Source organism: Photorhabdus heterorhabditis (assembly GCF_001280945.1).
GTDB lineage: Bacteria > Pseudomonadota > Gammaproteobacteria > Enterobacterales > Enterobacteriaceae > Photorhabdus > Photorhabdus heterorhabditis.
This window is the reverse complement of the sequence record NZ_LJCS01000005.1, coordinates 1-115,343: the sequence shown is the minus strand read 5'-3', so window position 1 is coordinate 115,343 and position 115,343 is coordinate 1. Positions and strand designations below refer to the sequence as shown.

104 protein-coding genes, 2 pseudogenes, 1 riboswitch and 1 other annotated feature (1 of these 108 running past the window's edge) are annotated in these 115,343 nt (G+C 40.9%); of the genes and pseudogenes, 60 read left to right on the top strand and 46 right to left on the bottom strand.

What is annotated here, in order from left to right:
- The 5 genes from AM629_RS03655 to AM629_RS03635 form a co-directional block, all read right to left on the bottom strand.
- Positions 1-3,106 carry the 5' portion of an AMP-binding protein gene (locus AM629_RS03655; protein WP_054476245.1) on the bottom strand. The gene continues 1,286 nt to the left of window position 1, outside the view, so 3,106 of the gene's 4,392 nt are visible here — the first part of the coding sequence; it begins with the start codon at positions 3,104-3,106; the stop codon falls past the left edge of the window.
- A 17-nt stretch (positions 3,107-3,123) separates the two neighbouring features.
- Positions 3,124-3,618, bottom strand: coding sequence for a hypothetical protein (locus tag AM629_RS03650; RefSeq protein ID WP_054476244.1), 495 nt, complete (start codon positions 3,616-3,618; stop codon positions 3,124-3,126).
- Positions 3,615-4,625 (bottom strand): hypothetical protein, encoded by a 1,011-nt coding sequence (locus AM629_RS03645; RefSeq protein ID WP_054476243.1) that lies wholly within the window; start codon positions 4,623-4,625, stop codon positions 3,615-3,617. The genes AM629_RS03650 and AM629_RS03645 overlap by 4 nt, the downstream gene beginning before the upstream one ends.
- Positions 4,626-5,493: 868 nt before the next feature.
- On the bottom strand, positions 5,494-5,760 hold the full coding sequence (locus tag AM629_RS23870) for a hypothetical protein (protein ID WP_054476242.1): 267 nt from the start codon (positions 5,758-5,760) through the stop codon (positions 5,494-5,496).
- A 10-nt stretch (positions 5,761-5,770) separates the two neighbouring features.
- Entirely contained in the window at positions 5,771-6,832 is a 1,062-nt protein-coding gene (locus AM629_RS03635) for a radical SAM protein (RefSeq protein ID WP_054476239.1), read from the bottom strand.
- 996 nt (positions 6,833-7,828) lie between these two features.
- On the opposite strand from AM629_RS03635, the gene AM629_RS03625 reads away from it, so the two are divergent.
- Entirely contained in the window at positions 7,829-8,281 is a 453-nt protein-coding gene (locus AM629_RS03625; RefSeq protein ID WP_054476296.1) for a DUF441 domain-containing protein, read from the top strand.
- A 5-nt stretch (positions 8,282-8,286) separates the two neighbouring features.
- The gene (locus AM629_RS03620) at positions 8,287-10,335 is read left to right on the top strand and encodes a tRNA(Met) cytidine acetyltransferase TmcA (protein WP_054476235.1); all 2,049 of its coding nucleotides are present in this window, start codon (positions 8,287-8,289) and stop codon (positions 10,333-10,335) included.
- Here AM629_RS03620 and AM629_RS03615 read toward each other — a convergent pair.
- From AM629_RS03615 to AM629_RS03595, 5 genes are all read right to left on the bottom strand, one after another.
- Positions 10,286-10,474 carry a YpfN family protein gene (locus AM629_RS03615; protein WP_054476233.1) on the bottom strand — a complete coding sequence of 63 codons (189 nt, stop codon included), beginning with the start codon at positions 10,472-10,474 and terminating at the stop codon, positions 10,286-10,288. The genes AM629_RS03620 and AM629_RS03615 overlap by 50 nt on opposite strands.
- Positions 10,462-11,148 (bottom strand): M15 family metallopeptidase, encoded by a 687-nt coding sequence (locus tag AM629_RS03610; protein WP_054476231.1) that lies wholly within the window; start codon positions 11,146-11,148, stop codon positions 10,462-10,464. The genes AM629_RS03615 and AM629_RS03610 overlap by 13 nt, the downstream gene beginning before the upstream one ends.
- Positions 11,145-12,272, bottom strand: coding sequence for a succinyl-diaminopimelate desuccinylase (gene dapE, locus AM629_RS03605; protein ID WP_054476228.1), 1,128 nt, complete (start codon positions 12,270-12,272; stop codon positions 11,145-11,147). Before dapE ends, AM629_RS03610 begins: the two co-directional genes overlap by 4 nt.
- Position 12,273: 1 nt before the next feature.
- A complete protein-coding gene (locus tag AM629_RS03600) occupies positions 12,274-12,657 on the bottom strand; it encodes an ArsC family reductase (RefSeq protein ID WP_054476225.1) in 384 nt (127 codons plus the stop codon).
- Positions 12,658-12,853: 196 nt separating this feature from the next.
- Entirely contained in the window at positions 12,854-13,489 is a 636-nt protein-coding gene (locus tag AM629_RS03595) for a response regulator (protein WP_015833959.1), read from the bottom strand.
- Positions 13,490-14,076: 587 nt separating this feature from the next.
- Here AM629_RS03595 and maeB point away from each other — a divergent pair.
- The 5 genes from maeB (at position 14,077) to AM629_RS03570 (ending at position 22,910) form a co-directional block, all read left to right on the top strand.
- Positions 14,077-16,356, top strand: a complete 2,280-nt coding sequence (maeB, locus tag AM629_RS03590) for an NADP-dependent oxaloacetate-decarboxylating malate dehydrogenase (protein WP_054476223.1) — start codon at positions 14,077-14,079, stop codon at positions 16,354-16,356.
- A gap of 121 nt (positions 16,357-16,477) precedes the next feature.
- Complete coding sequence (locus AM629_RS03585) at positions 16,478-17,353, top strand: ChaN family lipoprotein (RefSeq protein WP_054476218.1); 876 nt, start codon at positions 16,478-16,480, stop codon at positions 17,351-17,353.
- Positions 17,354-17,507: 154 nt separating this feature from the next.
- On the top strand, positions 17,508-18,308 hold the full coding sequence (locus tag AM629_RS03580) for an energy transducer TonB (protein ID WP_054476217.1): 801 nt from the start codon (positions 17,508-17,510) through the stop codon (positions 18,306-18,308).
- 133 nt (positions 18,309-18,441) lie between these two features.
- The gene (locus AM629_RS03575; RefSeq protein WP_054476295.1) at positions 18,442-20,499 is read left to right on the top strand and encodes a S9 family peptidase; all 2,058 of its coding nucleotides are present in this window, start codon (positions 18,442-18,444) and stop codon (positions 20,497-20,499) included.
- A 131-nt stretch (positions 20,500-20,630) separates the two neighbouring features.
- Positions 20,631-22,910, top strand: coding sequence for a TonB-dependent receptor domain-containing protein (locus AM629_RS03570; RefSeq protein WP_083451865.1), 2,280 nt, complete (start codon positions 20,631-20,633; stop codon positions 22,908-22,910).
- Between the two features lie 28 nt (positions 22,911-22,938).
- On the opposite strand, the gene xseA is transcribed toward AM629_RS03570, so the two are convergent.
- Positions 22,939-24,312, bottom strand: a complete 1,374-nt coding sequence (gene xseA, locus AM629_RS03565) for an exodeoxyribonuclease VII large subunit (RefSeq protein WP_054476292.1) — start codon at positions 24,310-24,312, stop codon at positions 22,939-22,941.
- Positions 24,313-24,484: 172 nt separating this feature from the next.
- Between xseA and guaB the strand changes: the two genes are divergently transcribed.
- Positions 24,485-25,951, top strand: coding sequence for an IMP dehydrogenase (guaB, locus tag AM629_RS03560; RefSeq protein WP_054476291.1), 1,467 nt, complete (start codon positions 24,485-24,487; stop codon positions 25,949-25,951).
- Positions 25,952-26,026: 75 nt separating this feature from the next.
- Positions 26,027-27,604 (top strand): glutamine-hydrolyzing GMP synthase, encoded by a 1,578-nt coding sequence (gene guaA, locus AM629_RS03555; RefSeq protein WP_054476216.1) that lies wholly within the window; start codon positions 26,027-26,029, stop codon positions 27,602-27,604.
- 264 nt (positions 27,605-27,868) lie between these two features.
- Here the strand turns inward: guaA and AM629_RS03550 are convergent, their stop codons facing one another.
- The 4 genes from AM629_RS03550 to AM629_RS03535 all read right to left on the bottom strand — a co-directional run bounded on the left by AM629_RS03550 (position 27,869) and on the right by AM629_RS03535 (position 29,440).
- On the bottom strand, positions 27,869-28,129 hold the full coding sequence (locus tag AM629_RS03550) for a helix-turn-helix domain-containing protein (RefSeq protein ID WP_054476215.1): 261 nt from the start codon (positions 28,127-28,129) through the stop codon (positions 27,869-27,871).
- Positions 28,130-28,201: 72 nt separating this feature from the next.
- A complete protein-coding gene (locus AM629_RS03545; RefSeq protein ID WP_054476214.1) occupies positions 28,202-28,405 on the bottom strand; it encodes a hypothetical protein in 204 nt (67 codons plus the stop codon).
- Positions 28,406-28,896: 491 nt separating this feature from the next.
- Positions 28,897-29,289: a DUF2335 domain-containing protein gene (locus AM629_RS03540; protein WP_161804206.1), complete on the bottom strand. Its 393-nt coding sequence runs from the start codon at positions 29,287-29,289 to the stop codon at positions 28,897-28,899.
- Positions 29,249-29,440, bottom strand: a complete 192-nt coding sequence (locus AM629_RS03535; RefSeq protein ID WP_054476289.1) for a hypothetical protein — start codon at positions 29,438-29,440, stop codon at positions 29,249-29,251. The genes AM629_RS03540 and AM629_RS03535 overlap by 41 nt, the downstream gene beginning before the upstream one ends.
- Positions 29,441-29,780: 340 nt before the next feature.
- On the opposite strand from AM629_RS03535, the gene rlmA reads away from it, so the two are divergent.
- Entirely contained in the window at positions 29,781-30,599 is an 819-nt protein-coding gene (gene rlmA / locus AM629_RS03530; protein ID WP_054476212.1) for a 23S rRNA (guanine(745)-N(1))-methyltransferase, read from the top strand.
- A 56-nt stretch (positions 30,600-30,655) separates the two neighbouring features.
- On the opposite strand, the gene mntP is transcribed toward rlmA, so the two are convergent.
- The 8 genes from mntP to pabB all read right to left on the bottom strand — a co-directional run bounded on the left by mntP (position 30,656) and on the right by pabB (position 38,830).
- Positions 30,656-31,237 (bottom strand): manganese efflux pump MntP, encoded by a 582-nt coding sequence (mntP, locus tag AM629_RS03525; RefSeq protein WP_054476209.1) that lies wholly within the window; start codon positions 31,235-31,237, stop codon positions 30,656-30,658.
- 6 nt (positions 31,238-31,243) lie between these two features.
- Positions 31,244-31,434: riboswitch (yybP-ykoY riboswitch) on the bottom strand.
- Between the two features lie 164 nt (positions 31,435-31,598).
- Positions 31,599-32,057 (bottom strand): DUF986 family protein, encoded by a 459-nt coding sequence (locus AM629_RS03520; RefSeq protein ID WP_054476205.1) that lies wholly within the window; start codon positions 32,055-32,057, stop codon positions 31,599-31,601.
- Between the two features lie 79 nt (positions 32,058-32,136).
- A complete protein-coding gene (locus tag AM629_RS03515; RefSeq protein ID WP_054476204.1) occupies positions 32,137-33,003 on the bottom strand; it encodes a PTS mannose transporter subunit IID in 867 nt (288 codons plus the stop codon).
- A 13-nt stretch (positions 33,004-33,016) separates the two neighbouring features.
- On the bottom strand, positions 33,017-33,817 hold the full coding sequence (locus AM629_RS03510) for a PTS mannose/fructose/sorbose transporter subunit IIC (RefSeq protein ID WP_054476203.1): 801 nt from the start codon (positions 33,815-33,817) through the stop codon (positions 33,017-33,019).
- Between the two features lie 73 nt (positions 33,818-33,890).
- Positions 33,891-34,865: a PTS mannose transporter subunit IIAB gene (gene manX, locus AM629_RS03505; RefSeq protein ID WP_054476201.1), complete on the bottom strand. Its 975-nt coding sequence runs from the start codon at positions 34,863-34,865 to the stop codon at positions 33,891-33,893.
- Positions 34,866-35,364: 499 nt separating this feature from the next.
- Entirely contained in the window at positions 35,365-36,729 is a 1,365-nt protein-coding gene (locus tag AM629_RS03500) for an L-serine ammonia-lyase (RefSeq protein WP_054476196.1), read from the bottom strand.
- A 170-nt stretch (positions 36,730-36,899) separates the two neighbouring features.
- Entirely contained in the window at positions 36,900-37,463 is a 564-nt protein-coding gene (locus AM629_RS03495; RefSeq protein ID WP_054476188.1) for a CoA pyrophosphatase, read from the bottom strand.
- A complete protein-coding gene (gene pabB, locus AM629_RS03490) occupies positions 37,460-38,830 on the bottom strand; it encodes an aminodeoxychorismate synthase component 1 (protein WP_054476287.1) in 1,371 nt (456 codons plus the stop codon). The genes AM629_RS03495 and pabB overlap by 4 nt, the downstream gene beginning before the upstream one ends.
- A gap of 141 nt (positions 38,831-38,971) precedes the next feature.
- On the opposite strand from pabB, the gene AM629_RS21810 reads away from it, so the two are divergent.
- From AM629_RS21810 to pip, 3 genes are all read left to right on the top strand, one after another.
- Positions 38,972-39,145 (top strand): YoaH family protein, encoded by a 174-nt coding sequence (locus AM629_RS21810; RefSeq protein ID WP_072161798.1) that lies wholly within the window; start codon positions 38,972-38,974, stop codon positions 39,143-39,145.
- Positions 39,146-39,258: 113 nt separating this feature from the next.
- Complete coding sequence (gene yebF, locus AM629_RS03485) at positions 39,259-39,633, top strand: protein YebF (RefSeq protein ID WP_054476186.1); 375 nt, start codon at positions 39,259-39,261, stop codon at positions 39,631-39,633.
- A 73-nt stretch (positions 39,634-39,706) separates the two neighbouring features.
- Positions 39,707-40,660: a prolyl aminopeptidase gene (gene pip / locus AM629_RS03480; protein ID WP_054476184.1), complete on the top strand. Its 954-nt coding sequence runs from the start codon at positions 39,707-39,709 to the stop codon at positions 40,658-40,660.
- A gap of 49 nt (positions 40,661-40,709) precedes the next feature.
- Here pip and AM629_RS03475 read toward each other — a convergent pair whose 3' ends face one another.
- Positions 40,710-40,940, bottom strand: coding sequence for a DNA polymerase III subunit theta (locus AM629_RS03475; RefSeq protein WP_054476178.1), 231 nt, complete (start codon positions 40,938-40,940; stop codon positions 40,710-40,712).
- 328 nt (positions 40,941-41,268) lie between these two features.
- On the opposite strand from AM629_RS03475, the gene ftnA reads away from it, so the two are divergent.
- The 4 genes from ftnA to AM629_RS03455 all read left to right on the top strand — a co-directional run bounded on the left by ftnA (position 41,269) and on the right by AM629_RS03455 (position 43,752).
- On the top strand, positions 41,269-41,772 hold the full coding sequence (gene ftnA, locus AM629_RS03470; RefSeq protein WP_054476284.1) for a non-heme ferritin: 504 nt from the start codon (positions 41,269-41,271) through the stop codon (positions 41,770-41,772).
- A gap of 195 nt (positions 41,773-41,967) precedes the next feature.
- The gene (gene yobA, locus AM629_RS03465; RefSeq protein ID WP_054476177.1) at positions 41,968-42,354 is read left to right on the top strand and encodes a CopC domain-containing protein YobA; all 387 of its coding nucleotides are present in this window, start codon (positions 41,968-41,970) and stop codon (positions 42,352-42,354) included.
- 2 nt (positions 42,355-42,356) lie between these two features.
- Positions 42,357-43,250 (top strand): copper homeostasis membrane protein CopD, encoded by an 894-nt coding sequence (gene copD / locus AM629_RS03460; protein WP_054476176.1) that lies wholly within the window; start codon positions 42,357-42,359, stop codon positions 43,248-43,250.
- 160 nt (positions 43,251-43,410) lie between these two features.
- Positions 43,411-43,752, top strand: a complete 342-nt coding sequence (locus AM629_RS03455; RefSeq protein WP_054476174.1) for a YebY family protein — start codon at positions 43,411-43,413, stop codon at positions 43,750-43,752.
- 237 nt (positions 43,753-43,989) lie between these two features.
- Here AM629_RS03455 and AM629_RS03450 read toward each other — a convergent pair whose 3' ends face one another.
- Entirely contained in the window at positions 43,990-44,238 is a 249-nt protein-coding gene (locus tag AM629_RS03450; RefSeq protein WP_054476172.1) for a DUF1480 family protein, read from the bottom strand.
- A gap of 627 nt (positions 44,239-44,865) precedes the next feature.
- Here AM629_RS03450 and AM629_RS03445 point away from each other — a divergent pair.
- The 4 genes from AM629_RS03445 (at position 44,866) to htpX (ending at position 49,462) form a co-directional block, all read left to right on the top strand.
- Positions 44,866-45,363, top strand: coding sequence for a free L-methionine (R)-S-oxide reductase MsrC (locus AM629_RS03445; RefSeq protein WP_054476170.1), 498 nt, complete (start codon positions 44,866-44,868; stop codon positions 45,361-45,363).
- A 95-nt stretch (positions 45,364-45,458) separates the two neighbouring features.
- Positions 45,459-46,163, top strand: a complete 705-nt coding sequence (proQ, locus tag AM629_RS03440; protein WP_054476168.1) for an RNA chaperone ProQ — start codon at positions 45,459-45,461, stop codon at positions 46,161-46,163.
- 19 nt (positions 46,164-46,182) lie between these two features.
- Positions 46,183-48,234: a carboxy terminal-processing peptidase gene (prc, locus tag AM629_RS03435; RefSeq protein ID WP_054476166.1), complete on the top strand. Its 2,052-nt coding sequence runs from the start codon at positions 46,183-46,185 to the stop codon at positions 48,232-48,234.
- Positions 48,235-48,574: 340 nt separating this feature from the next.
- Positions 48,575-49,462: a protease HtpX gene (htpX, locus tag AM629_RS03430; RefSeq protein WP_054476165.1), complete on the top strand. Its 888-nt coding sequence runs from the start codon at positions 48,575-48,577 to the stop codon at positions 49,460-49,462.
- A 50-nt stretch (positions 49,463-49,512) separates the two neighbouring features.
- Here the strand turns inward: htpX and AM629_RS03425 are convergent, their stop codons facing one another.
- The 3 genes and pseudogenes from AM629_RS03425 to hxpB all read right to left on the bottom strand — a co-directional run bounded on the left by AM629_RS03425 (position 49,513) and on the right by hxpB (position 52,527).
- Complete coding sequence (locus tag AM629_RS03425) at positions 49,513-50,904, bottom strand: L-cystine transporter (RefSeq protein ID WP_054476163.1); 1,392 nt, start codon at positions 50,902-50,904, stop codon at positions 49,513-49,515.
- A 186-nt stretch (positions 50,905-51,090) separates the two neighbouring features.
- A complete protein-coding gene (locus AM629_RS03420; RefSeq protein WP_054476162.1) occupies positions 51,091-51,639 on the bottom strand; it encodes a metal-dependent hydrolase in 549 nt (182 codons plus the stop codon).
- A 222-nt stretch (positions 51,640-51,861) separates the two neighbouring features.
- Positions 51,862-52,527, bottom strand: a pseudogene (gene hxpB / locus AM629_RS03415) (hexitol phosphatase HxpB).
- Positions 52,528-52,701: 174 nt separating this feature from the next.
- On the opposite strand from hxpB, the gene AM629_RS03410 reads away from it, so the two are divergent.
- A complete protein-coding gene (locus AM629_RS03410; protein ID WP_054476160.1) occupies positions 52,702-53,244 on the top strand; it encodes a YniB family protein in 543 nt (180 codons plus the stop codon).
- 55 nt (positions 53,245-53,299) lie between these two features.
- Here AM629_RS03410 and AM629_RS03405 read toward each other — a convergent pair whose 3' ends face one another.
- The 5 genes from AM629_RS03405 to AM629_RS03385 all read right to left on the bottom strand — a co-directional run bounded on the left by AM629_RS03405 (position 53,300) and on the right by AM629_RS03385 (position 57,858).
- Positions 53,300-54,169, bottom strand: coding sequence for a fructosamine kinase family protein (locus AM629_RS03405; RefSeq protein ID WP_054476157.1), 870 nt, complete (start codon positions 54,167-54,169; stop codon positions 53,300-53,302).
- A 125-nt stretch (positions 54,170-54,294) separates the two neighbouring features.
- On the bottom strand, positions 54,295-55,182 hold the full coding sequence (locus AM629_RS03400) for a metal ABC transporter permease (RefSeq protein ID WP_054476282.1): 888 nt from the start codon (positions 55,180-55,182) through the stop codon (positions 54,295-54,297).
- Complete coding sequence (locus AM629_RS03395; protein WP_054476154.1) at positions 55,170-56,054, bottom strand: metal ABC transporter permease; 885 nt, start codon at positions 56,052-56,054, stop codon at positions 55,170-55,172. Before AM629_RS03395 ends, AM629_RS03400 begins: the two co-directional genes overlap by 13 nt.
- A 2-nt stretch (positions 56,055-56,056) precedes the next feature.
- Positions 56,057-56,947, bottom strand: coding sequence for a manganese/iron ABC transporter ATP-binding protein (locus AM629_RS03390; protein ID WP_054476152.1), 891 nt, complete (start codon positions 56,945-56,947; stop codon positions 56,057-56,059).
- Positions 56,944-57,858 (bottom strand): metal ABC transporter substrate-binding protein, encoded by a 915-nt coding sequence (locus AM629_RS03385; RefSeq protein WP_054476150.1) that lies wholly within the window; start codon positions 57,856-57,858, stop codon positions 56,944-56,946. Before AM629_RS03385 ends, AM629_RS03390 begins: the two co-directional genes overlap by 4 nt.
- Before the next feature lie 230 nt (positions 57,859-58,088).
- Between AM629_RS03385 and AM629_RS03380 the strand changes: the two genes are divergently transcribed.
- The 18 genes and pseudogenes from AM629_RS03380 to AM629_RS03295 all read left to right on the top strand — a co-directional run bounded on the left by AM629_RS03380 (position 58,089) and on the right by AM629_RS03295 (position 76,403).
- A complete protein-coding gene (locus AM629_RS03380; RefSeq protein ID WP_054476148.1) occupies positions 58,089-58,751 on the top strand; it encodes a transglycosylase SLT domain-containing protein in 663 nt (220 codons plus the stop codon).
- 488 nt (positions 58,752-59,239) lie between these two features.
- Entirely contained in the window at positions 59,240-61,168 is a 1,929-nt protein-coding gene (gene thrS, locus AM629_RS03375) for a threonine--tRNA ligase (protein ID WP_054476146.1), read from the top strand.
- A gap of 3 nt (positions 61,169-61,171) precedes the next feature.
- On the top strand, positions 61,172-61,711 hold the full coding sequence (gene infC / locus AM629_RS03370) for a translation initiation factor IF-3 (RefSeq protein WP_072161797.1): 540 nt from the start codon (positions 61,172-61,174) through the stop codon (positions 61,709-61,711).
- A 98-nt stretch (positions 61,712-61,809) separates the two neighbouring features.
- Entirely contained in the window at positions 61,810-62,007 is a 198-nt protein-coding gene (gene rpmI / locus AM629_RS03365; RefSeq protein WP_006118955.1) for a 50S ribosomal protein L35, read from the top strand.
- A gap of 42 nt (positions 62,008-62,049) precedes the next feature.
- Positions 62,050-62,406, top strand: a complete 357-nt coding sequence (gene rplT / locus AM629_RS03360) for a 50S ribosomal protein L20 (protein ID WP_054476142.1) — start codon at positions 62,050-62,052, stop codon at positions 62,404-62,406.
- Positions 62,407-62,508: 102 nt separating this feature from the next.
- Positions 62,509-62,633, top strand: a sequence feature (Phe leader region).
- Positions 62,634-62,727: 94 nt separating this feature from the next.
- The gene (gene pheS / locus AM629_RS03355; protein ID WP_054476140.1) at positions 62,728-63,711 is read left to right on the top strand and encodes a phenylalanine--tRNA ligase subunit alpha; all 984 of its coding nucleotides are present in this window, start codon (positions 62,728-62,730) and stop codon (positions 63,709-63,711) included.
- 14 nt (positions 63,712-63,725) lie between these two features.
- Complete coding sequence (gene pheT / locus AM629_RS03350; protein ID WP_054476135.1) at positions 63,726-66,113, top strand: phenylalanine--tRNA ligase subunit beta; 2,388 nt, start codon at positions 63,726-63,728, stop codon at positions 66,111-66,113.
- A gap of 4 nt (positions 66,114-66,117) precedes the next feature.
- Positions 66,118-66,414, top strand: coding sequence for an integration host factor subunit alpha (gene ihfA, locus AM629_RS03345; protein ID WP_011146885.1), 297 nt, complete (start codon positions 66,118-66,120; stop codon positions 66,412-66,414).
- Positions 66,415-66,483: 69 nt separating this feature from the next.
- Complete coding sequence (gene btuC, locus AM629_RS03340) at positions 66,484-67,491, top strand: vitamin B12 ABC transporter permease BtuC (RefSeq protein WP_054476133.1); 1,008 nt, start codon at positions 66,484-66,486, stop codon at positions 67,489-67,491.
- 18 nt (positions 67,492-67,509) lie between these two features.
- Positions 67,510-68,286, top strand: a complete 777-nt coding sequence (gene btuD, locus AM629_RS03335; RefSeq protein WP_054476281.1) for a vitamin B12 ABC transporter ATP-binding protein BtuD — start codon at positions 67,510-67,512, stop codon at positions 68,284-68,286.
- A gap of 137 nt (positions 68,287-68,423) precedes the next feature.
- Positions 68,424-69,581, top strand: a pseudogene (arnB, locus tag AM629_RS03330) (UDP-4-amino-4-deoxy-L-arabinose aminotransferase).
- A complete protein-coding gene (gene arnC / locus AM629_RS03325) occupies positions 69,535-70,536 on the top strand; it encodes an undecaprenyl-phosphate 4-deoxy-4-formamido-L-arabinose transferase (RefSeq protein ID WP_054476131.1) in 1,002 nt (333 codons plus the stop codon). Before arnB ends, arnC begins: the two are co-directional and overlap by 47 nt.
- Positions 70,537-70,547: 11 nt before the next feature.
- Positions 70,548-72,530: a bifunctional UDP-4-amino-4-deoxy-L-arabinose formyltransferase/UDP-glucuronic acid oxidase ArnA gene (gene arnA / locus AM629_RS03320; RefSeq protein WP_054476129.1), complete on the top strand. Its 1,983-nt coding sequence runs from the start codon at positions 70,548-70,550 to the stop codon at positions 72,528-72,530.
- Positions 72,530-73,423 carry a 4-deoxy-4-formamido-L-arabinose-phosphoundecaprenol deformylase gene (gene arnD, locus AM629_RS03315; RefSeq protein WP_054476127.1) on the top strand — a complete coding sequence of 298 codons (894 nt, stop codon included), beginning with the start codon at positions 72,530-72,532 and terminating at the stop codon, positions 73,421-73,423. The genes arnA and arnD overlap by 1 nt, the downstream gene beginning before the upstream one ends.
- 7 nt (positions 73,424-73,430) lie before the next feature.
- Positions 73,431-75,092, top strand: coding sequence for a lipid IV(A) 4-amino-4-deoxy-L-arabinosyltransferase (arnT, locus tag AM629_RS03310; protein WP_054476125.1), 1,662 nt, complete (start codon positions 73,431-73,433; stop codon positions 75,090-75,092).
- A complete protein-coding gene (arnE, locus tag AM629_RS03305) occupies positions 75,092-75,427 on the top strand; it encodes a 4-amino-4-deoxy-L-arabinose-phosphoundecaprenol flippase subunit ArnE (RefSeq protein WP_054476280.1) in 336 nt (111 codons plus the stop codon). Before arnT ends, arnE begins: the two co-directional genes overlap by 1 nt.
- Positions 75,427-75,822 carry a 4-amino-4-deoxy-L-arabinose-phosphoundecaprenol flippase subunit ArnF gene (gene arnF / locus AM629_RS03300; protein WP_054476123.1) on the top strand — a complete coding sequence of 132 codons (396 nt, stop codon included), beginning with the start codon at positions 75,427-75,429 and terminating at the stop codon, positions 75,820-75,822. The genes arnE and arnF overlap by 1 nt, the downstream gene beginning before the upstream one ends.
- A gap of 95 nt (positions 75,823-75,917) precedes the next feature.
- Positions 75,918-76,403 carry a C40 family peptidase gene (locus AM629_RS03295; protein WP_054476122.1) on the top strand — a complete coding sequence of 162 codons (486 nt, stop codon included), beginning with the start codon at positions 75,918-75,920 and terminating at the stop codon, positions 76,401-76,403.
- A gap of 279 nt (positions 76,404-76,682) precedes the next feature.
- Here the strand turns inward: AM629_RS03295 and AM629_RS03290 are convergent, their stop codons facing one another.
- Positions 76,683-77,483, bottom strand: a complete 801-nt coding sequence (locus AM629_RS03290) for a YrpD family protein (RefSeq protein WP_054476120.1) — start codon at positions 77,481-77,483, stop codon at positions 76,683-76,685.
- A gap of 597 nt (positions 77,484-78,080) precedes the next feature.
- Between AM629_RS03290 and AM629_RS03285 the strand changes: the two genes are divergently transcribed.
- Positions 78,081-78,410, top strand: coding sequence for a hypothetical protein (locus AM629_RS03285; RefSeq protein WP_054476118.1), 330 nt, complete (start codon positions 78,081-78,083; stop codon positions 78,408-78,410).
- 54 nt (positions 78,411-78,464) lie between these two features.
- Here the strand turns inward: AM629_RS03285 and AM629_RS03280 are convergent, their stop codons facing one another.
- On the bottom strand, positions 78,465-78,881 hold the full coding sequence (locus AM629_RS03280) for a flagellar protein FlhE (protein WP_054476116.1): 417 nt from the start codon (positions 78,879-78,881) through the stop codon (positions 78,465-78,467).
- Positions 78,882-79,197: 316 nt separating this feature from the next.
- On the opposite strand from AM629_RS03280, the gene AM629_RS03275 reads away from it, so the two are divergent.
- The 6 genes from AM629_RS03275 to AM629_RS03250 all read left to right on the top strand — a co-directional run bounded on the left by AM629_RS03275 (position 79,198) and on the right by AM629_RS03250 (position 85,706).
- The gene (locus AM629_RS03275; RefSeq protein ID WP_235525389.1) at positions 79,198-79,935 is read left to right on the top strand and encodes an ABC transporter ATP-binding protein; all 738 of its coding nucleotides are present in this window, start codon (positions 79,198-79,200) and stop codon (positions 79,933-79,935) included.
- A 1-nt stretch (position 79,936) separates the two neighbouring features.
- The gene (locus AM629_RS03270) at positions 79,937-81,130 is read left to right on the top strand and encodes an ABC transporter permease (protein WP_083451864.1); all 1,194 of its coding nucleotides are present in this window, start codon (positions 79,937-79,939) and stop codon (positions 81,128-81,130) included.
- A complete protein-coding gene (locus tag AM629_RS03265) occupies positions 81,123-82,619 on the top strand; it encodes a TolC family protein (RefSeq protein WP_054476113.1) in 1,497 nt (498 codons plus the stop codon). The genes AM629_RS03270 and AM629_RS03265 overlap by 8 nt, the downstream gene beginning before the upstream one ends.
- A complete protein-coding gene (locus AM629_RS03260; protein ID WP_054476111.1) occupies positions 82,612-83,886 on the top strand; it encodes an efflux RND transporter periplasmic adaptor subunit in 1,275 nt (424 codons plus the stop codon). The genes AM629_RS03265 and AM629_RS03260 overlap by 8 nt, the downstream gene beginning before the upstream one ends.
- A 554-nt stretch (positions 83,887-84,440) precedes the next feature.
- Positions 84,441-84,896: a hypothetical protein gene (locus AM629_RS03255; protein ID WP_054476108.1), complete on the top strand. Its 456-nt coding sequence runs from the start codon at positions 84,441-84,443 to the stop codon at positions 84,894-84,896.
- A gap of 465 nt (positions 84,897-85,361) precedes the next feature.
- The gene (locus AM629_RS03250) at positions 85,362-85,706 is read left to right on the top strand and encodes a hypothetical protein (protein ID WP_235525388.1); all 345 of its coding nucleotides are present in this window, start codon (positions 85,362-85,364) and stop codon (positions 85,704-85,706) included.
- Between the two features lie 761 nt (positions 85,707-86,467).
- On the opposite strand, the gene AM629_RS03245 is transcribed toward AM629_RS03250, so the two are convergent.
- On the bottom strand, positions 86,468-86,833 hold the full coding sequence (locus tag AM629_RS03245) for a helix-turn-helix domain-containing protein (RefSeq protein ID WP_054476106.1): 366 nt from the start codon (positions 86,831-86,833) through the stop codon (positions 86,468-86,470).
- 262 nt (positions 86,834-87,095) lie between these two features.
- On the opposite strand from AM629_RS03245, the gene AM629_RS03240 reads away from it, so the two are divergent.
- Complete coding sequence (locus AM629_RS03240) at positions 87,096-87,710, top strand: hypothetical protein (protein WP_054476103.1); 615 nt, start codon at positions 87,096-87,098, stop codon at positions 87,708-87,710.
- A gap of 60 nt (positions 87,711-87,770) precedes the next feature.
- On the opposite strand, the gene AM629_RS03235 is transcribed toward AM629_RS03240, so the two are convergent.
- The 7 genes from AM629_RS03235 to ppsR form a co-directional block, all read right to left on the bottom strand.
- Positions 87,771-88,565, bottom strand: coding sequence for a heme ABC transporter ATP-binding protein (locus tag AM629_RS03235; RefSeq protein ID WP_054476101.1), 795 nt, complete (start codon positions 88,563-88,565; stop codon positions 87,771-87,773).
- A complete protein-coding gene (locus AM629_RS03230) occupies positions 88,565-89,566 on the bottom strand; it encodes a FecCD family ABC transporter permease (RefSeq protein ID WP_054476099.1) in 1,002 nt (333 codons plus the stop codon). The genes AM629_RS03235 and AM629_RS03230 overlap by 1 nt, the downstream gene beginning before the upstream one ends.
- Positions 89,563-90,381: a heme/hemin ABC transporter substrate-binding protein gene (locus AM629_RS03225; RefSeq protein ID WP_054476097.1), complete on the bottom strand. Its 819-nt coding sequence runs from the start codon at positions 90,379-90,381 to the stop codon at positions 89,563-89,565. The genes AM629_RS03230 and AM629_RS03225 overlap by 4 nt, the downstream gene beginning before the upstream one ends.
- A complete protein-coding gene (locus AM629_RS03220; RefSeq protein ID WP_054476096.1) occupies positions 90,378-91,451 on the bottom strand; it encodes a hemin-degrading factor in 1,074 nt (357 codons plus the stop codon). Before AM629_RS03220 ends, AM629_RS03225 begins: the two co-directional genes overlap by 4 nt.
- Before the next feature lie 32 nt (positions 91,452-91,483).
- On the bottom strand, positions 91,484-93,571 hold the full coding sequence (locus tag AM629_RS03215) for a TonB-dependent hemoglobin/transferrin/lactoferrin family receptor (RefSeq protein WP_054476094.1): 2,088 nt from the start codon (positions 93,569-93,571) through the stop codon (positions 91,484-91,486).
- Between the two features lie 320 nt (positions 93,572-93,891).
- Entirely contained in the window at positions 93,892-94,938 is a 1,047-nt protein-coding gene (locus AM629_RS03210) for a 3-deoxy-7-phosphoheptulonate synthase (protein WP_054476278.1), read from the bottom strand.
- 262 nt (positions 94,939-95,200) lie between these two features.
- Positions 95,201-96,064: a posphoenolpyruvate synthetase regulatory kinase/phosphorylase PpsR gene (gene ppsR, locus AM629_RS03205; protein ID WP_054476093.1), complete on the bottom strand. Its 864-nt coding sequence runs from the start codon at positions 96,062-96,064 to the stop codon at positions 95,201-95,203.
- 216 nt (positions 96,065-96,280) lie between these two features.
- Here ppsR and ppsA point away from each other — a divergent pair, with 216 nt between their 5' ends.
- Positions 96,281-98,659 carry a phosphoenolpyruvate synthase gene (gene ppsA / locus AM629_RS03200; protein WP_054476091.1) on the top strand — a complete coding sequence of 793 codons (2,379 nt, stop codon included), beginning with the start codon at positions 96,281-96,283 and terminating at the stop codon, positions 98,657-98,659.
- A 447-nt stretch (positions 98,660-99,106) separates the two neighbouring features.
- Here the strand turns inward: ppsA and ydiK are convergent, their stop codons facing one another.
- Entirely contained in the window at positions 99,107-100,216 is a 1,110-nt protein-coding gene (gene ydiK, locus AM629_RS03195; protein ID WP_054476089.1) for an AI-2E family transporter YdiK, read from the bottom strand.
- A 353-nt stretch (positions 100,217-100,569) separates the two neighbouring features.
- Between ydiK and ydiJ the strand changes: the two genes are divergently transcribed.
- Positions 100,570-103,629: a D-2-hydroxyglutarate dehydrogenase YdiJ gene (gene ydiJ / locus AM629_RS03190; RefSeq protein WP_054476087.1), complete on the top strand. Its 3,060-nt coding sequence runs from the start codon at positions 100,570-100,572 to the stop codon at positions 103,627-103,629.
- On the top strand, positions 103,626-104,042 hold the full coding sequence (locus AM629_RS03185) for a hotdog fold thioesterase (protein WP_054476085.1): 417 nt from the start codon (positions 103,626-103,628) through the stop codon (positions 104,040-104,042). The genes ydiJ and AM629_RS03185 overlap by 4 nt, the downstream gene beginning before the upstream one ends.
- A gap of 407 nt (positions 104,043-104,449) precedes the next feature.
- On the opposite strand, the gene AM629_RS21805 is transcribed toward AM629_RS03185, so the two are convergent.
- Positions 104,450-104,608, bottom strand: a complete 159-nt coding sequence (locus AM629_RS21805) for a Hok/Gef family protein (protein WP_065823249.1) — start codon at positions 104,606-104,608, stop codon at positions 104,450-104,452.
- Positions 104,609-105,442: 834 nt separating this feature from the next.
- Here AM629_RS21805 and sufA point away from each other — a divergent pair.
- The 7 genes from sufA to AM629_RS03150 all read left to right on the top strand — a co-directional run bounded on the left by sufA (position 105,443) and on the right by AM629_RS03150 (position 112,431).
- Entirely contained in the window at positions 105,443-105,811 is a 369-nt protein-coding gene (gene sufA / locus AM629_RS03180; RefSeq protein ID WP_054476275.1) for a Fe-S cluster assembly scaffold SufA, read from the top strand.
- 12 nt (positions 105,812-105,823) lie between these two features.
- Positions 105,824-107,323 (top strand): Fe-S cluster assembly protein SufB, encoded by a 1,500-nt coding sequence (gene sufB / locus AM629_RS03175; protein ID WP_054476083.1) that lies wholly within the window; start codon positions 105,824-105,826, stop codon positions 107,321-107,323.
- 57 nt (positions 107,324-107,380) lie between these two features.
- Positions 107,381-108,127 carry a Fe-S cluster assembly ATPase SufC gene (sufC, locus tag AM629_RS03170; RefSeq protein WP_054476081.1) on the top strand — a complete coding sequence of 249 codons (747 nt, stop codon included), beginning with the start codon at positions 107,381-107,383 and terminating at the stop codon, positions 108,125-108,127.
- Positions 108,102-109,415, top strand: a complete 1,314-nt coding sequence (sufD, locus tag AM629_RS03165; RefSeq protein WP_054476079.1) for a Fe-S cluster assembly protein SufD — start codon at positions 108,102-108,104, stop codon at positions 109,413-109,415. The genes sufC and sufD overlap by 26 nt, the downstream gene beginning before the upstream one ends.
- Positions 109,412-110,650 (top strand): cysteine desulfurase SufS, encoded by a 1,239-nt coding sequence (sufS, locus tag AM629_RS03160; RefSeq protein ID WP_054476077.1) that lies wholly within the window; start codon positions 109,412-109,414, stop codon positions 110,648-110,650. Before sufD ends, sufS begins: the two co-directional genes overlap by 4 nt.
- Before the next feature lie 37 nt (positions 110,651-110,687).
- Positions 110,688-111,104 (top strand): cysteine desulfuration protein SufE, encoded by a 417-nt coding sequence (sufE, locus tag AM629_RS03155; RefSeq protein ID WP_054476075.1) that lies wholly within the window; start codon positions 110,688-110,690, stop codon positions 111,102-111,104.
- A gap of 259 nt (positions 111,105-111,363) precedes the next feature.
- On the top strand, positions 111,364-112,431 hold the full coding sequence (locus AM629_RS03150; protein WP_054476073.1) for a L,D-transpeptidase family protein: 1,068 nt from the start codon (positions 111,364-111,366) through the stop codon (positions 112,429-112,431).
- 103 nt (positions 112,432-112,534) lie between these two features.
- On the opposite strand, the gene AM629_RS03145 is transcribed toward AM629_RS03150, so the two are convergent.
- Complete coding sequence (locus AM629_RS03145) at positions 112,535-112,771, bottom strand: major outer membrane lipoprotein (protein WP_036774799.1); 237 nt, start codon at positions 112,769-112,771, stop codon at positions 112,535-112,537.
- A gap of 439 nt (positions 112,772-113,210) precedes the next feature.
- Here AM629_RS03145 and AM629_RS03140 point away from each other — a divergent pair, with 439 nt between their 5' ends.
- Both AM629_RS03140 and AM629_RS03135 read left to right on the top strand, forming a co-directional pair.
- Entirely contained in the window at positions 113,211-114,062 is an 852-nt protein-coding gene (locus tag AM629_RS03140; RefSeq protein WP_054476071.1) for an enoyl-CoA hydratase-related protein, read from the top strand.
- Positions 114,063-115,129: 1,067 nt separating this feature from the next.
- Positions 115,130-115,343, top strand: a 214-nt coding sequence (locus tag AM629_RS03135) for a hypothetical protein (RefSeq protein ID WP_152911965.1), incomplete at its 3' end; no start/stop codon positions are given.

Here is a 115,343-nt window from a genome sequence, read left to right as displayed (position 1 = left end):
TGGTTAAAACCGGCATTTGTCCCTGTTGAATGACGGATTGCAATAAATAACCTAATCTGGGGGACTGATAGAAATCTTCCAGCCGGATAGTACAATCAAAATGTTGTTGGATCTTATTAATTAGCAACAATGCTTTAAGTGAGGTACCGCCTGCGTCAAAGAAATCGGTATCCTCATTAACTATTTTGTCGCTGTCGCCAAAGACTTCTCGCCATAATGTAAAAAATATTTCGCGTTTTTCTCCTTCAATTTGTGACATATTATTTCTTTTACTTAAATATGTCTCTGGAACAGATTGATCGGATGAGCTTAATTCGACAATAAAAGGTACCTGCAATTTTGGATAACATCCGCGCAGGAAGGAGACTATTTCGTGGCGATCTATCGGGTATACATCATGAGGTATAAATATATTAATATACTGGTACCCAGTTTCACTTTCTTTTAGCGTTAAATAAATTTCATCAATATCAAAAGCGGCTGCAAGTAATTTATGCATTTCTTCCAGATCGACACGTTTTCCATCAATTTTTCGCTCTTTATCCAATCGACCCACGAAATTTAAATTTCCCAGGACATCGTAAAACCCACGATCCCCGGTTAAATAATAGATTTTTCCATCGTTCAACTGTAAGAATTTACATGAAGTTGATTCGTCATCGTTAATATATCCAGTACATATAGAATCGCCACGGATGCATATTTCTCCACTGCTACCGTTGATGATTTTATCAGTTCCATATTCCCGAATGACGATAGAGGTATTTGCCAATGCTTTACCAATGATATTTCCGGGGTGAAATTCATCATCTATTTTATGGCAGCTAGCCACAACACAACATTCTGTTGGGCCATAAGAGTTAATTAGAGATATTCCACAGCCTACTTTTTCTAACCAATGGTGGATAGCTTTATCCATTGCTAAATCACCACCGATAATTGCCATTCTGATTGAAGGCGACAATTCTTTAATGGCTGCGTGTAGGAAAAAGACAATTTGATGCCAGTAATTCGTAGGGAAATTAATTATAGTGACCGATTGAGCATGACAAAATGAAAACAGTGTATCAAGCTCAGCGATCATTTGATCGCTAGCAATTGTCAGAGTAGCTCCCTGATAAAAACATCCGAACACTTCTTCAATATAAGCATCGAAAACCGGCGTGCTGAAATTAAGAATAACATCATCCTGTTTAATGCCATACTTATCTGTCATTGCGGCCAAATAAGCATAAAGTCCCTTGAAAGTTATCGGTACCGCTTTTGGTACGCCAGTGGTTCCTGATGTAAAAAAGATGTAGGCTTCGTCTTCTTTGGTCGCAGGGCGTTTTATGTTATGTCCCAGAGATATTCTAGCGGGGAGAATATCTATATCCTCAATAAAGAAAATATGAGCATGATTAATGCCATTCACTTTATCATGGTAATTCTGTGCAGTTATCAAGAAAGAGATATCTAGCCCACGTAATATACTACTGATTTCTTCTCGTCCGAATGTCATGTTGATTGGAACAAAGCATAACCCAGCAGCATGGATTGCTAATATGGATAATAAGGATTCCATTCCCCTTGGTAATAATACTGCTACCCTTTGGTTTTGCATCGGATAAGATAATAGCAGTTGGCTGAGATTTAATAGCTTACAGTAAAGCTCACGGTAATTAAGGTAATGTGCAGCGTTTATTATGGGCTGACTTCCACAAATTACTGCTTTCTTATCTGGAGATGTCTCGGCTATTTTCGCTATTTTGGAAATAATGTTCTCTTTGATAGGGTGATTAATGATAATATTTTCTATAGCCCATATGCCTGATGTAATATTGTCATCTGTTTCTATCGATTTATATTTTTTCCAATATGTTTCGATAGTTTCATTGATATTTATCGTCATAGTGTTATAGATATGTAAATATTCATCAATCAAAGCATGTGCGGTAGAAACACTATACAGGCGGCTCCCTGCATCCAATTCAACTAATGCCGGTTTTCCATCAGAGGAGAATCGGATATTAATGCCATAATTATTTACTGCTCCGGAAATCATACAGCCGCGAGTAGCGCGGTTATTTTTCATGAAACCATGTTCAAGCTCATGTAACAGGTTAACATAGGGCGCAGAAGTTAATTGATCCGCTCGACTTATCGCACCATCGTTTAAATCATTTATATCAATACGACTATGTTTGCTATGCAGGCTGATCTGAGATTGCATTTCTATAAGGATTTGTTTTATCGTTGCCCCTGGAGATAAAGAAACCATAAGAGGCAAAGTGTTCATAGCCGGGCGATAATAACGGTATTCTCCTTTGCCTCGTCTATTGGAGAAAGGTAAATTGATAATACTTGTTGATGAGTGGCCCTGTTTGGTCATTTGTAAGCATAAAGCCAATATCATCATCAACTTATCATTAAAAGTGAAACTACCGTTATTGGTGGTGAGTGGTCGGCTAACTTTAATCGCTTTGGAAGGAAATAAACGTTTACGTGCATAATCTTCTAATATGGGAAGTTGGTTAAGATAATTATCCCAATAGTTTTTGTCGTTGGTATAATATATGCTTGCCTTATATTTAACATCATTAAGGTAAGCGTGATAGGTAAAAACAGATTCTAATATTGGGGGGGATAGGGTTTCTTCATAGCAGGATAGAACATCATGAATTAATTGTCCAATTCCCCAATAATCTGTAGCAATATGATGAGCAACGATTCCCCAAAAATAGCATCCAATATCATTAAAATAAAGATAATGTCTGATTGTAACGCCATTTTCGATGTCCAGTGGTTCAGTTGATCTCTTTTTAAAATCAGTTTTAGCTGCTTGTTCTATCATTGAATCTGACCGTTCTATCCGTATGATTTCAATCGGTGCAGATCCTCGATCTTGAAAAATGTTTTGTTCAGAAAGACGATAACGTAAAGAAAAACCATCATTAAAACTGTGAATAGTCATAATGGCCTGTTCTAGTCTTTCCAGACTAATACAGTCATTGAAACTGATGAATTCGCCGACATTGAAGACAGATTTATCGTCAGCTACAGTATTAGCAATGGCTAAACGGAGCTGTGTATAGTTCAATGGCCAATAATTTTCACTATATTCCATTATCCTGCTACTCCACTCTATATTTTATTTTGCAACTCGCTCTTTATTTTTTCGAAAATAGATTCATCCATGCATAACCCAATATTGCCTTCTGCACTAAAACATATCAGGGGACGTTTGCTGGTACGCAGAATAAAATATTTGTTTCGTTTCTTTTGATAGTATCCAGATGAATAATGGATAATATGTATACCATTACTGCGATGAAAGTCGTCCAGGGAAGTTCCTTCTTCCCGGCGCAATGAGGAAATAGTCCATTCGTGTGAATATACTCCTGACTTCATCAATAATTTCCCTTCCTTGACTACTGCCTTATTTGATAACAGTTGATAGCCCACAAATAGGGTGATGATGACAAAGAGAGTGGTTGTAATGCCTGCCACCAATTTATTGGGATTACTGCTATTGAGCCAGTATGGTACTGGCAGAAAAACCAGAGCAATAAGGACGAACATGGCGACGTTCATTAATATGACTTTGAAGTCTGGATTTAATCCCACGATATTATTCATGCTACTGCCATTCCTAAAGATAATTCGGTAAAAAGATGAACCACTTCTTTACGCCCTTCGCGAGTTTCCGGCAGATTAATATAACCACACTTTTGTGCTGCAAACAGGCAAGCTGTGATTTCCCGCCGGATAGCTTCTTTCACCAGAGTGTCAACCATTTCTTGATTGTTATAGAGTCTGGCAAGATGAAGAGAAGCTGTGCCAGTTGAGAGGTCGCTATGGTCAATTTTAGGTAGATAATTTGCCATACAGACAGTAACGGCTGTTTGTACTGCCAGACTTAAATAGGCTGCTACGTTAACCGCTGCTGCTGCATTTACCGCCGCGACGACTCTGGTGCCGACAGCCACGTTAACCGCAGCAACCACATTTGCTCCGACGACCAGGCGGGCAATCTCAATGCGGGTATCGTCTTCGCTGTTTAAGGGTTCCAGAATTTCCTTTAACCGGATAAGAGGAGGACTGTCTGTATCTTGCAGCTGATAGGATTCGATATGCTCTTTAAAATGTGCAACAAGACTGGCGTCTTGATTGAGGTGATAATTGATTCGGCTTCTCAGGCTTGAGCCTTTTTCATTTAAACCATAGGTTTTTAGTCGGGAAAAGAGCGTTTCATAATCGTTGGTTTTTACTGAATTCATTAAATCTTTATCATAAGTGATAAACAACAGTAATTCCTCAGCGGAGCCGGGGCTAACAATATCTTTGTCTATACCGAATTCATCCAATACTTTTTCGGGTGATTCTCTATATTCTAATGCCAAAGTAGGTTGTTGTTTTATGGTTTCCCAAAATCGGTTATAGGTGATGATCTCTTCCCAAACTTCTACCGGGAGTTTTGCGTTTGACATTGACAATCTCAGCTTGTTTTCCTCGACTTCTCCTGGGGAAAGTAATGAACGTGGCACGCCAAAGAGACGAGTGCTGTCAGTACTGGCGTTAACGGTAGGTATGACACTGCCAATGGCTGCTCCGGCGGCTACGCCAATAAATGTACGTCTTTTCATCATTCGTTCCTTTATAAGTTAACGGAATTCTTTTTTTACTGAGTGTTATACCCTTCATCTTTCAAGTTGTTGCTTTGTTGGCTGCTTTCACTTACCCCAGCTACATCGTTATCTATGCTCCTAGAGATGTGTTCACTTGCCGCCGAGCTGCAATTTGAAATCTATTGGATATATAAGACGAAATTTAACCTTTTCTTATTAAGTTCTTCATCACTGATACAATTTCATGACGTAATTATCTAGCTAAAATTTTTTACCAACGATACTCATTGTCAGTATATATTGTGATTACCGTAACAATATCTGGATATTATTCTCATGCTAGGTGAGGAAACATAGAATAATTCACCCTCCGTTCGATTAAAGGTTAGATGCTACTAACTATTAGCTGGATAGCTCAATTTTGCAATAGGTTAGTTGATTAAATTTATATTTTGGGTGTTTAGGCTAAATATATCTTGGCATAAAGTGTGTTTATTTGGAGCCTGCTCACAAAATAGGGGGTGGAAATATTCATAAAGGATAATAAATTATTTCCTTTCCTTGATTACCACTTCATCTAATAAAAATTTTATAGTCGAAAAGTCCTTATTATGGCGATATTTGTTAGTAGTAATGCTAATACCCGTTATCTTTCAAGTTGCCTCTTTGTTGGCTGCACTCTCTCACCCCGGTCACAGAGTTCTCTATGACATAGTTATCTATGCTCCCGGGGATACGCTCCCTGGCCGTCGCGATCCACCTTGAAATCCATAGGGTAAAGGTTTGGATTCAATTCTGTAATATTGTTCATGCTGTTATCATTTTTAAAGACAATTCGGTAAAGAGGTCAATGACTTCTTTGCGTTCTGCCCGAGTCGCTGGAAGGTTAATATAACCACATTTTTGTGCGGCAAACAGGCAAGCGGTAATTTCCCTCTGGGTGGTTTCTTTGACCAGCGTATCGACCATTTTTGGGTTGTTGTAGATTCTGGCAAGATGAATGGAGACTGCGCTGGCGGAAATTCTCTCCCGGAGAAAGTAATGAACGTGGTACTCCAAATAGACGATTACTGTTAGCCTTTGCGTTAACGGTAGGTATAACACTACCAATGGCTGCTCTGGCGGCTGCGCCAATAAATGTACGTCGTTTCATTATTCACTCCTTATATTGAATCAACGGCGTTTTCTGCTGCTGATTGATATATCAGAAGATCCAATCTTTCCTTAGCATTAAATTTTTTGATTACTGGAATAATTTCCCCATGATAATTATCTAATAAATTCTGGCGTGTTCCTTCGTCCTTATGTAGGTAGGCACAGGCTTGGCAGGGATGAACGATTTTTTCCAGATTAATGTTGCTATCTTGTGGACGATATTTTTTTAGAATCTTGTACGGCCCCTCTGTCCGTAACCAGACTTTCATAAAGTCTTCTTCTTGCCCTTTGAAAAGTTGGGCTAAATCCCCTCCTTGTAACCGACCAAGTTTCATTTCCGGGATATGCTCTAATGTCAGACCACAGCAGGCGGAAATTTCACCATGTGGTGTCAGCACGATATTTTCAAAGACCTGATCACACCCTTTTGTCAGTTGTTCATCTCGGTTCGGCACGTTTTTCCGTTCTTCACTGGTATCATAGAATGGCATCCAGGTGTTTCGCTGTAAGCTAATCTTGTTTTGTGCTTTGAGACGTTTAATGATCGGATTTTGGGTAATTTGTGTTGCAATGGCGGAATCTGCGGTGTCCTGTTCCACTGTAATCAGTGTCGTAATGTTTTGCCCGGCCAACGCTTCCGCTGCTGCAACTACGTTGTCGATTGGCACCCATTCGCTGTGATCTTTCCCGGTACTGATGTTTATCTCTGTGATACCGGCATCTGTTAAATCTTGGGCGATTTTTTGCGCCTTTTCCCGATTTTTTCCCCAATAACCATTGGTCACGCAACGGGTCAATAAGCCATGTTCCGAGGCAAAACGGATAGCTTCCATGAGATCTTTGCCTAACAGGAAACACTCTCCACCACTAAAAACGACTAACTTTAGTCCTGGGAAATTAGCTTTTGAATGTGCAATAAATTGTTTAATTTCATCCAGGCTGAGGCGTGCTTTCACTGAAGGATTACATTCAAAACAACATTCTTTGCAAGCGGCATTGCAAGTATATGTTGTGATTACCGTGGCTGTATTCGGATATTTTTCCCAATATCCAGTAGGAAAGCATGACATAATTTACCCCCGGTTAGATTAATGGTTAGGCGATATTCACTATTAGCAGTATGAATTCATTTTGCAATGCATTGGTTAATTAAATTCGTATTTTGAGTGTTTAGGCTAAGTATGACGTGTTAAAAATATGCTTATTTAGAGGATGATCACAAAATAGGGGGCAGAAATATTTATTATGGAGGATAAAGTAAGAGGGAATAATTCGTGAGCTACTGTCGCCGAATGCATTTTTATATCATTATAAGGAATATGACTATGTGTGTTGGATTTACACTGTAACCAGCCGAATTAGCGAAGGTTTATCATGAAAAAGGTTATTAGCTTGGCAAGTCTTTAACTGGCATATTGAACACAATTTCCCTCATTAACTGCGAATTTAATTTTCGCAGGAATAAAAAAGGTGATGCTGAAATAATATAACTTCCCAATGTGGCTGAATTTTTTATTATACTTTTTATTGCTGAAAATGGGATTAGTGTTTTATTTAGTTATACTACAAGTAGCTGGATTATTTTGAAATTATTGATGCTATATGAATATATAAAACTCGATATTAACGATCCTGAAAGGGTAGAAATTATTTGCTCTCAGCAACTGTTGCTTTCAGGAAAAGTAGCTATAATGGCGTGTCGTCTGATTCGAGGGATACTCATATGCAGCGCTCATGTGAAAAACAGATGATGATGAAAAAAAACGGTTACCGGGCATCTTAAGTAATATAATTGTTGTTGATGGTGGTGAGGAATTGAATAGTTGATTATTTAGAAATACTTATTAATATTGTAAGTGAAAAATTAGTTTTGTAATGTAATACAAGGAAAAATCGCCCTGGCCTAATCGAGTTTAGGTAGCTATACCCAATAGATTTCAAGATGCATTGAGACGGCAAGAGAACGCATCCCTAGGAGCATAGATAACGATGTGACTGGGGTAAGTGAAAGCAGCCAACAAAGCAGCAGCTTGAAAGATGAAGGGTATATTAGGGCATTAACGTCTATGAGCCATATCGATCCTACTTTACTCGTATTGTTGGTGCTGGCGGCACTGGGTATTATCAGCCACAATATGACCGTCACCCTTGCCATGCTGTTCCTATTGGTTATTCGCATAACGCCGTTGAATCAGTTCTTCCCGTGGGTAGAAAAATATGGGCTGACTATTGGTGTGCTTATTTTGACTGTGGGAGTGATGGCGCCTATTGCCAGTGGAAAAATCACTGTACAAACGGTCCTCAACTCATTTATGAATTGGAAATCGTTATTGGCAATATTGATAGGGGTTTTAGTCTCATGGTTGGGTAGTCGCGGTGTTTCCCTGATGTCTAATCAACCATCGACTGTTGCTGGTTTGCTAGTGGGAACCGTGCTGGGTGTTGCCATGTTTAAAGGTGTTCCAGTTGGGCCGCTGATTGCTGCGGGGATTTTGTCATTGCTGATTGGTAAATCGTAATAGTTATGTTTCTAGAATTAAGTGCAATCCAGGCGGAAATGCAGCAGCAAGGATTACGTCGTTTGCTGGTGCTGAGTGGAGATCATAATTGGTGCTACCAACAGGCTCATGAGTTACAGCAGCGATTTACCGGTGATTGGTTATGGATCTCTTATCGTAAAGAGAAGGCTGTATTACCAGAAAAATCGGCGGGTTTACTAGGTCAGGAATATCTGCATGGAATATTTGATGCTACTGAAGGTTTTAATGCGGAAGCATTAGCGATAGTAGTGGGCACATTGAAAGCAGGAAGTTGGTTGGTAATGATGGTTCCATCTTGGTATCAATGGGATTATCAACCAGACCGTGACAGTATTCGCTGGAATGAACAATCAGGTGTTATTCCAACTCCGAACTTTATTCAGCATATTCAACGGCAAATTGTTAGCGATCCTCAAGTTTTGTTATGGCGGCAAAATGATCCCTTTTACATCCCTAAATTTCCGCGATATAGAGAATGGCAGTTGCCTGATGGCAAACCAACGGCCAGCCAGAATGCCATTTTGGCGCAACTTTTGCGGGCAAATCAGGGGATATGGGTAATTACGGCTTCAAGAGGGCGAGGGAAATCGACGCTTGCAGGTATGTTAATGCAGCAATGGCAAGGAAATTGCTGGTTGACAGCACCGGCAAAAGCAACAACTGAAGTTATCAGGTGCTATTCAGGAGAAAAGGGTCAATTCTGGGCAGTAGATAATTTGCTGAAATATTGTAGACAAAATAGCGTATCGGATATTGATTGGTTGCTTATCGACGAAGCCGCGGCTATTCCAATGCCTCAGTTAGCTGAGTTGATCAGTTATTTTCCCCGAATATTGTTGACCACAACCGTGCAGGGATATGAAGGTACAGGGCGCGGATTTTTACTTAAATTTTGCGTTGGGATTCCTGATAGTCATATCCTGAGCCTGACAGCACCTGTACGTTGGGCTGAAAATGATCCACTGGAAAACTGGTTGGAAAACGCTTTATTGTTTAAGGATGCAATTCCTGTCAACGATTCTGATAAGGCGATTCGTTATCACGTCTATCATCAGCAACAATGGATTAAACAGCCTGAATTGTTGAAACAGTTTTACGGCATATTAACCCGCGCTCACTACAAAACGTCACCTTTGGATTTGCGACGTTTACTGGATGCTAAAGGTATGCAATTTGTTGCGGCTCTTGGAAATAATGCCTTGATTGGTGCTTTGTGGATGGTTGAAGAAGGTGGATTATCGTCTGAACTGGCACATGAAGTATGGGCGGGAAGACGTCGTCCAAGAGGAAATTTGGTTGCTCAATCATTAGCGGCTCACAGTGGTTTATCCCAAGCGGCTGTTCTGAAATCTCAGCGAATTAGCCGGGTTGCTGTGCAGGTTAACAGTCGCAGACAGGGTATTGCTCAGGGAATGATTGCGTTTCAACGAGAAAGGGCGGAAGCGCAGGGAATGGATTTTATTTCTGTTAGCTTTGGTTATACCGCGGAGCTTTGGGCGTTATGGCAAAAGTGCGGTTTTCAATTGGTACGGATGGGTACCCATCAGGAAGCCAGCAGCGGTTGTTATACCGCAATGGCAATTTTTCCACTGAGCCAACAAGGGATTGCACTTTGTGTTCGGGCACAAAAACAGTTTGCTCGTGATGCACATTGGCTGGAATCACAGATTGGGTTCCGCTTGCCTGTTGATTATCAAGCTGATCAACGTCTTAATCAAAATGACTGGCAGGAGCTTGCAGGTTTTGCATTTGCTCACCGGCCATTGTCTGCTTCATTGCCAGCTTTGCAACGATTGTTACTGAATTGTGATTTGCCGCTGATAGCACTGAGAAATCATCTCCAGTGGGAAATGAGTATTGAGCAGTGTGTTACTGAGTTAAAGTTAAGCGGGTATAAGGCATTAACATTGCTTTGGCGGCAAGAAACCACGCAGGCATTGGTAAACCTTGATAAAAAACTTGCTATGTACTGGCAAGAGTGGGCTACTGTTTTTTCTGAGGCCAATCGTCTTCATCATCCCATTTGTCATTAAGATCCCGGTGAGGGGGGAGTTCCGGTTTATTATCCAGAAATTTTTTGACGTCCAGACGGCGTAATTCTTTAATGGCATTGAGCAAAACGCCAACCAGCAAAACTAAAATAATCCACCAGTAATCAGCTAACCATTGCATCGGGTTGTCTCCTGTGGAATACGGAGGTAATTTTCAAATAGATAAGGTAGGTTAGCAGATAACCAGTCGATCCCTGCGATATCATGATGTTGCCAGACATCCAGTAAAATCTGTTCAGTTAGCAATTTCTCCAATTGTTCAGATAATGGCCGATAACTGATATGCCATGGCTCATAGGCGATACCACTGTTACCGACAAAAGGGCGATAAAAGCCAAAATGGGCCATATTCTCTGTTAACCAGTGAGTTAATGGTTCAAAGTAACCGTCTTTTTCATATTCCCAGGGTTCCAGTTGCAATTTCTGGTTTTCCGGCAGCATGGTTGGATCATAAATATCCAGCTCTGTTCCCCAATGATGACGGCTGGCACCGGGCAAGGCAGACCAGCGAAGAATAGCCTTACAGAGTTCACCTTCGGTTAATGGAGTAATATCCATTGGTTGGCTATTTTCATCCAATACAGGGCGTTTGCCCCGGAATTTGCCATTCCAGATAGTCTGTTGGCGCTGGAAATCGCGGAAAGTGCTGGCAGGTTGCAAATTAAATCCTGCACTTGCGGCGGCCTGCTGCATGGATAAAAAAGCTTTCGCTGCTTCTGGTTGCAACTGATGGTTGCCAGAGAGCGAAACCAGATGCTCGGTAGTCAGGCCGGTTAACATATTTGCTGTTGTCACTGGATTAGCAGCTCCATAACACGCTGGTAAATTCGGCTAAGTTGTTGCAGATCTGCGGCACTGACAGACTCATTAACTTTATGAATAGTTGAGTTTAATGGCCCCAATTCGACAACCTGAGCACCCATCTTGGCAATAAATCGCCCGTCTGATGTACCGCCGCTGGTGGATAATTCAGGCTTATAGCCACAGTAGTGGTCTATTGCTTGTACGACTGCATCGACTAACTTGCCTTTGGCTGTCAGGAAAGGCTCTCCTGGTAATATCCACTCAATGGTGTAATCCAGGTCGTGGTTTTTTAGGATGGTTTCAACCCGTTTACGGATTTGGCTATCGGTTAGCTCTGTACTGAAGCGGAAGTTGAATTGAACCTGTAAATTCCCTGGGATCACGTTATGGCTGCCTGTTCCGGCATGAATATTGGCAATTTGCATACTGGTCGCTGGGAAAAATTCATTTCCTTCATCCCAATGTGTACTGACTAATTCTTGTAAGGCTGGAATAGCCCGGTGAATCGGGTTATCAGCTAAATGTGGATAGGCAACATGGCCCTGAATGCCATGGACAGTCAAATTAGCTGTAAGGGAACCACGACGGCCATTTTTCACCATATCACCGAGGCAATATTGGCTAGAGGGTTCACCAATCAGACAATAATCTAGTTGTTCATTGCGGGACATCAATGCTTCAACTACTTTAACTGTACCATCGGTGGCTTTTGCTTCTTCGTCTGAGGTAATAAGAAAAGCCAGGCGACCATTGTGATTAGGGTGACTGGTAACAAAGCGTTCGGCGGCGACAACCATAGCGGCCAGCGAACCTTTCATATCTGCTGCACCCCGGCCGTATAGCATGCCATTACGAATGGTCGGCTCAAAAGGTGGATGTTCCCATTGAGATCCGTCACCTGCAGGAACAACATCGGTGTGTCCGGCAAAGGCCAGCGTTGAACCTGTACCACGATAAGCCCAGAAATTGCTTGTATCGCCGAAAGGCATCAGTTCGACGGTGAAGCCAATCGCTTGCAGACGGGCGATCATAATATCCTGACAACCTTTATCGTCTGGACTGACAGATGGCTGCTTGATGAGTTGTTGAGCAAGTTCAATTACAGGACAAGTCATCTCAGCATCCCTCAGCAAAAAATTGCTGATATTCATCTGCTTTATAACCTAACAGACAGTTGCCTTTAGCAGAAACTAATAATGGACGCTTGATAAGAGCGGGCTGTTCTAACATTAACACTTTTGCTGCATCAGCATTATTGATTGCTGCTCTCTGTTGGTCAGTCAGTTTACGCCAGGTTGTGCCACGGGTATTAATCAGTGATTCCCAGCCAAGTTTGTCAATAAACGATTGTAAAAGTGTTTCATTTAATCCATCTACACGATAATCATGAAACAGGTAAGTGATTTTCTGTTCTTCCAGCCAATGACGGGCTTTTTTTATGGTGTCGCAGTTTTTTATCCCGTAGAGAGTAAAGATAGATTGAGAAGGTTTATCCGACATAATATAAGAGATCCCTAAAAAGTCTAAATACCTAAACATAATGCTGGAAAATGTCAGTTTTATCTAGACGGTATCCTGATTTTTATTATCTGAGAAAGGAGGGAGCAGTTTGTCTTGTGGAGGCTATTTTGTTGCACGATAACCGCAAGAGCCGGTCCCCGGGTATAAACCTAAGAGAACGGCTCAGATAAAAATATTAAGCTATCCCATTTTTCCTATGTTGCAGATACATAATTGTTGCTGCCAAACGGGAACGTACGTTCAGTTTTTTTAACAAGTTTCTGATATGTACTTTTACTGTTTCTTCAGAAATAAAGAGTACATCAGCAACTTCCTTATTGGTCATGCCACTGGAAACTTCTTTTAATACATCTAACTCACGCTTGGTCAATTCAGATAAAGGATCAACGTGTTTATGGCGGTTAGCCAAATGTTGATATATTTTTTCACTAAATACAGTTTGTCCACGAGCTGCATGACGAATACTGCTTAACAGCGAATCTAAATCGCTGTCTTTAAGTAAATAGCCATTGGCGCCAGCGTCAATGGCTGCATAAACATCGTTTCGGTCATCTGAAACGGATAATACCAGCACATAAGAGTTGATCCCTTTCCTACGAATAGATTTAATTGTGTCCACGCCTGAAAGACCATTCATATTAAGGTCTATCATAATGACATCAGGTTTGAGCTTGCACGCAATGTTTATTGCTTCTTCACCGTTGTCAGCTTCCGCAGTGACGGTAAGTGCACGGTCGAGCTCTACAATCTGTTTCAGGCCATGGCGAATGAGAGGGTGGTCATCAACTATCATCACTGAATGGTTATACATTGTCCTTCTCCCTTATAGGTAAAGCCACGAAATTCAGACTTTTAATTCGATTAATAGGCAGTAATGAATGAGTCTGCCCTAAATTAAATTGCTATAAAAAAATTTCACAAAAACCGATTGAATTACAAAGTTGATATCTCTGTAAGTCCAGAAAACACATCCTGATATAAAAAAATAAATAGCGCAAATTAGTTTGATAAGTAAAAGAAGAAGATGAGTAATTTTCACAAAAAACGTATAACTTTTCTATAAAAAATAATATTGTAAATCAATTTGTTATAAATCCAGTTATTAAATTTGTTTTCTTTTATAAAATTTATTTTAATTGAATTTATATTGAGAGTTTTTATTGTTTATAATTATCAAAGTTATTATAATTATAATGATATTATATAGTCAGTAATATTTCCGTGTTTATATTCTCCATACCTAGCATATGACATTGATGGATAAATTTACCAGTGTTTTTTTTGAGCAGAAAAGTGCTGGTTTATGGGTAAAATACTGTCAAAGTTATGATTTAACACACCATACCCATTATACTGGTTCTGTGCTTACTCCAGATAATGTATATAAAGGACCCGACGATGGACGAAAAATTAAAGCAGAGTGCATTGGATTTTCACCAGTTTCCACAACCAGGAAAAATCATGGTTACTCCAACCAAGCCTCTGACAACTCAGCGCGATTTGGCCTTAGCTTATTCACCAGGTGTTGCTGCGCCTTGTCTGGAAATTGCAGAAGATCCATTAGCGGCTTACAAATATACGGCGCGCGGCAATCTTGTTGCGGTGATTTCTAACGGTAGTGCAGTCTTAGGGTTAGGGAATATTGGTGCACTGGCAGGTAAGCCAGTGATGGAAGGAAAAGGTGTACTGTTTAAAAAGTTCTCAGGGATTGATGTATTCGATATCGAAGTAGATGAGTCTGATCCTGATAAATTGATTGACATCATTGCGGCATTGGAGCCGACTTTTGGGGGAATTAATCTCGAAGATATCAAAGCACCGGAATGTTTTTATATTGAACAAAAACTCCGGGAAAAAATGAATATTCCAGTATTCCATGATGATCAGCATGGCACGGCAATTATTTGTACTGCTGCCGTTCTAAATGGTTTACGGATTATGAAAAAAGAGATTTCAGCCGTTCGTCTGGTTGTTTCTGGTGCCGGTGCTGCATCGATTGCTTGTATGAATTTACTGGTTGCGCTTGGGCTGAAACGCGAAAACATCGTGGTATGTGACTCTAAAGGGGTTATTTATCGTGGTCGCGATGAAAATATGGAAGGAACTAAAGCCGCCTATGCTATTGAAGATAATGGCAGTCGTACATTAGGTGATGTTATCCCTGGTGCAGATATTTTTCTGGGATGTTCTGGTCCTGGCGTGCTGACTCAGGATATGGTGAAAACCATGGCAAAAGATCCTCTCATCATGGCGCTGGCAAACCCTGAGCCAGAAATTTTGCCACCATTGGCTAAACAAGTTCGCCCTGATGCTATTATTTGTACTGGTCGTTCGGATTATCCGAACCAGGTTAATAACGTTCTTTGTTTCCCATTTATTTTCCGTGGTGCGTTAGATGTTGGGGCAACAACTATCAACGAAGAGATGAAACTTGCCTGCGTCCACGCTATTGCTGATTTGGCACTGGCAGAACAGAGTGAAGAAGTCGCTTCTGCATATAATGATCAGGATCTGTTTTTTGGCCCGGAGTATATTATTCCCAAACCATTTGATCCGCGTCTGATTGTTAAAATTGCCCCGGCAGTGGCTAAAGCGGCTATGGATTCCGGTGTAGCAACGCGTCCGATTAAAGATTTTAGTGCATACATAGAAAAACTGAATGAGTTTGTCTACAAAACGAACTTGTTTATGAAGCCTATTTTCTCTCAGGCAAAGAAAGTGAAAAAGCGCATTGTTCTGGCCGAAGGGGAAGAAGTTCGGGTGCTGCATGCGACTCAGGAGCTGATTTCTCTTGGGTTGGCTTATCCTATCTTGATTGGCCGTCCAAGTGTTATCGAAAAGCGTATCCAGAAATTAGGGCTGCATATCGAAGCGGGTAAAGATTTTGAAGTCGTCAATAATGAGAATGATCCACGCTTTAAAGAGTATTGGCAAGAATATCATAACATTATGAAACGTCGTGGTATTTCTCCTGAACAAGCACGCCGAGCCGTTATTGGTAATCCAACCCTGATTGGGGCGATTATGGTGTTACGTGGTGAGGCTGATGGTCTGATTTGTGGTACCGTTGGCAGTTACAGTGAACACTATGATGTGATGAGAGATGTATTTGGCTTCCGAGAGGGGGTCCATACTGCGGGTGCAATGAACGCATTGATGTTGCCAAGTGGTAATACTTTTATTGCAGATACCTATGTCAATAATAATCCAACGCCTGAACAACTGGCCGAGATTACTCTCATGGCCGCAGAGACCATTCGACGTTTTGGTATCGAACCAAAAGTTGCGTTGCTTTCTCATTCAAGCTTTGGTTCTACAGATTGTCTTTCCGCGCAGAAAATGCGTCAGACATTGGCATTGGTCAATAAGATGTCACCTTCACTTGAAATTGATGGTGAAATGCACGGTGATGCCGCGTTGGTTGAAAGTATTCGTCGTGACGTTATGCCAGATAGTCCATTGAAAGGTGCGGCGAATCTGTTAATTATGCCGAATATGGAAGCCGCCCGTATCAGTTATAATTTGCTACGTGTCACCAGCTCGGAGGGAGTTACCGTTGGTCCGGTTCTTATGGGAGTTTCAAAACCGGTACACATTTTGACGCCAATTGCTTCTGTACGTCGTATCGTCAATATGGTCGCTTTAGCAGCAGTTGAAGCGCAAACTCATCCATTGTAAAGATAGATCTTAATAAGCAGATTAAAACAGCCGCGGTTTCCTGTAGGGAGCCGGGCTGTTTATTGTAAATAATTCTTATTATCTATATGATGCGCAAAATATTATATGGATAACGAACATTATGAAATTATTCACAGCTGTAAAATCCTTTCTGATTACCTGTGGCTTACTGCTCTTATCTGGATGCATATCTGTACAACAAAAGCCAACTCTGCAAATACTTTCGCCGGAATTGACCCAGCAAGGGGTTGTTATCGATCTTAAAACCGGCAACGCGCTTACTCCTGATGAATTGATCAATCGATTGGCCTCACATCAGCGAATAGTTGTGGGTGAAAAACATGATAATCCATATCATCATCAAATTGAGCTTTGGCTGGTTCAGCAACTTCTTCTCAAGAGAGAACATGGTTCGGTACTGTTGGAAATGATTACTCCTGACCAGCAGGAAAAAGTGAACAAAGTCAAAAACTGGTTGCAAACTAAGCCTACTGTGCGTGAAAGCCGTATAAAAGATTTGCTGGCGTGGAATGCGGGATGGCCGTGGGAATTGTATGGTGAGCTGGTCTTGGAGCTTATGTATCAGCCTTATCCGCTCTTGGCTGCAAATTTGGCTCGCAGTGAAATTAAGGCTGCTTACAGCAATCCCCCTATTTTACAGGGAAATATTTCTGTTGCTGAAAATGTGAAAGCACAGATTGCAGCGACGATTAAAGATGCCCATGGTGGTGAAATAACAGAGCAACAGTTATCTGCAATGACAACGATTCAGCAAATGCGGGATCGCAGAATGGCAGAGCAATTAATTAAAGCACCTGTTCCTGCTACATTGATTGCGGGTGGATACCATGCAACGAAAGTGATGGGTGTTCCTCTGCATATTAAAGATTTGTCACCACGGGAGGATCTTGTTGTGCTGATTCTCGCTGAGAAAGCAAATGTACTGGATAGTCAACATGCTGATTATATCTGGTATACACCAGTAAAAAAACTATAGATATTTTACATAATTAGCTGTTTTTTAGGCTGTATTTAAAGGGTTCTGGTACATGGATGTGCGCAAGTTAACGATATATGCAAAAATAATTTTCATTAACATATGGAATTAATTATCATTACCAAATGATAATTAAAATTATGCGCTGTAACTAATGTTAACGTTGACACACCCTGTCTTTCAAACAAGTCATTTTAAAAAAGGACTTGTTTTTGCTCTTGCTGTTCATCTCATTTGGGCTGGATGGATTATCTACCAGTCAGAAGAAATTTCTGTTGATGAATTGATGTCACCTCCGGCGGTGATGATGGAGCTTTCATTACTGACAGAAGCGATACATCAGGTACAAAAACAACCTATTGGTATTGAACAGCAACTTTCTGTTGCCAGCCGACAACAAGAAAGTGCGATTAATGAGATTAAAGCGCCTGAGCTTATTAAAGATGAACAAGCGCAGATTTTGGTACATAAGCCTAAAAAACAGAAAAAGAACCTCGAAGAGCTTAAAAAAACACCGCCAGTAAAGCGCCAACAGGTAGAAGAACAAGAGAGTGAAAAATCTCAAAGTAGTGCTGCTCCTGTGAGCAGTACTGCCACTTCGGTTAATCTAACTTCGCGAGTTGCTGCTTCTTATGATAGTGATTCAAATGCTATTGTTGATGCAGGCGCTGCATGGCGAGCTGAAGTTATCGGGCATTTAAACCGTTATAAACGCTATCCTGAGGATGCACAGAGAAGAAACCGCACTGGCCGGCCTACGGTCAGGTTCACTATTGATAAACACGGATATGTTACTAACAGCGTTTTGGTTCATCGTTCAGGTACCCATTCTCTGGACAGGGAAGCGAAACAAGTTTTGGCAAGAGCGCAACCATTGCCAGCTCCTCCCAATATTATTTTAAACGGCAATGAAATTACGATAGAACTTCCAATTGATTTTAGTTTAGTCAATTAATATCTTTAATGACTTAAGGACAGTATATATTATGTTAAGGCAGCAAGCGCAGTTTGCCCTGAAAACTAAAGGGCTGTTGTTAACATTTTTATTAAGTGGCTGGTTGAGTTCAGCTGCGGCAGAGGAAGGAATTATGCCACCAAAGGCAATTAAACAACCACATCAGATGATTATTCATGGTGATACTCGTACAGATGATTATTACTGGATGAGGGATGATAATCGTCAGGATCAAAAAATTATTGATCATTTGATAGCCGAAAATAAATATACTGAACAGATGTTGAAACCCGGTGAGCAATTGCGGGATACGTTATATGAAGAAATGATTAGTCGGATGAAACAGGATGATCAATCCGTGCCATACACTTATAACGGGTATATTTATCGTACAATTTATGAAGCTGGAAAAGATTTTCCGATTTATCAGCGTAAACCGGTTGATAGTTCATCAGATTGGCAGATTCTGGTTGATGGCAATGAAAGAGCTAAAGGGCATGAATATTACCAACTGAGTGATTTTGCTATCACGCCTGATAATAAACATATTGCGATTGCCGAAGATACTCAGGGGCGCCGTAATTATCAGATCTCCTTTAAAGAGATCAATGATAAACAGTGGAATAATGGCGTAATAAACAATACTTCTGGCGATATTGTCTGGGCAAATGATAACAACACACTATTTTATGTGCGCAGGAATTCTCAAACGTTGTTGCCATACCAAGTATTTCGTCACCAATATGGTACAAATACTACTGAAGATCAGAAAATATATCAGGAAAAAGATGAGCGATTTTACTTAGAACTCTCTAAAAGTTCTTCCCGTGATTATATTATGTTGTCGATAACCAGCACTTCGACTTCGGAATATTTACTGATTGATGCAAATAAACCACAAGCTGAACTTCAAGTATTTTCTCCCCGTCAAGAAGGTCGGGAATATGATATAGACCATTTCCGTGATTATTTTTACATCCGTTCAAATCATGAAAATGAAACTTATGGGCTTTATCAGACTGATGCAATAAATACACCGTGGAAAACAGTTATTGCTCCACAGCAGGATAGTGATCTTGAAGATTTCGTATTGTTCAATAACTGGTTAGTTGTACAGGAGCGAACAAAAGGATTGCCGACAATTCGTCAGATTAATTGGGAAACACAGCAAGAAAAACAGATTAAATTTGATGATCCGAGTTATATGGCATGGATTGATTACAACCCTGAGCCAGATACTGATTTTGTACGTTATGGTTATTCGTCCATGACTACACCAAGTTCAACATTCCAGTGGAATATGAAAACAGGTGAGCGGGAATTACTTAAGCAGCAGGAAGTAAAAGGATTCGATAAACATAATTATGAGAGCCAGCGTATTTGGGTGAAAGCTCGTGATGGTGTGGAAGTTCCAGTCTCTCTGGTTTATCGTAAATCACTGTTCAAAAAAGGCCATAACCCAATATTGATATATGGATATGGGGCTTATGGTTCGAGTATGGACCCGGCATTCAGCTCATCACGATTGAGTCTGTTGGACAGAGGTTTTGTTTACGCATTGGTGCATGTGCGTGGTGGCGGTGAATTGGGCAAGCAGTGGTATCTGCAAGGTAAAGTCGAAAATAAAATGAATAGTTTTAATGACTTTATCGATGTGACCAAGGATCTGATTGCTCAGAAATATGGTGACAGTAAGCGTGTTTATGCTATGGGAGGCAGTGCTGGTGGTTTGCTGATGGGAGCAGTAATTAATCAGGCACCGGAATTATATCGTGGTGTTGTTACTCAGGTTCCATTTGTTGATGCTGTTACAACCATGCTCGATCCTTCTATTCCACTGACAGTAGGAGAATATGAAGAGTGGGGTAATCCCGAAAACAAAGATGATTATTTCCGAATTAAATCATATAGCCCATATGATAATATAAAATCTCAGCGCTATCCCAATTTATTGGTTACGAGTGGATTACATGATTCACAGGTTCAATATTGGGAGCCAGCTAAATGGGTCGCAAAATTACGGGATATGAAGAAAGATGACACTGTTTTATTACTGGAAACCAATATGAGTGCGGGGCATGATGGTAAATCAGGCCGTTTTAATCGTTTGAAAGATACTGCATTGGATTACAGTTTTATTTTAATGTTGGATGATGCTAAGAAATACTTTCCACAATTAAGAGATAACTGAAAGAAATTATAAATATAAGTTTGTTATTTAAAGCACTGATAATTATTTATCAGTGCTGAATCTTTTTATTCTTTTTTTGAAGACTGACATGTGAGCAAATAATTTATTTTTATGAATTTGGGATGATTGAAATGAGAATAATGACACAAATAGCAGGAGCCAGTGTTGTGTTGATTGGGCTTCAAGGGCTTGCTTATGGTGAAGAAAAACAAGAGAAGAAATCAGATAAGGTAATGAAATTCAGCAGTCTTAAGGTTTCAGGTTCGCAGGATAATGCCGAAGTGCGGGCAATGGAAAGGCCCGGTTCTTATAGTTCTAAAGGCGAAGATACTAAACTTCAGTCAATAGATAATATATTGCGCAGTATGCCAGGAACCTATACGCAAATAGATCCGGGACAGGGGACGGTGAGTGTAAATATCCGTGGATTAAGTGGCTTTGGCCGGGTTAATATGATGGTTGATGGTGTTAGCCAGAGCTTTTATGGTACATCTCCGACGAATCCAATTCATGGTTTGACTTATAACCAATTCGGGGCACTAATTGATCCTAATTTTATCGTGGGCGTTGATGTTAACCGTGGTCAATCTGATGGTTCAAATAGCGTTAATGCCTTGGTAGGTAGTGCTAATTTCCGCACAATTGGCATAGATGATGTAATATTTGCTGGGAATTCGCTAGGAGTACGCACAAAAGCAACTTATGGCGATAATGGCATTGGTCATAATGGCATGATAGCGGTTGCGGGTAAAATACCGGCTTTTAGTTCTGAGGGTTCAATAGGTGCTATGTTGGCTGGCAGCGGACATTCAATTGATGCACATTATAAGAATGGCGACGGTGTATTAAGTGATGAGTTTGCTACCAATAAATCATTTAAGCAAAAACCCAATTCGCAGTTAATGAAAATAAATATTAAACCAAACGAATTTCATGATATGGAACTCAGTGGGCGCAATTATCATAATAAATTTACCCGCCGTCATATTGACAGTCGGGATGTTTATCTAAAATACAATTACACACCATTTAGTGAATGGGTTGATATGAAATTATTGGCCAGCACCAGTGAGAGTAGTCAACGTTATGAAGGTGATTCACTTTTTGATTTGATAAATAGCAGAGCCAAAAACAAGTCAGATGCAATAGATATTAGTAACATTAGTCGATTCGACTATGGCAATACAAATTTTGAGCTAACATTTGGCAGTAAATTGATGAAAACCGAATATAGCAAAATAACAGATAGTACTTATTCTGGTAAAGGTCAAAATGAGGAAGAAAAGAAAAAATATGATAAAACGGATAGGGAAGCAAAAGAAAATAATGTCTTTGCACCAAGTGGTAAACAAGATATTGCCAGTATTTATGGTGGGCTGAAAATAAATCGTGGGATTTATCAGGCCAATATTACCTTTAATTATATGGACTACAATGTTAAAGGCCATAAACCGGCTTGTGATCTGCGGATTCCTTGTTTCCCTCAGTGGGCAACCGAATTGAATTTGAAAGAACATGGATTTAATCCTGGCATTTTACTATCAGCAGAAATTATTCCTGAATTTCAGCCATTCGTCAGTTATGCTCGCTCAATGAGAGCACCAAACATTCAGGAAACTTTCTATAGTAATGAAGGTGGTGGTTCCATGAATCCATTTTTGAAGGGAGAAACATCAGATACTTATGAAATTGGTTTTAATAGTTTTCGCCCAAATTTGATTGTTAAGGGAGATATTTTCCGCTTGAAAGCCGCCTGGTATCACTCTAAAGTAAAAAATTATATTCTCAGTGATATCTGGATTATTTGTGGCAACAGGAAAACATGTAAATACGATAGTTCATTGGACAACTACGATACAGTCGATCCTAACATCAAAATGTATATCTATCACAATAGCTTGACGCCGGTGACAATACGTGGGTATGAAGTTGCTGCTGATTATGATGCGGGGGTGTTTTATAGCAAATTGGCTTATAGCTGGCAAAAAACGCGCCAGCCAACTTCGGCAGCTACAGCGCATTTTGGTGCTGATCCCGTGTCACAATTACCTGATAGTTTTATGACTCTGGATACAGGTGTTCGTTTATTTGATGAAAAATTCCGTATTGGTGCGATTGTTAAATACACTGGCGATTCTCATAGACTGGACCCAGATCAATATAATGTGGATAGTGATGGGCGGGTTGTACTACAAAAAGAGCCTAAAATCCCGACGATAGTTGATCTTTATAGTGATTATCAGATAAATAAAAACGTATTGTTGAAATTTTCAGTACAGAACCTGGCAAACAAAAACTATTCTGAAGCACTTAATCGTGTAAATTCTTCTCCATTAATGACCGAACAAACTTCAGCTATGCAAACCGCCAGAGGGCGTACCTATATTGCAGGTGCAGAAATTCGTTTCTGATGTAAGAAAAAGTGGCAAGGGAATGCCATTATTCCTGATTTGCTCGCCGTTTCTGGCGTTTTTTCTTCACTTTAATAACTTCACTTTCAATCCAACCATCTTGTAAACGGGTTCTCAGAGCATCACCAACACGTACTTGTTTGGTTTGTTTCAGTAATTTTCCATCAGATGTTTCACTGATATTGTAACCACGAGCCAGAGTTGCTAGTGGGCTGACGGCTTCCATTCGTGAACAGGAAACGGCAAATTTTTCTCTGGAACGGCTGAGTTGTCGTTCAATCGCTTGTTTTAGCCGGAAATCCTGTTGTTGGATTTGTTGGCTATACTGGTGGATCTGCTGACTAGGCTCTGAATGCCAGAGGCGTTGCTGCAATTTCTCATAAGCCAGATTGCTTTGTCGTAGATGCCGTTGCAAGCTGTCAGTGAGTCGTTGGCGTAAACTGACCAGTATGTTTTGCTGACGAGCCAGTCGTAAATGGGGATGTTGCTGCTGTAAACGATGAGATAACAAACTAAAAACATGTTGTTTCTGGGCAAAGAAATAATCCATTGCCATTTCCAGCCGTTGTTGTTGTGATTGAATTTGACGTAATAATTCAAGCTGATTACGGCTGACTAACTCAGCTGCTGCTGATGGTGTAGGAGCGCGTAAATCTGCCACAAAATCAGCAATGGTGATATCCGTTTCATGACCTACAGCACTGACTATCGGAATATCACTGTGAAAAATCGCTCTGGCAACATGTTCATCGTTGAAACTCCATAAATCTTCTAGCGAGCCGCCACCACGTCCAACAATCAATACATCACATTCTTGCCTTTCGTTAGCTAATTCAATAGCCCTGATAATCTGTAACGGTGCTTCTGTACCCTGGACGGCTGTTGGATAAATGATGATGGGTAATGATGGATCACGACGCTTTAAAATATTCAAAATATCATGCAGAGCAGCACCATTGGTTGAAGTAATCACACCAAGCTGTTGAGCAGGAGATGGCAAGGGTTTTTTATAGCTTTGGTCAAATAATCCTTCAGCACTGAGTTTTTGTTTCAATAATTCAAACTGTTGTTGTAACAGGCCATCACCGGCGGGTTGCATACTTTCAACAATGAGCTGATAGTCTCCTCTTGGTTCATAAAGTGTAATTGCAGCGCGCACTAATACCTGCTGACCATTTTGTGGTCTGAATGTCACACGTTGGTTGCTATTGCGAAACATAGCTGCTCGCACTTGGGCACGTTCGTCTTTCAGTGTGAAATACCAGTGACCAGAAGAAGGTTGAGAAAAGTTAGATATTTCAGCGCTTAGCCAAATTCTGCCCATTTCCATTTCGAGCAGTTGTCGAATCGTCTGATTGAGGCGACTGACAGAAAAAATTTCAGTATTAAAAGGTAGTGACATATGAGAAAGATCAAATTTCAAAACAAGAACTTAATATACTGATACTAACCTTCATGATGAAGTAAGCAAGAAATTTTTTAATAAAATGCTGGAGGCAACCGATTACGTTCTGTATAATGCCGCGGCAATATTTTATTCCTTAAATTTTCAGCAGCTTGGTGAGATATTGCTTATGTTACGAATAAAAAAAGAAGCTTTAACCTTTGACGATGTTCTGTTAGTTCCTGCCCATTCTACTGTTCTGCCTAACACTGCTGACTTGTCTACTCAACTGACCCCCACTATCCTTCTGAAGGTTCCTATGCTATCTGCGGCTATGGATACCGTGACTGAATCCGCTTTAGCTATTGCGTTGGCTCAGGAGGGGGGAATGGGTTTCATCCATAAAAATATGTCGATTGAGCGTCAAGCAGAAGAAGTGAGTCGGGTGAAGAAACATGAGAGTGGTGTTGTGACAGATCCTGTCACTGTGACTCCTAAAACAACGCTGCGTGAAGTTCAAGCTCTAACTGAACGTAATGGTTTTGCTGGTTATCCTGTTGTGACTGAAGGAAATGAGTTAGTTGGTATTATTACTGGCCGTGATGTACGTTTCGTTACTGATCTGGATCAGCCAGTTACTGCTGTAATGACACCTAAAGAGTGTTTAGTAACGGTAAAAGAGGGCGAAGCTCGCGAAGTTGTATTGCAGAAAATGCATGAAAAACGTGTCGAAAAAGCACTGGTAGTTAATGAAAACTTTCATCTGCTTGGCATGATCACAGTTAAAGATTTCCAGAAAGCAGAGCGTAAACCTAATGCTTGTAAAGATGAGCATGGCCGTTTACGTGTTGGTGCAGCGGTTGGTGCTGGTGCCGGCAATGAGGAGCGTATTGATGCGTTGGTTGCCGCTGGTATTGATGTTCTGCTGATTGATTCATCACATGGTCATTCTGAAGGTGTATTGCAACGTATTCGTGAAACCCGCGCTAAATACCCAAATCTACAAATTATTGGCGGTAACGTGGCAACTGGGGAAGGAGCAAAAGCGCTGGTAGCGGCTGGAGTCAATGCTGTTAAAGTCGGTATCGGTCCCGGTTCTATCTGTACTACCCGCATTGTTACCGGTGTAGGTGTACCACAAATTACTGCTATCTCTGACGCGGTTGCAGCGTTGGAAGGCACCGGTATTCCGGTTATTGCTGATGGTGGTATTCGTTTCTCTGGCGATATTGCCAAAGCCATCGCTGCGGGAGCGTCTTGTGTTATGGTGGGTTCTATGTTCGCAGGGACAGAAGAGTCACCAGGAGAAATTGAGCTGTTCCAGGGACGTTCATTTAAATCTTATCGTGGTATGGGATCGTTGGGGGCGATGTCTAAAGGCTCTTCTGATCGATATTTCCAAACTGATAATGCCGCAGATAAGCTGGTACCGGAAGGTATTGAAGGCCGTGTTGCCTATAAAGGCTTGCTGAAAAACATTGTCCATCAGCAAATGGGGGGCTTGCGCTCTTGCATGGGATTGACAGGCTGTGGAACCATTGATGAATTGAGAACTAAAGCAGAATTTGTTCGCATTAGTGGTGCTGGTATTCAGGAAAGCCACGTTCATGATGTGACCATTACCAAAGAGTCTCCAAACTACCGTTTAGGTTTGTAATTCATATTTATGTGGCCTGAATAAGGCCACTGAACCTTTTTTATTTTTACTACTTGTTTTTGGAATTCCCCGCACATGACAACTAATATCCATCAGCACCGCATTCTTATCCTCGATTTTGGTTCACAATATACTCAGTTGATTGCTCGTCGTATCCGTGAAATCGGGGTTTACTGTGAACTTTGGGCATGGGATGTCACTGAAGAACAAATCCGCAGCTTTAATCCAAGCGGTATCATTCTTTCCGGTGGCCCGGAAAGCACCACAGAGCAGGGAAGTCCACTGGCACCTGAATATGTTTTTAACGCGGGTATTCCTGTATTGGGTGTTTGCTATGGTATGCAAACTATGTCAATGCAGTTTGGTGGTAAGGTTGAAAGTTCTATTGAGCGTGAATTTGGTTATGCTCAGGTCGGAATTAAATCGGAAAGTGCACTATTCCGTGGGATTCAGGATTCATTAAATGAGCAAGGTCAACCATTACTGGATGTATGGATGAGTCACGGTGATAAAGTCACGGCAATTCCTGCGGACTTTATTACGATCGCCAGCACTGATACCTGTCCATTTGCCATTATAGCGAATGAAGAAAAACGTTTTTATGGCGTACAATTCCACCCGGAAGTCACTCATACTCGTCAGGGGCAGCGCATACTGGAACGTTTTGTACTGGATATATGTCAATGTGAAGCGCTGTGGGCTCCTGATTCTATTATCGAAGATACCGTTGTACGCTTACGCGAACAGGTTGGTGAGGATCACGTTATTTTGGGGTTATCCGGTGGTGTTGATTCCTCTGTTACCGCATTATTGCTGCACCGCGCAATTGGTAATCGTCTGACCTGTGTATTTGTTGATAACGGTTTGTTGCGTTTGAATGAAGCTGATCAGGTAATGGAAATGTTTACCGGCAAATTTGGGCTAAATATTGTTCATGTTCCCGCCGAAGATCGTTTCCTTGCTGCACTGGCTGGCATCAATGATCCGGAAGAGAAGCGTAAAACGATTGGTCGTGTATTTGTTGAAGTCTTTGATGAAGAGGCAAGTAAACAGACTCAGGTTAAATGGCTGGCACAAGGTACTATTTATCCGGATGTCATCGAATCAGCGGCATCTGCGACAGGTAAAGCCCATGTTATCAAATCTCATCATAACGTAGGTGGTTTGCCAGAAGAGATGAAACTGGGATTGGTAGAACCTCTGAAAGAGTTGTTCAAAGATGAGGTGCGTAAGATTGGCTTGGCGTTGGGATTGCCTTATGACATGTTGAACCGCCATCCATTCCCAGGTCCCGGCTTAGGTGTTCGTGTATTGGGTGAAGTGAAGAAAGAGTACTGCGATTTACTACGTCGGGCAGATGCTATCTTTATTGAAGAGCTGCACAAGGCTGATTTGTACAATAAAGTCAGCCAGGCATTTACTGTATTCTTGCCGGTTCGTTCGGTGGGCGTTATGGGGGATGGCCGCAAGTATGACTGGGTTGTCTCGTTACGGGCAGTAGAAACTATTGATTTTATGACCGCACATTGGGCACATTTGCCATATGATTTCCTTGGCCGGGTTTCTAACCGGATCATCAATGAAGTCAAAGGGATATCAAGAGTGGTCTATGATGTCAGTGGTAAACCCCCTGCGACTATTGAGTGGGAATAAGCCCTCAGAGTCTATAGACATTGGTTGAAGCCTAAATTAAAAACATCAATAAAACTAAAACGTTTTTTGGTGTTTTTGTTTATGGTATGCACTGAACTGTATTCGTCAGTTGGATATAACTGAGATTGGATTGAAGAGGTCTTAACTCATGAGTAACGTAGCCGTAGAGATCCATAACAAAGCTGTATGTGTTGAACAGAGCAAACAACTGCCACGGAGTTGGTTAACAAGTTGATTGAAGAATATAAAGAATAAACTCGATATTCACTTGAGATTATTGTTAAAACTTGGTTTTTTCAGCTTTATTTTGTTTAGAATTTGGATTGGGTTTAGTGACAATAAATGGGCCATGTGCATACATTCCACGACATCCAGTCTTCTTTCACCATTTTCAACTTTGGCTATAAATGATTGAGGACGGCCAAATACTTGCGCCAGTTTTTCCTGTGTAATGCCTTTTTCCAAGCGTGTTTCGCGTAATAATCGGATAACGTGCTGATATTCTTCTGAGTAAATCGAGCTCATTCGTTTTGCCTTAATAGAAAGATCCCAAGTATAGAATATCCCTCATTTGCAGGAATATCCAAAGTTACAGTCTCAGAGAAGCTGTTCAGTTTTTTGTTTACGATCCAGTGTAATTTCTCCTATCAGTTTCTCTTTGATTGCTAACGTATTTGCGATTTCATATAAAGAATTAGTATTAAGTTGTTGTGCTTCTTGTGCGTCAAAGCCGAGTTCAGAAAAAATATTTTTCCCAATTGGTGTTACATGACGAATTTTAGTATCAATATTGACGGTCACTTGTTTCTCCAATGCTACAAACCATGATTTAATTTTACGCTATTCTATTAATTAGTGATGTAGAAAGTGGCAAAGATGGTTTGTAGACTTTTGGATGTCCAATTTATTCATTAAGAGTTATTCCAGTTACAGCCGAAGATATTGTGATCCGCTGGATTATTTTCATAATGTCATTTCAAGTTATGTTCAGATATTTAATTATCAATTCATCGGCCAATCGTTGCTATTTTGCGAATGTAACCGTTAAATTAATGATATACTTTTCATCCTTCAAGTTGTTGCTTTGTTGGTTGTTTTCACTTACCCCGGTCACAGAGTTATCTATGCTCCCGGGGATTCGCTCCCTTGCCGTCGCGATGCACCTTGAAATCTATTGGGTATAAATGTCATCAATTTATTAACTGATATTTTATTTTTTATCTATAAATTTTAGGCAAAGTAAAGATCTATGACAATATAAAATAAGACATTTTTACCCTGATCTATATTAATTATCTTATAAATCGGTGTGGATTTCTATTTAAAACATAAATAATTAGAATAGTTGTTACAGTGCCACTTCCAATAATTCCTGCTAACCAATTATTTCCATTTAAACCCAAGATTAAAGCGACAAACAAAGAGATAAAAGTGAGTAATAATCCATAACTTTGTCCCCTTATACTTTTTCTTACCATTTGCTCTAAAGCGACTTTTTCCATCTCGTGTCTGTGCTGTTGTTGTTGTTCGATTAGGGTTAGAAATCGATCTGCAGCTCCTTTTGTATGTTGTTCATAAAGCGATAATATCTCCGAATCAGGCAATTGATAATATAATGGATTGATATCACCTTGATTAGATTGTTTAGCTATTTTCGGATGTTTTCCGGTGACCATTTTTCTCATATATCGTCTCTTTCCCTGTAGATAATATGATTTCATCATTGAATTGCTTTAATACAACAGCAAAGTCTGCACGGACTTTATCCAGATCATCTGCTAAAGTATCAACATCACTCTTCTGTGGGATAAGATCAAAATAGTTTGTATTGGGCATAATATCGAATCTCGGTGAAATTGATCTTAATTTATTAAAATATTGTATGAAAATGTTCATCATATTACCTGTGTTATTAGTTGCTTCTATTAGTTAAATGATTTATTTACAATTATATTTTCTTGATTTTGATTGGATAATAATACCTGATAAATAGATTTATTCCATAAAAATATTGCGAGCCGGCTCAAAAATAGAACTGAAAATAATGGAATATAATTTCATTCAAGGTAATTATTAATCGTCTATATAGGAACTATTAATGAGTATGATTTACGACTAAAAGTATCAGAATATGCTATAGTGCTGGCTGGTTTTTGCTTATATTTTTGGGAATCTTATGTCGTATCAATGCCCCTTATGTCATCAATCTTTATTGTTCACTCGACAGCAATGGCGTTGTGAGAATAATCATCAGTTTGATTGTGCGAAAGAAGGGTATGTCAATCTGATGCCTGTTCAGCATAAAAGGTCTAAAGAACCGGGAGATAGTCCAGAGATGATGCAATCAAGAAGGGCGTTTTTGGATTCTGGGCATTATCAACCATTACAACAACAGGTTTCGGAATTGCTGGAAAAGTATCTGCCAGAAAAGGCAGAAAGTTTACTGGACATAGGATGCGGTGAAGGTTATTACACCGCTGCGGTTGAAGCGCAGTTAAGCAAGAGACGTAATCTTAAAATCTATGGGTTAGATGTCGCTAAGATCGCAGTTCGTTATGGCGCTAAGCGCTATCCTGCTGTCAGCTTTTGTGTCGCGTCGAGCCATCGTTTGCCATTTGCCGATGAATCTCTTGCCGGGGTGCTACGGATTTACGCGCCTTGCAAAGCGGAAGAACTGGCAAGGGTTGTTAAGCCACAGGGAATTGTTCTGACAGTCACTCCCGGTCCTCGCCATCTTTATCAGCTCAAGGAATTGATTTATCAGAATATTCAGCTTCATCCATTGAAGACAGAACAGTTAGCAGGATTCGAATTGATAACGGATGAATCATTATCTTATCCAATGAAATTAAATGGAATACAGGCGCATCATTTATTACAGATGACACCATTTGCCTGGCGGGCCACAGAAGATGTGAAAAAAGGATTGGCAGATAAAGCGTTGTTTGAATGCGAAACTGATTTTATATTGCGGGTTTATCAACGTCTTGATTAATTAGAATTTAACCCAAAATATCATTTTTGGAAAAGAAATATTCTGGGCTAGAGGCGTTATTTCGAGTACATAAATAATTCGAGGTGTTCAAATAAAATATTGAAGCCAATTGCAATCAGAATAAGCCCACCAATAAGCTCAGCACGTTTGCCTAGTAGTGGGCCAATATAGCGGCCAATTAACATCCCCAATGTCGCCATAATCATTGTCATTATACCGATAGCCATCGCAGTATGTATGATATTGACTTGAAGAAAAGCGAGTCCGACACCAATTGCCATTGCATCCAGACTGGTAGCAATAGCGGTTGTTATTAATACCATTGAATTGTGGCGGCAGGGTGGTTCACACTTTTTTTCCGGGCTAGCTTTAAAACTGTCTGTAACCATTCTATAGCCTAGAATAAACAGCAGAGTGAAAGCAATCCAATGATCCCACTCCATAATATACTGACTGGCATAAAGTCCTATCGACCAGCCAATCAGCGGAGTACAAGCTTCCACCACACCAAATATCAGGCCAGTACGGAGTGCTTCACGAAAATGTGGTCTATGCAGTGCGGCCCCTTTGCCGATTGCAGCAGCAAAAGCATCCATTGAGAGCGCTAAAGCTAGGATAAGGGTTGCGTATAAGTTCATTAAAATAGCCTCGGTTGGGTGTTTCCATATACATATAACTCACCCCCAACCAATGATGTGTTATATGCCTATGGTCTTGCCAACCTTAAAGGCTACCCGTACCACGTTTTATTTTGAAACGAGTATGTTGATACGAGTTTTTCAGAGAAATTAACTAAATCATTTTTCTGAAACAGGCTACTCCCCATGACTTTTTCAAAGATAGCATAATAACTCAAAAAGAGAAAATAATATTATTTTTAGGGTTAAAGTATGATACCGATAATAATTATCATTATCTATTTGTCATGTGGGAGAAAATAAAAACCAGCATAAAGCTGATTGTTTATTATTTATTTTTCTATCCATTATTTATTCTTATCTATCTATTTTCAACAAGGAATTTATAAATCATTTCTAAATCATCAAGTTGGCAGACTGAGACATATAAATTTTTATTTTCTAAACCAATAACCAGAATGCCATCTTCAGATAAATTTATGGTTTTTATCCGGTCATAAGAAATAAACGTATTTGCGTAGAAAAAACCTTTACTTTTAAATAACAATTTAGGTGAGCGTATATAGGCAATATAAATAGTAACCAGGATAGTAAATAACAATAAATATGTGGTTAAACGACTACCATGAGCAATGATATTATTATAAACAACAATAAGTATCAGGATAATAAAGATGAGAGCATCAATTTTATGTTTTCTTTTTAGCTTTATTTGTAAATAGGTTTTTCCTTTCAGTAGATTAACCACAAATTCGTCATAGATAGCGAAAGCTAGCATTAGCACAATTAAACTCACTAATACCATATCATTGAGGCTCATTCTTTAATCTCTGTGTTGTTGTAAAAAAAGAAAATACGGGGAGGAATTTCTCCCCGTATGATTAATGGGATGATTATTTCTATAGGCCGAGGAACCCAAATCTGGCACCAATAATCCCCAGAATAAAGAAGCCAATAATAATCCATAGGGCATTGACTTTATGCCTTAATAGCCACATACAGGCAAATGTCAGCAATAGTGGTACAAGGCCCGGCATCAGTTGATCAAGGATATTCTGAACCGTGGTGATTGTTTTTTCACCTGTTTGTTGGTTAGGGATTTCTGATACGACTAGCGGGATATTGACTTTCGTCCATTTATTAACTAATGCTCCCATGACAAACAGTCCAAGGATTGATGCACCCTCCGTCATTTTTTGTAGGAAGCCTCCCCCCATATCCTGAACGATATGAATCCCTTTCTTATAGCCATAAGAGATCCCTGAATAGAGAACCAATAGGCGAACCAAGTTAAATAAAAAGAAGAATAGTACTGGTCCAAGCCAGCTACCGCTCATTGCTAGACCCGCCCCCAAAGCAGCAAATACCGGGCGGACTGTGCCCCAAAAAATTGGATCACCCACACCGGCCAATGGCCCCATCAAACCGACTTTGATACCGTTGATAGCACCATCATCAATTGTTGCTCCATTAGCTCTCTGCTCTTCCATTGCCATCGTGACGCCCAATACAGGTGCGACAACGTAAGGATGAGTATTAAAGAATTCAAGATGACGTTTAATTGCTTGTTTACGCTCGTCGGTATTTTCTGGATACAGACGACGGAGGGCTGGAACCATAGAAAAACAGAAACCCAGCGCTTGCATACGTTCAAAGTTCCATGAGCCTTGGAACACATTAGAGCGGAGGAATACACCGCGGATGTCGCTTGGTGTCAGTTTTTTCTGGCCGACTGTCTGAGCAGCCGTTTTTGTTGTATCTAACATGTTGCTCATCCTCTTAGTCTAATTCGTTATCAAGATCGTTATTGGTGTGTCCAGGGGCAGCAACCACCTGAGATTTGTTGTATTTAGGGCTGAGTTGAATGTATAGCACGGCCATAACAATACCAATAATACCCAATGCAACCAGGTTGAAATCAGTAAATGCCGCAGTGACGAAACCGAGATAGAAGAATGGCATTAAGTAGCCCGCACGCATCATATTGATGACCATTGCATAACCTACAACCACAATCATTCCACCCGCAATATTCAGGCCGTTTGTTACAACTTCAGGAATAGAGGCGAGCAATTGTTGGACTTCGTTGGTCCCAACGGACAGGGCAACAATCAGGGCAGGGATAGCAATACGCATAGCTTGAAGCAGTAATGCGGATAAATGGATAAGGCTGATAGCCCGAAGATTGCCACGTTCTGCTGCGTTGTCAGCGGCATGCTGGAACGCAACTGTGATGGTACGGACAATGATAGTCAGAACTTGTCCTGCGGCTGCCAAAGGAATTGCCAGTGCGATACCTTCACCGATATCTCGTCCACCTGCGATGACCAAAATAGTTGAAATGATTGATGCTAAAGCCGCATCCGGAGCAATTGCGGCACCGATATTCATCCAGCCAAGTGCGATCATCTCCAGCGTACCGCCAATAATGACGCCAGTTGTCATGTCACCGAGAATGATTCCGATTAAAGTACAGGCCACAAGTGGGCGATGGAATTGAAATTCATCAAGAATGGAATCCATACCTGCAATACAGGCTACGATGAATATCAATGAAATTTGAACAACGGTAATTTCCATTGTTTGTCTCCTGTAACCAAATTAAATTTGGTGAGAAATTTTTGCCATTGAGTAATAGTTAAATTGCTCTGGTTTAATTTTCGTTTTTGACCTTCTGGATTAGATCCATCATTTGCAGACGGGTATCACTGGCAACTTTACGGGCTTCTAGCTCAATGCTACGTTCATCCAATTTTTTGAAGGCTTTAATATCAGTTTCATCAATAGATATTGCGTTATTAACTTGTATTTTTCCCTGTCGGTATGCCATTCCCCCGATGTTTACAGAAGTGATATTGACACCATTTTCGACTAGACGAAGAACATCTGTTGGATTTGTGAACAATAACATGACTCGTTCATTAGCATATTTCGGGTTGTTGTAAACGCGAATACATTTTGCGATATCAACAACGTGAGCACTAATCCCCGGTGGAGCAACCTGTTTCAGTAAAGTGGAGCGAACAGTATCGGCTGCAACTTCGTCGCTGACGACAATAATCCGTTTGACATTGGTTTCTTTTGTCCAACGGGTAGCAACCTGACCATGAATAAGGCGGTCATCAATTCGGGCCAGCGCGATTTTCATATGACCACCGGTTGGTGGTGCTGATGTAAGTGTCGCTACGGGGGCAGGGGCTACAGGTTTGACAGGTTCAACTTTTGGTGTTTCTTCTGTTTTTAGGGCCCGGATACCCTCTTTTCCTGTTTCCAGAGCGACTGAGACCAATTCTTCTAAAGATGGATCATCATCACGGCACATAAAGGCTTCAACTAGCATCGGGACGTTAACCCCGGTAATAATCTCATAATTTTCTTTATCTACAGCGATACGGTTAGCTGCATTGAATGGACTTCCTCCCCATGTATCAACAAAAAATAGCACCCCTTTATCTGTGCTGAGCTTTGCAAGTTTGCTGTTGTATTTTTCAAATAAAGTATCGGCATTTTCACCAGGAACAAAGTCAATATAAGAAACGTTTTCTTGTTCCCCAATTAACATCTCTACGGTGCGAAGCAGTTGCTCAGCCGCAGCTCCATGTGTGCCAATCATAATGGCTATACTCACCTATTTTCCCCTCTGTTAGTAATATAAATGCAGAATGATTACAAATTTACTCCAATAATTTTAATGAATCATTCTTCCAACAAAAAATTCACCTGTATAAGTAATAGTCTTTTGTTGATTTGGTGTCTGAATATTTGGCTTGATTTAGACTTTTATCTCTTATTGGCTGAGAAAACACACTATTAGATTAGCATCAGAGGCACTAGAGAAAAATTGCTATCAGTCAGAAAAAATGAAATAGGTGAACATATTAGTAATAAAATAATTTAATAAACTAAATATTGTTAAATTTCATTTTAATTATCTTAAATTTAACTTTAAAAGGTTATTAATTCTGTTCCCGGTAACATCTTATTAATTTAAAATTAAAAATATATTCATCTTTTTAGGTTAAGAAATATCCGATTTGGATTTTGTATAAAAAATATCCCGGCCGTAAGGCAGGGATATGTTCGTTGTGGAAGGATTTGCTGCTTAAAAAAGCGGGTTACTTATTTGATTAATCACACTGAACTTTAATCGCCAAACCGCCACGGGATGTTTCACGATATTTAGCGTTCATGTCTTTACCTGTTTCATACATGGTTTCAATAACCTTATCGAGAGAAACACGTGGTTCACTGGTACGGCGCAGAGCCATACGTGCAGCGTTGATTGCTTTTACTGAAGCAATTGCATTTCGTTCAATACAGGGAACCTGTACTTGGCCTGCTACCGGGTCACAAGTAAGACCAAGGTTATGTTCCATGCCGATTTCAGCCGCAATGCAAACCTGTTCAGCACTACCGCCGAGTAATTCAGTAAGACCCGCTGCTGCCATTGAGCAAGCAACCCCCACTTCGCCCTGACAACCAACTTCAGCGCCAGAAATAGAGGCATTCATTTTATACAGAATACCGATAGCACCAGAGGCCAGGAAATAGCGGATGTACAGCTCTGGTGTTACAGGTTCAATGCAATGGTTGTAGTAAGCAAGTACGGCGGGAACAATTCCACAAGCACCATTGGTTGGTGCTGTAACAACACGTCCACCCGCAGCATTTTCTTCATTGACTGCTAATGCAAACATGTTTATCAAATCTACGACATTCATTGGATCATTAGACAGATTATTTGATGCAGTCAGCATACGGTGTAGTGCTGCTGCCCGGCGTGGTACACGCAATGGGCCAGGCAGAACGCCTTCTGTGTTCAGGCCACGCTCAATACAAGCCTGCATGGTATCCCAAACATCAGCAAAGTAGGCATAAATCTCTTCCTGGCTGTGGAGATCCAATTCGTTTTTCATCATTAAACCGGAGACAGACAGCCCGGTTTTATTACAATTCATCAGTAATTCTTTTGCTGAGCTGTATGGATATGAAACAGGTTTGGTATCCTGAGATGGCTTACCAAAATGTTCTTCGTCAACAATAAAACCACCACCAATTGAGTAGTAGGTTTTGCTATAAACTTTTTTGTCACCAGCGAATGCATGAATTTGCATACCGTTTTCATGTAGCGATAGGTTATCACTACGGAAAACCATGCCGCTGTCGTGTGGGAAATCGACTTCATGTAAACCATTGGCCAGCTTAATACGCTGAGTTTGCTCTACATCACGAATAAAACCGGGGATCGAATCAATATCAACTGTTGCTGGCAAGTTGCCTGCCAGGCCCATGATAATGGCGATATCCGTATGGTGACCCTTACCGGTTAATGAGAGTGAGCCGTAAACATCGACGGCTACACGCGTGATAGAAGGCATTAGTCCCTGGTTTACCAGATCGTCGACAAACTGTTTGCCGGCTTTCATCGGGCCAACCGTATGAGAGCTAGATGGGCCGATACCGACCTTAAACATGTCGAAAACGCTAATCACGCCAGACTCCTTAAAAAAGATAGAGATATAGTTATATATATTGAGGTACGCTACTTTACTGTGATTTAGTAGTGTTGATAAGGGAGTTTACAGCTTTTTTTGAATTATGATAGCAACAGTGACAAAAATGGATGAAAAAAACACAAATTGATTATTTCTAATGATACAGATCAAACTTGAATCTGTTGAGCTAATTGATGAATTATTGCTGCTGTCAAGCCCCAAATGAGTTGTCCTTGATGCCAATAAAAATAGATACGATGTTGTTGACCACGGCGGCTAACATCAAGATGATGGTAATTCGACAGTGAAAGTGCATCAGATAGAGGAACTTCGAATATATTGGAAACTTCTGCCGGATTGTTATGGAAAGGCAGTCCGGGGGGTAATAATCCGACAATTGGGGTGACTAGATAGCCGCTAATGCTGTCTAAAGGAGGGAGTTTCCCCAGAACCTGAACTTTCTGATGAGGTATGTTAACTTCTTCTTCTGCTTCCCGTAGTGCTGTGGCGATTATTGATTTATCTTCAGGATCAACACCACCACCTGGAAAGGCTACTTGACCGGCATGTGATCGTAAAGTGATTGAGCGTTGAGTTAGTAATAGTGTTGGTCTCGGCTTGCTGATGATCGGTAATAATACCGCCGCATGGCGGCGGTTATTTGAAGGCCGTTTAGGATGTGGTGGAAGTTGTAACTGAAATCTGTTAATGAAATTAGATAGTAGCATCATATCGATTTTATTTTCCCTAGTTGTGGCAAAATACGATTCAATTTATCAAATGTTTCCTGGTACTCTTTTTCAGCAATACTATCTGCAACAATTCCGCCACCTGCCCAACAATATATTTTTCCTTTCTCGGTCAATAGGGTACGAATAGTGATATTGCTATCCATTGTGCCGCAGAAACTAATATAGCCAATTGAACCACAATATCCATGTCGGCGGTGAGGCTCTAATTCTTCTATTATTTCCATTGCCCTGATTTTCGGGGCGCCAGTGATAGAACCGCCGGGAAAGCAGGCTCGTAATAAATCTATGGCATGCTGTTCATTGGGTAGTGTTGCGGTAATTGTGCTGACCAGATGATGAACGGCAGGGAATTGTTCAACCACAAATAGTTCAGGAACTTTAACTGAACCTGGTGTGGCTACTCGACCAATATCGTTACGCAACAAATCGACGATCATCAGGTTTTCGGCTCGGTCTTTTTTCGATGTTGCTAGTTTTTCAGCCTGTAATGTATCCTTTTCAGTCTGATTTAAGCGCGGTAATGTGCCTTTGATAGGGCGAGTTTGAATTTGTTTATTTTCCAGGAGTAAGAAACGTTCAGGAGAAACGCTGATCACGCTGTTTTCTGGTAAACGGATAAAGGCAGAAAAAGGTGCACGATTGCTCTTATTAAGTTTCACGAATGCCTGCCATTCATTTCCCTGATAGTCAGCGCAAAATCGTTGTGACAGATTAACTTGATAACAGTCACCATTTAACAGATAGTCATGAATGTGGCAAATTTTCTCATTATATTGTTCCGCACTCATATTTGATTGCCACTCGGTGGTCAGCATAAAGGTTGTTTCTGGCGAGTTTCCGTGGGATATAAGCCAGTTTAGACGCGCATCAGCGTCACTGTGACTTAATAGAGTCACCTTTTTTTTGTGATGATCGACAATCAAAGCCCAGTCATAAATACCTATTGCCATATCTGGAAATGACAGCTCATTTTTAGCTTGTGACGGTAATTCCTCAATACAACGTCCAAGGTCATATCCCCATAAACCTAATGCACCGCCTTGAAATGGCAAATCAGAATTAAATTTTGCGGTGATATTTAAATTTTCTAGCTGTTTTTTTAGCAGGTAAAAGGGATCTTCCTCAGCAATAGAGGTAGTGCCATACTTATTTATTTCGGTTGACTTACCCTGACTGAGGAGAGTGATCAGTGGTTCTGCAACCAGAATATCAAACCGGTTATGGGAATGGTTTGCAGAGCCAGAATGGAGCAGCATTGCCCAGGGCTGGTTTGAAATCGTCGCGAAATAGTTGATGGCGGCATTTGATTGATAAGGTAATTGTCGTTTTTGCAATGAAGTATTCATTTGTGGTGTTGGTTTTAACAATAGCAACGCAAAAGTTGTCATTAATTTTAATCACCAGAGGTTAACATAGAAATCCACTCCTTACCTGAGTTAAAAATCGCTATACTCTTAGTTGTCGATCAATTTATTGAGGTTATTCTCGTGTTTTCAGGTATGCCAACATTATCTCATCAGGAACAGCAACTGGCAGTGGAAAAAATTCAGCAATTGATGGCTGAAGGAATGAGCAGTGGAGAAGCCATTTCGCTGGTTGCCCAGGAGCTTCGCGAGAAGCATAGAGGTCAAGAGCAGGTTAATGTGGTGTTTGATGATTAAAAATGAACATAATTAAATTATTTATTTAACAATAATCACACATTTTTTTTACCTAGCATGTTAGGTTAGCTCCATATTTAATCTCTTATTTTGAGATATTAACAGGAGGTAGTATGAAAGCATGTCATATCATTAACAGAGTTGGCTTATCAGGTGCTGCGTTTTTGTTTACGGTTTCATTTACCGTATTTGCTGTGTCAGAGAGCAAACGTGTTGATAAATTTGTTTCCTGCAATAATTTAACCAAATCGCAGATTGCTGCTCAGGTAAAGCGAGATTTTCTGCAAAACCGTATTAACCGTTGGTCAGAAGATAGAAAACAGTTGGGAACTTCTACACCGGTGGCGTGGGTAAATGCAGAAAATATCACGGGTGATAAAGATGTGTTAAAAGTTCCACTTACTGTTCGTGGTTCTAAGCGTGACAAAGATTACAGGGTGATCGTTGATTGTCAGCAAAATACAATTAGCTATAGCGAACTGAAATAACATTTTCTGATAGTTATCTCTAACCGTCATCAGATGGACACCAGATCTGGTGTTAACCAGTAAAGGGGATGTTATGTCAGAATTGAGAAAGTTATATCCGGCCTGTGAAGCTTACCGTTCTGGTTATTTGGACACAGGCGATGGTCACCAAATCTATTGGGAATTATGTGGTAATCCTGAGGGTAAGCCCGCCGTATTTATTCATGGCGGGCCGGGCGGTGGTATTGCGTCTTACCACCGCCGACTATTTGATCTTAAGAAATATCATGTCATGTTGTTTGATCAGCGTGGTTGTGGGCGTTCAAAACCTCATGCCAGTCTGGAAAATAATACTACCTGGCATTTGGTTGAAGACATTGAACGTTTACGTCAATTGGTGGGGGTAGGAAAATGGCTGGTATTTGGCGGCTCATGGGGTTCAACTTTATCTCTGGTTTACGCACAGGCTCATCCTCAGCGAGTTTCTGAACTGATTCTTCGGGGGATTTTCCTGCTAAGGCCACAAGAGCTACATTGGTATTATCAGGATGGCGCTTCTAATTTCTTCCCGGATAAATGGCAACGAACTGTCTCTATTTTATCGGAGGAAGAACGAAAGGATGTTATTGGTGCGTATAACAAACGATTGACTAGTGATGATCGTCAAATTCAATTAGAAGCCGCTCGCCTCTGGAGCTTGTGGGAAGGGGAGACGGTAACATTACTTCCTTCGGATAATGTGGAGTCTTTTACAGAAGATGAGTTTGCCCTGGCATTTGCCCGAATTGAAAATCATTATTTTATTAATGAGGGTTTTATGAATGAGCAGCAGCAACTGTTGAATAATATTGACGCGATAAGGAATATTCCGGCAGTTATTATTCATGGTCGATATGATATGGCCTGTCGAGTGCAAAATGCTTGGGATCTAGCGCAGGCATGGCCAGAAGCAGAATTACACATCATTGAAGGAGCTGGACATTCATTTGATGAGCCGGGTATTTTACATCAACTTATTAGTGCAACGGATAAGTTTGCTGAGCAGTAATCTGATATAACCACCGGTTATCCGGTGGTTATTAATTCTTGCTGGATGGCTAGCGATTTTTGGGGTCGTAGGGTAAGCGGGAAAATTGTTTGGATAATTGACGATAATGCACTAAACGTTGTTGAAAATACTCTCGAAGGTATGTGGGTTGTTCCTGCTCAACCGCATCAGGAAGTACTGGCATATTGTAACGTTCCTTAAAAGCTACACCAGATGCTGCCAGATCAACATTGATTTTATCCATCTTTTCTGTAGAAAGTTCAGCCAGATTATGTCCCATGAGTGTCTCCCTGAATTAAAATTCTAATTCACAAAATGATAAAGCTAATCCAGACTGGTTTTTCTGGCAAGAACTGAATCGATAATTTTATGAATATAAATAATATTCATTATCATTAAATATAGGAGTTTATTTGGTTGGATTATTTTGAAAATAAAATTCATTTTCATTTAAATATATTAAATGAGATTCATTTCTATTTTGTTTTGTTGAAAATGTTGTTATATTTCAGTGTAATATGATTTTTGTATTTATTTTTGTTTGTTGGGTTTTTTTATTTAAATTTAATTGGCATAATACGGGTAAATTAATGATGGGAGTATTTGTTATGCTAAATCAAGAAATGGTTAATAAATTAAATGAGCAGATGAATTTGGAGTTCTATTCTGCGAATTTATATCTACAAATGAGTGCATGGTGCTGTGACAAAGGATTAGCTGGCGCCGCTGCATTTTTTAAATCGCATGCTCAGGAAGAAATGCAGCATATGCATCGCTTATTTGATTATCTGAGTGATACTGGTACGATGCCACGTTTAGGGCGGATTGATGCGCCTTCGACAGACTATGAATCCGTGTCTCATGTACTTAATAAAACCTACGAACACGAGAAATTTATTACTAGTGAAATTAATAAACTCGCTCATCTGGCGATAACAACGCAGGATTATTCTACTTTTAATTTCCTGCAATGGTATGTAGCAGAACAGCATGAGGAAGAGAAGTTGTTCAAGTCTATTCTTGATAAACTAGAGATGGTTGGTGAGGATGGTAAGGCGCTCTTCCTGTTGGATAAGGATCTGAAAGGTCTGGCCGCTGCCAACCCTATCTGAATGAACGGAATTAATCAACGGCAGTAGCTGGCAATGACTTCAGGTATTTAAGGCTAGTGCCGCAGTTTTCCTTTGTTTTTGCGCGATAGTTCACAAGACGAAATTCTCATTGTAAGTTATCGCGGATAAAATAATTTCTTTGTTATAAGATAGCCTTAATTTATAGGAATATACCTGAAAATTAAGAGGTTATTTATGACTATCAGCAAAACTCGTTCTTTTTGCCGGAAATTATCTGCTTTAGTTGTCTTGTTTATCAGTATGTCTTGCCAGCAAGCTCTGGCTCACGCGCATTTAACAGAACAAATTCCAGCAGAAGATACCACAGTGGAAAATGCACCACAGGTAATTACTCTGAGCTTTTCAGAAGGTATTGAACTGAATTTCAGTAAGGTAAAAGTGACTGGCCCGGAAAATAAATCTATCAAAACTGGTCAATTGAGGCTTGATCCTGCAACTAATACAAAACTTATCCTTCCTGTCGAAGATAAGCTAGTGGCAGGTAAATATGATGTTGACTGGAGCGTAGTTTCGGTTGATGGACATAAGACTAAAGGCATCTACAGCTTTACAGTGAAATAATTATGTCTCTGGCGGCACTTTATATCTTTTGTCGCTTCACTCATTTCGTGGCAGTTATGTTGATGTTTGGTCTCAGCATATTTACTGCTATGTTGGTTCCTGATCGCTTCTCTGTCCTAATTGATGCCCGCCTCCGTTTGGGGGTAATTATCAATACAGTTGTAGCATTAATAACAGCAATTGGCTGGTTGGTGATACAAGCGGGGCTAATGGGAGATGGCTGGCAGGATACTTATGATCCAGAAATCTGGCGGGCAGTATTAGGAACAACCTTTGGTAAGATCTGGCAGTGGCAAATATTGGTTGCAGTAGTTACTACAGGGTTCTTGTTTATCAATAACCAAAAAGCCAGAAATATTCTGATGTTAATCAGCTCTACCATTTTGCTGTCTTGCCATGCTTTTATAGGTCATGCGGTAATACATGATGGCGTGTTGGGTATCCTTCATCAGATTAATCAGGTTATTCACCTATTAAGTGCTGGGTACTGGTTTGGGGGATTATGGCCGTTTTTGTTATGCCTGCAATTTTTGCGTATACGGAATGAACTAGCTGTAGGGTTGGATAGGCAGGTTATGATTTCTATGATGCGTTTTTCCACTTATGGTCATATCGCGGTAATCCTTATTATCGTTACAGGCATGATAAGTAGCTTAATTTTGCTCCCTGATTGGCCGGAGTATAGCGGTACTGAGTATCAGTCAATGCTATGGCTGAAGATAGCGCTAGTAGCGGCTATGGTGATGCTTGCATTGATTAACCGTTATATCTTGGTTCCTAAGCTAAGGCAACCTGGTCGCTATCAACTGCTGATTATAAGTAGTTGGATTGAAATTATTTTTGGGGCATTGGTTTTATTATGTGTTGCTGTTTTTGCTACTTATCAGCCGATTTGATTTTTATAACTGGCAGCTTGTTTCAGTAGGTGTTATTGGTGCAGTTTATTGGTGATAATAAATAGTGGAACACGGACAACGTGCAGAAATTGGAGCGCACATGTAGTACGTGAGGATAATTTGCTTCGTTTGCCCTTATATCTACACATTGGTAACTATTATGAAACGTTTATTTTTATTACTTTTCTTATTCTGTCTGGCTTTTCAAGGTATTGCTGCACCTATTGAAACGGTGAGTAAGCTGCAATTTGGTGATAAATGGGCATTTACTCGGGAGGAAGTGATGCTGGATTGCAGAGCCAATAAGGCTTTGTTTGTGATTAATCCAAGCACACTGGTGCAATACCCATTGAATGATATAGCCACAGAGATGGTCAGGGAAGGGAAAGTGAATGCTAAGTCTCTGGATATTATTCTATTAGATGACAGTAATAATCCGGATCAAAAAATGAGCATAGAACCATTCCAGAGAGCAGCTTTAACACTATGTGATAGAAAGTAGTGCGATAAAAAATAATGTCATTGAGTTAAGCCATATCGTGATATTTGACTTAATAAACACCATCTTGGTCATTTATTGTCCAATGGGTTGTTTAAACGTAATATGTCAGCTACGCTTTAAGTTATAAGTTGTTTTACGTCTCAATGACACTTTTAGCGCACGGCTCTTAAGAGCCATTTTCCCTAGGCCGAGTAGAGGAGTCAACTCGGCTTTTTTTTGTCAGAAGTTTTGCGGACATCAGGCTACCCTCATCACCCATGCATGTTTTTGTTTGTCATAATGTTTTCTGTATAACAGAATTTGTTTGTCGTTTAATAAGGCGGGGATACTGGTATGTTCATCCCATCCATCTAACTGCATACAAAGTTCGCGGTCAGAATTACAAGGAATGCTAATGGTAGTATCGTCTTCTGCTTCTGCGGAAGGTTGGGACAGAATAGCATCGTCAATTTCGTAGCTGGAAATTCTCAATTTTGTCTGGTTCATGATGGCTCCTTAATTTCAATTAACAGGTACGACCAGTAAGGCCATCATTTGAGAATAGATCAAATGACTGAGATTGCCAGTAATAATATTTCCTGTATTGGATAATCGTTAGATGATATTGCTGTTATAACTATCTGTGCTAAAACTTAGTTTTGTAATATTGCTTTTTTCATCTTTGTCATTCTTTGGCCTTTTCCACATTCAGTAGGAAATATTTATTTGGTGTAATTGTCGGAGCCAAAAGCGTTAATGATAGAATGGCAAGTGTAATAATTCTACGGATAAATTGTTTGAATGTTTTGCTTTTCTCTACTCTACTGATTGGTTCCCAGATAATTTACCTTTGCAATGTGAGAGAATACAGTCTGATTTTTATTGTAGGAGGTATAGAGGCGTTTACTATGCATTATACTTATATTGACCGCACCTTTTGGTGTTTTGGTAAGAGGTGTGATATCTCACCAACCTTGATAAACGTTCGATAAATATAATAAAGAATATCTTAACAGAGACAGTAAAAAATTTACGTCAGTGTGACAGGCTGTTAACCTTATTGTTATGGGCATTTGATATTTTTTTGATATAAAAATAGAGATGCGTTTTGTAAATTTCATCGGATAGGTCAATATGAATAAAAATGAGTTCTATCGGGATCTTACTGGAGACTTAAAAGCTCTGTTGTCTGGTGAGTATGACTTAATAGCGACACTCGCTAATGCTAGTGCATTGCTGTATGAACGTCTGAATGACGTTAACTGGGTCGGTTTTTATCTGATTGATGGTGATACGTTGATTTTGGGGCCATTTCAGGGAAAGGTTGCCTGTGTCAGAATACCTGTTGGCAAAGGGGTATGCGGAACTGCTGTATCAGAAAAGCGTATTCAACGTGTTAATGATGTTCATGAGTTCCCTGGTCATATTGCCTGTGATGCTGCTAGTAACGCAGAAATTGTGTTGCCATTGCTTGTAAACGATAGAATCATGGGTGTATTAGATATTGATAGTACAATTTTTCATCGGTTTGATGAAGAAGATGAATTTGGCTTACAAGCCCTTATTGATGGGCTCTGTGCTCATTTAGAACAGTGCGTTGTGCCGAAATATGTTGAGTTGAATGTAACTTAACATATGGATAACGTGGCATTTATCAGCAACGCTATTATAATGACGCCAGTTCATGCCTATGCTGGTTGGCAAAACCGTTGTAATCAGGAAATTTCATGGAAAATCAACCTAAGTTGAATAGTAGTAAAGAAATCATTGCTTTTTTAGCTGAGCGCTTTCCGCTCTGCTTCGTAGCCGAAGGTGAAGCTCGTCCTTTAAAGATCGGTATCTTTCAGGATATCGTTGAACGTATTCAGGACGAAGAATGTTTAAGTAAAACACAATTGCGCTCTGCCTTGCGTCTGTACACATCAAGCTGGCGTTACCTGTATGGTGTTAAAGAGGGAGCACAACGTGTTGACCTTGATGGTAACCCATGCGGTGAATTGGAAGCGGAACATATTGAGCATGCTCTCCAGCAACTGACTGAAGCCAAAGCACGGGTTCAGGCCCAGCGTGTGGAGCAAAGAGCCAAAAAACGTGAAGCTGAAAATGCAGCTGCCGGTGAAAAAAATGAGCGACCAATTGCCAAGAAGCCGGCTCCTCGTCGCCGTGCTAATAATACTGAAGGGGAAAAACGGCAGCCACGCCAACAAAGTCGCCCTCAGCAACAAGCACATAAACCTGTTGCTAAACCTAATCAATCTACACCGACTCAGATTGCTGATGTTTCATTGCTGAAAATTGGTCAGGAAATTAAAGTCAGGGTAGGTAAAAGCTCGATGGATGCCTCTGTGCTTGAAGTCGCTAAAGATGGCGTACGAGTACAATTGCCTTCTGGTCTGGCAATGATTGTACGCGCAGAACATTTACAGTTCTGATACGGAGGCCAACCCAGGCATGAACAAATTCGTCAGACTGGCTTTTGTCTTAAGCGTTTCAATTTTTGGTACTTGTTATGCAAATACAAACAGTCCAGCAACTGTCCCTGTTCGTATTGAGCAATTGCCTATATTGAAACAAGAGCCTCAGCATTCAACTGTGAGCGAGCGGGTAACATCCCGCTTCATTCGTTCTCATTACCGTCAATTTAATTTAGATGGTGATTTCTCAGCAAAAATCTTTGACCGTTATCTCAATATACTGGACTACAGCCATAATATATTGCTGGCGTCAGATGTAGCTCAGTATGCTGATAAGAAAAAGTTGTTGGGCCAGGAATTGGAAAGCGGGAATCTGGAAATCCCGTATGACCTGTTTAATCTGTTACAGAAACGCCGTTTTGAGCGTTATCAGTATGCTTTATCTCGTCTTGAACAGCCAATGAGTTTTGATGGTAACGATACAATTGATGTTGATCGGTCCAAAGCTCCTTGGCCACAGAGTGTAGAAGAGCTGAATAGGCTTTGGGATGCTAAAGTTAAATATGATTGGCTCAATCTCAAACTCGCGGGTAAAGATGATAAAGAGATTGAAGAAGTGCTGACCAAACGTTATCAGTTTGCGTTAAAACGTCTGACACAAAGCCAAAGTGAAGATGTTTTCCAATTGATTATGACTGCGTTTGCTCGTGAAATTGATCCTCATACCAATTACCTTTCACCACGCAATACTGAACAATTTAACTCAGAAATGAGTCTTTCCCTTGAAGGAATTGGTGCTGTATTACAGATAGACGATGACTACACTGTCATAAATTCTATGGTTGCTGGTGGCCCCGCAGCCAAAAGTAAAGAGCTAAAAGTAGGTGATAAGATTATCGGTGTCGGTCAATCAGGAAAGCTAATGGTGGATATTATTGGCTGGCGTTTGGATGATGTGGTCGCACTGATTAAAGGTCCTAAAGGGAGTAAAGTACGGCTTGAGGTTATTTCTGATACTAAAGGGGCGAAACCACGTACCGTCACTTTAACTCGTGAACAGATTCGCCTGGAAGACCGGGCAGTGAAGATGTCAGTTAAGACAATCGGTAAAGAAAAAGTGGGGGTTCTTGATATCCCAGGTTTTTATGTTGGCTTGACTGATAATGTTAAAACTCAATTACAGAAACTAACTAAGCAACATGTTAGTGCTATTGTCATAGATCTGCGTAGCAACGGTGGTGGTGCACTGACAGAAGCGGTTTCTTTGTCTGGTCTATTTCTGCCAAGTGGTCCGGTGGTGCAAGTCAGGGATAATAACGGGAAAATTCGGCAGGATTCTGATACTGATGAAGTGGTGTACTATAAAGGGCCTTTGGTTGTTCTGGTAGACCGTTTTAGTGCTTCTGCTTCTGAGATTTTTGCTGCTGCAATGCAGGATTATGGGCGTGCCTTGATTGTTGGGGAGCCAACTTTTGGTAAAGGTACTGTTCAACAATATCGTTCTTTGAGTCGTATTTACGATCAAATGATGCGGCCTGATTGGCCATCACTGGGTTCTGTTCAGTATACGATTCAGAAATTCTATCGTGTAAATGGCGGTAGTACTCAACGTAAAGGTGTGACACCTGATATTGTGATGCCAACGGGGGTTGATCCGGCGGAAACAGGAGAGAGTTTTGAAGATAATGCTTTGCCTTGGGATAGCATTCCTCCTGCCCGTTATACGGGGTCTAAAGTTATTGCAGCGTTAGTTCCTCAGTTAACTGTGGCCCATAATGCTCGTATCGCAAATGATCCAGAATTTAAGTATATCAATGAGGACATTGCTCACTATAAGGAGATGAAAGAGCATAAAAATATTGTTTCTCTGAACTATGTACAAAGAGAGAAAGAGAATAAAGAAGATGATGCTCTGAAATTGAACCGGATTAATGATCGCTTTAAACGAGAAGGAAAGAAACCATTAGTATCACTGGATGATTTACCTAAAGATTATCAAGGGCCAGATCCATATCTTGATGAGTCAGTGAAGATTGCGCTTGATTTGGCACACCAGCCTGCTGAGAAAGTGTTATCTCGATCTAAGTAGAGCAATAGATTAAATAACCAGTTTAATAATGCCCAATACCGTTCATCTCAGATGCGTTGAGTGAACGGTATACTAGCTTTCAGTATATAAGCGGTTTTTTTGAGATGATTTTTATTTTTCGGGAAGGATGAGCTGTTTCACAATTTCCTTGTGTTACTTGGTATCAAAGTATTTTGCTTAACCAATAGGTGTTAGGCTAATGTTGGTTTTTTACGATTTTGTAAAGTTGTGTTGATTTTATCGTTTGAAGAGCTAAAAACCTTGAATATAGCAAGAATAGCCTTATTTATAGGATAACTCTGAAAATGTACTGATTATTAATAAAGGAAGCCCGTTTATTATGATGCGAATTGCTTTGTTCCTCCTCACCAACCTTGCTGTTATGTTGGTGTTCGGGATAATACTTTCTCTGACAGGAATTCAGGGAAGTAGTGTACAGGGTCTGATGATTATGGCTGGTCTGTTCGGATTCGGGGGAGCACTTGTTTCTCTGTTGATGTCCAAATGGATGGCTCTGCGTTCTGTTGGTGGTCAGGTTATAGAACAGCCAACAAATGAAATTGAACACTGGTTGGTAGAAACTGTTCGTCGTCAGGCAGAGCAAGTCAATATTGCTATGCCACAGGTTGCGATTTATGCTGCACCTGATATTAATGCATTTGCTACCGGAGCGCGTCGTAATGCTTCGCTGGTAGCTGTCAGTACTGGTCTATTGGACAATATGAGCCGAGCAGAAGCGGAAGCTGTTATCGCTCATGAGATTAGCCATATTGCTAATGGTGATATGGTGACCATGACTTTGTTGCAAGGGATAGTAAATACTTTTGTTATCTTTATCTCCCGTTTGTTGGCTCAGGCTGTATCAAGTTTTCTGTCTGGCAACGATAACGAAGAAGAGAGTAGTAACTCCGGTAATCCGATTGTTTACATGGTTGTTTCAATGGTGCTGGAAATAGTATTCGGTATTCTGGCGAGCATTATTACTATGTGGTTTTCTCGTTATCGTGAATTCCATGCAGATGCAGGTTCTGCCAAGTTGGTGGGCCGTGAGAAGATGATTGCTGCCTTACAGCGTCTGAAAACCAGTTATGAGCCGCAAGAAGAGGGCAGTATGATGGCGTTCTGTATTAATGGGAAATCTAAAACATTCAGTGAGCTGTTTCTGTCTCACCCGCCATTAGATAAGCGTATTGAAGCACTGCGTAGTGGTCAATACCTGAATAAATAATATTGTGAATGAAGTAAAAAAGCTGGGAGTGTTTCCCAGCTTTTAAAAATTTATAGCTGATTTAACCTAATTTCTTCTTCCTGATTGAATATGGCTGTATCGGTTTTCCCCAGCAATTGGCTGGTAATTGTACCTGCGGTTATTGAACCACTTACATTCAAGGCGGTGCGGCCCATATCAATAAGAGGCTCAACAGAAATCAATAGGGCAATTAACGTTACAGGTAACCCCATTGCCGGTAAAACGATTAATGCGGCAAATGTGGCTCCTCCACCTACGCCGGCAACGCCAGCAGAGCTGATAGTTACAATACCAACTAGTGTCGCGATCCACATGGGGTCAAATGGATTTATTCCTATTGTTGGAGCAACCATGGTTGCCAGCATGGCAGGATAAATACCGGCACAACCATTCTGACCAATTGTTGCACCAAAAGAGGCAGAGAAACTGGCGATAGACTCAGGTACACCGATACGAAATGTCTGGGTTTCAACATTCAGTGGAATACTGGCTGCACTTGAACGGCTGGTGAATGCAAAGGTTAGCGCTGGCCAGGTTTTTCTGAAAAATTTTACTGGATTGATGCCAGTAAGAGAGAGCAGAAACCCATGAACAACAAACATCAGAGCTAGTGCAATATAGGATGCGATAACAAAACTGCCCAGTTTCACGATTTCGTGGATGTTAGAGTTAGCGACAACTTTAGTCATCAGAGCCATGACACCATATGGCGTCAGGCTCATAACCAGACGAACCAATTTCATTGTCCATGCTTGCATAGTATCGATAGCGACTAATATTTGCTCACCACGTTGGTGATCATCTTTCAGCATTTGCAACGCAGCAATACCCAGGAAGGTTGCAAAAATAACAACACTGATAATAGAAGTTGGATTGACACCAGTTAAATCAGCAAATGGGTTTTTAGGAATAAAAGACAAAATTAACTGTGGCACAGACAAGTCAGAGACTTTGCCCATATAGTTATTTTCGATAGCAGACAGGCGTGCTGTTTCTTGGGTTCCTTGAACTAGACCTTCTGCAGTCAAGCCGAACAGGTTGGTAATAATGATACCGACAAGCGCTGCGATCATTGTAGTGAACAGTAGCATTCCGATGGTTAGAAAACTGATTTTTCCTAAAGAAGATGCTTTATGTAATTTGGCAATTGCGCTCAGAATAGAGGCAAATACCAGCGGCATAATCACCATTTGCAAAAGCTGTACGTAACCATTGCCAACAATGTTGAACCATGATACTGATTCTTTCACTGTGGCATTATCGGGACCATAAATGAGTTGTAGTGCTAGGCCAAAAATAACACCAATGGCAAGGCCGATAAGAACTTTTTTCGACAGACTCCATTGATGTGAACTGGCTTTTGACAATAGCAAAAGCAGTGCTGCAAAGATGAGCACATTCAGAATGAGTGATAAATTCATTCCCAAACTCCAGAATTCAATTAATTAGATAATAAGCTGTATTGAATCGTGTAAGTTTGTGAACGAACACATTACAACAAGCAGTTGTAAAACATAATATCAGCTTAAATTATTCCTATTTATAACTAGATCGAATTTGATATAACAAATGTAATAATTAAGATTTAGTTTCAGTCAATCAGAGCATTAAAAATAGCGTTCCTTAATGCAATCTATATAAAAAAATATGGAGTATTCAATGTGTTCTGGTAGGAAAATGGCAATAACGATCAATAGAGCAGAAATAAATCTTTCTGCTTTCTTGTTTCCCTGCTTACCAAGCACAGGTAAGCGAAAACGTATCTTTATTGGCCATAATAACGGTACACCAGCGGGAGTCAGCATATCTGCAATCAGATGACTTAGATAGCCAACAATCATGGCATGGAAAAAATCAGTTGGGATAAGCCACTCTTCTGGTATTTTTAACCAAAATAAGGCAACACCTAATATGAGGGCAAGGAGACTATGGGTAAATCCTCTGTGTCCACATAATTTGGCGATTGGTATGGAGATAAACCTGAATAATTTACCTAGGGTTGAATTTGGGTGATCTATATCTGGTAACAATGCGGTGAGAAGCACTCCTGGTAGCATATGTAACCAGTCACCATGAGCTATTTCTGGTGTTATTTTGAGTTTTTGCGCCAGAATAATGCTGGCAACTGAAAATAAAAGATGCCCTTCCGCGGTCATAAATTCCTCTGACTGGTGACTGTCTATCCATACAGTGGGCGAGTATAGTGGGTTTTATGCGGGTAAGATAGAGGGTGAAAAACAAAAATATTTTATTTATTAATAAATAACATTAATATTTAATCAAGTTTTTATTTGACAGAATAAGATATAAGCACTAAGGCTGCTATGTGAACAATCAAGAACTGCCATCTGAACAGATAATGGCAGTTAAAGTCAGAGTCAAACGATATCCGTTACACTTAGTTGTTCGAGTGAATGCAGTTTAATATCAGCTAATGCCCAACGTGGATCATTGAAATGATGAGCTGATGGTACAACGATTGAACGCATTCTTGCTGCTTTTGTTGCTATCATTCCATTAAATGAATCTTCTAAAGCTACACAATTTATTGGGGCAACCCCCAGTTGTTCAGCAGCACGTAAATAAACTTCGGGATTGGGTTTACTATGAGGTAATTTGGCAGCCGAAACGACAGTATCGAAATAATGACGCAAGTTGAACATTTCTAACACTTGTTCCAACATATATTGAGGGGAAGCTGAAGCTAGGCCGATTTTCAATTCCTGTTCACGGCAAAGGCTTAAAGCATGTTCAGTACCTGGGAGTAAGGGGTGGTTTTCTTTTATCAAATTGATAACGTGGTCAATAATCCGCTGTTCCACTTCTGATTTCGGTACACCTTGCCACGGAGAAGCCTGATACTATAGCTCTACAACATGGTCAATACGTAATCCAAGAGTATCTGGTAGTTTTTCCACCAAAGATAGATCCAAGCCTAATTCACCGAATACTTCCTTCTCTCCTTGGGCTCAATAGGGTTCAGAGTCAATCAGCAAACCATCCATGTCAAAAATGGCTGCTTTTATTGGTAAATGAAAGGACATTAGCATCTCCCACTGGTTATATAGTTAGCGAAAACAGATTGTAGCAATCCTAATAGATGAAATCTTTTTCTTATGGGGAACATGGTAAGAAATGCTTAGTTAATTAAATATAAAGTTAAATTTAATGACTGATGGGCTATGATTAGACAAAAATTATTACTACGAGGGATATTGATGACTTACCAGAAAGCTGGATATATCGCTATTATTAAGCGAGTTTTAGGTTGGGTGATTTTTATTCCGGCACTTTTATCGACTATCGTTTCTGTGATCAATCTTGTTTGGCAGCAAGGTATTAAAGGTGATGGTATCAATGCTGTTTTGGATGATTTTCTGAAAATGATGGCGGAAATGATGCGTTTTAATACTCCATTCTTGGATTTCTTCTGGAAAAATTCGCCAACGCCTGATCTTTGGGTTGATTTTACAGGATCAACTCTTGGTTTTTTGATTATCTATTTCCTTATTTTTGTTGGTCTCGCCATGAGTGCATCTGGTCAACGTATGTATAGGCAAGTAAAGTTTATACGTGAAAGTATTGAAGATCAGCTTATTCTTGAAAGAGCTAAAGGTAGCGATGGTCTGACAAGAGAGCAGATTGAATCAAGAATTAAACTTCCTCATCATACACTGTTCAGTCAGATTTATATCTTATATATTTCACCGGTAATTATCGGTGTAGCCGCTTATTTTATACTAGGAATTTTAGGTTGGTAAGTTCTCCGATGGTTATAGCTGCGGAATGAAATGTTTTCGCAGCTTGATTAGTTGTTTATTGGCTATCTTCGGCCAGAATATTATCGATAATGTTTTGAACTGCAACAAAATTATCACCACCAAACAGGTTGCACCGGTTAAGTAAGTAATAGAGTTGGTATACAGGTTGTCGCTCAATGAAATTGATGGGGAGTGGCCATACGCTCTGATAGCCATCAAAGATTTGCATTGGTAAGTCTGGGTATAATGGTAACATGGCGAAATCACACTCACGATCTCCCCAATAACAGGCTGGGTCGAAAACAACTACATGATCATCTAGAGAAGCACAATTGGCTGGCCAGAGATCTCCATGTAAGAGTGAGGGTTGTGGATGGTGATGTTGGAGTTTGTTACTTACAGCTTGAACGATATTATCAATATCACCAAATATCATGTCTTTTTCTGCCGCAATCTGTAATTGCCAACCAACCCTTTTCTCCGCATAAAATTGATGCCAACGACGTTGCCAGCCATTTGGTTGCGGTGTTGTTGCTAGCATATTGTCAAAATCAAAGCCGAATTGAGGTTGTTCACTCCATTGATGAAGTGCGGCCAGTTGTTGGCCGAAACAGTAGGCACTGTGAGGATCAAAAGATTTTAAAGGCAGAAATTCAAGTAATAAAAAACTATGATCACGATCACTACCAATACCATAAACAGCCGGGACACGGATAGTTTGGCTGCGTGCCAGTAGCTCAAGTTGTTCTGATTCTGCTTTGAAGACAGGAAGCATTTCCCTCATGTTAGATTTGACAAAAATTTGCCTTTCTCCATGAATGATTCGCCAAGATTGATGGATATCGCCTCCGACTAACTCAGTTTTATCACGAATTTCAGCAACACCGAAATGCTCATTCAACAAACGATTTACTGCTTGCCACATGGTTCACCTCTCTACGCCCTTAATCACTTTATAAACAATTAACAATTATAGTCAGAGAAAATATATGATCAGGTAAAAAAGATGATTAACGGGGTTATATCTCAAAACGGATATAACCCTTTTTGTTATTGATTGGGTTCGTTAGAGATCTTCAGAGAAACTTGATGCGTTTTATGTTTGGATTTTATTCTTGCCAGTTTTATTTGACTGTAAACCAATGCCAGTGTAAAGAAAATAGCTTGGACAATAACAATACACGGGCCTGTTGCTCCATCAATGTGGAAACTAATAAGTGTACCAAGAACACAGGAACTGACCGATGCAATAATAGCAACAATTAACATTCGATCAAAGCTGCGGCATAGCGTGAAAGCGATAATTCCCGGCGATATCAACATTGCAATGACTAGAATCATTCCTACAGCCTGCAAGGAGGCGACAATCGTCATTGCTAACAGGCAAAGCAAGCCGTAATGTAAAAATTTAACAGGCAATCCCACTACACGCGCTTGATGAGGATCAAAGCAGTAAAGCATGAAATCTTTGCGTTTCAGCAGTACCACCACCATGGTAATACAGGTAATCCATAATGTTTGATTCAATTCATCTTTAGTTATCCCTAATATATTACCAAACAGAATATGGGTGAGATGTTGGTCGGTATCCATTCGGGCAAAAAGAACTAGACCAAAAGCGAACATACCAGAAAAGACAATTCCCATAACAGTATCTTCTTTTATTCGGCTGTGTTCTTTCAAATATCCTGTTGCAAAAGCACAAAAAATACCAGAAAGAAATGCGCCAATAGCCAATGGTATCCCGGCAGCAAAAGCCAGAACAATCCCTGGTAATACTGCGTGAGAGATAGCATCACCCATTAACGACCAGCCTTTAAGTACCAGATAGCAAGAGAGCATCGCACACACTGCGCCTGTTACAATAGCTGCGAATATTGCCCGTTGCATAAACGGAAACATAAATGGTTCAGTGATTAGTTGAATCAATTCATCCATGATTGCTTCTCCTGAGCCAATGTCGAGGATTCTTTTCTGGCACGTATACGAGAAGCGAATAGTCCGTGTTTTGGTGCAAAGAAGAACGCTAATAAGAAAATAACTGTTTGCAGTGTGACGATAACACCACCGGTGGCACCATTAAGAAAGAAGCTTAGGTAAGCGCCAAATGCACTGGTCAGGGAACCAATAGCAATTGCAATTATTAATAGGTACTTAAAACGGTCAGTCAGCAAATAAGCTGTTGCTCCTGGAGTTACTACCATTGCGATCACTAGAATGGCGCCAACAGTTTGTAAAGCTGCAACTGTACATGCGCTCAATAAAGTAAAAAAAATAATTTTCATCCTCAAGGGCGATAGGCCAATAGAACGTGCATGGGTTTCATCAAAGAACACAATGAGTAAATCTTTCCAGATAAACATTAACACGATAAATGAAACTGCAATAATGATTTCAACCTGAAGAACATCTTCATCAGCGATACCAAGGATATTGCCAAGAATAATGGTTTGTACGTTAACGGATGTTGGATTAAGAGAAACGATTAATAAGCCGGCAGCAAAGAAGGTAGAAAATATAAACCCGATCACCGCATCTTCACGTAAGCGAGTAATATGACGAACCAGAGTCATCGACAGGGCTGCCAGCATACCAGTAAAAAAAGCGCCACCAGCATAAGGAAGACCTAGTGCGTAGGCACCGGCAACACCAGGCACAACTGAGTGAGAAAGAGCATCTCCCATCAATGACCAGCCTTTTAGCATCAGATAGGCGGAAAGAAAGGCACAGACGGCACCGACAATAGCGCTGACCCAGATGGCTTTCACCATGTAGTTATAGTGAAAAGGTTGCAGCAAAAGTTCTATCATGGTTAGCGTTTCTCCTTTTGCTGAGTTTGCCGCGGCGGTACATGGTGGTTATGACCATAAAACACTGCCGCGCGTTCATCATCAGTAATGACAGTCAGAGAACGTGGGTCATCATCATCATGTAATTCTGGTCCGGATAGATTGATATGGCGGAGTACTCCACCAAAAGTTCTTTCTAAATTCTTTTGGGTGAATGTTGTTTCTGTTGGGCCGCTTGCCAGAACAGTGCGGTTGATCAGGATAACATGGTCACAGAATTCAGGCACACTACCAAGGTTGTGTGTTGAAACTAAAACCAGATGGCCCTCATCACGTAAATCACACAGTAAGTCAATGATGGCATTCTCTGTTTTTACATCAACACCGGTGAAAGGTTCATCCAGTAACAGAACTTTACCTTCCTGAGCCAAGGCTCTTGCAAGAAAAACCCGTTTTTTCTGTCCGCCTGAAAGTTCACCAATCTGCCGGTTGCGCAGAGCAGTTAAGCCAACACGTTCAAGCGCTTCATCAACAGATTGGTGATCTTTTTTACCTGGGATTCTCAGGAATCCCATTTTGCCGTAGCGACCCATCATAACAACATCAGAAACCAGTACTGGAAAGTTCCAGTCAACTTCTTCTGTCTGGGGTACATATGCAATGATATTTTTCTTTAAAGCACTTTTGACAGGCATATCGCTCAGGGTAACTTTCCCTTGGGATGGGTTTATCAGGCCCATAATAGTCTTAAACAATGTGGACTTACCGCTACCGTTAATGCCAACTAACGCACAGATAGTACCGCCAGTGATAGAAAAACTTGCGTCATAAATAGCGGTGTGACCGTTGTTATAAGTCACAGTGGCATCATCAACCACTAAATGAGGACGTTCAAACGGCTTACTGCAATTCATTGATTAAATCCTTTTGCTATTGTATCTACGGTTTTGTTCAACAAATCGATATATGTTGGTACCGGGCCGTTACTACTGGAGAGTGAGTCTACATAAAGAACACCACCATAACGGGCATCAGTTTCTTTACTGACTTGCTTGGCTGGTTTATCAGAAATTGTACTTTCGCTGAATACAACTGGGATTTTATTTGCTCTTACCGTATCAATGACATAACGAACTTGTTGTGGTGAGCCTTGTTCTTCTGCATTGATTGGCCACAGATAAACTTCCTTAAATTGATAATCCTTGGCGAGGTAGCTAAAAGCTCCTTCACTGGTAACTAGCCAACGCTGATCCTGTGGAATACGGGAAAGACGCTCTCTCAGCGGAGAATCCAATTTGGCGATTTTTTCAGCATAGGCTTTGGCATTTTCATTATAGATTTCTGCATTTTCAGGATCATATTTCACAAATGCTTTGCGAATATTTTCAATATAGACTAAAGCGTTTGTTGGTGACATCCATGCGTGAGGGTTAGGATTCCCGTTATAAGGTCCTTCACGGATAGGTAATGGTAGAATGCTGTCAGTAATAACAACAGCTGGTATGTCTTTTAGGTTTTCAAAGAAACGCTCGAACCAGCGTTCCAGGTTCAATCCATTCCACAGGATCAAGTCCGCATGTTGGGATTTAATAATATCTTTGGGGGTAGGTTGATAATCATGGATTTCAGCGCCTGGTTTAGTAATTGATTCAACAATTGCGGCATCACCTGCTACATTTTGTGCTATATCCTGAATGATAGTAAAGGTGGTGACGACTTTGAATTTTTTGGTGGCGGATGCTTGCTGGCTAAATAAAACTATAGATAGGAGAATCAAAGTTATTCCCAGTATGGGGGACGGGAGCAGAGAACGTTTTTTCTTCATGAGTTCAAGCCTTACTTGTTATAAGTATATATGATAACGATTATCAATATCATTTAAGTAAAGTCAAGATGATAAAATTCGGAAACATAGACTATCACAATAATTAAGCAATAGTTATTCCATGTGATATGAACACGAATAGAGTTAAAAGTTAAGTAAAAATATTTTTGGGTTGTAAACGAAATTGTATATGCTGCGCTTTAATAAATCTGATCCAGAGGATTATTAAGGTGAAATCAAGATTCAGCTTTGCAGTACTGATTGTGTTGTTAGTCGGTTGTGCCGAAAAGAATGACCCGCAAACCAATCTCGGCAAACAACCTAGTCAGCAACGCATGCTTAGTGGTGGTACTGCTAACACAGCTAACTTCCCTCCGACACCTTTTGATACATTTATTCAGCAGGCATCTAATCGGTATGATGTTGATGAAACGCTTATCAGAGCGATTATTCAAGTTGAATCAGGTTTCCGTCCTGATGCTGTCAGTAAATCGAATGCAATTGGTCTTATGCAGATTAAAGCTTCAACAGCAGGGCGAGATGTATATCAGCAGAAGGGGCGTTCTGGTCAACCGACAACCCGCGAGTTGAAAGATCCTAAAACCAATATTGATCTTGGTACTGCTTATATCAGCATCCTGAAAGAACAGCATCTGGCAGGTATTGATAACCCTGAAACTCTTTACTATGCCACTATCGTTGCTTACGTAAATGGCGCAGGTGCTCTTTTACGTACTTTTAGTACAGATCGCCAGTTAGCGGTTAATAAAATAAATCGTATGACACCGGATGAGTTTTATCAGCATATTCAGGATAATCATCCTGCCGCCCAAGCTCCACGCTATTTGTGGAAAGTGAAAAATGCTTATCGTTCACTGACAGTGGTAGAATAACGGGCTGAGTAAAATGGTGCTGAATTACATTGTTGTTAGCGCTGGAAATTGTCCTTAATTGTATCCTTGTGTCCCCTGCAAGATTTCCTCAAGGATTTTTTGTTGTCAGGATAGTTGTCACAAATATTGCAGACTACCCTTAACATTGATTTTAATATCAAACTCACGGTATTTATCTAATTCTACAACAAGAGCAGAGCGCGGGGTTTTTTTAGTATAGCCATGATCGTGTTATTAACATACGGATTATTAACTCTTTATACCCTTTGATTTTCTGACTAAACATAGCAGTGACCTGAATGTTTGTTAGTGGTATATTTTCATGGTGTTTAGGTATCAAAGGCAGTCACTTTTTATATTGTGCACCAATTTTAGTACCAAACGTTAATGGATTGACTAGATAATAATTTAAATCGTTATTTTAGTTGAATATCAAACTCCTTCAAGTGACCTTTCGTGTGGGTCACCACTGTAGATAAGGATTTTAAATGCCTGTTATTACCCTTCCTGACGGTAGCCAACGCCAGTTTGACCGTGCTGTTTCTGTAATGGATATTGCCTGTGACATTGGTCCAGGTTTAGCGAAAGCATGTATTGCTGGCCGCGTAAATGGTGAGCTGGTGGATACCTGTGAATTAATCGATTCAGATGCAAATATTGCCATCATCACCTGTAAAGATGAAGCAGGGTTGGAAATTATCCGCCATTCATGCGCACATCTGCTAGGACATGCGATCAAACAATTATGGCCAGATACTAAAATGGCTATCGGTCCAGTTATTGATAATGGTTTCTACTATGATGTTGATCTTGGCCGTGCCCTGACGCAGGAAGATATTGAACTGCTTGAAAAACGCATGTTGGAACTTGCTAAAAAAGACTATGATGTCATCAAGAAAAAGGTAAGTTGGCAAGAGGCTCGTGATACGTTCGCTGCTCGTGGTGAAGATTACAAGGTACAGATTTTGGATGAAAACATTGGTCGTGATGATCATCCTGGTTTGTACAATCATGAAGAATATGTTGATATGTGCCGTGGCCCACACGTGCCAAATATGCGTTTCTGTCATCATTTTAAATTGCAGAAAGTTGCAGGAGCATACTGGCGTGGGAATAGCAATAATAAAATGTTGCAACGTATATATGGTACTGCATGGGCTGATAAGAAACAGCTCAATACTTATTTGCAACGCTTGGAAGAAGCTGCTAAACGTGACCATCGTAAAATTGGTAAACAATTAGATCTGTACCACATGCAGGAGGAAGCTCCAGGCATGGCATTCTGGCATAACGATGGCTGGACTATTTTTCGTGAGCTAGAAACTTTTGTGCGTACCAAACTGAAAGAATACCAGTACCAAGAAGTTAAAGGTCCATTTATGATGGACCGTGTGATGTGGGAAAGAACGGGGCACTGGGAAAACTATGGTGAGCATATGTTTACCACTTCTTCAGAGAACCGTGAATACTGCGTTAAACCGATGAATTGCCCTGGGCATATTCAGATTTTTAACCAAGGTTTAAAATCTTATCGTGATTTGCCTTTACGTATGGCTGAATTCGGTAGCTGTCACCGTAATGAACCTTCAGGTGCATTACATGGTTTAATGCGTGTTCGTGGGTTTACCCAAGATGATGCTCATATCTTCTGCACAGAAGAGCAAATTCATCGGGAAGTTAGCAGCTGTATTAAGATGGTGTACGACGTTTACAGTACTTTTGGTTTTGAAAAAATTGTTGTTAAGCTGTCAACTCGGCCGGAAAAACGTATCGGTACTGAAGAACAGTGGAATCAAGCGGAAGACGCTTTGGCTACTGCACTGCAAGAAAACAGAGTTCAATTTGAATATCAGCCAGGTGAAGGTGCCTTCTACGGACCTAAAATTGAATTTACTTTGTATGATTGTTTGGATCGTGCGTGGCAATGTGGTACTGTGCAGCTTGATTTTTCACTGCCGGGTCGTTTGAGTGCGTCCTACGTAGGTGAAAACAATGAACGTAAGGTTCCTGTAATGATTCACCGTGCGATTCTGGGTTCACTGGAACGGTTTATCGGTATCCTGACTGAGGAATATGCGGGTTTCTTCCCGACATGGATTGCTCCACAGCAAGTAGTAGTGATGAATATCACTGACAGTCAGGCTGATTATGTACAGGAATTAGCAAAAAAACTTCAAGAATCTGGCATCCGTGCAAAAGCAGACTTGAGAAACGAGAAGATTGGCTTTAAAATCCGTGAACATACTCTGCGTCGTGTACCTTATATGCTTGTCTGTGGTGAAAAAGAGGTCGAATCAGGAAAAATTTCTGTTCGTACCCGCCGCGGTAAAGATCTGGGTAGCATCGGCGTTAATGAGTTCATCGAAAAACTGCTTATAGAAATACGCAGTCGTAAGCTTCATCAATTGGAGGAATAAAGTATTAAAGGCGGAAAAAGAATTCAAACGGCGCGTCCTAATCGCATTAATGGAGAGATTCGCGCTTCTGAAGTTCGTTTAACAGGTTTAGATGGCGAGCAGATTGGTATTGTCAGTCTGAGAGAAGCTCTTGAAAAAGCTGAGGAAGTGGGTGTTGATTTGGTTGAAATCAGCCCAAATGCCGAGCCGCCGGTTTGCCGTATCATGGACTACGGCAAGTTCCTCTATGAGAAGAGTAAGTCAATCAAAGAACAGAAGAAGAAACAAAAGGTTATTCAGGTTAAGGAAATTAAATTCCGTCCTGGTACCGATGAAGGCGACTATCAGGTCAAACTACGCAACCTGATTCGTTTTCTGGAAGATGGCGATAAAGCCAAAATCACTCTGCGTTTCCGCGGACGTGAAATGGCGCATCAGCAGATTGGTGTCGAAATGCTCAACCGTATTCGCAACGATCTGGATGAACTGGCGGTAGTTGAATCATTCCCTTCGAAGATAGAAGGCCGTCAGATGATCATGGTGCTCGCTCCTAAGAAGAAATAGTTAGGCAAGCAAGTAATAAGCTCCAGTCGGTCTTGTCTGGTTGGGGCTTGTTCGCCTTACTAATTCGTTGTAATTAACAATGCGAAGTGGAAATTAAAATGCCAAAGATTAAAACAGTACGCGGCGCCGCTAAACGCTTTAAAAAAACTGCAAGTGGTGGTTTTAAGCGTAAGCACGCTAACCTTCGTCACATTCTGACTAAGAAATCAACTAAGCGTAAACGCCATTTACGTCCAAAGGGCATGGTCTCCAAAGGTGATCTGGGCCTGGTTGTTGCTTGTCTGCCATACGCATAAGCAATTTTTTAGATTAGAACTCAGAGACGATAGGAGAAGTATATGGCTCGCGTAAAACGTGGTGTTGTCGCCCGTGCACGTCACAAGAAAATTTTAAAGCAAGCGAAAGGTTACTATGGTGCCCGTTCGCGCGTTTACCGTGTTGCCTTCCAGGCAGTAATCAAAGCAGGACAGTACGCTTACCGTGACCGTCGTCAGCGTAAACGTCAGTTCCGTCAACTGTGGATTGCACGTATCAACGCTGCTGCGCGTCAGAATGGTCTGTCTTATAGCCGTTTCATCAATGGCTTGAAAAAGGCATCTATTGAAATTGACCGTAAGATCTTGGCTGATATCGCTGTATTTGACAAAACAGCGTTTGCTGCTTTGGTTGAAAAAGCAAAAGGCGCTCTGGCATAAGCTAGGGTAGTAAGAGGGAGCATCGCTCCCTCTTTTACTTTTGCTAAAAAATGTGGCTTACTAGCATGTCGCTGTCAGGAAAAATACCATTTTGAGAGAACCAATATTATGTTTTTCGCTTTTTTTCGTTTCTTTTTTTACTTTAGCGCCTGAATTCAGGAGGCTTTGCGCGTAAGAAAAGAAACGAAAAGTTGCGCCTGAGCCTCCGTTGTGGAGGCTTTTTTGTTTTTATCACGATAAAAACAGAGACAGGCATATAGGGTCATTAAGTTATTAACGATAATTATTAGCAGGCCGTTAGGCCAAAGGAAGAGGAAAACGATGCCACATCTCGCTGAGCTGGTTGCAAAAGCAAAAGCAGCCGTAGAAGATGCCCAAGATGTTGCTGCGTTGGATTTGGTGCGTGTTGAATATTTAGGCAAAAAAGGCCATTTAACTCTCCAAATGTCATCGCTGCGTGATCTGCCGGCCGAAGAACGTCCAGCCGCAGGGGCTGTTATTAATCAAGCCAAGCAGGCAGTTCAAGAAGCTCTGAATGCCCGTAAAGAAAAACTGGAAACTGATGTCTTGAATTCCCGTCTGGCAGCAGAAAAAATTGATGTATCACTGCCTGGTCGCCGGATGGAAAATGGTGGGTTACATCCAGTTAACCGTACAATAGAGCGTATTGAAACTTTCTTTGGTGAATTAGGTTTTTCTGTAGAATCAGGCCCTGAAATTGAAGATGATTATTATAACTTTGATGCATTGAATATTCCTGCGCATCATCCTGCCCGAGCTGATCATGATACGTTTTGGTTTGATGCTAAACGTCTATTGCGTACTCAGACTTCAGGTGTGCAAGTTCGGACTATGCAGAACCAACAGCCACCGATTCGCGTTATTGCACCAGGCCGTGTATATCGTAATGACTACGACCAGACGCACACTCCCATGTTCCATCAGGTGGAAGGTTTGGTGATTGGCAGAGGTATCAGTTTTACCAATCTGAAAGGAACATTGCACGATTTCTTAACCAATTTCTTTGAAGAGGATTTGCAGATCCGTTTCCGCCCATCTTACTTTCCATTTACAGAACCTTCGGCGGAAGTCGACGTAATGGGTAAAAATGGCAAATGGCTGGAAGTGTTGGGTTGCGGTATGGTTCATCCTAATGTACTGAATAACGTTGGTCTTGATCCTGAAATCTATTCTGGTTTCGCTTTCGGCATGGGGGTAGAACGTCTAACAATGTTACGTTACGGTGTAACGGATCTGCGTGCGTTCTTCGAAAATGATCTGCGTTTTCTCAAACAGTTTAAATAAGGCGGGAGTATCTCATGAAATTCAGTGAACTCTGGTTACGCGAGTGGGTAAATCCAGCCATTAGCAGTGAAGAATTATCTAACCAAATGACCATGCTTGGTCTGGAAGTTGATGGCATGGAGGCAGTAGCCGGTCGATTCCATGGCGTGGTTATTGGTGAAGTTGTTGAATGTGTCCAACATCCGAATGCGGATAAATTGCGGGTAACAAAAGTGAATGTGGGTGGTGAACGCCTGCTGGATATCGTTTGCGGTGCTCCGAATTGTCGTCAGGGATTGAGAGTTGCTGTAGCAACTGTGGGAGCTGTGTTACCGGGTGATTTCAAAATCAAAGCGGCTAAACTGCGCGGTGAGCCTTCTGAAGGGATGCTGTGTTCTTACTCTGAATTAGGTATTTCAGAAGACCATGACGGTATTATTGAATTACCAACTGATGCACCTTTAGGTGTTGATCTGCGTGAATATCTGAAGTTAGATGACAGCATAATTGAAATTAGTATTACACCTAACCGTGCTGACTGCCTGAGTATCATTGGCGTTGCACGTGATGTAGCAGTAGCTAATAAAATTTCATTATCTGAACAGCAAATTGAAGCAGTAAAACCGACAACAGATGCTACCTTCCCTATTCGTGTTGAAGTGACAGAAGCATGTCCACGTTACTTGGGTAGGGTAATTAAGAAAATTAATGTGAAAGCGGCAACGCCACTGTGGATGCGTGAAAAATTGCGCCGTGGTGGTATCCGTTCCATCGATCCGATAGTCGATGTGACTAACTATGTGTTACTTGAATTGGGTCAGCCATTACATGCGTTTGATTTGGAACGTCTAAATGGTTCAATCACTGTACGCATGGCGAAACAGGATGAAAAATTGGTGCTACTGGATGGTACAGAAGCCAACCTTTCTGCTGATACTCTAGTTATTTCTGATGAAAAACAAGCTGTTGCAATGGCAGGTATTTTTGGCGGTGAACATTCCGGCGTGAATGAAGAAACCCAAAATATTTTACTTGAATGCGCATTTTTTTCACCTTTGGCGATTGCTGGTCGCGCTCGTCGTTATGGCTTACATACTGACGCTTCTCATCGTTATGAGCGTGGTGTTGATCCTCAGTTACAGCACAAAGCTATGGAGAGGGCGACTCAATTACTGGTCGATATTTGTGGTGGTGAAGCTGGTCCAATCATTGATGCTACTGATGAATCTCAATTGCCAAAACCAGCGACAATCACTCTGCGTCGTGAAAAGCTGGATCGTTTAATTGGTCATTATGTGCCTGATGAACAAGTTGGTGACATTCTGACCCGTTTAGGTTGTAAAGTCACTACGCAAGAAAATTGTTGGCAGGCGGTTGTACCAAGCTGGCGCTTTGATCTGGAAATTGAAGAAGATTTGGTTGAAGAAGTTGCCCGTATCTACGGTTACAACAATATTCCAGATGTACCGATGCGTGCAGATCTTGTCATGAAAAAACACCGTGAAGCAGATCTTTCCCTGAAACGTGTTAAAACAATGCTCGTCGATAGAGGTTATCAGGAAGCGATTACTTACAGCTTTGTTGATCCTAAAATTCAGGCACTGTTACATCCACAGCAACACGTGCTGATGCTACCTAACCCAATTTCAGCGGATATGTCAGCAATGCGTTTGTCTTTGCTGACTGGTTTGCTAACAACGGTGGTATATAATCAGAACCGGCAGCAAAACCGTGTGCGCTTGTTTGAAACTGGTTTGCGTTTTGTTCCTGATGAAAATGCGGAACAGGGTATTCGCCAGGAGCTGGTGTTAGGGGGGGCCATCACCGGGAATCGTTTTGAAGAGCATTGGTCACTAGAAAAACAGTCTGTTGATTTCTTCGATATGAAAGGCGATTTGGAAGCTGTACTGGAATTGACTGGAAAATTATCTGAGATTTCTTTTAGAGCAGATGTAAATCCAGCATTGCACCCAGGTCAAAGCGCCGGAATTTATCTGGAAAATGAATATATCGGATACATTGGTGTTGTTCACCCAGAATTGGAGCGCAAACTTGATTTAAATGGCCGTACCGTGGTATTCGAAGTGCTCTGGGATAAGCTGGCAGACTGCGTGATTCCTGCCGCAAAAGAGATTTCACGCTTCCCGTCAAACCGTCGTGATATCGCAATTGTTGTGCCTGAAAATGTTGCAGCAGAAGATGTTTTGGTTGAATGTAAGAAAGTTGGCGTAAATCATATAGTTGGCATAAACTTGTTTGACGTGTATTGTGGTAAAGGTGTAGCAGAGGGTCATAAGAGCCTCGCTATAAGTTTTATCTTGCAGGATACCGCGCGTACACTGGAAGAAGAAGAGATTGCTGCAACCGTTAGTAAATGTGTTGCAGTACTGAAACAGCGATTCCAAGCATCCTTGAGGGACTGAACCTATGGCGCTTACTAAAGCTGAAATGTCAGAAAATCTGTTTGAGAAACTGGGGATTAGCAAACGTGATGCTAAAGATCTGGTTGAATTGTTCTTTGAAGAAGTGCGTCGTTCTTTGGAGAATGGTGAGCAGGTAAAATTGTCTGGATTTGGCAACTTTGATTTACGGGATAAAAACCAACGTCCGGGACGTAATCCTAAGACTGGTGAAGATATTCCGATTACAGCTCGCCGAGTAGTGACATTCCGTCCTGGTCAGAAGTTAAAAAGCAGGGTTGAGAAAGCCACACCTAAGGAATAATCAAATCAAAAAGGCCGCATTAATAGCGGCCTTTTTCTTAAAATATCTTCTCTTATGAGCTGATGTCCAATGCAACCCACCTATTCCATTGCTGAATTAGTGATTCGTCAGAAAAGACGTGATTATCGTTTTCTGGCAATTCTTACTTGCTTATTTCTGTTTGTTTTTTTTCTCTCACTTTGTGCAGGAGAAAATTGGATATGGCCTGATAAGTGGTTTTCTGAAACAGGTCGGTTGTTTGTGTGGCAATTGCGTTTTCCTCGTGTGTTGGCTGTAGTCGCTGTGGGTGCAAGTTTGACTGTGGCTGGTGCGATAATGCAGGCATTGTTTGAAAATCCGCTGGCTGAACCAGGGCTACTGGGGATCAGCAATGGTGCAGGTGTTGTTGTTGTGTTTCTAGTGCTGATGTTTCACGGTATTGCTCCATTCTGGCTGTTGAGTGCTGGTGCTGTGTTGGGAGCACTTATTGTCACAATGATATTGTTGATCTTTTCAAGAAAGCGTCACTTGAATAATGCCCGTTTATTGTTAGTGGGGGTCGCTTTTGGTGTTGTTTCTGGTGCACTGATGACATGGATGGTTTATTTTAGTACCAGTATGGATTTGCGCCAGCTAATGTATTGGATGATGGGTAGTTTCAGTGGAATAGACTGGCGACAGCAATGGTTGGTAGTCGCTTTATTTCCTTTGATTATTTGGCTGAGTAGTCAAGGAAAAGTGCTTAATTTCCTTTCATTGGGAGAAATACAGGCTCATCAGTTAGGTATCTCGCTTTATTATTGGCGGAATTTATTTGTACTCGCTGTTGGATTGTTGGTGGGGTTAAGTGTTGCACTTGCCGGGACAATCAGCTTTATCGGCTTAGTTATTCCACATATTTTGCGTTTATGCGGTTTGACGGATTATAAAACACTACTGCCTGCATGTGTTCTGGCAGGGGGATATGGGTTATTGCTGGCTGATTTGCTTTCCCGCCTCAGTCTGACTAATGCAGAAGTGCCGATTGGTGTTGTGACAGCCACATTGGGGGCACCGGTGTTCATTTGGTTATTATTAAGAGTCAGAGATTGGAGTTAAAAAGTGAATCAAGTGCAAATGCCCCGTCAATTGATGACTCTCAGGCAGATATCAGTCCAAACTCGATTAGTATCGCTGACAGCATCAATACAACAAGGTGAACAAGTACATCTTATTGGGCCGAATGGTTCAGGAAAGAGTACATTGTTAGCTTGTATGGCAGGTATTTTGCCGTATAGTGGCAAAATCTATTTGCAACAAAGGTGTCTCAGTGAATATAGCCCCTGCGAATTAGCACGTCATAGGGCATGGTTGAGTCAGCAAGTTATTTCTGTACCAATAATGCCGGTTTTTCAATATTTGCAGCTGTATTTAACACCTCCTCCGGTTAATTATGATGATGTACTGTCAGAGTTATGTTCCTTTTTTAAGTTAGGAACGCTTCTGGAGACACCGGTAGGGAGATTATCCGGTGGTGAATGGCAAAGAGTTCGATTAACGGGGGTTTTTTTACAAGTTTGGTCATCAATCAATCTGGAGGGAAAGCTATTACTCTTGGATGAGCCTACTAATAACCTCGATATCGCTCAGGTAGCAGCACTTGATCTGTTAGTGAAAAAATTCTGTGAACTTGGTGGCTCCGTAGTCATGAGTGGTCATGATCTTAACCATAGCTATGATAGAGCTGATCGAATCTGGTTGCTTGCCGATGGGCAGCTGGTTGCAGATGGAAAACCAAACGAGGTCATGAAAGAAAATACGCTATCTGAAGTTTTTGCCGTTGATATCAAATGTGTATCTGAGAAGACACATAAATATTGGCGAGTTTTTCTACCTGATTATAATTCAGTCTGATATATGCCACAGTGAATTCTATTGTTTTGATAGCCTTATTTCCATTTAATTTGCTAAATCTGTGCCTGCGTTGATGATTCGTTAAAATATAGTCATCTAATATATCATTATATTATGAACGAATCGGATTGTATTTTATGGGAAGTTTTCTTCCATTTTCCCGTCCTGCTTTAGGTGATGAAGAAATTCAGGCAGTAGAAAAAGTTCTTCGTTCAGGCTGGATTACAACAGGCCCTGAAAATCATCAATTGGAACAGGATTTCTGCCGAATGTTTGGCTGTAAACATGCGGTTGCGTTGACCTCTGCAACTGCGGGTATGCATCTGACATTGATGGCATTGGGTATTGGCCCAGGTGATGAAGTGATTACTCCATCTCTGACTTGGGTTTCTACGGTAAATATGATCTGCCTGCTTGGTGCTGAGCCGATCATGATTGATGTTGATCGCAATACTTTAATGATTGACGCAGCAACAGTAGAAAGGGCGATTACTCCCAGAACTAAAGCCATTATTCCTGTTCATTATGCTGGTGCTCCTTGTGATTTGGACGCATTGCGTGCAATTGCTCAGAATGCGGGTATTCCATTGATTGAAGATGCTGCTCATGCAGTAGGAACCCGTTATAAGAATGAATGGGTCGGTGAGCAGGGTACGGCTATTTTCTCTTTCCATGCCATAAAAAATGTTACCTGTGCAGAAGGCGGATTGGTTGCGACTGATAATAATGAACTTGCTGAGCGAATTCGGTGTCTGAAGTTTCATGGATTAGGTGTTGATGCTTTTGATCGTCAGATTCAGGGCAGGAAACCACAAGCGGAAGTAGTAGAGCCAGGTTACAAATATAATTTATCAGATATTCATGCTGCGATTGCTGTGGTGTAATTAAGTAAATTGGAGTCAATGAATGCTCGTCGCCGACAAATCGTTGCTCGTTATTCAACAGCATTAAAAAATTCTCCCTTGCAGATGTTGAATGCGCCAGATTATGAGCATTTGCACGCACATCATCTGCTTATGGTACGGGTTGATAAAGATGTATGTGGCATTGACCGTGACACATTGATGGAATGTCTGAAAGAAAAAGATATTGGCACAGGTTTGCATTTCAGAGCCGCACATACGCAAAAATATTATCGGGAACGCTTTCCGCAGTTGTCGTTGCCTGAATCAGAATGGAACTCGGCAACACTTTGTTCATTACCACTCTTTCCTGATATGAGTGATAATGATGTGGATCGTGTAATTGATGCTTTACAAGAAATTCTTCCGGAGCGCAGATTTAGTGTCTTTTGAACAAATTAAAAAAGTTTCTGTTGTTATTCCAGTTTATAACGAAGAGGAAAGCTTACCTCTTTTATTGGAAAGAACCTTAGCAGCCTGTAAGCAACTGACTCAAAACTATGAGCTTATTCTTATTGATGATGGCAGCAGTGATAAATCTGCTGAAATTTTGATTCAGGCAGCGGAACAACCTGAAAATCATATTATTGCCATTTTGCTTAACCGTAATTACGGTCAGCACTCAGCGATTATGGCGGGTTTTAATCAGGTCAGTGGCGATTTAGTGATTACTCTTGATGCAGATCTACAGAATCCGCCAGAAGAGATCCCTCGTCTTGTTAAAACAGCTGAGCAGGGTTATGACGTTGTTGGTACTCGCCGTGCTAATCGGCAGGATTCTCTGTTCCGTAAAACAGCTTCGAAAATCATCAATGCGATGATCACCAAAGCAACAGGCCGCTCTATGGGCGATTATGGCTGTATGCTTCGTGCCTATCGTCGCCATATTATTGAAGCCATGTTGCAGTGTCATGAGCGCAGTACCTTTATTCCTATTCTGGCGAACACTTTCGCTCGCAAAACGATTGAGATAGATGTTGCCCACGCGGAGCGTGAATTTGGTGATTCCAAATACAACTTCATGAAGTTGATTAATCTGATGTATGACCTGCTTACCTGTCTGACAACCGCACCTTTACGTTTGCTGAGCGTAATAGGGAGCGTGATTGCAGTTTCTGGTTTTTTGCTGGCTGTATTGCTGGTGGTTTTACGTCTGATTTTTGGGGCCATATGGGCAGCAGACGGTGTTTTTACCCTGTTTGCCATCCTTTTCATGTTTATTGGTGCACAGTTCGTCGCGATGGGCTTATTAGGTGAATACATAGGTCGTATTTATAACGATGTCCGTGCGCGCCCACGTTATTTTATTCAAAAAGTGGTCGGAGATAGAAAGACCAACGACAACTAGGAAGAGTACTAATGAAAGCAATTATATTTGCCTATCATGATATCGGCTGTGTCGGGATCAATGCTTTAGTTAAAGCTGGGTTTGATATTCAGGCGGTATTTACCCATACAGATGATCCTACTGAAAACCATTTTTTCTCTTCTGTTGCCCGTTTGAGTGCAGATTTGGAGCTTCCGGTTTTTGCACCAGAAAATGTTAATCATCCTCTATGGGTTGAACGTATCCGTGAACTAAAACCGGATGTCATTTTTTCTTTTTATTACCGGAATATGCTGAGTGAAGATATTTTATCACTGGCGAGTTCTGGTGCATTTAACTTGCATGGATCACTGTTGCCAAAATACCGTGGTCGTGCACCCATTAACTGGGCAATTTTAAATGGTGAAACGGAAACAGGCGTAACCCTGCATAAGATGGTGTTGAAAGCGGATGCAGGGGATATTATTGCTCAACATAAAGTTGCTATTACAGAAACGGATACTTCGCTGGTTTTGCACGGAAAAATTCGTGAAGCGGCGGAAAAACTGCTTGATCAAGTATTACCTCAGATCAAAGCAGGAACTTATACTTCAACACCTCAGGATCAAAGTCAGGCAACTTACTTTGGTCGTCGTACTGCTGCTGATGGAGAGATTGACTGGGGAAAATCAGCAACGGAAATCAACAACCTTGTCAGAGCGGTGGCTGAGCCATATCCGGGTGCATTTACTTTCTTGGGTGATCGCAAGATTACTATCTGGCGTGCTTCTCCGTTAGATGAAGTCCATAACAAACAGCCGGGTACGGTATTGTCGGTAGATCCACTGGTTATTGCTTGTGGAAAAGGGGCATTAGAAATTATCAGTGGGCAAAGTGAATCTAGTTTATATGTTCGAGGGACCCGCCTGGTAGCAGAGATGAGCATTGTGACTGATATCCGTGTTGGTCCAAAGGCAACATCCCAGATTAGCCACCGTAAGCGTGTATTAATCCTTGGTGTAAATGGCTTTATTGGTAATCATCTGACAGAGCGTCTGTTGCGTGATGGCAACTATGATATCTACGGTATGGATATTGGCTCTTCTGCTATTGAGCGTTTTATCGGTAATCCGCATTTTCACTTCATTGAAGGTGATGTCAACATCCACACTGAATGGATCGAGTATCACATCAAGAAATGTGATGTGGTTCTGCCGTTGGTCGCTATTGCAACTCCAATTGAATATACCCGTAACCCACTGCGTGTATTTGAACTGGATTTTGAAGAGAATCTTAAAATTGTCCGTTATTGTGTTAAATATAATAAACGGATTATTTTCCCATCCACATCAGAAGTTTACGGAATGTGTGATGATAAAGAGTTTGACGAAGATGATTCTCGTCTGATTGTTGGCCCGATTAATAAACAACGCTGGATCTACTCTGTCTCTAAGCAATTACTGGATCGCGTTATTTGGGCATATGGTGAGAAAGAAGGACTCAGATTCACCTTGTTCCGCCCATTTAATTGGATGGGGCCTCGTCTGGATAACCTGAACTCTGCGCGCATTGGCAGCTCAAGAGCAATCACACAACTGATATTGAACTTAGTTGAGGGTTCATCCATCAAACTGGTAGATGGTGGTGAGCAGAAGCGCTGCTTTACTGATATTAATGATGGTATTGAAGCGTTATTCCGCATTATTGAAAACCGGGATGGATTATGTGACGGTCAGATTATCAATATTGGTAATCCAACTAACGAAGCCAGTATTCGTCAGCTAGCAGAAATGTTACTTAATAGCTTTGAGAATCATGAGCTGAGAGGTTATTTTCCTCCGTTTGCTGGATTCAAAAAAATTGAAAGCGGAAGTTACTATGGCAAAGGCTATCAGGATGTTGAGCATCGTAAGCCAAGTATTAAAAATGCGGAACGGTTGTTAGGCTGGAAACCTACTATTGATATGAAACAGACGATAAATGAAACACTGGATTTCTTCTTGCGTGGTGAAGTGGAAGAATTAGGGAAAAAATAATGAAACAAGTTGGCTTGAGAGTTGATGTAGATACCTATCGGGGCACCTTTGAAGGTGTACCGCAGTTGCTTAAAATCTTGGCAAAACATCAGATTCAGGCCAGTTTTTTCTTCAGTGTTGGTCCGGATAATATGGGGCGTCATTTATGGCGCCTTTTGCGACCGAAATTCTTATGGAAGATGTTGAGATCAAATGCGGCATCTCTGTATGGCCTTGATATTTTACTGGCGGGGACTGCATGGCCAGGTAAGAAAATAGCCAAGGATTTAGGCTACTTGATGAAACAGACTCTGGATGCAGGCCACGAAGTTGGTCTGCATGCATGGGATCACCAAGGTTGGCAGGCGAAAGTTGGCCGTTGGTCTGAAACTAAGTTAACAGAACAGGTTAAATTGGGGGTGGATGCTTTGGTCCGGGCAACGGGTCAACGGGTAACTTGTTCTGCTGTGGCGGGTTGGCGGGCGGATGAGCGCGTACTGGCGGTAAAGCAGCAATTTGGTTTTGATTACAACAGTGATTGCAGGGGTACGCACCCATTCAGGCCAGTTTTGCCAGATGGCACTATCGGTACGGTGCAAATTCCGGTGACACTACCAACTTATGATGAAGTTGTAGGAACTCAGATTAAGGATAAGGATTTTAATCAGTTTATTCTTGATGAGATGAAAAACGACCAGGGTATTCCGGTGTATACCATCCATACAGAAGTGGAAGGGATGTCCAAGTCCACAGGATTTGTAACTCTGTTGGAAATGGCCCACCGGGAAAACATACAATTTTGTGCATTGAGTCATCTGCTACCTGAAAATATCCAGCGACTTCCTGTAGGGCGAATTGTCCGTTCTGAATTTCCCGGCAGAGAAGGGTGGTTAGGATGTCAACAAGAGGTTTAACTTATCTATGTTAAATAACCGGGCGTGTAAAGTGGGGGCTTTTTTGATGGCTCTTTTTTTTGTCCTTACCTATTTATTACCCCTTAATGGCCGTCTGTTATGGCAGCCTGATGAAACTCGTTATGCAGAAATCAGCCGTGAAATGCTCCAGCGAGGGGATTGGATTGTTCCGTATTTGCTGGACATTCGTTATTTTGAAAAGCCTGTAGCGGGTTATTGGATTAACAACATCAGCCAATGGATTTTTGGCGATAATAACTTTGCTGTCCGTTTTGGTTCAGTTTTCTGTATTTTTATCAGTGCAATTTTATTATATCGGCTGGCTATGATGATGTGGCAAAGTCGGCATATTGCCTTTGTCACCAGTCTGATTTATATCTCAATGTTTCTGGTATTGGCGATTGGCACTTATAGCGTACTCGATCCAATGTTTTCATTGTGGATGACAGCTGCTATGGTGTGTAGTTTCTGGGCGTTAAAAGCAGACTGTACCAGACAGCGGGTTATAGCCTATTTGGTGCTCGGTTTGTGCTGCGGTATGGGTTTTATGACCAAAGGATTTTTGGCATTGGCTGTTCCGGTGATTGCTATGCTGCCAATTGTCATTTATCAGAAGCGGTTCCTGCAAACGGCATATTTTGGCACGCTTGCTATCATTTCGGCAATAGCCATCAGTCTACCGTGGGTTATTGCGGTTGCTCAACGTGAGCCAGACTACTGGCATTATTTTTTCTGGGTTGAGCATATTAAGCGTTTCTCTTCCGATGATGCACAGCATATTGCACCATTCTGGTATTACATACCTATTCTGATCCTTGGTGTAATCCCGTGGCTGGGGTTATTACCGGGAGCGGTGATGAAAGGCTGGAAAGAAAGAAAATCCAATCCTGAAATGTTTTTTTTGCTTTGCTGGTTTGCAGTGCCATTATTGTTTTTCAGTATTGCGAAAGGAAAATTGCCAACTTATATCTTGCCTTGTATGGCGCCATTGGCAATGATGATGGCTAAGTTCGGCGTAGATTGCGCAAAAAATGGCAAGATGAAATTACTGAAAATCAATGGAATGGTTAACGTATTTATTGGTTTGTTGGCAGTGATGGTTTTGTTTGCTATGGAAACCGTGACACAACATTCTTTATATCAGCCATCAGAATGGCCTAAATGGGTTTTAGCTATTGTTGCCTTTGGTATCTGGGGAATTATTGGTTATTTGTGTTTTATGCTGAATGGGAAATACTGGCTGTTGGCTGCGTATTGTTCTATTGTTGTTAGCCTGGCGATTGGTAATGCTTTGCCTGAAAATACGATTAATTCTAAATTACCTCAGAATTTTATTAACCTGCATCGTCAGGAACTGGCAGACAGCCGGTATATTCTCTCGGAAAGTGTTGGTCTTGCAACCAGTGCTGCGTGGGAAATGAAACGCAGTGATATTTATATGCTTGAGCGTTGGGGAGAATTGGAATACGGCTTGAGTTATCCAGATAGTCAATATCGCCATATCAGCTATAAAGATTTTCCACAATGGCTGGAGAAGGCCCGTAAAGAAGGGCAGGTATCAGTACTCCTTCATATGTATAAAAATGAAGAATTACCTGATTTACCTAAAGCAGATCAAGTCAGCCGTAATTATCGTTTTGTTATTATGGTCTATGAGAAACGCCCGTGATAGGTTTTGCCCTATTACTGCTGGTCAGCTTGCTTACATGTGCTGGTCAGCTGTGTCAGAAACAGGCTGTGATATGCTGGCAGAGTGATACTTATAAGCGGGTATCAGCTTTGAAATGGTTGCTGGGGGCAGTGATTCTGTTAGCTGTCGGAATGCTGTTCTGGCTGCGTTTATTACAGATATTGCCGTTGGGAATTGCCTATCCAATGCTGAGTATTAACTTTATTATTGTTACTTTAGCGGGTAAATTTTTCTATCAAGAAAATGTAGGCAAAAAGCACTGGGGTGGGGTTGTTTGTATCATGTTGGGAATTCTGTTGATGAGCTTGAATTAATGAAGGGGTATATTTGGGGATTAGCGAGTGCATTGTTGGTGACAATAGCACAGTTATTATTGAAATGGGGGGTGGTAAATCTGCCGGCATTAAACCTTAGCTTCTTGCATTGGTTTGATATTGAATGGTTATGGAGTAATCGTCATCCTCTTGCGTCGATAATGGCTGGTTTGGTTGGCTATCTGTTATCTATGCTGTGTTGGTTATTTGCTCTGAAATATTTACCATTAAATAAAGCCTATCCGTTAATAAGTCTGAGTTATGTATTTGTATATTTGATGGCTGCTTTAATGCCTTGGTTTAATGAAGCGGTTACATTATTGAAAACAGTAGGAGTGATTTTTATCCTGTTTGGTGTCTGGCTGATCAGTCGTCCAGAACGAATCGCAAAATAAATATTTAGCTATTCTGCTGTAGGATATAGCCTTGTTTTTTGATTAAGTGATGGATAAAGTTACGGTATTTTTCGGGTCTTGTGGGGAAGGGATTTATGACAATAAGAATAAAAGATTTACTGTTGTTATTTAGCCTGGTACTCGTTGGTTGTTCCAGTCATTCCCCTAGGACTCAAGTACCAGCGTTAAAAACAGCACTTTCTGATCCAATTATGGTAATTGCTCAGCTTAAGGAGCAGCTTAAGCAATGGTACGGTACACCATATCATTACGGTGGGATGGATCATCGGGGAGTAGATTGCTCTGGTTTTGTTTACCGTACTTTTAGTGACCGGTTTGATATTCAGTTACCTCGTACTACCCGTGGGCAAATAGGATTAGGGACCCGCATTGATAAAAGTGATTTAATGCCGGGTGATTTAGTCTTTTTCAAGACAGGTAGTGGTGAGCATGGGTTACACGTTGGCATTTATGATGCCAACAATCAGTTTATTCATGCATCAACCAGTAAAGGGGTTACCCGCTCATCGATGAATAACGTTTACTGGAGAAAAGCTTTTTGGCAAGCCCGTAGGATTTAAATACATTCTCATGAACGGTCTATACCCAATAGATTTCAAGATGGATCGCGACGGCAAGGGAGCGAATCCCTGGGAGCATAGATAACTATGTGACCGGGGTGAGTGAGTGCAGCCAACAAAGAGGCAACTTGAAAGATAACAGGTATATACCCAATAGATTTTAACGTCGTTGGGTTTATTAATATCGTTATAAATTAAAGTTATGATGAGATAAATTCTTAAAAATAAATAACCAGTTCCTTAACGTATCGGGAACTGGTTAAAATATCTGTTATGGTATTATCTTGTTATTTCTATTGTGGCGTTATTAGAATTTGTAGTAATATTTGCCTTCTTTGTCGCATGAATTACTGGTTTAACAGGTTTATTGTCTATAACTATATTTTTAAATTTAGCAGCGTAATTTTTATGAATTTTAATATTCTTTTCTGGTATTCCACGAGGTACAGCGATTGTAGATAATATTTTCCAGCTTTTTACTGAGCTGATATTAGTGTTTTTTATCTCTGAAATAAGTCTACCTGTATAACCCTTATTGGAAATTCCCCAATATGTCGCTCTAGTTGCGCCATTTAGGTTTTTATATATTGTAAGTTGTACTTCACTACCAGGTTTAAAACCATTTGTATAAGTAAAATTATCTTTTCCTTCAATATATTGAACAGTTTCTTGGCCACGGCTTCCTACTTTCATAATTGGTTTCCATACATTATAGGTAGTACTATATTGAAAGCCAATATCTGATTCTACTTGACCAGAAAAACCAGAATATACATATAGTGTTCCACCTTCTGCTTTAAAGGAAGATCCTTCTTTAATCTCTGGTAGGGCTATTTTTGTGATTAGAATAGATCCTGTATTATTAATAATTGCTCTTCCTCCGATACCATTGGTAATAGTATTTTCATTAAGATGTGATATTTGTGAGAGTGATTGTGCTTCAGTTGCTTTAACTTCATGGGCGTGAATTATCAAGAAGATATTAACTACAATTATACTGGCTAATGCTATCTTCGTGAATTTTCTACGAGTGAGCACGATATTTTCTCTCACAGGCAACTTATTTTTAAATCTAATCATGTTATTTTCCTCATTGATATGTGTTTAAAGTTAGTCATAAATCAAAATATTATTGATAAGATTGTTTTAATTTAATATGATGATTTTTTTGCGTAAAATACATATTTTAAATGAACTTTTGTTCATAAATAAAATACCACTAGAGCAGAATGAAATAAAAAACATTTTTATTTGTCTTTATGACAAAAAAACTTAGATATTATTTGTTAAACCAAGTTGTTTTTATAAGTGATATTTTAATTTTCTGGATTTGGTTAATAAGTATATTTTTAATAAGAGGAGCAATGGTTATTATAATTCAGTATGTTGTGATCCAAAGAAAAATATATTATGAAGTATTATTTTATTTGTGAAGAATAATATCATATTTATATTTTAAAGGAAGAGGGTAAGATGATAAAAATCGCAAGTTAATAATTAATTATATTTAATTTAATTTAATTTGGAGTGAGAAATATAAAATTAATATATAAAGAAAATTTTTTCGTGCCATAAATATGATTGATTAATCAGGAATTATTTTCTTTTCCAGAAATCAATTATATTTTTGCGAGTAGAACTAATCCAATAATTTAAATCCTCGTGAGAGGAAAACTGATGAGAGATAAACAACTGCATTCTCCTGAAATAAACTGTCCTGCATGGGCACCTAATGATGCCCTGCTACTTATCATACTTGGGCAATCCAACAGTTATGGTCATGGAACGCAATTATCGTTAACTGAACAAATAACGCGAGGTTTAAAAAACGTGTTCACATTATCTTTGCCAGAAGTCTATAGCGTTGACTTTCCTGCAATTAACTGGACAGCGCTGACTAGCTTTGGTAATGCCAATATTGGCTGCGTTCTCTTGCCGCCGCACTGCAAATTGAAATCTATTGGGTATATATTTCTCAAACTATACCAAATATTCAAAGTAAATTAGATGAGAATTGCCGCTTATAATGCTGGCGGCAATTTTTGGAGAACAATTGAAATATTACTGCCAACTGACAATAATTTCTCCGGTTTGACCTGCCACTGGTACTGTTCCACCACTTGCAACACTCATAGCATAAAAGAACTGTTGTGCTGGGCTTCTATTATTGAATGCAGTTGTCGACATTCTTCGAACGCGTGATATATCTATGCAATTGCTGGTACTTCCTTGGCAAAGATAAACAGACAATCCTTGAGGCCATCCAACGACGTTCCAAGTCCAAGATACATTGTTAATACTGCCCGCCGCGGGTGGAGATCCGACAACAGGAAGATAAGCCGTTTCTGTGAAGTTTCTGGAATATATCGTTGGTAGGGTGACCGAAGATTGATAGCTTCCACTTGCCGCAAACCCAGTTTGCGAAAACATCATTAACAGTAATGCGCTGCCGATTCCAAAGATTCTTTTTAATTTCATAGCGATTACCCCAATATCTGATAATTTTCTATTGCGAGAACTTAGAGATATATTTCGATCTCGCGCCCTTTTTCTCTTGAACTTTCATAAAAATATTCACTATATGCCAAAGGAGGCACGATTAATTTGGATGGGATAATCTTTAAATGCAACGGGAAATCTGATTTTTTGTTAAGTAAGTCTAATCTGTTTTTAATGTTTGCTGTTTTTATGCCATGCTCAGGCAGCAATCTTTTACAAGAGATTCGTCCCATGATATAAACCTGATTAAACGATTAAATGGAGTCAGTGAAACATTTAATGGATGTGAAAAACGATGAATAAATCAAACATGACAATCACGACTTCCCAGTGTCTGGAATCTTTGATTTACATGGAAAATATTTGTCGATCCTATCGTATGGGTGAAAAGTATCACACCGTACTTGATAAAATATCATTTACTATAATGCGTGGGCAAAGTTGTGCTATTCTCGGCGCTTCCGGCTCGGGTAAAAGTACTTTGCTTAATATCCTTGGTTTGCTGGATCAGCCAACTTCTGGATGTTTTAAGTTTAATGATGTTAATGTAACAAAAGTGACTTCTGATGAGCGGGCGAAAATAAGAAACCAGGAAATAGGCTTCGTATTCCAGAGTTTTAATTTACTTCCCAGAATGCAGGCATTGGATAATGTGGCGCTGCCATTGTTATATCGTGGATATTCACGTTCACTAGCCCGGAAGGAAGCGCAATACCAGCTTGAGTTGGTTGGCTTGGCTAATCGTATTCACCATCGTCCGGCAGATCTTTCTGGTGGGCAACGGCAGCGTGTTGCTATCGCCCGAGCCTTGGTCGGCAAGCCTTCTCTCATTTTGGCTGATGAACCAACAGGCAATCTCGATAGTGTCACGGCACGCGATATCATGACACTCCTTCTGTCATTAAACCGTGAGCAGGGTGCTACGCTCGTCATGGTTACACACGATGGGGAAATAGCTAAAAATATGCAGCGCTGTTTGTATGTCAAAGATGGGCGAATTTCCGAAACTGATCTGCCGATATTCGATGCTTAACATGAATTCTGGTCGTCACGGTCTTTCTCTCGCGCAAGCATTGCGTGAGTCGTTGGATAGTCTGCGTCTTCTGGGAAGGCGATCCTTACTTGCTTTGCTTGGTATTGCTGTCGGATGTGCTTCAGTTATTGCACTTTTGAACATTGGTTACAACGCTGCTAATGAAGCTATTAGCACTTTTAAAAGTATGGGAAGCAATATTCTGGTCGCTCATTTTAGTTTTATTCCCGGCGTCGATGCTAAACCCGCACCATCTACATTGGATATTCAAGCACTGACTCGTGTATTACCGACTATCGTATATGCTGCGCCTATCACATTACATTCAACTCGTATTCGTTTTCAGGGGCAAGGGATCGATACGAATATTACGGGTACATCCTCCGATCTGGCTGGGGTGCTTGATTTACAAATCGAGCAGGGACGTTTTTTATCGGACTATGATCGTCAGACGACTTATACCGTAATTGGTGCAGATATAGCGAAACAGTCAAAGGTCCAGGTAGGCAGCCAACTACAAATTGGGGATTATCTGTTTGAGGTGATAGGCATTCTCGCTGTTCAGGGGGCGAACCCTTTACTTCCTGTCTCTGTTGATGATTCTGTGATACTGCCTATTGAGGGAATGAGACGGTTGCGGCCTGCTCCAGAAATTGGCAGCGTCATTGCCAAAACACGTGACACAACAACAACGTTAAACAGTGACGCTGTATTATTGCGTAACTATCTTGTTTCATTATCAAAAGGTCGTAATGTCGAAGTTCAAATCCCGCAACAATTGCTTGATGGATTGACGCGCCAGACTAAAACATTCTCTTATTTGCTTGCTGGTTTGGGAGGCATTTCGTTGTTGGTGGGCGGTGTGGGTGTCATGAATGTCATGCTGATGAATGTTTCGGAACGCAGGCGTGAGATTGGTGTTCGTATGGCTCTGGGTGCCAGACCCATTGATATCGGTATACTTTTTATGCTGGAAGCTGCTACTTTGGCAATCGCCGGTGCAATAGTGGGTTCATTGTTGGGAGTGGCTGCTGGGTACCTGTTCGTAAAATTTTCTGGCTGGGTATTTACGTTATCCTTATTCTCTGTGCCTCTGGGTATTGCCAGTTCATTAGTGATTGGTCTGTTTTTTGGCATTAATCCGGCGTTGGCTGCTGCTAAGTTACAACCTATAGAGGCACTTCGTGATGATTAGCCAAATTTTCCTACGTATTATGGGGGCTGTCATTGGACTGGTAATAGCCTTGCCTGTGAAACCGCTCTTAGCGGAGCAGCTGGTTCCGTCACAGGCAACTATATCTATAACAAGTACAATGTCTGCAACAAATACAATTTCTCTTAGCCAACAGACTATTGATATAACGCTTGGTGATGCGATCTATTTGGGATTACGAAACAATCGTTCTATCCGCAGTGCTTATTTGGATCGCATTGCCCAGAAATTCGATTTGCGGGTTGCTGAGGATCGTTTTACGCCCAAGTTGTTGCTTAATAGTCGTTATGCTGTTGTCCGTAATCAAAGTGATCGTTACCGCCAGAGCGAGATTATGCCTACATCTACAATGCTTGGAGAATATGGTACCCAATTTAGTTTGTCATGGACGAGCCGAACAACATGGGCAAACAATGCTGGTCGTAATCGTAATGATGGCGTTTCTTTTTCTGTCATTCAGCCTCTGTTGAAAGGTGCTGGCAAAGATGTGGCTACAGCACCTGTACGTCTTGCTCAAATGATGGAACAGATAAATCGCCTGAACCTGAAAGCGACAGTATCCCAGACTATCACACAGGTTATTATGGCTTACCGTGAATTGCTGCGTGCGCAAGAACAATTGCAAATTGCGCGTGATGCTCTGGAACGGTCGCGCCAATTGCTGGAAGTGAACAAAGCCATGATTGCAGCGGGCAGAATGGCGGCCTTTGAAATTGTCCAGACTGAGGCTGAGGTTGCCATGCAAGAATTGGCTGCTGAGGAAGCAGCCAATCAACTGGATACCAGTCGATTAGAGTTACTACGTTTACTTGCTTTGGACTTGCAAACCCAAGTAAAAGCAACTGACAAACTGGAGGCTAAACGCATAGATATCAATCTCCTCCAGGCGCAACATTTGGCACAAGAACATCAACCCTCATACCTCACTCAATTGATTACCGCAGAACAGGCGGCGATAAACCTGATAGTTGCTCGTAATGATCGCTTATGGGATGTCTCTTTGGTTGGCAGGACCAGTCAAGTCCGTGATCGAACAGGATCAAATAGTTCTCGTAATTGGGAAAATTACGCGGGCGTCCAAGTGGAGATACCTATAGGGGATTTGAGTCAGCGCCAGGCGGAAGTGCGGGCGCAGGTTGATGTGCAGAATCAGGATATCCGTCTTACTGAAGCAAAACAGTCACTGGAGCGTGATGTAGGTAATGCCGCACGCGATATTGGTACACGCTGGCGTCAATACGAGATAGCACAGCGTGCTTTGGACTTATCCCGGCGTAAGCTGGAAATTGAACGTGAAAAATTGACGGTAGGCCGCTCCAGCAACTTTCAGGTATTAAGCTTTGAAACTGATCTGCGCAACGCTGAGAATGTTCGTCTTAATGCATTGATTGCTTATCTAAATGCACAGGCGGAGTTGGATGAAACACTAGGTACTACTCTGGGGAGTTGGGATATTGCACTTAATGATTAAAATCAGGGCACTTGCTCGTTTCAGATATAACATTCATTGGCTTGTGGTATTCGCTGTGATTCTAGTTACTGGGGCAACTATTGCCTATGTTTTTTTTCCCTCTCCAACTAATACATCATTACCGAAGCAATGGGTACGTGTTGAACCCCAACTGTTAGAAAACCATCTGGGTTTAGTTGGCCGCATCCAGGCCGCCACCAGTTTGACTATTACTGCGCCGTTCGACGGAATTATCGCCGAGGTGGTGGTGATAGAAGGTCAGAGAGTTAAGCGTGGACAACCATTATTGAGCCTTGATACTGCACAACTGGATATTCAGTTGCGACAGGCACTTACAGAATTGCTGAAAGCCCAGCGAGCCGTACAGGATTTAGCGGATTGGAAGAACAGCCAGGATGTTGCCAGAGCACGTAGGGCTTTAACCAATGCTCAGCTAAGCCTGAATGATACTGAACGCAAACTGACTGATACTCGAGTTTTGTTTGAACGAGGCATCGTTGCCCGTATGGAGGTTGATACACTGGAGCAGCAGGTCAAAGTTCAACGGCTCGACCTTGCTGCGGCTAAGGTGGAACTACAAGCTACGCTGGACAAAGGCACCGGTGAGTATCGGCAGATTGCTGATATGGAATTAGCCAATGCTCAATCCCGTTATCAAGCACTTCAAGCTCAGAAAGCGCAACGGGAACTGGTTTCGTCTTTTGACGGAATTGTTGTCCGTCCTCTTGTTGCCGAGTCAGATAAAACGTTATCTATTCAAAAAGGGACACGGGTAACTCAGGGAACGCCGCTTTTTGGGATAATCAATTTGGAGCAAGTTCAGGCGGTGGCTCGCATTGAAGAGGCAGATCTACATCAATTATATGAAGGAATGCCGGTTCAGATCACAGGAGAGGGTTTTGCCGGGTTGTCCTTGCAAGGGCAGATTAAGACAATTGGCGTACAGGGGAGTTCAACCGAATCTCAGGGGGCTGGTGTAACTTATGACGTGTTGGTCGCGATTGATCCATTAACACTTGAGCAACGACAGCGTATTCGTCTGAACATGAGTGCGAAACTGGCTATTGTCACGTATCGTAATGAACATGGCTTAGCGGTGCCAACGGATGCATTACGTACAGGTCCTGACGGGCAGACTTTTGTCACCTATCGACGAGAATTACACGATCCAGTGCAACAGATTACGGTGACGCCAGGATATGCTGTTCCTCAGGGGGTAGAAGTAATCGGGCTGGAAGCAGGCTATGTCGAAATTCCTGTGCAATAATGATTGATTTGGCCTAATGGTGTATGGGTAATCCAGTTTTGGTACCATTGTTTATATTAAAACTGTTCGTTGCAACTAATTTACTTTGATATATTTACACTGCCAGAATTTAAATTCTGGATGTTGCTATAAGTAAATATTAATATCCATTGGGAAGATTTAATTTTACCACGAAATAATTTCTACCTATTTATCTCTATATTCCTCAGGTAAAAGTATCTGTAGATTTTATAACTGAGAATATTTTACCTCTCTGAATAAATTCTGATGAACGTGGTCTATATTATAAATATATATACCCAATAGATTTCAAGATGTATCGCGACGGCCAGGGAGCGAATCCCCGGGAGCATAGAGAACTATGTCATAGAGAACTCTGTGACCGGGGTGAGTGAGTGCAGCCAACAAAGAGGCAACTTGAAAGATAACAGGTATAAAGCGGAAATTAACTTTATATGGTTGGTACATATATCGTGCTCTAAGTGATCTTGTAGAAAAAAAAGTTGTATCAAAATGCAGTAAGCCACTCTAAACAACATAAGGAAAATATCTAAATGTTAGTACGTAAATCGTTGTTGGCCCTGTTTGCAACTGCTTCCTTAGCTGCTGCGGGTATTGCTCATGCAGGACCAGCCGTAACAGTTACATTTAAGCATCTCGGTGCGCCGGGTAGCGCTGATGCTGTTTATACCATCGTTACTAATAATGAAGTCAGTACACAGGTAAATGCATTATCCAAGCCCAAGGCTAGCGTAAGGCAAGGTGAGTCTGATCTTTATCGGGTTCAAAGCCCGATTTCACCTGATGGAAATTATGCGATTGTGCGATATAAAATTGGAAATAAGACTTGTGTTTTTTCGACTACTTTCATTAATACATATGTCAATGGTGTTAAATTGCCTAAGTGGAATAAGGGGGCAACTCCGAGCGGTGGTGCTATTTGCAATGCGACTATCACCTCTATTAACTTTGCGACTTACGAATGGTTAGTTGAATTTACTATGAAGTAATAAATAATGAGTCAGATTATTTTATTAGAGATATCTGGCTCATATTGTTTCTATTATATTTATTTAAATATCAGCTGGTTATTTTTTAATTTTCGCTAATTATATAATTATTAGTGATTATCATTAGGAGGTTTTTTATTTATTATAATGCTAGGTGTAAATAACAAAATATATGAGGTGTGTTAGCACTACGTTAAAAATAAAAAAACATAAAGTAATTTAATTTGTTGTTATAAATTAATGTTAAATGTTTATTTTTTTTAGTTTGATTTTCTTTGGTATTTTATTGACGAATTAATGGTTCTAAACTATTTTTAAAGTTGTAAAGTTTTTTTATTTTTTATAAATTTATGGATTATGATGGTTTAATATGGATGTTGATAAATTAGTTGAGTTTTTTGGTGTAATATAAATTTCTATATTCGTAACTTGGTATGAACCTAATTTTATAAGGAATAAGATATTATGATTGATCAAAATAATTCTAATGACATAGTTGCCCCTAATGTGTCGATTTCTGATGTAACTGTGTCCTCCATTCAAATTGCTCCGGAAATAGCCAGAAACAATGTTCATGTAGTCATTATTGATGACAAAGGTACTTCACGGGATTTTCTACTGGATAACTCTGACGGGGGTTATCAAGGAAATGGTAGTCTAATAACTTTGCTTCTTGCACACCTTAATTCCAAAAAGGTTACTCTTAGAACTACCGGATATGAATATAATAAACATGGATATATCAATGGTGTATTAATTCAGAGTGATAAGGGAACTGGCGGCGGAACTGGCGGTGGAACTGGAGGATGATAAGGGCGGTAAAAATTAGGAATGATAGTAAGATATTACAGGAGTAAGAATTCCTATAGAAAATATTATTCGTTATTATTTGCGTTAAAGGCATTAAAGATCTATCTCATTATGTTATTTTATTTTCAATTTTAAACTTGGACAGTGTTCAGGTTTTCTGAAAAATAACGTCTATACCTAATAGATTTCAAGATGGATCGCGACGGTAAGGGAGCGAATCTCCGGGAGCATAGATAACTATGTGACCGTGCAGCCAACAAAGAGGCAACTTGAAAGATAACAGGTATATTGGGATAAATAGTAAATTGGAATTAATTCTAAATAAAAACCCTGATGTTTAGTCTTCAGGGTTTTTACTTCTTTAATAACTGAAAATACATTGAACTTTAGGAACAGTGTTTTAATATTTTTGATTGTTTATTATCTGCCTGCTGATAGTGAAAACGATCCTACTGATTGAATAAAAACACCATATATTATAGTTGTGAATTGTATGAAAATGTTTTTGTTTTTAAATTATATTAACCATCTTATTCATATCTTATTGGGGGCGTTAGTTCAGATATACCAATAGATTTCAAATTGCAGCGCGGCGGCAAGTGAATGCATCCTCAAGAGCATAGATAACTATGTGACTGGGGTAAGTGAACGTAGCCAACAAAGCAGCAACTTGAAAGATGAGGGGTATAGTATAAGAGAAGAATGGTCAATGAACTATTGACCATTAGAGAATACTGCCAATAAAGTTATTAGGAAATCGATTATCGCTCATAACCTAAGAAGTACTTGAATTCAGGTAGGTTACCATTCTCTCTGAATTTGGCAGGTGTGGTATTAAAGTGCTTTTTGAAGATTCGGGTAAATGTTGCCTGAGAACTAAAACCATACTGTAAGGCAATATCAAGGATCGGTAGGTTTCCTTCACGCAGAGATCTTGCTGCCTCATGTAAACGCCGTTTGCGAACGTATTCACCTAAAGTACAGCCTTGTACCTCTTTAAACACTCTTTGCAGGTGCCACTTTGAATAACCGCTTCTGTCGGCAATGGTATCTATTTTTATACCTTCATTACACTGAAGCTGAGTTTCAAGCCACCTGATAATATCGTTTACGACAATTTCTGACATTTTCACCTCCCACTAAGGTGGGCTAGTTGCTAAAATATTAGAGTTTGTTAGTTATTTTCATGATGATAATAACTTAGGTTATTAATTGGTGTATTTTAAAATAATTTGAAAATATCGATAGGCAAAAAATGCTATTTATAATTGATAATTATTATCATTTATAAAAATTTTCTTCATTTTAATAATAAGTAGCATCAAATGCTCTCCATCAATTTATTTAAATTAGTATCATCGCTCGTCGTTCAATTTAAAGGAGGTTGTAATGCAATCGGATTTGGCCTTTTTAGCTAAAAAATTGGTATTTTTCATCCTGTATGCTCTGATCTTGTCCATAGTAATAGGCTTACTTTTTATCGATGTTATCTATTTGCAGAATGCAGTGAAGGAGAATTCATTAACTGAAATTTCTCAGGAGAGTATACTGTTTGTTATTTCTGCTGTATTTCTTCGGGAAGCAAGGAAGAATAGCAAATTACGTCCTGCCTTAATTTTGATATCTGGTTTTTTTGCCTGTTTGTTGATAAGAGAACTAGACTCCATATTTGATGAAATATTTCATGGTGCTTGGGCGTGGATAGCCATTCCATTGGCGTTGATTTGTATTTTTTATGCTGTTCGCAGAGGTAAAGATACGTTAGTGGGGCTTGCTCATTTTGCTCGTCATCAAAGTTACGGCATGATGGCTGCGGGTATTTTGTGTGTGTTAGTTTTTTCCCGCCTGTTTGGCATGGGGGAATTATGGCAAGGTTTAATGCAGGAACATTTTGATCGCACTGCAAAAAATATGGTTGAAGAAGGGTGTGAGCTTTTGGGTTATTGCTTGTGCCTGATTTCAACTTTCTGGTATCTACCTGATGCAATAAAGCTTCGTAAATAGAATAAGTGGAAAAATAAGGCAGGCAAATTACGGAAATAATTTGCCTGTTAGCTTTCGTCGTTATTGCCTCAGATAAATCTGAGGCTGCTGGGTTTCAGGATGGCGGGTGATACCCAGGTCGGCTTGATACCATTTCCTTAGAATCTTATCACTCAGCACATCTTCTGGTGTACCTGCTGCGACCAGCTCCCCTTTATGTAGCAAAAATATTTTATCTGCGTAGAGAGCGGCGAGATTTAGATCATGTAGAACACAGCACATGACCATCGGTTGTTCCCGAGTCAGCCGGTAAAGCAGACGTAACGTATGCTGCTGGTGGTAGAGATCTAAAGCTGATGTCGGTTCATCAAGAAATAAGCAACATTCTGTTGGTGTTGGGTGCCAGAGTTGGGCAAGTACACGGGCCAATTGTACTCTTTGCTGTTCACCACCAGATAATTGCCGATAGTCGCGGTGGCGTAACTCCTGGCAATCTGTTTGCTCAATAACCGTATCAATTGCTATTTGTTTGTGATGAATACCATGAGGGGAGCGTCCCATAGCAATAACTTCTTCCACACTAAAGGGGAAGGAGAGTGAATTATATTGACGCATGACAGCACGGGTTCGAGCTAACTGTTGAGCTGACCATTGCTCGATAGGCATTCCATGCAAATAACATTGCCCATATTCAGGCTTTATGTATCCCGTTAATAGCCGCAATAATGTGGATTTCCCAGCTCCGTTTGGCCCGATAATGGCGACAACCTCACCTTTATTTACAGAGAGTGAAACGTTATCAATTATTTTCTGATTGCCAATCGAATAACTGAGATTTTTCGCTTGCAGAAAAATATTATTCCTTATTGTATCCATTATGTGCGGCTCCCTGGCTGTTTGAGTATCAGCCATAAAAAATATGGACCGCCGATTAAACCAGTGATTAGACCAACAGGCATTTCTGCCGGGGAAACCAATGTCCTTGCTAATGTATCTGCGGTAAGCAGAAGAGATGCTCCACCCAACGCAGCACCGGGAAGTAGCCAGTTATGATCGCCCCCAAACTGCATTCTGATCAGATGCGGGATAACCAACCCGATAAACCCAATGACACCACTTAATGCAACGGCACTACCAATAAGTAGAGCGCTGAGTAGCAATAACTGGAATTTGGTGCGCTGGACATTAATACCAAGGTAATGGGCTTCTTCATCTCCTAGTTGCAGTAGATTTAGTTTACGTGCCTGACTGAAAGTGAGGATGGTGGCTGGAATAATCAAAGAAGCAGCAATTGCCAGAGTTGGCCATTCTATTTGGCTAAGTGATCCCATCATCCATAAAGAGAATTGCCGTAGTTGTTGATCGTCACTGACATAGCTTAGGACACCAATAGCAGACATACAGAGTGCATTGATAGCAATCCCGGCTAACAATAAACGAGCCAGATTTCCATAGCTATATTTATTCAGTGAAAAAATCAGTAGTGAAATCAATATACTACCAATAAAGGCCGCAATAATATGCCCATATACAGCAATTGCAGATGGTAGGCTAAATGGCAGAACAATGACCACGGCAACCATCAATGCAGCACCGCTGCTGATACCGAGTAAGCTAGGATCTGCTAATGGGTTACGAAATAGTCCTTGCATCACAGCACCGGAAGCCGCTAAAGCACAGCCAACGAGTATCGCTAATAATACTCTTGGCAATCTGATGTTTAGCCAGATTTGCCACTGAGGATCGCTGATAGACGTTTCCCACAATGTCTTAAAAGATAGTGATAATGCGCCCATATTGGCAGAGCCAATAGCTAACCCAGATAGTAACAGACAAAGAAGCGCCACCCCCAATCCTGGAGATTTCATACGGCTCATTGAGCTTTCTCCGCCGCCTGTCTTAGCTGTTTCATCACGGTGGGGGTTTTGAGGCCAAAACCAAGCAGTCCCATATCATCTACAATTAAAACTTGTTGTTTCTGACCTGCTGGGGTGTGTTTCAATCCGGGTAATTGCCAGATTTTATCTAAACCGCCCATTGACTTGATGCCATCCTCAGTCACCAGTAATAAATTTGGTGCGCTGGCAATAACACCTTCTTGAGAAAGTGGGCGGTAATTGTTGAAGCCTTGCATGGCATTGGTCGCGCCAATAGCACGGATCATCTTATCAGCTGCGGTTTTCTGCCCGGCAGCCATTGGCATGATTCCTCCGTGACTCATAACAAATAGGATACGGGTTGATAATTTGGTTGTGGGTATTTTTGCCAGTTCTTTTTGATATTGCTGAATCAGTTGTTCACCACGTTCATCTTGATTGACCGCCTTGGCGACGGTCTTAATTTTTTCAGGAATGGCTTCTAACGATGCTTTTCCGGTTATCTGAATAACTTCTACGCCAGAATCTTGGATTTGCTTAAGAGCTAGTGAAGGCTTTGCCAGCTCGCTGGTCAGAACCAGTGTCGGATGCATAGAAAGAATGCCCTCAGGATTAAGCATCCTCATGTAGCCGATATCCGGTAAAGAAAGCAACTCTGTTGGTTTCAGGCTGGTGCTGTCTCTGGCGACAACTTTTTCACCTTCACCAAGTGCAAAAACAATTTCAGATACATCGCCACCAATAGTAACGATTCGCTCAGTGGAAAAAGCACTGAACGATACCACAAGGACAAATGTTAGAAGCCATTGTTTCATGCTACACGCTCTTCCTGTACTGGTTGTAATTTTGGCAGAGCAGCCACTTGCTCACGCCACTTAGTTTGTTCAGGAGTGCCTTCGGTGCGCTGACCAAACAATTGAACAATTTGATTGCCATTAGCATCAAATAATTCAAGGCTGGTGATGAAACCATCAGTCGTCGGTTTGCGAGTTACCCAACTCTCAGCAATAGCACTCTCTATTAAATGTAGTGTGAAATTGCGGTTAAAGATATTAATCCATTTTTGATCTGAGTTTTCTTCCTGATATGGCATCAGGCGTTCCAGCTTGCCAGTGAAGATCTGTACGCAACCACGGTTGCCGACAAAAATCATAATTTCGTTTTGATCGCTATGAGCGGCACTAATGATCTCACTCAGGGCAGAATTTCCCACTCTATAGGCCAGATCGTCCTGTACGGCATTAAAAATTTGCTGACGGCTCAAGTTATGGTGTTTAAGCATAATGAAGAATTGATGAACATCAGTCATAGCACGCCATTCTTCATCAAGCTGCGTTTTCAGTTCATTTGTTATAACTGAATGACCAGTTTCTTCTACAGGTTTGATAACCAGAGCTGGGTTTTCTTCTGTCTGGTATTTTTCGATCAGTGCTTCCCAGGCTGCCATATCAGTATTACTTGTGGCATAAACTTTATGTAGAGCATCACCTTGATGATCAAAAAACTGGATGCTGTGGCGCATACCATTTTTCGCTGGTTCAACCAGATAAAATACACTGCCCCAATGATTAAAAAATATCCGTAAATCGAGTTCACGAGGATTTAGGATTAGCCCGGCATGGCTGCTGAAACGTGTATTTTCATACCGGCCAATTTGTTCATGAACGGCAAAATCATTGCGGGTAATTGCTTTAGTTTCGCCAACAACAGCCAGCTCCTCCAGCAAAGTGGGGGCATCAATGTCAAGACGTTTGGCATCTACACCAACACGGCTGTGCAATAACTCACCTTCACTGACATTCAGATAAGCAGCCAGATCGCGGGCATATTTGGCTTTGTTATCAGCTTTGGCTTGTAGGTAACGCTCATAAAGTGATGAATTCACAGTTTAACTCCTTAAAAATACAGTGCATTAAATTACCACTGGTAACTGACCAATAGTTTGGCATTGCGGCCATCCTGCGGTATTCCCTGTGGTGAGTAGTATTCTTTATCAAAGGCGTTGCCTAGAACTGCCGTAGTGGTCACACCTTTTAACATTCCTTCGCCTTGATAACTGACATAAAAGTCATTAATCCCATAGCCGGCTTGTTGTTTGGGATCGTTACCTTTGTCGTCTTTGCCTTTGAAATCAGTATGATTTGTGAATTGACTTACCCAGCCTACAGAAAAACTGGTCTGTGCAATGGGGATATCCAATATGCTGGTAATAGTATCTGGGCTAAGGTTATTAAGAGAATAACCGCTCTTTTCATCTTTACCTTCAGTGCGGTTGTAAGCCAGTTCCCAGGAGAATAGATTGGATTCATAGTTCATAGAGATATCCCAACCCCAGATTTTGGCACTGGGTACATTAGTAGATGTTGTGTTCAGGTATATTGGATCACCTGATGGTAATTTAACTATCTCACCTGATTTTTTCTTAAGCGGGTTAATAAGCTCTAACTTAATATAATCTTTAGCTTTGGTATCAAAATAGCTGGCTTTGAATTTCAGTTCATCATTTTCTGCTAACAGGTTACCGAAACGTAGTCCAAAACCAGATTCCCATGTTGTGTTACTTTCTGGACGGAGATTAGGGTTAGGTATCCAGTCGTTATTCATTCCTGGACCCATTGGGTAGTGCCTAGAATCGTTATACATTTCTTTCATTGTCGGCGCTCGGAAAGCCTGAGCGTAAGAGGTAAATAGCATTGACCAATCAGTTGGTGTGATACTGATAGCACCTTTGGAAGACCATTTATCTGCGCTAACATCCTTATATTTAGAATTGGTTCCTTTATAATTGTCGTAGCGAGTACCGGCGATAATAGATACTGGCAGGTCGCGTAAGGTTATTTCATCTTGTACCCAACCGGAATAAAAGCGGATATCGGCATCTGGGAAGCTATCTGTGTTGCCCCCAGGGGTTTGTTTCTGTTGGTAAGTTTCACCACCGTAAGTAAATTGATGCGCTAATGGGCTGTCTGTCCACAGGCGGGAGCGGTTTTCCAGTTTTACGCCATAGGTTTTCTGCTCGCGGCCTTCGAACCCTTTTTCTTTAGTGCGGACATCAATCGTGACATCTGAATAATAAAGATCAGCCTTGGCATTTAACCAGTCATATTCTGATGGATTTAACTGGTAGCTGAGTTGGGCATCACGCTGAGCTGTTGTTCGGTCAGCCCACGAGTTAGGCCGGTCATTTTTCCCGATGAGCGTTTGTGGATTTTTAGGTTGATTAGCTTCATTACGGTAATAGCGTAACTGGCTGCTTAGGGACTGGTTTTCATCAATTTTCCAACTACCTTTCGCTATTAGGTTACTGATAAATTCATCGTTATCAGCCGTCAAACCATTGCTATGGCGGATATTACCTGCATCACGCGTACTGAATGCAAATAAGCCATCCAGAGATTCTGTTTTGCCGAAAGTTGCACCGCCAAAACCCATGCTATGGTCACCGGTTGCACCGCGGGCAAAAACGCGGAATCCATGATCTTGACCTGTTTGCAGAAGATCTGCCGCATCTACAGTTTGATAAGCGATAACACCGCCTAAAGCACCACTGCCGTAGAGCAGAGCTGAAGGACCGCGTACAACTTCGACTTGTTTAATTAATGCTGGGTCCAGGAACGTACCATTAATATGACCGGTATCTGTACCTTGACGGATACCATCAATCAATGTCAAAACGCCTTGTGGGCCATAACCACGCAGGCTAACATCTTGTCCGTTAGCACGGTTTGTACCAGCTATATTAATGCCGGGTATTTTTCTGATGAGATCGTTGGCATTACCAGCTGTCTGACTTTGTGCTGATTTATTATTTATCACTGTCACCATCATGGGTGCTTCGAAACTATCCCTTTCATTACCCGTTGCATAAACCGTTATCACATCGTGGGATGATTTATCGCTTTCGGAATCGGGCGATTTTGTTGCTGCATAAACAGTCGGAATACTACTGATAATTGCCAGGCTTAGTACTGATAATTTAAGTGTTGATTTCGCAGATTGAGACATCAGACGAATCCCTATAATAATATTTTGTGATTTATGGATATAGCTAGCTGCCCTGATACATGTTCTGGGGGCTGGCTGGGTTGTCTTTATATTTAGTTAATATTAGTTTATCGGTTTTAGTTTGGCGAAATTAGTGGAATTTTCAGTCATAGATCCGATTAGAGAATACCAACTATTATCATATTGAGAATCATTATCGTTATATGGGGGGATGACTTCAAGTAATATTTTTAACGTTCAGGATCAATATATTAATGCAATTTATTAATGTATTGTCAGTTAGCCTTTTATAAATCAAAAAGGCTAACTCAGGAAAAGATTCAGAAGCGAGAATTCACTGCTTTGGCAAGAATTTCAATAAGTTGTTCTGTATCTTTCCAGCTCAGGCAAGGATCTGTGATAGATTGACCATAATTCAGTGGTTGTCCAGGAATGATTTTTTGAGAACCTTCAACCAGAAAGCTTTCAGCCATCACACCGACAATCGCCGTAGAGCCATTCTGGATCTGTTGACCTACCTCTTTTGCTACATCCAGTTGGCGTTTGTGTGTTTTTTGACAATTGCCATGGCTAAAATCGACGACTAAATGCTCTGGTAAATCAAATTCACGTAGTTGATCACAAGTTGAGGCAATATCTCCGGCACTGTAATTGGGTTGTTTACCTCCACGCATAATGATATGACCGTGTGGATTGCCTTCGGTTTGATAGATAGTCATTTGACCATGCTTATCCGGTGATAAGAATGTATGACTGGCATTGGCTGCCCGGATGGCATCTATTGCGATACGAGTGTTACCATCAGTTCCGTTTTTAAAACCAATCGGGCAGGAGAGTGCTGATGCCATTTCCCGGTGAATCTGACTTTCAGTTGTTCTGGCACCGATGGCTCCCCAGCTAATCAGATCAGCAATATATTGGCTGGTCACGATATCAAGAAATTCAGTTGCAGTGGGTAAACCCAACTCATTGACGTCAACCAATAATTTCCTGGCTAGGGTAATACCACGATTAACCTGACAGGAGCCGTCGAGGTTTGGATCTGAAATAAGACCTTTCCAGCCCACGACTGTGCGTGGTTTCTCAAAATAAGTACGCATAACAATTTCTAGTCTATGCTGGTATTTTTCACGTAATGTATTCAGTCGATGAGCATAATCTAAAGCAGCATCAATATCATGAATAGAACAGGGACCGACGATAACCATAAGCCGTGGGTCATTACCCGATAAAATGGCTTCAATACGTTTTCGTGACGTTGTCACATTATTGGCGATTTTTTCGGATACAGAAAATTGAATCGTAAGAGCTTGAGGTGTTACCAGACTATCGACGTGATGAGTCCTTAAACCATCTGTTCTGGACATATATTTTCTCAATGTTTGTTTCACACTAGCGTTTATACTTTTCATCTTTCAAGCTGCTGCTTTGTTGGCTACGTTCACTTACCCCAGTCACATCGTTATCTATGCTCCTGAGGATGCGTTCATTTGCCGCCGCGCTGCAAATTGAAATCTATTGGGTATATATGGATAATTGAAATTACAATAAACGAAAATGACTAAATCGAACAAACAATATAGTTAGTCATATGATAAGTTTTTTTCAATTATTCATATTGATATGTTCTTAAAACATTCGGCGTTTTAGCTTCATTATGTCAATTATTTTGGTCGAGATTTCTTCAACAGAATAATTGGTGGTATTAAGATAATTAATCTTATTCTTACGGAATAAAGCTTCAACTTCAGAAATTTCTATTCTACATTGCCTTAATGATGCATAACGGCTATTTTCTCGGCGTTCTTCCCTAATAGCGGCCAGTCGTTCAGGGCTTATAGTTAAACCGAATAACTTATGCTGAAATTGTTTTAATGTTGCAGGTAGTTGCAAATTATCCATATCGTCCGCAGTAAAAGGATAATTTGCCGCCTGGATACCAAATTGCATGGCTAAATAGAGGCTGGTAGGGGTTTTTCCACAGCGAGATACGCCTAGTAGAATAACCTGCGCTTGGTCAAGATTGCGTAAAGAGATACCATCATCATGTGCCAGAGCATAATCAATAGCGGCTATGCGTGCATCATACTGGCTGAGATTCTGCTCCGTCAGACCATGGGTGCGGTTAAGTTCAGGTTTTGGTTCCAATCCGGTTTCTTTCTGTAATGGAGCGACTAGTGTTTGGACAATATCCTGACAAAATCCTTCACTACTGGTAATAATATTTTTCACTCCAGAAGAGATAATAGAATAGAAAACTAAAGGTCTTATACGCGTATCTTGATATATTTGGTTTATTTGTTGCTTTATTTCTTTTGCGCGATCTTCACTTGCAACAAAAGGGAGCGTGTGTGAGGTTACTTTAATAGGAAATTGCGATAATACTGCATGACCCAATACTTCTGCGGTAATTGCTGTTCCATCGGAAATAAAGAAAACGGTGCGTTCAACATTGTTATTTTCTCCTGATATTTCTAGTCTGGATTTTGTCATGATATTTATAGTGGCCTTTTGTCTTTGTAAATTGTTCAGTTAAGCGAAGCTGGATATCGGTTTTTTACAGATTATACCTGCAAAAAAATAATATTGTTTGGTTGATCGATTCACCTTTCTATGTGTGTCAAAACATTGTGTTAGTCTATTTACGACTGCTAAGTACAGTACCCATTTTCCAACTTGTACCCCATGAATGTTAAAAGGATTGTTTTAATGCCCAATAATGACCTCACCCCGTGTAATGTGCTTTGGTATAACCAATTAGGTATGCATGATGTTGACCGGGTGGGTGGTAAAAACGCCTCCCTGGGAGAAATGATCACGAATCTGTCAGAATTGGGGGTTTCTGTCCCGAATGGTTTTGCTACGACAGCACGGGCATTTAATGATTTTCTGGAACAAAGCGGCGTCAATCAGCGTATTTATAATTTACTGGATGAAACCGATGTTGATGATGTAAATCAACTGGTTAAAGCGGGGGCACAAATTCGCCAATGGGTGATAGATACGCCATTTACTCCGCAGTTGGAAAAAGATATCCAAGATGCTTATCAACAATTGTCCGACGGGGAGCCAGAAGCCTCTTTTGCTGTACGTTCTTCTGCAACTGCTGAAGATATGCCAGATGCTTCTTTTGCTGGTCAGCAGGAAACTTTTTTGAACGTACAAGGTATTGATGCTGTGATGATTGCTATTAAGCATGTATTTGCTTCATTGTTTAATGATCGTGCCATTTCCTATCGTGTCCATCAGGGCTATGACCATCGAGGGGTTGCTCTGTCAGCGGGTATACAACGTATGGTTCGTTCTGATCTCGCCTCGTCTGGTGTGATGTTCACTATTGATACTGAATCAGGATTTGATCAGGTTGTATTTATTACCTCGGCTTACGGCTTGGGTGAAATGGTTGTTCAGGGGGCAGTAAACCCGGATGAATTCTATGTTCATAAGCCAACGCTGAATAAAGGTAAGCCAGCAATTGTTCGCCGCAATCTTGGCTCTAAAAAGCTGCATATGATCTACGCTGATAATAAAGAGCATGGTAAGCAAGTACGTATCGAAGATGTGCCAGAATCACAACGCAATCGTTTCTCTTTAACTGATGAAGAAGTCGAAATGCTGGCTCGTCAGGCGTTGTTGATTGAAAAACATTATGGTCGTCCAATGGATATTGAATGGGCCAAAGATGGTCATAATGGCAAGTTATACATTGTTCAGGCTCGCCCTGAGACTGTCCGCTCAAACCAGCAGGTTATGGAACGTTACCAACTGAATGAACGAGGTCAGGTATTAGTGGAAGGACGTGCCATAGGTCATCGTATTGGTTCAGGTATAGTAAAAGTTATCCATAACTTAAATGAAATGGAGCGTATCCAACCGGGTGATGTTTTAGTCACTGATATGACTGATCCGGATTGGGAACCTATTATGAAAAAGGCGGCTGCAATTGTAACTAATCGTGGTGGCCGCACCTGCCACGCGGCAATTATTGCTCGCGAGTTGGGAATACCGGCAGTTGTTGGATGTGGTGATGCAACAGAACGTTTGAAAGAAAATCAGCAGGTGACGGTTTCCTGTGCGGAAGGTGATACCGGTTTTGTTTATCAGAATCAATTGGATTTCACGGTGCAAAGCTCTCAGGTAGATCAATTACCTGAGCTTGATGTGAAAATTATGTTGAACGTTGGTAACCCAGACCGTGCATTTGATTTTGCCCGTTTACCGAATGAAGGTGTAGGTCTTGCTCGTTTGGAGTTTATTATTAACCGGATGATTGGTGTTCATCCCCGCGCATTATTGGAATTTGATCAGCAAACCCCGGAATTACAGCAAGAGATAAAATCTCTGATGGCGGGTTATGACAATCCGGTTGAATTTTATGTTGGGCGCCTGACTGAAGGGATCGCTACTCTGGCGGCTGCATTTTGGCCGAAACGGGTTATTGTTCGTCTGTCTGACTTTAAATCCAATGAATATGCTAACTTGGTTGGTGGCGACATTTATGAACCTGATGAAGAGAATCCTATGCTGGGGTTCCGTGGCGCGGGACGTTATGTTTCTGACAATTTCCGTAATTGTTTTGCATTAGAATGTGAAGCGGTTAAACGTGTACGTAATGATATGGGGCTGACAAACGTTGAAATTATGATCCCATTTGTGCGTACTGTCGCTCAGGCTGAAGCTGTTGTTACTGAGCTGGCATTGCAAGGATTAAGGCGTGGTGAAAATGGATTGAAAGTCATTATGATGTGCGAGATCCCGTCCAACGCAATTCTGGCAGAACAGTTCCTTGAACACTTTGATGGTTTCTCTATTGGTTCTAACGATATGACTCAACTTACTCTTGGCTTAGACCGGGATTCCGGTGTGGTATCTGAACTATTTGATGAACGTAATGATGCGGTTAAGGCTATGCTTTCGTTAGCTATTCAGGCGGCCAAGCGTCAAAACAAATATGTGGGAATTTGTGGTCAAGGGCCTTCAGACCATCAGGACTTTGCGCACTGGTTGATGAAAGAGGGGATTGATAGCTTGTCATTAAATCCAGATACTGTTGTAAAAACTTGGTTAGGATTAGCTAAAGAGAGTTAACTGCGAATAATACACAGTTGAGTTTGGAAGCCCGTCAAAATAATGGCGGGTTTCTTTAATGGTTAGAGCAACGGATGACATTATTTTGGCGAAGGACGAAAATAGTAAAAAAAAGCCTATCGTGGGCTCGATAGGCAAAGACTACACACAGCAATATAAGCGTTCCTAATTACTAGAACCATCAAAAGGAGAAATAAACGTCTCGTTCATAGCCCGTCCATACTAATTTAATTGAATAGTTTATTCATTAAGAATAGTCCTAATTTGCGTATTATTTATGGGAAAAAATGGCGTTATTTAACCTTTTTTTAACATTTATTTGACAATATTTATGTTTAATAAACGCGTATTTCAGATGAATGATTAGATATATCTGTATAAAGCTATAATTTAGCGAAAGCGTTAATCCTCTTTCGCTAAATGTGGCAAAATTAATTGTCGGAAAAATTATTCTGAGAATTTTTTTTCCAGATATTTTTCAGTTTCAGTCAAATCATTTTTAGGTTCTGGGATTTCATTCATCCATGCAATTAATAAACGATAGGCAACGGCCAACACAACGGGTCCGATAAATAGACCGATCATACCGAATGAGAGTATTCCGCCAATAACACCGGTTAATATCAGGGCCATAGGCAAATCGGCGCCCAGACGGATTAAAAATGGACGAAGAAATCCATCCATTGTTGTGACTACACAGCTCCAGACCAATAGCGCGGTGCCCCAAGCTGTATCACCTGTCCAGTAAAGCCAGGCAACAGCAGGAACTAAAATCAGCAATGGACCGATCTGGGCAACACAACAGACAAACATAAGTACTGTCAGCAATGTAGCATAAGGAATACCCGCAACAGCTAAGCCGATACCACCGATAATAGCTTGAACCAGAGCAGTAACGACCACACCAAGCGCTACAGCACGGATAGACTGTGCTGCCAACAAGATAGCGGCATCTCCACGTTTATCTGCCAGGCGAACGGCAAAATGGCGAATACTCATCGTTACTTGCTCACCTTTCAAATATAGCAGCACACTGAATAGCACCATTAAAGCAAGATGAAAAACGAAGCGTCCGGCATTTGCCGCTTGAGTAAAGAACCAGGTTGCAGCCTCTCCGACATAGGGCTGGACTCTGGCAATCAGAACATTTCCACCATCAGTAATCAGTGAGTTCCAGCCACTGTACAGCTTATCGCCAACTAAAGGGATGTTATTCAGCCAGGTCATGGCCGGCATTTGGAAATTAGCAGGGGATTTAGCCCACTGAATTAATGGTGCGCTGTTTTCCAACAAGCTACTGACCAGCAATGCGATAGGGATCACAAATAACAAGATTAGCAATAATGTCATAATGGTGACAGCAAGCCAGCGTTTACCCCATAAGCCATTTTGTAGTTTTTCCAGTAAAGGCCAAGTGGCGATAACAACCATTCCTGCCCAGACAAAACCAAGGATAAACGGTTTCATCACCCAGAAACTGGTAACGATTAAGAGTGAAATAAAGATTAAGGTAAACAATAACTTTGGTAGATCATAGTGCGATTGTGATTTGTCCATAAGTTAATTTCTCTAAACGATTCAGTGGCGATAAAGATAATGAATAAATAAGATGTTATCTATACCTGTTATCTTTCAGGTTGCCTCTTTGTTGGCGGCACTCACTCACCCCAGTCACAAAGTTCGTTGTGCTTCCGGGGATTCGCTCCCTTGCCATCGCGATGCATCTTGAAATCCATAGGGTATATAGGTTACTCAAAATAGGTGAATATTATGATAAGGTAAACGCTTGCCTTCTCAGATAAGTGAGTTAACTGTGATTAATCGTTAAGGCTGACTAAGGCATCGAACTCAAAGAAGGGTAGTATAAATAAAGCAATGTGGACACTCATTTTACAAGGATCAAAACGATAATGATCCCACGCATATCACAAGCACCTCACGTCAGTGGGTTGGCACAGGAATTCTTGGATACATTAAAAGAACAAGGATTTACCGGAGATACTGCAAGCAGTTATGCAGATCGTCTGACAATGGCGACAGATAACAGTATCTATCAACTATTACCACAGGCTGTTGTTTTCCCTCGATCCGGAGCAGATGTGGTTTTGCTGGCCCGTATCGCAGGTGAAAAAAAATATCATGATTTAACATTTACTCCGCGTGGAGGCGGGACAGGTACAAACGGCCAAGCTCTTAATAGTGGTATCGTGGTAGATATGTCCCGTTATATGAATCGCATCCTTGAAATTAACCCAGAACAGGGCTGGGTTAGAGTAGAAGCCGGAGTGATTAAAGATCAGCTGAACCAATATTTGCGTCCATATGGTTATTTCTTTTCACCAGAACTTTCAACCAGTAACCGCGCGACATTGGGGGGAATGATTAATACTGATGCGTCCGGTCAGGGTTCGTTGGTATATGGTAAAACTTCTGATCATGTTCTTGGTTTACGGGCAGTTTTGTTGGGTGGAGAGCGACTTGATACTCGCTCTATGGACATAGCGCTGGCGGAATCGATTGCGCAAGAAGATTCTGTTACTGGCCGTATTTATGACACGGTGCTTAACCGTTGCCGTGAACAACGTGAACTTATCGTTGAAAAATTTCCTAAGCTTAATCGTTTTCTGACAGGTTATGATTTGCGCCATGTTTTCAGTGACGATATGCAGAAGTTTGATTTAGGCCGCATCCTGACCGGTTCAGAAGGAACTCTGGCTTTTATTACGGAAGCCGTTCTGGATATTACACCGTTGCCGAAAGTCAGGCGGTTGGTAAACGTAAAATATGATTCATTTGATTCTGCGTTGCGTAATGCGGCTTTTATGGTGAATGCAAAGGCTTTATCGGTTGAAACTGTAGATTCCAAGGTGTTGAATTTAGCGCGTGAGGATATCGTCTGGCATTCAGTAAAAGAGTTGATTACAGATGTGCCTGGCAAGGATATGCAGGGGTTGAATATTGTTGAATTCAGTGGTGATGACCAACAATTAATAGATCAGCAAGTCACAACCCTCTGCCAGCGTCTTGATGAACTTATGAATGACAAGCAGGCGGGTGTCATTGGTTATCAAATTTGTCGGGAATTAGATGATATTGAGCGTATTTATGTGATGCGCAAGAAATCCGTTGGCTTGTTAGGTAACAGCAAAGGTGCTGCGAAACCGATCCCATTTGTGGAAGATACTTGTGTACCGCCACAGCATCTTGCTGATTATATTGCAGAATTCCGACAGCTATTGGATAGCCATCATCTTAATTATGGGATGTTTGGTCATGTAGATGCGGGTGTGTTGCATGTCCGTCCTGCTCTGGATATGTGTGATCCTCAGCAAGAGATACTAATGAAACAGATTTCTGATGAAATTGTCCGCCTCACGGCACGTTATGGTGGTTTGTTATGGGGGGAACATGGTAAAGGATTTCGTGCTGAATACAGCCCTGAATTTTTCGGTATCACCCTGTATGAAGAATTGCGTCGTATTAAAGCTGCCTTTGACCCAGATAACCGTTTGAATCCGGGTAAAATTTGTTCACCGATTGGCGTTGATGCGCCGATGATGAAAATCGACGCGGTCAAACGAGGAACTTATGACCGGGAAATTCCGATAAATGTAAGAAATACATTCCGTGGCGCTATGGCGTGTAATGGTAATGGACTCTGTTTTAATTTCGATGTGAAAAGCCCGATGTGTCCATCAATGAAAATTAGCCAACAGCGCATCCACTCGCCGAAAGGACGGGCAACATTAGTGCGTGAATGGCTTCGTCTTTTAACTGAACAGGGCATGGACCTGAAATTGCTACAACAGGGATTGCAACAAAAACGACCAAGCCTGCGTGGGCTGATTGAAAAGACGCGTAATAGCTGGCAAGCATGGCGTGGAGAGTATGATTTTTCTCATGAAGTAAAAGAGGCAATGTCTGGTTGTCTGGCATGCAAAGCTTGTTCAACACAGTGTCCGATCAAAATTGATGTGCCATCATTTCGAGCACGTTTTCTTGAGTTATATCATGGTCGCTATTTCCGCCCTTTACGTGATCATATTGTGGCAGGTGCGGAAAGCAGTACACCATTAATGGCTAAGGCACCGCGGGTATTTAATTTCTTCCTAAAACAACCGTGGGTGCAGGAATTGAGCCGCCGTACCATCGGGATGGTGGATTTACCTTTATTATCCAGCCCGACATTACACCAGCAGCTTGCAGGCCATTATGCGCTTTCTACCACTTTAGAACAGCTTGAAAAAATGGATCAGATCCACCGTGATAAACATGTGTTGATTGTTCAGGACCCGTTTACTAGCTATTACGATGCTAAAGTTGTGGCTGACTTTGCCTATTTGGTAGAAAAATTGGGATATAAACCGATATTGTTGCCATTTTCTCCTAATGGTAAGGCTCAACATATCAAAGGATTTTTATCCCATTTTGCTAAAACGGCCAGAAGAACGTCAGATTTCCTTAATCGGGTATCTGAGCTGGGGATTCCTATGGTTGGTGTTGATCCCGCATTGGTATTGTGTTACCGGGATGAATACAACGATATTCTTGGTGAACAGCGAGGCAAGTTTGAGGTTCAGCTTGTGCATGAATGGCTGATCAATGCTTTGCCAGAGAAAATAGGTAATAAAGAAGCGCCCAGAGATAAATGGTATCTGTTAGGACATTGCACGGAAGTGACTATGCTACCGGGCAGTAGTAAACAGTGGGAAAAAATTTTCCATCGGCTGGGTAGTAAGCTGGATAATATCAGTGTAGGCTGCTGTGGAATGGCTGGAACGTATGGTCATGAAAACAAAAACATAAAACACTCTATTGGTATCTATAAATTATCCTGGCAACCTGCCTTGCAAAAACTACCATTGGAGCGTTGCCTAATTTCTGGTTATTCCTGCCGTAGTCAGGTTAAGCGGATAGAAGGGCAAGTACTTAAGCATCCGTTGCAAGCTTTATTGGAGATAATCCCATGATTTGGAAACGTGATATTGAACTGGAGAGCCTGAATCAAGTGAGTAGCCAATGTATGATGGGCCATCTGGGCATAAAAATCACGCATATCGGTGATAACTTTATCGAAGGTACAATGCCGGTTGATTATCGTACCCAGCAACCATTTGGCTTATTACATGGTGGGGCGTCGGTTGTATTGGCAGAATCACTTGGTTCTTTGGCTGGGTATCTCTGTTCTGAAGGTGAGGAAAAAGTTGTCGGGCTGGAAATAAATGCTAACCATATCCGTTCTGTTCGCAGTGGTGAGGTGAAAGGGGTGTGTAGACCTCTCCACCTTGGGCGTAATCATCAGGTATGGGAAATCGATATTTTTGATGATCGGCAACATCTATGTTGCACTTCCCGATTAACTACATCAGTTTTACTTGGATAAAATATAAAACAAAAGTAAAAGTAGGTTATTGTATGGATGATAACCTACTATTTAACTGAAAAAGTTATCCTTCACGGTAATTAAATTTAATTGTGATAGCCATCCAGGAAATATATATATTCCCTGGAGCTTGTTGATATTTTTATAATGTTATGGATTATTTGATTTTCTTATATATATCCGATGAATTTAAATGTTGAATTATATTAAGTAAATTAATGCTGGAATAGATAAAAACCTAATTGCAAATTTTTATTTAAGTCTGTAAACGCCGATATATCAATTAATGCTAAAATTTCACCGGTTTTAATTTATGTTTAATTCCACTTAAATATGAAGGGTGCCTGAGATCCAAGCCATAACAACATCTAAAAGGGCGGGAGTAAAAACCTCCCGCCAAGGCTGCCTTACCTGTTGCTGGATTCGTAAGCCATGATTGCCGCAACCTCTGTATTACCTTGTTTGATATGGAGCTTACAGAGTGAACCTCTTGTTATCCATGTGAATAAGAGTAACGTCACACAAATAACGATCAAACTAAATATTACGATTTTTTGTGGCTTCATAGCCTTCTCTCCTTGCTTTTTATCAGGTAAGAGGCTAGCCTTATGTTGTTCAGCATTAGGAGTAGCCTCATTTCGATTTATAGTCGGATGGGGCTTTTCTCTTTCTGCCTAGAACGTAATTTTCCTGGAACATCATGCTTAAGACAGAAAGTCTCAAGCACCCGGAGGCAGTATACGTTTATTCGCATGAGATGCAAGGTCTTGCAAATGTTTATTATAGTCACGTAATACGTTTGAATTAAATTAGTGGCTAATAAAGTTATTAATAGAATAAAGGAAAGGATATTGAGAGCAGAGTATATAGATAAGATTATTCCTGAATGAGTTTATACCTGTTATCTTTCAAGTTGCTTCTTTGTTGGCTGCACTCACTCACCCCGGTCACAGAATTGTCTATGCTCCCGGGGATTCGCTCTCTTGCCGTCGCGATGCATCTTGAAATCTATTGGGTATAATTGAATTAATTAAATAGAAACTTTATTTGTATATATTATAATCATAATGATAACTCTTGCTCTGCATTTCCGGTATATCTGAAAGTTCACCTTAAATAGTATCCCTAATGAACCTTTTGTGCTTTTATTATGTGCTATTGAGTAAAAAATAGCACAATTGATCAAACTAATAATTTATAGATAAAACAGTAAATTAAAGAGATACCTTTCGTATGGGATGAACATAAATCACAGCATTTGAATAAAATTTAATCTATTTAATGTATATCCTCTTAAAACAAATGGTTGAAGTGATAAGGGTTATCATTACCATTATATGAGAGGAAAAGACTCTGATAACAGCGGCAGAAAATTGCCACAGAAAAATATGAGGCCAGCTATGACAAATAGTGTTGAAACTTTCTCTCTGAATGAAACGATATGGCAAGGAATTACCATCACAGAGAGAGCCGCAGCGCAGATCTTAAAATTGATGCAACAAAACCCACAAAGCAAAGGGTTATATCTGGGCGTTAAGCAGTCAGGATGTGCAGGCTTTGGCTATGTGTTTGAGATGGTTAATGATCCCGCACCTGATAATCTAAGGTATGAAAATGGAGGTGCATGTTTGTATGTTCCTCTGAAAGCAATGCCATTTATTGATGGTACTGAAGTTGATTTTGTACGTGAAGGTTTAAATCAGATGTTTAAATTCAATAATCCAAAAGCTCAGCATGCCTGTGGGTGTGGTGAAAGCTTTGGTATATAAGTGTACCAATCTATGTCTCAGAGCAATGTAGAAATCAGTGATGATGTGCAGACTTGGCTTAGCGATCATCGTTATAAAGAAGGTTTTTTCACTCAGGTAGCGACTGATGAGTTAGCTAAAGGTTTGAGTGAAGAGGTTGTACGAGCAATTTCCGCAAAACGCAATGAACCTGAATGGATGCTTGAGTTTCGGCTAGAGGCTTATCGTCATTGGCAAGGAATGGAAGAACCACATTGGTTAAAAGCGAATTACCCTAATCTTGATTACCAAGATTACAGTTACTATTCAGCACCCTCATGTGGTACTTGTGATGATAGCTGTAATTCGCAATCCGGTACTGTCCAGGAGATAAGTACAGAGCAAACCAATAACTATTTGACGGCAGAAATTGAAGAGGCATTTGACAAGCTGGGTGTTCCTGTACGAGAAGGGGAAGCTGTTGCGGTAGATGCTATTTTTGATTCAGTATCTGTTTCAACAACGTATCGGGATAAGCTAGCGAAAGAAGGCATTATTTTTTGCTCATTTAGTGAAGCGATACAGGAATATCCTGAATTAGTTCAGAAATACCTCGGTAGTGTGGTTGCAAGCCATGATAATTTCTTTGCCGCGCTGAACTCGGCCGTTGCTTCTGATGGTACTTTTGTTTATGTACCCAAAGGGGTTCGTTGCCCGATGGAACTATCCACCTATTTTCGTATCAACGCCGCTAAAACGGGGCAATTTGAGCGTACTATCCTGATTGCTGATGAAGGTAGTTATGTCAGCTATATAGAAGGATGCTCCGCCCCTGTACGTGACAGTTATCAACTTCATGCCGCTGTTGTGGAAGTGATTATCCATAAAGATGCAGAAGTGAAATATTCCACAGTACAGAACTGGTTTTCAGGTGGTGGTGATAGTGCAGGAGGAATTCTCAACTTTGTAACTAAAAGAGCGTTGTGTGAAGGTGAAAATGCCAAGATGTCCTGGACCCAATCTGAAACGGGTTCAGCAATTACCTGGAAATATCCGAGCGTGATCCTGAAAGGGGATAACTCGATTGGGGAATTTTTCTCTGTTGCCCTGACTAATGGTACTCAACAGGCAGATACGGGCACCAAGATGATCCATATTGGCCGTAACACTAAATCGACCATCATTTCAAAAGGCATTTCTGCTGGCCGTAGCCAGAACAGTTATCGTGGGCTGGTAAAAATACTGCCGGGAGCAGAAAACGCGCGTAACTATACCCAATGTGATTCCATGCTGATTGGAACCGAATGTGGCGCGCATACTTTCCCTTATGTAGAAGTACAGAACAATACCGCGCAACTTGAGCATGAAGCGACAACTTCCCGCATTGGTGAAGATCAATTGTTCTATTGTTTGCAACGCGGTATCAGTGAAGATGATGCGATTTCTATGATTGTTAATGGTTTCTGTAAGGATGTGTTCTCTGAACTTCCCCTTGAGTTTGCCGTTGAAGCGCAAAAATTGTTGGCGATTAGTCTTGAGCACAGCGTTGGATAAGTTCTCCCGGTTTCCCTTTTTTATGACAGAACGTTAAGTCGTTCGAAGGCATGTAATATGTTAAGTGTTAAAAACTTACGAGTCAGTGTTGAAGGTAATGAAATCCTAAAAGGATTAAATCTTGAAGTTAAACCTGGTGAAGTCCATGCCATTATGGGGCCAAATGGGTCTGGCAAAAGTACGTTATCAGCAACATTAGCAGGCCGTGAAGAATATGAAATTGATGATGGTAGCATCACTTTTAAAGGAAAAGATTTACTTGAACTTGATCCGGAAGAACGGGCTGGTGAAGGGATTTTTCTTGCTTTTCAATATCCGGTAGAAATTCCCGGGGTCAGCAATCAATTCTTCCTGCAAACGGCAGTAAACGCTGTGCGTGAATATCGTCATCAGGAGCCTCTGGATCGCTTTGATTTTGCCGATTTTATCGAAGAAAAAATTGAATTGCTAAATATGCCACAAGACTTGTTGACACGTTCAGTCAATGTTGGTTTTTCCGGCGGTGAGAAAAAACGTAATGATATTCTGCAAATGGCCGCGCTGGAGCCAACGCTTTGTATTTTGGACGAAACAGATTCAGGATTGGATATTGATGCGCTGAAAATTGTGGCTAATGGCGTGAATTCCCTGCGTGATCCTAACCGTTCACTCATTATCGTTACCCATTATCAACGTATTCTAGACTATGTGCAGCCTGATTTTGTTCATGTGCTTTATCAGGGGCAGATTATTAAATCCGGTGATTTCAGTCTGGCGAAAAAGTTGGAGGAACAAGGTTATGGCTGGCTTATTGACCAACAGTGAAAGGACTGAGAAGACCCGCCAGGTTACAGAACGTAATCAGAAAGCATTAGAACGTTTTGCTGGTTTGTATCACTCTCGTCATGGTGATGATTCATTGCATGCCAGCATGCATTGGGAGAAAGCAACCACAACCAATTTTCCTCAATTCAGACATGAAGACTGGCGCTATACGCCGCTGGAACGACTGCTAAATCAGCAATACAGTATCAAAACTGGGGAATTGACAGCAGCACAGTGCGAACAGCTGGCTATTCCCGTAGATTGCTGGCGAGTTGTGCTGGTGGATGGTTGTTTTTCCCCTTTACTGAGTTCCCGTGAATTTGGGCCTTATCAGCTCAGCTTATTGGATAACAAAAGTAAGCTTCCGACACCGATACAGAGTGAAATTTTTCTACATCTAACAGAAAGTTTAGCGCAACAGCCTTTGGTGATCACATTAAAGGCTGGACAAATCGCAGCAAAGCCATTGTATCTGCTAAATATAACAAGTGGCTATTCTGGTGAAATATTGAATACTAGCCATTACCGCTACCACATTTCTGTGGGAGCTAATGCGAGTGCCAAAGTGATCGAACATTTCGTCAGTATTGATGAGCAGCAAGCCCATATGACCGGGAGTAGACTGACCACAAACGTAGGTGATAATGCCAGTTTAACTCATATAAAACTGGGCGTTGAAAACAGCGAAAGCTACCACTTTGCGCATAACGACATTGTGATTGGTCGAGATGCTCAGGTGAAAAGCACCAGCTTTTTGTTAGGGGTGGGGCTTGGCCGGCACAATACCAGTGTGCAGCTTAATAGTGAAGGGGCTAATTTATCACTGAATAGCCTGTTGTTGCCGCAAGGCAAAGAGGTCGCAGATACTCGCACTTATCTGGAACATAACAACGGCTATTGTGAAAGTCGCCAGTTGCATAAAACAATTGTGATGGATCAGAGCAAAGCGGTGTTCAATGGCATGATCAAAGTAGCACCTCATGCACTGAAAACCGATGGACAAATGACCAATAACAATTTGCTATTGGGCAAGCAGGCAGAAGTGGATACCAAACCACAATTGGAAATTTACGCTGATGATGTGAAATGCAGTCATGGTGCGACCGTTGGTCGGGTAGATGAAGAACAACTATTCTATTTGCAATCACGAGGTATCAACCGGCGTGAAGCACAGCATATGATTGTATTTGCTTTTGCTGCCGAACTTACCGACTCTATTGAAGATGAAGTCCTGAGATCCGTTGTCATGAAACACATTAAACACCGTTTGGCGGGAGTGAAAAAATGACTTTTTCTGTAAAAAAAGTGCAACAGGATTTCCCGGTATTAGCTCAGCAGGTTAATGGACATCCGTTGATTTATCTTGATAGTGCTGCTAGTGCTCAGAAACCTGTCCAAGTTATTGAACGGGAAAGCGAATTTTATTTGCATCAGTATGCGGCGGTTCATCGGGGAATTCATACCTTGAGTTCTGCGGCTACTCGCATGGTTGAAAACGTGCGCCACCAGATAGCACAATTTATTCATGCGCAAAGTACTGAAGAGATTGTTTTCGTCAAAGGTACGACAGAAGGGATTAATCTGGTTGCTAATAGTTATGGCCGCAAATTTATCAATGACGGCGATAATATTGTGATTACTGAGATGGAACATCATGCCAATATCGTTCCGTGGTATATGCTGGCAGAACAGATTGGATGTGAAATCAGAATATGGACGTTGGATGAAAATGGTGAACTGGATCAATCGGTTTTATCATCCTTGATTGATTCACGTACCAAATTACTTTCTTTTACTCATTTATCTAATGTGCTTGGCACAGTAAATCCTGTACGTGAAATTATAAAGCAGGCCAGAGAATTGGCTGATAAGCAGGGCGCCCAATTACATACTCTGGTTGATGGTGCTCAGGCTATTATGCATAAGAATGTTGATGTGCAGGCTCTGGATTGTGATTTCTATGTTTTCTCCGGCCATAAACTATATGGACCGACCGGAATCGGCGTGCTTTACGGGCGTAAATCCCTGTTGGATGCTATGCCACCCTGGGAAGGGGGTGGTGCAATGATAAAACATGTCAGCTTGCAAACAGGGATAACCTATGCGCCACCACCGTGGCGGTTTGAAGCAGGAACGCCGAATACGGCGGGAATTATTGGGCTTGGTGGTGCTATTGATTATATTTCTTCGCTCGGGCTGGATGAAATTCAGCAATATGAACAGGGATTGATGGATTATGCCATTACACGACTTAAGGAAATTAGGTCACTGAAATTGTATGGCCCTGAGCGACGTCAGGGGGTTATTGCTTTCAACCTTGGTTGCCATCATGCTTATGATGTAGGAAGTTTCCTTGATCAATATGGAATAGCTATTCGTACCGGGCATCATTGTGCACTTCCTCTAATGGAGCATTATCAGGTTCCCAGCATGTGCAGAGCTTCACTGGCGATTTATACAACGAAAGAAGATATTGATGCACTCGTTGCTGCATTGCTGCGGATCGAAAAACTGCTTGGTTGAGCTTGTTATAGATTAAAAAAATGATAAGGAAAAAGTCATGGCAAGTTTGCCCGACCAAAATAAATTATTGCGTAATTTCTCCCGTTGTCAGAATTGGGAAGAGAGATATCTCTATATGATTGAACTGGGGGCGAGATTGCCCTCTCTTATTGATCAACAGCGCCAACCTGAGTATTTAATCTCAGGTTGTCAGAGCCAAGTGTGGATCTCACTGAAAAAAAATGACCAAGGCAAAATAGAGTTTGCTGGTGACAGTGATGCAGCGATTGTTAAAGGGCTGGTTGCGGTTGTCTTTATTCTCTTCCAGGGTAGGACGCCTCAGGAGATTTTGGATGTGGATGTGACAGAATATTTTGCAAGACTTTCTCTGGAACAACATTTGACACCATCACGAACACAGGGACTACATGCGATGATATGTGCTATTCGGAATACGGCAAGTAAAATGGTTTAAGTACCAGTCTTACACGTTTCTTTAGCCACTGGTAATATAACCGTGACAGGGGAATAAAATCTCAACCTTTAACGCTTAATTTATCCTATACCCAATGGATTTCGAGATGGATCGCGATGGCAAGGGAGCGAATCCCCGGGAGCATAGATAACTATGTCATAGATGACTCTGTGACCGGGATGAGTGAGTGCAGCCAACCAAGAGGCAACTTGAAAGATAACGGGTATATAACATTCAGAAGTAATTCCAGGAAGCAAGCATGAAACAAGTTTTAACGCTTATCGGCATGTTATTGTTAAGTGGGTTGATTAATACAGTCAGCGCTACAGAATATACCTTACCACCTGCCAATAGCCGTTTAATTGGCGAAAATACGATATTTGTTGTACCCGGTGACGGGCGTTCTCTGGAGGCCATTGCCGCCGAATATAAAATTGGTTTACTGGCAATGCTGGAAGCTAACCCAGGTACTGATCCTTATTTGCCTGCTCCGGGTTCTGAATTGATTATTCCATCACAAATGTTGTTGCCTGATACACCAAGGCAGGGAATTGTGATTAACCTTGCAGAACTGAGACTCTACTATTTTCCTAAAGGAAAAAATAAAGTCATCATCTATCCGATTGGCATTGGGCAGCTTGGCCGTAATACGCCGGTGATGACAACGTCTGTCAGCCAATTAATCAAGGACCCAACTTGGACGCCGACTAAAAACATCCGCAAGCATTATGCTGAACAAGGGATTACCTTACCTGCGGTTGTACCTGCTGGTCCGGAAAACCCAATGGGATTGTTTGCATTGCGCTTAGCTGCCGGGCGCGGAGAATACCTGATCCACGGTACTAATGCTGATTTTGGTATTGGTATGCGCGTGAGTTCTGGTTGTATCCGTTTGCGTCCTGATGATATTGAAGCGCTGTTTGACAGTGTCCCTCGTGGAACGAGAGTACAGATTATCAACGAAGCCGTTAAATATTCAGTCGAACCAGATGGTAGACGCTATGTGGAAGTACATCAGCCGTTATCTAAACAAGAGGATGATGATCCTCAGACGTTACAAATTGTCCGATCAATTAATCTGAATAAATTCATTGATAATAGCGAGACGAATAAAAATATTGTTGAACAAGCTCTTGCACGCCGTTCTGGTATGCCGGTGTTGGTAAGTAAAGATACACAGTCTGAAACACAACAGAACCTGAAAGAAGAGAATTTAACTTCAGTAGCAGACAATAAAGATGTGGAACAGGAAGTGAATGAAGACGCATTTGAATCGTTTAAATTACCACCGTTATATCAACCTGGGCCAATCTATCAGAAAGATTAATGATTTTTTGTGGACTGGGAGGTCAGAAAATATTTATCTGACAGAAATTTTAATAAGAAAATGGTGCACATCTGTGCACCATTTTTATACTTAATTACAAAAATTATTTTTTGTAGGAACGAACTTGGTTATCCAGACGCTGATTTGCACGAGCAGCTTCATCTTTAGCTGCTTGAATGTCAGTACGTACTGAGTTCACGTCGTTGCTCAGTTGATCAACTTTTGCATTCAGAGTCTGAATATCGGAAGACAATTGATCAACCTTAGCAGTACTTGAACAACCAGCCAACATAGTAGAAGCCAGAACTACTGCACCCAGTACAATTTTAGTACGATTCATTGTAATACCCTCTAGATTTAAGTTAATCTCCAAGTAGCCACATAAGTATTACACAAAGTTTTTTAGAAAGAGAATAAATTTTTGTCATGAAAACCAATTATTTCAATTTTTCTCTTTAGAAAGCGGCCCATTTTCGTCTGAGTGTAAAAAAACAAAACCATTAAGTAACACTTTAATCAAAGAAATCCTATTCCATGAGGGAATGGTATTCTCCGAAATTATTTTAGTTAAAAATTCTTATAAATAAAAAACACCACATCCAAGTCACTTTGCACCTATTGATCCATCGATATATATCTTAATGGAGGCGTTCTGCATACATAAATTTGGGGGTGCGCTTAAAACGAATTTGTTAAATGAAGCTTATTATAGACGAGCGGCTTGACAATGCTAAGGCTGAATCCTAGTCTCATATTTAAACTGGTAAGAGGAGTTTTCTATGATAATTAATCAATCCAATGAGCATTTTATCATCACCGTTGATGATGGAGTCGCTCATTTACAACTAAGTCGCCCTGAAAAGGCAAACAGCTTGGCACTCGCGTTTTGGAAACTATTTCCTGAAACAATAGATCAACTCAGTCGTTCAGGTGAGGTGCGGGTAATGGTGATCTCTGCACAAGGACGTGTATTTTGTGGGGGGCTTGACCTGCAAATCTTTGCTTCTAGTAAAGATGTCGATACAGCTAATCCTCATGAGCGGGAAGCAATGCAGTTTAGTTTATTACAAATGCAGGAAGCGATAACTGTATTGGAACGTGCACGCTTTCCTGTCATTGCTGCGGTACAAGGGGCCTGTCTTGGGGCTGGATTTGACTTAATTACCGCATGTGACTTTTGCTTTGCCTCCGATGACGCGAAATTTCGTATAGAAGAAACTAATATCGGTATGATGGCTGACTTGGGGATTCTTCAACGTCTGCAACACCTTATTCCTGGCGGTATGGCCCGTTATCTTGCACTCACAGGTGATACATTGAGCGCTGCTCAGGCTCATGATTTAGGTCTTGTGGTAAAAATTTTCTCTTCTACAGAAACATTGCTCGACGGGGCTTTAACGACCGCCCGGCGTATTGCTGATCGGCCTCCAGTTGCCATTAATGGGATTAAACGGGCAATGCTTTACAGCCGTGATCATGGTGTCTACGAATCATTGCAACAGACTGCGTTATTGCAGGCTTCGATTTTTAGTCGTCAGGACATCCTGAACTCGATTCAAGCTAAAGCAACTGGAACAGCAAGTGAGTTCCAGAATTTAAGTAAAGTAGGTAAAGCGTTCGATGTGCCGTGATTGGGACAAACATGTCGATAACATACAAGGCAGATCTTCCGCAGATTATGTAATGCGGGGAAACTAAATAATGGGGCGTGGGTTTAAGCCATTTTCTGGCAGAGAAAACAGAAAATGGCATTATTATCACATCTTGGGTATATCCTGCTAAAAAGCATATTTACTGAGTTAAATCCACCTTTTATATAAAGCTTTAATCTCTTTGTATTCGCGTTTTTAAATAGTCATGGTAACCTTAAATAAGCAAAGGATAACATTGCTGATAAATGGATTAAACATGGCAGGGAATAGGCCATGTTTAGCTACTCCGTACCTTTTTAAAATCTGGTATTAATGGCGAGTTTTTTTAACACTTAGTTGACGAATAGCTGAATTAAACGTCGATAAAAGGGGGCTTTTCATGGGAGAAAAGGAAAATATAATTGAAAAAATAAACTATGCTAAAAAAAGATTAACCTGTAAAACAATTATCATTTCGCAGGCTTTTTTATTGTTTAATTAAACATGAATCTAATAAATGATTTTCATTGAAAAACTTTTTAACCTAAGAGTATTACTGTTTTCAGACTCGTATTTAACTCGGCCATTTTCATTAAACGGGTTTTCTTATTCTCTTCCATTTTTCGAAAACAAATGCAACTCTTTTTTTAATAAATATCATATCGTTTAAGTTAGGTTTACATATTGTGTGTCTTTTATTGAATTCTTTGGTTTTTATATCCTATTTATATTAAACAAAAAGTGCTTTATGGCAAAAAATAGCTTGATTTTATGTCAAACTGTTTAGAAAATTGCCTTGGTTAAGAAATGATTCATTTGGTCAATTTGAATATTTGTTTGAACACACCTTGTCGGTTTTCTCTTATTTTCTGCCCGGCTAATTGCTTGTTCTGAAATAGCGGGTTCCGGTTTTTCATTTCTGAAATTTGTTATGGCATGACCATCCTGTCTTGCGTTCTGTTTTATTATTGAGGAGTCTCATGTGGTAAACGAAATATCTCAAGTCCGTGTGAATATTAAATGGGATTTGCATACCGGTGGTGTGCAGAAAAAACGGAGAACCCGTCATGAACTATGCAACTCCGGCAATGATCTTTGATCACAGCCGCTATAAATTAAAAGTCTGGGGCAACAAGGTACCGCTGGATGTATTAGCGTTTACCGGACAGGAATATTTAAGCCAGCCTTTTTGCTACACCATTGAATTTACCAGCCCGGAGAAGGCGATTGCGCCGGCGCAGATGCTGATGCAGGACGCCTCATTTACCCTGACTTCCCCGC

What these genes read in the sequence shown, in the direction of transcription:
- AM629_RS03650 (WP_054476244.1), bottom strand. Translation starts at nt 3,618, where the DNA reads ATGAATAATATCGTGGGATTAAATCCAGACTTCAAAGTCATATTAATG.
- AM629_RS03645 (WP_054476243.1), bottom strand. Translation starts at nt 4,625, where the DNA reads ATGAAAAGACGTACATTTATTGGCGTAGCCGCCGGAGCAGCCATTGGC.
- AM629_RS23870 (WP_054476242.1), bottom strand. Translation starts at nt 5,760, where the DNA reads ATGAAACGACGTACATTTATTGGCGCAGCCGCCAGAGCAGCCATTGGT.
- AM629_RS03635 (WP_054476239.1), bottom strand. Translation starts at nt 6,832, where the DNA reads ATGTCATGCTTTCCTACTGGATATTGGGAAAAATATCCGAATACAGCC.
- AM629_RS03625 (WP_054476296.1), top strand. Translation starts at nt 7,829, where the DNA reads ATGAGCCATATCGATCCTACTTTACTCGTATTGTTGGTGCTGGCGGCA.
- AM629_RS03620 (WP_054476235.1), top strand. Translation starts at nt 8,287, where the DNA reads ATGTTTCTAGAATTAAGTGCAATCCAGGCGGAAATGCAGCAGCAAGGA.
- AM629_RS03615 (WP_054476233.1), bottom strand. Translation starts at nt 10,474, where the DNA reads ATGCAATGGTTAGCTGATTACTGGTGGATTATTTTAGTTTTGCTGGTT.
- dapE (WP_054476228.1), bottom strand. Translation starts at nt 12,272, where the DNA reads ATGACTTGTCCTGTAATTGAACTTGCTCAACAACTCATCAAGCAGCCA.
- AM629_RS03600 (WP_054476225.1), bottom strand. Translation starts at nt 12,657, where the DNA reads ATGTCGGATAAACCTTCTCAATCTATCTTTACTCTCTACGGGATAAAA.
- AM629_RS03595 (WP_015833959.1), bottom strand. Translation starts at nt 13,489, where the DNA reads ATGTATAACCATTCAGTGATGATAGTTGATGACCACCCTCTCATTCGC.
- maeB (WP_054476223.1), top strand. Translation starts at nt 14,077, where the DNA reads ATGGACGAAAAATTAAAGCAGAGTGCATTGGATTTTCACCAGTTTCCA.
- AM629_RS03585 (WP_054476218.1), top strand. Translation starts at nt 16,478, where the DNA reads ATGAAATTATTCACAGCTGTAAAATCCTTTCTGATTACCTGTGGCTTA.
- AM629_RS03580 (WP_054476217.1), top strand. Translation starts at nt 17,508, where the DNA reads ATGTTAACGTTGACACACCCTGTCTTTCAAACAAGTCATTTTAAAAAA.
- AM629_RS03575 (WP_054476295.1), top strand. Translation starts at nt 18,442, where the DNA reads ATGCCACCAAAGGCAATTAAACAACCACATCAGATGATTATTCATGGT.
- AM629_RS03570 (WP_083451865.1), top strand. Translation starts at nt 20,631, where the DNA reads ATGAGAATAATGACACAAATAGCAGGAGCCAGTGTTGTGTTGATTGGG.
- xseA (WP_054476292.1), bottom strand. Translation starts at nt 24,312, where the DNA reads ATGTCACTACCTTTTAATACTGAAATTTTTTCTGTCAGTCGCCTCAAT.
- guaB (WP_054476291.1), top strand. Translation starts at nt 24,485, where the DNA reads ATGTTACGAATAAAAAAAGAAGCTTTAACCTTTGACGATGTTCTGTTA.
- guaA (WP_054476216.1), top strand. Translation starts at nt 26,027, where the DNA reads ATGACAACTAATATCCATCAGCACCGCATTCTTATCCTCGATTTTGGT.
- AM629_RS03550 (WP_054476215.1), bottom strand. Translation starts at nt 28,129, where the DNA reads ATGAGCTCGATTTACTCAGAAGAATATCAGCACGTTATCCGATTATTA.
- AM629_RS03540 (WP_161804206.1), bottom strand. Translation starts at nt 29,289, where the DNA reads ATGAGAAAAATGGTCACCGGAAAACATCCGAAAATAGCTAAACAATCT.
- AM629_RS03535 (WP_054476289.1), bottom strand. Translation starts at nt 29,440, where the DNA reads ATGCCCAATACAAACTATTTTGATCTTATCCCACAGAAGAGTGATGTT.
- rlmA (WP_054476212.1), top strand. Translation starts at nt 29,781, where the DNA reads ATGTCGTATCAATGCCCCTTATGTCATCAATCTTTATTGTTCACTCGA.
- mntP (WP_054476209.1), bottom strand. Translation starts at nt 31,237, where the DNA reads ATGAACTTATACGCAACCCTTATCCTAGCTTTAGCGCTCTCAATGGAT.
- AM629_RS03520 (WP_054476205.1), bottom strand. Translation starts at nt 32,057, where the DNA reads ATGAGCCTCAATGATATGGTATTAGTGAGTTTAATTGTGCTAATGCTA.
- AM629_RS03515 (WP_054476204.1), bottom strand. Translation starts at nt 33,003, where the DNA reads ATGTTAGATACAACAAAAACGGCTGCTCAGACAGTCGGCCAGAAAAAA.
- AM629_RS03510 (WP_054476203.1), bottom strand. Translation starts at nt 33,817, where the DNA reads ATGGAAATTACCGTTGTTCAAATTTCATTGATATTCATCGTAGCCTGT.
- AM629_RS03495 (WP_054476188.1), bottom strand. Translation starts at nt 37,463, where the DNA reads ATGATGCTACTATCTAATTTCATTAACAGATTTCAGTTACAACTTCCA.
- pabB (WP_054476287.1), bottom strand. Translation starts at nt 38,830, where the DNA reads ATGAATACTTCATTGCAAAAACGACAATTACCTTATCAATCAAATGCC.
- yebF (WP_054476186.1), top strand. Translation starts at nt 39,259, where the DNA reads ATGAAAGCATGTCATATCATTAACAGAGTTGGCTTATCAGGTGCTGCG.
- pip (WP_054476184.1), top strand. Translation starts at nt 39,707, where the DNA reads ATGTCAGAATTGAGAAAGTTATATCCGGCCTGTGAAGCTTACCGTTCT.
- AM629_RS03475 (WP_054476178.1), bottom strand. Translation starts at nt 40,940, where the DNA reads ATGGGACATAATCTGGCTGAACTTTCTACAGAAAAGATGGATAAAATC.
- ftnA (WP_054476284.1), top strand. Translation starts at nt 41,269, where the DNA reads ATGCTAAATCAAGAAATGGTTAATAAATTAAATGAGCAGATGAATTTG.
- yobA (WP_054476177.1), top strand. Translation starts at nt 41,968, where the DNA reads ATGACTATCAGCAAAACTCGTTCTTTTTGCCGGAAATTATCTGCTTTA.
- copD (WP_054476176.1), top strand. Translation starts at nt 42,357, where the DNA reads ATGTCTCTGGCGGCACTTTATATCTTTTGTCGCTTCACTCATTTCGTG.
- AM629_RS03455 (WP_054476174.1), top strand. Translation starts at nt 43,411, where the DNA reads ATGAAACGTTTATTTTTATTACTTTTCTTATTCTGTCTGGCTTTTCAA.
- AM629_RS03450 (WP_054476172.1), bottom strand. Translation starts at nt 44,238, where the DNA reads ATGAACCAGACAAAATTGAGAATTTCCAGCTACGAAATTGACGATGCT.
- AM629_RS03445 (WP_054476170.1), top strand. Translation starts at nt 44,866, where the DNA reads ATGAATAAAAATGAGTTCTATCGGGATCTTACTGGAGACTTAAAAGCT.
- proQ (WP_054476168.1), top strand. Translation starts at nt 45,459, where the DNA reads ATGGAAAATCAACCTAAGTTGAATAGTAGTAAAGAAATCATTGCTTTT.
- prc (WP_054476166.1), top strand. Translation starts at nt 46,183, where the DNA reads ATGAACAAATTCGTCAGACTGGCTTTTGTCTTAAGCGTTTCAATTTTT.
- htpX (WP_054476165.1), top strand. Translation starts at nt 48,575, where the DNA reads ATGATGCGAATTGCTTTGTTCCTCCTCACCAACCTTGCTGTTATGTTG.
- AM629_RS03425 (WP_054476163.1), bottom strand. Translation starts at nt 50,904, where the DNA reads ATGAATTTATCACTCATTCTGAATGTGCTCATCTTTGCAGCACTGCTT.
- AM629_RS03420 (WP_054476162.1), bottom strand. Translation starts at nt 51,639, where the DNA reads ATGACCGCGGAAGGGCATCTTTTATTTTCAGTTGCCAGCATTATTCTG.
- AM629_RS03410 (WP_054476160.1), top strand. Translation starts at nt 52,702, where the DNA reads ATGACTTACCAGAAAGCTGGATATATCGCTATTATTAAGCGAGTTTTA.
- AM629_RS03405 (WP_054476157.1), bottom strand. Translation starts at nt 54,169, where the DNA reads ATGTGGCAAGCAGTAAATCGTTTGTTGAATGAGCATTTCGGTGTTGCT.
- AM629_RS03400 (WP_054476282.1), bottom strand. Translation starts at nt 55,182, where the DNA reads ATGGATGAATTGATTCAACTAATCACTGAACCATTTATGTTTCCGTTT.
- AM629_RS03395 (WP_054476154.1), bottom strand. Translation starts at nt 56,054, where the DNA reads ATGATAGAACTTTTGCTGCAACCTTTTCACTATAACTACATGGTGAAA.
- AM629_RS03390 (WP_054476152.1), bottom strand. Translation starts at nt 56,947, where the DNA reads ATGAATTGCAGTAAGCCGTTTGAACGTCCTCATTTAGTGGTTGATGAT.
- AM629_RS03385 (WP_054476150.1), bottom strand. Translation starts at nt 57,858, where the DNA reads ATGAAGAAAAAACGTTCTCTGCTCCCGTCCCCCATACTGGGAATAACT.
- thrS (WP_054476146.1), top strand. Translation starts at nt 59,240, where the DNA reads ATGCCTGTTATTACCCTTCCTGACGGTAGCCAACGCCAGTTTGACCGT.
- rpmI (WP_006118955.1), top strand. Translation starts at nt 61,810, where the DNA reads ATGCCAAAGATTAAAACAGTACGCGGCGCCGCTAAACGCTTTAAAAAA.
- rplT (WP_054476142.1), top strand. Translation starts at nt 62,050, where the DNA reads ATGGCTCGCGTAAAACGTGGTGTTGTCGCCCGTGCACGTCACAAGAAA.
- pheS (WP_054476140.1), top strand. Translation starts at nt 62,728, where the DNA reads ATGCCACATCTCGCTGAGCTGGTTGCAAAAGCAAAAGCAGCCGTAGAA.
- pheT (WP_054476135.1), top strand. Translation starts at nt 63,726, where the DNA reads ATGAAATTCAGTGAACTCTGGTTACGCGAGTGGGTAAATCCAGCCATT.
- ihfA (WP_011146885.1), top strand. Translation starts at nt 66,118, where the DNA reads ATGGCGCTTACTAAAGCTGAAATGTCAGAAAATCTGTTTGAGAAACTG.
- btuC (WP_054476133.1), top strand. Translation starts at nt 66,484, where the DNA reads ATGCAACCCACCTATTCCATTGCTGAATTAGTGATTCGTCAGAAAAGA.
- btuD (WP_054476281.1), top strand. Translation starts at nt 67,510, where the DNA reads ATGCCCCGTCAATTGATGACTCTCAGGCAGATATCAGTCCAAACTCGA.
- arnC (WP_054476131.1), top strand. Translation starts at nt 69,535, where the DNA reads ATGCTTTACAAGAAATTCTTCCGGAGCGCAGATTTAGTGTCTTTTGAA.
- arnA (WP_054476129.1), top strand. Translation starts at nt 70,548, where the DNA reads ATGAAAGCAATTATATTTGCCTATCATGATATCGGCTGTGTCGGGATC.
- arnD (WP_054476127.1), top strand. Translation starts at nt 72,530, where the DNA reads ATGAAACAAGTTGGCTTGAGAGTTGATGTAGATACCTATCGGGGCACC.
- arnT (WP_054476125.1), top strand. Translation starts at nt 73,431, where the DNA reads ATGTTAAATAACCGGGCGTGTAAAGTGGGGGCTTTTTTGATGGCTCTT.
- arnF (WP_054476123.1), top strand. Translation starts at nt 75,427, where the DNA reads ATGAAGGGGTATATTTGGGGATTAGCGAGTGCATTGTTGGTGACAATA.
- AM629_RS03295 (WP_054476122.1), top strand. Translation starts at nt 75,918, where the DNA reads ATGACAATAAGAATAAAAGATTTACTGTTGTTATTTAGCCTGGTACTC.
- AM629_RS03290 (WP_054476120.1), bottom strand. Translation starts at nt 77,483, where the DNA reads ATGATTAGATTTAAAAATAAGTTGCCTGTGAGAGAAAATATCGTGCTC.
- AM629_RS03285 (WP_054476118.1), top strand. Translation starts at nt 78,081, where the DNA reads ATGAGAGATAAACAACTGCATTCTCCTGAAATAAACTGTCCTGCATGG.
- AM629_RS03280 (WP_054476116.1), bottom strand. Translation starts at nt 78,881, where the DNA reads ATGAAATTAAAAAGAATCTTTGGAATCGGCAGCGCATTACTGTTAATG.
- AM629_RS03275 (WP_235525389.1), top strand. Translation starts at nt 79,198, where the DNA reads ATGAATAAATCAAACATGACAATCACGACTTCCCAGTGTCTGGAATCT.
- AM629_RS03270 (WP_083451864.1), top strand. Translation starts at nt 79,937, where the DNA reads ATGAATTCTGGTCGTCACGGTCTTTCTCTCGCGCAAGCATTGCGTGAG.
- AM629_RS03265 (WP_054476113.1), top strand. Translation starts at nt 81,123, where the DNA reads ATGATTAGCCAAATTTTCCTACGTATTATGGGGGCTGTCATTGGACTG.
- AM629_RS03260 (WP_054476111.1), top strand. Translation starts at nt 82,612, where the DNA reads ATGATTAAAATCAGGGCACTTGCTCGTTTCAGATATAACATTCATTGG.
- AM629_RS03255 (WP_054476108.1), top strand. Translation starts at nt 84,441, where the DNA reads ATGTTAGTACGTAAATCGTTGTTGGCCCTGTTTGCAACTGCTTCCTTA.
- AM629_RS03250 (WP_235525388.1), top strand. Translation starts at nt 85,362, where the DNA reads ATGATTGATCAAAATAATTCTAATGACATAGTTGCCCCTAATGTGTCG.
- AM629_RS03245 (WP_054476106.1), bottom strand. Translation starts at nt 86,833, where the DNA reads ATGTCAGAAATTGTCGTAAACGATATTATCAGGTGGCTTGAAACTCAG.
- AM629_RS03240 (WP_054476103.1), top strand. Translation starts at nt 87,096, where the DNA reads ATGCAATCGGATTTGGCCTTTTTAGCTAAAAAATTGGTATTTTTCATC.
- AM629_RS03235 (WP_054476101.1), bottom strand. Translation starts at nt 88,565, where the DNA reads ATGGATACAATAAGGAATAATATTTTTCTGCAAGCGAAAAATCTCAGT.
- AM629_RS03230 (WP_054476099.1), bottom strand. Translation starts at nt 89,566, where the DNA reads ATGAGCCGTATGAAATCTCCAGGATTGGGGGTGGCGCTTCTTTGTCTG.
- AM629_RS03225 (WP_054476097.1), bottom strand. Translation starts at nt 90,381, where the DNA reads ATGAAACAATGGCTTCTAACATTTGTCCTTGTGGTATCGTTCAGTGCT.
- AM629_RS03215 (WP_054476094.1), bottom strand. Translation starts at nt 93,571, where the DNA reads ATGTCTCAATCTGCGAAATCAACACTTAAATTATCAGTACTAAGCCTG.
- AM629_RS03210 (WP_054476278.1), bottom strand. Translation starts at nt 94,938, where the DNA reads ATGTCCAGAACAGATGGTTTAAGGACTCATCACGTCGATAGTCTGGTA.
- ppsR (WP_054476093.1), bottom strand. Translation starts at nt 96,064, where the DNA reads ATGACAAAATCCAGACTAGAAATATCAGGAGAAAATAACAATGTTGAA.
- ppsA (WP_054476091.1), top strand. Translation starts at nt 96,281, where the DNA reads ATGCCCAATAATGACCTCACCCCGTGTAATGTGCTTTGGTATAACCAA.
- ydiK (WP_054476089.1), bottom strand. Translation starts at nt 100,216, where the DNA reads ATGGACAAATCACAATCGCACTATGATCTACCAAAGTTATTGTTTACC.
- ydiJ (WP_054476087.1), top strand. Translation starts at nt 100,570, where the DNA reads ATGATCCCACGCATATCACAAGCACCTCACGTCAGTGGGTTGGCACAG.
- AM629_RS03185 (WP_054476085.1), top strand. Translation starts at nt 103,626, where the DNA reads ATGATTTGGAAACGTGATATTGAACTGGAGAGCCTGAATCAAGTGAGT.
- AM629_RS21805 (WP_065823249.1), bottom strand. Translation starts at nt 104,608, where the DNA reads ATGAAGCCACAAAAAATCGTAATATTTAGTTTGATCGTTATTTGTGTG.
- sufA (WP_054476275.1), top strand. Translation starts at nt 105,443, where the DNA reads ATGACAAATAGTGTTGAAACTTTCTCTCTGAATGAAACGATATGGCAA.
- sufB (WP_054476083.1), top strand. Translation starts at nt 105,824, where the DNA reads ATGTCTCAGAGCAATGTAGAAATCAGTGATGATGTGCAGACTTGGCTT.
- sufC (WP_054476081.1), top strand. Translation starts at nt 107,381, where the DNA reads ATGTTAAGTGTTAAAAACTTACGAGTCAGTGTTGAAGGTAATGAAATC.
- sufD (WP_054476079.1), top strand. Translation starts at nt 108,102, where the DNA reads ATGGCTGGCTTATTGACCAACAGTGAAAGGACTGAGAAGACCCGCCAG.
- sufS (WP_054476077.1), top strand. Translation starts at nt 109,412, where the DNA reads ATGACTTTTTCTGTAAAAAAAGTGCAACAGGATTTCCCGGTATTAGCT.
- sufE (WP_054476075.1), top strand. Translation starts at nt 110,688, where the DNA reads ATGGCAAGTTTGCCCGACCAAAATAAATTATTGCGTAATTTCTCCCGT.
- AM629_RS03150 (WP_054476073.1), top strand. Translation starts at nt 111,364, where the DNA reads ATGAAACAAGTTTTAACGCTTATCGGCATGTTATTGTTAAGTGGGTTG.
- AM629_RS03145 (WP_036774799.1), bottom strand. Translation starts at nt 112,771, where the DNA reads ATGAATCGTACTAAAATTGTACTGGGTGCAGTAGTTCTGGCTTCTACT.
- AM629_RS03140 (WP_054476071.1), top strand. Translation starts at nt 113,211, where the DNA reads ATGATAATTAATCAATCCAATGAGCATTTTATCATCACCGTTGATGAT.